Here is a 114278-nt window from a genome sequence, read left to right on the forward strand (position 1 = left end):
TCCCCCTTTTTTTGCATAAATAAAATGGAAGATGGTTTCCTGGCCAGCAGCCAACTTCATCAGCGGAGGCGTGGCGATAAAGGGTGCCTCGCCCTGGTCGTCGATATTGCTCACCCATGCCTGAACCAGATGATTAATTGAGGTGTTTTTACTTTGCACCGTCAGCTGAACTTCATCGCTATTCGATGGATAGACAATGCGCGTTGCGCCAATTTGCACGCCAGAAATAGCAGGGGCGCACACTAAAAGCGAGGTTAAGAAAAATGAACTACATATTAATTTTTTCATAATCCACAAATCACTAGTCAGGCAAGAAAAGGCATACGGTTAATATGCCTTTTTGCTGCTGGTATCATTAAGGGTAATAAACGGTATAGGTCGCATCGGCGGTAAAATCGCCGCCTTTAATATCCGCTGGCGCGGCCGTCGCGACAACCTTAGCCTTATAATTAAACGTTAGGTCTGTAGCTTCTGCGCCAGTTGTTTGCGCAAAAGCGGCATTTGGCGTGTTGTCAAAAACCACTTTTGAGCTGGCAGCACTGCCGGTACCGTACATGACAATACCAACACCCGTGGCATCTGAACCCGTCATGGCTTTCAACTGATCGCTGGTTGTAGCGGTAACGCCAGAAAATGTCAGGTTAATCGTGGTGTCTGCAGGACAGGTTGCGAGTTTAATCGAAACATCCTGAGTTTGCGGGTTTTCCGAACCGATATCGGCAAAGCTGTTCGCCCCCATAGGCGTAAAGGTCACATTTACCGTTTTTGCATCCGTTGCGACTTCGCAAGGAGGATTAATAATTTTGCCCTGAAAGTGTACTGTACCCTGATCGTCAGTTAACGCCGCATTCGCATTACCGACAACCAGAGACGTTAATACCATAGCTGGTATTAATATTAATTTCCTATTCATAAAAAACTCCATATGGTAAAAATTATGTAATAACTTCATTAGATGTATTGATTGGGCTAATAAAGAAAATACAAAAAAGTGTACAAAATTGCACTGGACCAATTAGACTGCTAAATAATTAATGCGTCAATATCTGTGTTTTTAAGTTTTGCTAAAAGACTCTTTTTAAGAATATGTAGGTAGGGTAACCGTGAATACGTTTACGAAAAGACGGCGCGTTAATGCATTGATTTTGTCTAAAATTATTGAAAAAGATGTCAGTGTCGTGAAGTTTTTCAATGCACTGTATGGATAAATTAGTTGGTAATATATAATAGAATTATTGTTCGCAATATTAATTTAGTTCTTTAATTAAATTAAAACTATATAAAAATATTATTGAATCCACCCATGCTTGCCGAAAAAATTGTTTTAGCCCTGTAAAAAAAGGGCCCTTTCGGACCCTGATAGTTCTCATGCCTGTCGCGGCGGTAAACAGACGCCGATTCCGCCGATCCCGCAGTAACCATACGGATTTTTATGAAGGTATTGTTGGTGCTCGTCTTCAGCGTAGTAAAACGGTTTGGCGCTGGCGATTTCAGTGGTGATCGGGCGCTCATCGCCTTGTTCCGCCATCGCTTTCTGGAAGCGCGCCAGGCTGGCCCGGGCGGCGCTGTCCTGCTCCGGCGTCAGCGGATAAATCGCCGAGCGGTACTGCGTTCCCATATCATTCCCTTGCCGCATGCCTTGAGCAGGATCGTGGTTTTCCCAGAATATCTGGAGCAGTTGCTCATAGCTAATGACATGCGGATCGTAGACCACACGCACCGCTTCGGTATGGCCTGTTTTACCGGTGCAGACTTCACGATAGGTTGGGTTAAGGGTATAGCCGCCAGAATAACCCGCCGCCGTACTGTATACCCCCGGTAAACGCCAGAACAGGCGCTCCACTCCCCAGAAACAGCCCATAGCAAAAATGGCGATTTCCATGCCATCCGGCACGTTGGTCATGGAGTGCTCGTTAACTGCATGCAACGCAGTGACCGGCATCGGCGTACTGCGTCCAGGCAGGGCCAAATCCGGGTCGATCAAGTGCTTTTTATCGAAAAAATTCATCGTAGCGTCTCCCTTAGGTGGGGAAAAAAGCAACAGCCTCGCTAAGGTTGTCACACGGCGTGTCTTTGCACACAATACAGTTGATAAATACGTCTAGATTTAAACATAAGAAATATTTGGGTAGTCGTCTCTTTTTCAATTCCCGATATGCGGGATTTTTCATCAAGCCGCGGAGCGGCACTACGTTTCCTTCCAGGGGTGGGAAAAAGGAAATTCAGGAGAAAACGTGCCACGATTCCGTCTCTGTTTCTGCGCCAGCTTACTGCTGGCCTCTGTCGCCGCCAGCGCGGCAAACGTGCGTTTGCAAGTAGAAGGCCTGTCAGGCGATCTTGAAAAAAACGTTCGCGCTCAACTATCTACCATACAAAGCGACGAAGTTACGCCTGACCGCCAGTTCCGCGCCCGCGTAGATGACGCCATACGAAATGGGCTTAAGGCGCTGGGGTATTACGAGCCGACAATCGATTTCGATTTACGTCCGCCGCCGCCCAAAGGACGCCAGGTTTTGATTGCCAACGTGTCCCCTGGCGTGCCGGTACGCATCGGTGGAACCGATGTTATTTTACGCGGCGGGGCGCGCACCGACCGGGACTATCTCGACCTGCTGAATACCCGACCGGCGATCGGAACGGTGCTCGATCACGGTGATTACGACAATTTTAAGAAAAGTCTCACTCGCGTTTCGCTGCGCAAAGGCTATTTCGACAGCGAGTTTACTAAGAGTCAGTTAGGGGTTTCGCTGGAACGTCATCAGGCGTTCTGGAACATCGACTATAACAGCGGCGAACGCTATCGTTTCGGGCCGGTGACTTTCGAAGGGTCGCAAATCCGCGAAGAGTATTTACAGAGCCTGGTGCCGTTCGAACAGGGCGATTATTACCAGTCCAAAGACCTGGCAGAACTGAACCGCCGGCTTTCCGCCACCGGTTGGTTTAACTCGGTGGTGGTGGCCCCGGAATTTGATAAGGCCCGGCAGACTAAAGTGCTGCCGCTGCATGGCGTACTCTCGCCGCGCATTCAGAACCGGATAGAAACCGGGGTCGGGTATTCCACCGACGTGGGGCCGCGCGTTAAAGCCACCTGGCACAAACCCTGGATTAACTCTTACGGCCACAGCTTCACCACCAGCACCAGCATCTCTGCGCCGGAGCAGCAGCTCGACTTCAGCTATAAAGTGCCGCTACTAAAAAACCCCATCGAACAATATTACCTGGTGCAGGGCGGCTTTAAGCGCACCGACTTAAACGATACCGAAGCCGACTCCACAACGCTTGCGGTGTCGCGCTACTGGGATCTGTCGAGCGGCTGGCAGCGCGCCATCAACCTGCGCTGGAGTCTCGACCACTTTACCCAGGCGGATGTCACCAATACCACCATGCTGCTCTATCCGGGCGTGATGATTAGCCGCACCCGCTCGCGCGGCGGTTTAATGCCGACCTGGGGCGATTCCCAGCGCTATTCGGTGGATTACTCCAATACCGCCTGGGGTTCGGACGTCGATTTCGTGGTGTTACAGGCGCAAAACGTCTGGATCCGCACCCTGTACGATCGCCACCGTTTTGTGGCGCGCGGCAATCTGGGCTGGATTGAAACCGGCGACTTCGACAAAGTCCCGCCGGACCTGCGTTTCTTCGCGGGCGGCGACCGCAGTATTCGCGGCTACAAATACAAATCTATTTCGCCGGAGAACGACGACGGCAAACTCACCGGCGCCTCCAAACTGGCTACCGGCTCGCTGGAATATCAGTACAACGTCACCGGCAAATGGTGGGGCGCGATGTTTGTGGATTCCGGCGAGGCGGTGAATGATATCCGCCGCAGCGATTTCAAAACCGGCGCGGGCGTCGGGGTGCGCTGGCAGTCGCCCGTTGGCCCGGTCAAGCTCGATTTTGCCGTGCCGATTGGCGATAAAGAAGAACACGGCTTGCAGTTCTACATCGGTTTGGGGCCTGAATTATGAGTTTATGGAAGAAGATCACCCTGGCCGTGGTGCTGTTTCTGGTGGTGCTGGTTGGGATTATCGGGTTTTTAGTCGGGACGACCACCGGCCTGCATATGGTGTTTAAAGCGGCTGACCGCTGGGTGCCAGGGCTGGAGATCGGCAGCGTGACCGGCGGCTGGCGCGATCTGTCGATCAAAAATCTGCGTTACGAGCAGCCGGGCGTTAACGTCCTGGCGGGCGAAGTCCATCTCGCGCTGAAGCTGGGTTGCCTGCGCGACAGCAGCCTGTGCGTTAACGCTCTGGCGTTGCGCGATATCAACGTGGTGATTGATACTGAGAAAATGCCCCCGGCGGCTCAGGTTGAAGAGGAAGACAGCGGCCCGCTCGACCTCTCGACGCCATACCCCATTACGCTCAGCAGCGTCACGCTGAATAACGTTAACGTGCGTATCGATGACACCACGGTATCGGTAATGGATTTCGCGTCCGGCCTTAACTGGCAGGAACGCAACCTGACACTGACGCCAACTACCTTACAGGGGCTGCTCATCGCCCTGCCGAAAGTCGCGGAAGTTGCCCAGGAAGAGGTGGTTGAACCGAAGATTGAAAATCCGCAACCGGATGAGCTGCCGCTGGGTGAGACGCTCAAACAGCTGTTCTCGAAGCCGGTGCTGCCAGAGATGACCGACGTCCATCTGCCGTTAAACCTGACCATTCAATCGTTTCGCGGCGAGCAACTGCGTTTAACGGGCGATACCGACGTTACCATTAACTCAATGCTGCTTAAAGTCAGCAGCGTGGACGGGCTTGCCACTCTCGATGCGCTGGATATTGATTCCACCCAGGGCACGGTTAACGCCACCGGACGCGCCGAGCTGCGCAACAACTGGCCGGTGGATATCACCCTCAACAGCACCCTGAACGTCGATCCGATTAAAGGCGAAAAGGTCAAAATCAAAGTGGGCGGGGCGTTGCGCGAACAGCTGGAATTCGGCGTTAACCTATCCGGCCCGGTAGATCTGGTGCTGCGCGGGCAGACTAAGCTGGCGGAAGCGGGCCTGCCGTTGAATCTGGATATCACCAGTGAGCAGCTTTACTGGCCGTTTACCGGAGAAAAGCAGTATCAGGCGGACGATCTCAGGCTCAAGCTGACCGGGAAAATGACCGACTACACCCTGAGCTTCCGCACGGCGGTGAAGGGCGCGGAAATCCCGCCCGCCACGATTACCCTGGACGCCAAAGGCAACGAGCAGAATATCAACCTGGATAAGCTGAAAGTGGCGGCGCTGGAAGGCACCACTGAACTGAAGGCGCTGCTCGACTGGCAACAGGCTATCAGCTGGCGCGGCGAGTTAACGCTCAACAACATCAACACCGCCAAAACCTGGCCGGACTGGCCGGCGAAGCTGGATGGCTTAGTGAAACTGCGCGGCAGCCTGTACGGCGGCAGTTGGCAGGTGAACGTGCCGGAACTCAGGCTGGCGGGCAACGTCAAACAGAACGCCGTGAAAGTGGAAGGGCAGCTCCAGGGCAACAGCTATATGCAGTGGGTGATCCCCGGGCTGCACGTGGCGCTGGGACGCAATACCGCCGACATTAAAGGCGAGCTGGGCGTGAAGGAGCTGGAGCTGGACGCCAGTATCGACGCGCCAAATCTGGATAACGCCCTGCCGGGTTTAGGCGGTACGGCTAAAGGACTGGTGAAGATCCGCGGGACGGTGGAAGCGCCGCAGGTGCTGGCGGACATTACCGCCCGCAATCTGCGCTGGCAGGAACTGTCGATTGCCCAGGTACGCGTCGACGGCGACATCAAATCCACCGATCAGATTGGCGGCACTCTGGACGTGCGCGTAGAGCGTATTGCCCAGCCGGGGCTGAATATCGCGCTGGCGACCATCAACGCCAAAGGCAGCGAAAAGGAGCATCAGCTGGCGCTGCGGGTGCAGGGCGATCCGGTTTCCGGGCAGCTTAATCTGAAGGGGAGCTTCGACCGCGCGGAACAGCGCTGGCGCGGCACGCTGGAAAATACCCGTTTCGAAACGCCGGTCGGCCCGTGGTCACAAACCCGCGCGATTGCGCTGGATTACCACGGCCAGGAGCAAAAAATCAATATCGGCCCGCATTGCTGGACCAACCCCAATGCGCAGCTTTGCCTGCCGCAGGCGGTAGATGCGGGTGCGGCAGGCCATGCCGTGGTGGAGCTTAACCGCTTCGATCTGGCGATGGTGAAACCGTACCTGCCGCCGGAAACCCGGGCGAGCGGCGTGTTCACCGGCAAAGCCGATGTCACGTGGGACACCACCAAAGAAGGGCTGCCGCAGGGCAGCGTGACGCTGGATGGCCGTGGCGTACGGGTGACGCAAATCGTTAACGGCAACGCGCTGCCGGTGGCCTTTGATACCCTGAGCCTGAACGCCGCGCTGCGCAACAATCAGGCGGAGCTGGGCTGGCTGCTGCGGCTGGCGGGCAACGGGCAGTTCGACGGCAACGTGCAGATTGCCGATCCGCAAAACCGCCGCAACCTGTCCGGCAACGTCAATATCCGCAACTTCTCGCTGGCGATGGTCAATGCCATTTTCTCGCGTGGCGAAAAAGCGGCGGGGTTGTTAAACGCCAACTTACGGCTGGGTGGCAACGCGGCGCAGCCGCAGCTGTTTGGTCAGATGCAGTTGACCGGCGTGGATATCGACGGCAACTTTATGCCGTTTGATATGCAGCCAAGCCAGCTCTCTATGGCCTTCAACGGTATGAGTTCCACGCTGCAAGGCGTGGTGAATACCCGACGTGGGCAGATCAACCTGAACGGCGACGCCGACTGGAGCCAGATTGACAACTGGCGCGCGCGGGTGGCGGCGAAGGGCGATAAAGTCCGTATCAGCGTGCCGCCGATGGTGCGGCTGGATGTGTCGCCGGACGTAGTGCTGGAAGCGACGCCGAGCCTGATCACTCTGGATGGCCGGGTTGACGTGCCCTGGGCGCGCATCGTGGTGCATGAGCTGCCGGAAAGCGCGGTGGACGTTTCCAGCGATGAAGTGATGCTGGACGCGCAACTGAAGCCGGAAAGCGCGCCGACGGCGGCGATCCCCATCAACAGTAATCTGACGGTTCATGTCGGTAATAACGTGCGGATGGACGCTTTCGGCTTACGGGCGCGTCTGACCGGCGATCTAAAAGTGGCGCAGGATAAACAGGGGCTGGGCTTAAACGGCCAGGTCAATATTCCGGAAGGGCGTTTCCGCGCTTACGGGCAGGATCTGATCGTGCGTAAAGGCGAACTTTTGTTCTCCGGTCCGCCGGATCAGCCGTTATTAAACATAGAAGCAATCCGAAATCCTGAGGCCACGGAAAACGATGTGACCGCTGGGGTGAGGGTCACCGGTACCCCGGACGAACCGAAAGTAGAGGTATTCTCAGACCCGGCAATGTCGCAACAGGAGGCGCTTTCCTATCTGTTGCGCGGCCAGGGGCTTGAGAGCGGACAGAGCGATAGCGAAGCAATGACCTCAATGCTGGTTGGTCTGGGGGTTGCACAAAGTGGTCAGGTTGTGGGTAAAATCGGCGAGACGTTTGGCGTCAGTAATTTGGCGCTGGATACCCAGGGAGTTGGCGACTCCTCGCAAGTAGTGGTCAGCGGCTATGTACTGCCGGGTCTGCAGGTGAAATATGGCGTAGGTATTTTTGATTCTCTGGCGACGCTTACGCTGCGTTATCGCCTGATGCCTAAGCTATATCTGGAAGCGGTGTCTGGCGTAGATCAGGCACTCGATTTGCTCTATCAGTTCGAGTTTTAGCAATGCGAATATTTGTCTACGGTAGTTTAAGACGCAAACAAGGCAACAGCCACTGGATGACCAACGCCCAGTGGCTGGGCGATCACACGGTAGAGAACTACCAGTTGTTCAGCATTGGTCACTATCCCGGCGCGGTGCCGGGCGAAGGGCAGGTGTTGGGTGAAGTGTATCGCATTGATGCCAGTACTCTTGCCGAGCTGGATGCCCTGCGCACGAAAGGGGGGGAATACCGGCGTCAGCTGATCCAGACGCCCTACGGCAGCGCCTGGATGTATGTTTACCAGCGGCCAGTAGAAGGCCTGACCCGCATAGAAAGCGGCAACTGGCTGGACAGAGAACAGTATTAAAAAAACAAAAACCGCTTCCTTCAGGAAGCGGTTTTTTTATGCACGCCGTAATAAAAGGCGTAAACAAAGAAAACTTATTTCTTCGCAGCGCGTTCGAAAGAGGCAACGATTTCCGCTTTAGCGGCTTCAGCGTTATCCCAGCCGTCCACTTTCACCCATTTGCCTTTCTCGAGATCTTTATAGTGCTCGAAGAAGTGGGCGATCTGCGCTTTCAGCAGTTCCGGCAGGTCGTTCACGTCTTTAATGTGATCGTACTCTTTGCTCAGTTTCGTGTGCGGAACCGCAACCAGCTTGGCGTCTTCGCCTGCTTCGTCAGTCATTTTCAGCACGCCAACCGGACGGCAGCGGATCACAGAACCCGGCTGCAGCGGGTACGGCGTCGGGACCAGCACGTCAACCGGGTCACCATCCAGAGACAGGGTGTGGTTAATGTAACCGTAGTTGCACGGGTAGAACATCGCGGTAGACATGAAACGGTCAACGAACAGCGCGCCGCTGTCTTTGTCGATTTCATATTTGATCGGGTCCGCATTAGCCGGGATTTCGATAACTACATAGATGTCTTCTGGCAGATCTTTACCAGCAGGCACGTTGAGTAAGCTCATGTCTGTTTCCTTTAACTGTATGGCAAACAATGCCGGGTATTATAGCCAAATGCGCCTGAAAGTCCTGGACTGTTTTCGTTGCCGTCTTCGAAAACCCGCGTCTTATGTCACCGAATTACGGCTGAATAATCCATAAACTCAGCCGCTTTCTGAATAAATTTTTGTAACCGTTTACAAAGTAAGATTTTTACCCGGTCAGAAGCAAAAAAATCTCACTAATCCGCGACCTGGCGCAGGGTCGAAAAGTCGCTACCCCGCTCACACTCTTGCGTTCTCACGCTAATAACCTTTATGTAACTTTTTTGAATTGTGATGTAACGCATTTTGTTACATCCCTTATTGTCTATAGTTTTCCCGCAGGTGGAGATTTAATCAACAATAACCCTACGAGGATTCACTTATGTGGAAGCGCTTACTTCTGGTCACAGCAGTTTCGGCAGCCATGTCGTCTATGGCAATGGCCGCCCCCTTAACCGTGGGTTTTTCTCAGGTAGGTTCTGAATCAGGCTGGCGCGCAGCGGAAACCAGCGTGGCGAAAAGCGAGGCTGAAAAACGCGGTGTTACGCTGAAGATCGCGGACGGCCAGCAGAAACAGGAAAACCAAATTAAAGCCGTCCGTTCATTTATCGCTCAGGGCGTTGATGCCATCTTTATCGCCCCGGTTGTGGCAACAGGTTGGGAGCCGGTGCTGAAAGAAGCCAAAGAGGCGGAAATCCCGGTGATCCTGCTGGACCGTAATATCGATGTAAAAGACAAATCGCTGTATATGACCACCGTCACTGCTGACAACGTGCTGGAAGGCCGTCTGATTGGCGACTGGCTGGTGAAAACCCTCGACGGTAAACCCTGTAATGTGGTTGAACTCCAGGGCACCGTGGGGGCGAGCGTAGCGATCGACCGTAAAAAAGGCTTTGCCGAAGCTATCGCTAAAGCGCCGAACGTGAAAATCATCCGTTCGCAATCCGGCGACTTTACCCGTAGTAAAGGGAAAGAAGTCATGGAGAGCTTTATCAAGGCTGAAAACAACGGCAAAAACATCTGCATGGTTTACGCCCATAACGACGACATGGCTATCGGCGCCATCCAGGCCATTAAAGAAGCAGGCCTGAAACCGGGCTCTGATATTCTGACCGGCTCCATCGACGGCGTTCCGGACATCTTTAAAGCGATGATCGACGGCGAAGCCAATGCCAGCGTTGAATTAACGCCGAACATGGCTGGCCCGGCATTCGATGCGCTGGAAAAATTCAAAAAAGACGGCACCCTGCCTGAGAAAACCACCATCACCAAATCTACGCTGTTCCTGCCGGATACCGCGAAAGAAGAGCTTGAGAAGAAAAAAGGCATGGGCTACTAAGCCAGCCACACACAAGGCTCTCCCCGGAGAGCCTTTTGCTCTACTGACACGCTTTTCGGAGTCCGGTGATGCAAACACAACAACATCAGGAAATCTTGCGCACCGAAGGGCTGAGTAAAGTCTTTCCGGGGGTAAAAGCGCTGGATCACGTCGATTTTAGCTTACGGCGTGGCGAAATTATGGCCTTGCTGGGGGAGAACGGCGCAGGCAAGTCCACATTGATTAAGGCCCTCACCGGCGTGTATCAGCCCGATGGCGGTACCGTGTGGTTAGAGGGCCAAACCATCCGCCCGAAAAATACCGCCCACGCCCAGCAGCTCGGCATCGGGACGGTGTACCAGGAAGTGAACCTGCTGCCGAATATGTCGGTAGCGGATAATCTGTTTATTGGCCGCGAACCGAAGCGCTTCGGTTTGCTGCGCCGCAAAGAGATGGAAAAGCGCGCCACGGCGCTGATGGGATCCTACGGCTTCAGCCTGGACGTGCGCGAGCCGCTCAACCGCTTCTCCGTCGCCATGCAGCAAATCGTGGCGATCTGCCGCGCCATCGATTTATCCGCCAAAGTGCTGATCCTCGATGAACCCACCGCCAGCCTGGATACCAAAGAAGTGGAGATGCTGTTTACCCTGATGCGCCAGCTGCGCGATCAGGGCGTCAGCCTGATCTTCGTTACCCATTTTCTGGACCAGGTGTATGAAGTGACCGACCGCATTACCGTGCTGCGCAACGGCAAGTTTATCGGCACCCGCGACACCAAAGATCTCCCGCAGATCGAACTGGTGAAGATGATGCTGGGCCGCGAGCTGGATCAGAACGCGCTGCAACGCGCCGGGCGCACATTGTTGAGTGAAAAACCGGTGGCGGCATTTAAAGACTACGGCAAAAAAGGCGTGATTGCGCCGTTCTCGCTGGAGGTTCGCCCCGGTGAAATTGTCGGCCTGGCGGGGCTGTTAGGCTCCGGGCGCACCGAAACCGCTGAAGTGATCTTTGGTATCAAGCCCGCTGACAGCGGCAACGCGCTAATCAAAGGCAAACCGCAGGCGCTGCGTTCGCCACACCAGGCCTCTTGCCTGGGGATTGGCTTTTGCCCGGAAGATCGCAAAACCGACGGAATTATTGCCGCCGCCTCGGTGCGCGAAAACATCATTCTGGCGCTCCAGGCCCAGCGCGGCTGGCTGCGACCGATCCCCCGGCGCGAGCAAAACGATATTGCCGAGCGCTTTATTCGCCAACTGGGCATCCGCACGCCGAGCGCCGAGCAGCCGGTGGAATTTTTGTCCGGCGGCAATCAGCAAAAAGTGCTGTTGTCGCGCTGGCTGCTGACGCGTCCGCAGTTCCTGATCCTCGATGAACCCACGCGCGGTATCGACGTCGGCGCGCATGCCGAAATTATCCGTTTGATCGAAACGCTGTGCGCCGACGGGCTGGCGCTGCTGGTTATCTCGTCGGAACTGGAAGAGCTGGTGGGGTATGCCGACCGGGTGATCATCATGCGCGACCGGGAACAGGTGGCGGAAATCCCGCTTGAAGAGCTGTCCGTCAGCGCAATTATGAATGCCATCGCGGCATAAGGAGGGCTCTTGATGACTCGTTCAGTGCCGGACGTGGGCGCGCCAAAGCGCCGTTTCCGCTGGCCGCAGGGAATGCCGCAACTGATAGCGTTGCTGCTGGTATTGCTGGTCGACAGTATGGTGGCAAACCATTTCTTCCAGATTGTGGTCCAGGATGGGCGCCTGTTCGGCAGCCCGATTGACATCTTAAACCGTGCCGCGCCCGTCGCGCTGCTGGCCATTGGCATGACGCTGGTGATCGCCACTGGGGGGATCGACCTGTCGGTTGGCGCCATCATGGCGATTGCCGGAGCGACAGCGGCGTCATTAACCGTTGCGGGTCATAGCCTGCCGGTGGTGCTGCTGGGCGCGCTTGGCGTTGGGGTGCTGGCCGGATTGTGGAACGGCATCCTGGTCGCAGTGCTAAAAATCCAGCCGTTTGTCGCGACGCTGATCCTGATGGTGGCCGGGCGCGGCGTAGCGCAGCTGATCACCTCCGGGCAAATCGTCACGTTCAACTCGCCCGCGCTCTCTTTCCTGGGCAGCGGCTCGCTGTTGTTTTTCCCTACGCCGGTGATTATCGCGTTGGTAACGCTGATCGTGTTCTGGTTGTTCACCCGCAAAACCGCCCTCGGCATGTTTATCGAAGCGGTGGGGATCAACATTCGCGCGGCGAAAAACGCCGGGGTGAATACCCGCCTGATGGTGATGCTGACATACGTGCTCAGCGGCCTGTGCGCCGCCATCGCCGGGATTATCGTCACCGCGGATATTCGCGGGGCGGACGCCAACAACGCCGGTCTCTGGCTGGAGCTGGACGCCATCCTCGCGGTGGTGATCGGCGGCGGTTCGCTGATGGGCGGGCGCTTTAATATTGCCCTCTCGGTGGTGGGCGCGTTGATTATCCAGGGGATGAACACCGGTATTTTGCTGTCCGGTTTCCCGCCAGAGCTGAACCAGGTGGTGAAAGCGGTGGTGGTGCTATGCGTGCTGATTGTTCAGTCACCGCGCTTTATTAGTCTGTTACGTCGGAGACGCCGCGATGATTAAACGTAACTTACCGCTGATGATTACCCTGGCGGTGTTTGTGCTGGGTTACCTCTACTGCCTGACGCAGTTCCCCGGTTTCGCCTCCACGCGGGTGATTTGCAACATCCTGACTGATAACGCCTTCCTGGGGATTATCGCCGTCGGGATGACCTTTGTGATCCTCTCCGGCGGCATTGACCTGTCGGTCGGCTCGGTGATTGCCTTTACCGGCGTGTTCCTGGCGAAAGCCATCGGCTACTGGGGCATATCGCCGCTGCTGGCGTTCCCGCTGGTACTGGCGATGGGCTGCGCCTTCGGCGCGTTTATGGGGTTGCTGATCGACGCGCTGAAAATCCCGGCGTTTATCATCACCCTCGCCGGGATGTTCTTCCTGCGTGGCGTCAGCTATCTGGTGTCCGAAGAGTCGATTCCGATTAACCACCCGATTTACGACACGCTCTCCAGCCTCGCCTGGAAAATCCCCGGCGGCGGACGCTTAAGCGCCATGGGGCTATTGATGCTTGGCGTGGTGGTGATTGGCATTTTCCTCGCGCACCGCACCCGCTTCGGCAACCAGGTTTATGCCATTGGCGGCAACGCCACCTCTGCGAACCTGATGGGGATTTCTACCCGCAGCACCACTATCCGGATTTACATGCTCTCCACCGGGCTGGCAACCCTCGCGGGCATTGTCTTTTCTGTCTATACCCAGGCGGGCTATGCGCTGGCGGGGGTAGGGGTAGAACTGGACGCTATCGCCTCGGTGGTGATCGGCGGCACGCTGCTTTCCGGCGGCGTCGGTACGGTGCTGGGTACGCTGTTTGGCGTGGCGATCCAGGGGCTAATCCAGACCTATATCAATTTTGACGGTACGCTGAGCTCCTGGTGGACCAAAATCGCCATCGGCATTTTGCTGTTTATCTTTATCGCCCTGCAACGCGGCCTGACCGTGCTGTGGGAAAGCCGCCAGAATGCCGCTGTTACCCGCGTTAACCCGTCGATAGCAAAGCAGTAACATATTGAAAGTATTGGTGCCTGATTAAACTTTTTCCGGTTAATGCCGATAACTCTCTACTGGCTTCACGTGGAGTTATCGGCAACCACCGGGAAATGACTATGTTGAAAAACCTCTCTATTCGCATGGGCCTGCTGGCCATTCTGGCAGTCATGACGCTGCTGCTATTACTGGTCAGTGGGATCGGTATTTATGCGTTAACCCAAAGCTCTGCCTCCCTGCAACGCATTAACCATCTCCAGGGCGAGCAGATCATGCGCCTCAACGATGGCTACACTCAGATCCTGCGGGCGCGTAATGAATCCGGCCAGGCGGTGCGCCTGATGGAAGTCGGCCTGTTGCAGGACGCAGAAAAGTCGGTCAGCCGAATCGAAAATGAACTCAGCCAGGGGCGTAAGACGCTAAAAACCCTGCTTGAAAGCAACGTCAACGACGACCAGGGTCAGCAGTTGCTGGGGCAACTGGCGCGCAGCTTCGACGATTTTAACGTCAACGGCATCACGCCGATGCTGGCCTCGCTGAAAAACCAGAGCCCGGACGACTATTATGCCCTGATGGAAAATGGCCTGATCCCGCTGTCCCAGAAATTTGATAACGACATGCGCACCTTCCTTGCCTGGAGTGAAAACCGGGGCAAAGAGGAGGTGGCCGGCGTGTTGCAACATAAACAAACCGTGCTGGGGCTGATGGTAATGGCGGCGCTGATCGCTGCGGGTCTGATTGTCGCCGTCTGGTTCGGTTTGCGTCATCTGCTGCTCAGCCCGCTCAACCGCGCCATCGTGCAAGTGGAAAGGGTGGCGGCGGGCGATCTGACCCACAATGTCACCCCTGGCGCGAACAACGAGCTGGGCCGCCTGGCAAACGCCATCGACGCGATGCGTCAGTCGCTGGTGGTCTCCGTCAGCAAAGTCCGCGACGCCAGCGCGCAAATCGATACCGGCAGCCGCGAACTCACCGCCGGGAATATCGATTTATCCCGCCGTACCGAGTCTACCGCCACCTCGCTGGAGCAAACCGCCGCCAGCATGGAGCAGATCACCGCCACCGTGAAGCAGAACGCCGAAAACGCCGAGCAGGCGCATCGACTGACGCAAAACGTATCGGAAACCGCCGATCGCGGCAGCGAAATGGTGTGCTACGTGATTGAAAAAATGCGCGATATTTCCGGCAGCGCCAACCGCATCGCCGATATCCTGAGCGTGATTGACGGTATTGCCTTCCAGACCAATATTCTGGCGCTGAATGCGGCAGTGGAAGCTGCCCGTGCCGGCGAGCAGGGGCGCGGATTCGCGGTAGTGGCTGGCGAAGTGCGTACCCTGGCGAGCCGCAGTGCCGATGCCGCTAAAGAGATCCGCACGCTGATTGCCGATTCGCAAACGCACGTGGGCGAGGGTAGCGATCTGGCGATGCAGGCCGGAGAAACCATGGATGAGATCGCCAGCGAAGTGATGCGCATGACCAAACTGATGCGCGAAATCGCCAGCGCCTCCCATGAGCAGAGCCGGGGCATTGAGCAGGTAAATATTGCCGTCAGTCAGATGGACGAAGCGGCACAGCAAAACGCCGCGCTGGTGGAGCAGTCATCTGCCGCCACCCATTCGCTTGAGGCGCAGTCGCAGTTACTGGTGGAAACTATGGCGGGCTTTAAGGTACAGATGCAGGCATAAAAACGCTTTGGTAAATTAATAAATAACGCCAGTGATTGACTGGCGTTTTTTTACGGTATTAACGGTGTAGCGAATAATTATTTGCTTAATAACGATGTCTCAATGTGGACATGCTTATTCATGTCATTTTGTTTGCTTAAATCAATATACTTGCAAAAGTACAAATCATTTTTATATATTGATTTAAGGAATGAATCATGAATTTCGATATGGCATTATTTATGCCATTGCCCTGCGAGATTTTTCATACCAATCGACCATTTGATGACAGAAGTGCTGATGACATGCAGTATGGGGATTTGGATGACAACGATTTTATCAGAAAAGCCATAAATGATTTTTTCATTTATAAACAAAAAATCAAGTTTGATGTTTTTGTAGCCAGGGAGGTCAGAGATGCTATTTATAAAAGCTGGCTTCCAAAGTTCTATCGCTCTGAAGATAAATATAATGGCCCTGGAATAAGTGTACATGATATTTATGCGCAAGAAATCACCCTGGTCAGCCTGCAAAGATATGCGCTATCCTGGGAAGGATTATTATATTTCAAAGGCCAGGATCATTTTGGTTTAGATAAAACAGATGTTACCGATATATTTTATAAAAACTTCCGCTTTTTCAGGATATGGTTTTTTCTACAAAGACATAAGGACTATGCGTTCAAGCCTTTTTTTACCAATTTTAACGCTTATGTCAGAGTCAGTGGAGGTGTATAAAAATGAATATGTGTAAAAAAATTAAAATTGCATTTTTTATTGGCGTGCTGTTTTATCCAGTGGTGACATTTTTCTGGCAACTGCGCCCCGTTAAAATTATGGCCGTAAGTCGTTATCCTGAATATGAAGAGAGTTATTATAAAGATAGCAATGAAGGTTTTACGGAGCGCGATTCTTATCATATCGCGGTTGACCATCTTCCGCTGTCAGTCAAAGATAAGGTGAAGTGGTATATCGCTCATAAGACGGAGTTAAAAAAGCAGTATTTAATTCCCAGATCATCCTCTTATAGCATTACCGTTTGGGATATCGGCGATGGGTTCATTGACTTAAGCATTTCCGATGATGGTGATTTGATTTGCTTTCCTAAAATTGAAACTGCAGAAAAGTGTATAGAAAAGAATATACAGATGTCTGTTAGTTCAAATGAAGAAGGCGAAGAAATTTTTTCCTTTGCCGATGATAATGATTCATGGAAATTGAATGCTCAGGGTAATCTGACAGATGGAAAGATCACGTTTGGTTTATAAAAAAGCCGGGCATTCCTACCCGGCTTGATTTTTTTACGCGTCCGGGTATTCGCGAATAAAGCGCTCGACGTCATTCACCATGCTGTCGGTGCCGACAAAGAACGGACGACGCTGGTGCAGGCTCTCAGGGATGATATCCAGGATACGGGTTTTCCCGTCGCTCGCCTTTCCGCCCGCCTGTTCCGCCAGGAACGCCATCGGGTTGCATTCATACAGCAAACGCAGTTTCCCTTCCGGATGGCTGGCAGTGCTCGGGTACAGGTAAATCCCGCCTTTTAGCAGGTTGCGGTGGAAATCCGCTACCAGCGAACCGATATAGCGCGACGTATAAGGACGTTGGGTAGTGGCATCTTCTTCCTGGCAGAACTTGATGTATTTTTTCACGCCCTGGGGGAATTTGATGTAGTTGCCTTCGTTAATGGAGTAGGTGTTGCCTTTTTTCGGGAAGCGCATGCGCTCCTGGCTCAGGCAGAACACGCCCAGGGAAGGGTCGTAGGTAAACGCGTGGACGCCGCAACCGGTGGTGTAAACCAGCATGGTTGAGGAGCCGTAAACCACATAACCTGCAGCAACCTGTTTGCTGCCAGGCTGGAGAAAGTCTTCCTCAGTCACCGGCGTGCCGACCGGGGTCACGCGGCGGTAAATAGAGAAAATCGTTCCGACGGAGACATTTACGTCAATGTTGGAGGAGCCGTCCAGCGGATCCATCAACACCACATATTTCGCGTGTTCACAGCCTTCGAACACCACAATCTCATCTTCTTCTTCCGACGCGATCCCGGCGACGATGTCGCGGGCTTTCAGCGCAGCCTTCAGTTTTTCGTTCGCGAACAGGTCGAGTTTCTGCTGCACTTCGCCCTGTACGTTTTCAGCGCCGCTGGCACCTAAGATATCAACCAGTCCGGCTTTGTTGATATCGCGATGGATAATCTTGGCACCCAGCTTTATTGCCGACAGCAGCGCAGTCAGTTCGCCGGTAGCATGAGAAAACTCATGCTGCTTTTCGACAATAAATTCACCTAACGTTTTCATAACACTTTCCCTGCATCCTGGTTTGAGTAAAGCGATCGTTTAATCGTAACAAAGATATAAAGGTTAGCGCACAGGTGAATCGAGACAGCAAATAACAGAATCGCCTTAAATGCGTTTCTTCAGGCTCCCACATGCGGGTAGAATATGCGCCGGATGAAAAAAGGACAGTTACGTATGCGTATTCATATTCTGGGTGTGTGTGGCACCTTTATGGGCGGGCTGGCGATGCTGGCGCGGGCCCTGGGCCACGAGGTCACCGGCTCGGATGCAAATGTTTACCCGCCGATGAGTACCCTTCTTGAGAAGCAAGGTATTGATTTAATTCAGGGCTATGATGTTGAACAACTCGATCCGCGCCCGGACCTGGTGATCATCGGCAATGCCATGACGCGTGGCAACCCGTGCGTGGAAGCGGTGCTGGAGCAGAATATCCCTTTCATGTCTGGCCCGCAGTGGCTGCACGATTTCGTGCTGCGCGACCGCTGGGTGATCGCCATTGCGGGAACGCATGGCAAAACCACCACGGCAGGCATGGCGACCTGGATCCTGGAAGCCTGCGGCTATAAGCCAGGCTTTGTGATTGGCGGTGTGCCGGGCAATTTCGACGTTTCCGCACGGCTCGGCGAAAGCCCGTTCTTTGTGATTGAGGCGGATGAGTACGATTGCGCCTTCTTCGACAAGCGTTCCAAGTTTGTACACTACTGCCCGCGCACCCTGGTGTTGAACAATCTTGAATTTGACCATGCGGATATCTTTGACGATCTGCGGGCGATCCAGAAACAATTTCACCACCTGGTACGCATTGTGCCCGGGCAGGGCAAGATCATCTGGCCGGAAGGGGATGCCAATCTGAAGCAAACTCTGGCAATGGGTTGCTGGAGCGAGCAGGAGCTGGTGGGCGATCAGGGCCAGTGGCAGGCGAAAAAACTCAATGCCGACGCGTCCAACTGGGAAGTGCTGCTGGACGGTGAACGCGTGGCGGAAGTGAACTGGCAGCTGGTGGGCGAGCACAACATGAATAATGGGCTGATGGCGATTGCCGCCGCGCGCCATGTGGGCGTGACGCCCGCTGATGCCGCTCAGGCCCTCAACAGCTTCGTGAACGCCCGCCGCCGCCTGGAGCTGCGCGGCGAAGCCAACGGCGTGACGGTGTATGACGATTTCGCCCATCACCCGACGGCGATCCTGGCGACCCTCGCGGCGCTGCGCGGTAAAGTGGGCGGAACGGCGCGTATTCTCGCCGTGCTGGAGCCGCGTTCCAACACCATGAAGATGGGCCACTGTAAGGACGATCTCGCCCCCTCGCTGGGCCGCGCCGATGAAGTGTTCCTGTTCCAGCCGTCGCACATTCCGTGGCAGGTGTTTGAAGTGGCGGATGCCTGCATTCAACCCGCGCACTGGAGCGGCGATGTCGACACGCTGGTGGAGATGATCGTGAAAACCGCTCAGCCGGGTGACCATATACTGGTGATGAGCAACGGCGGTTTCGGTGGCATCCATCAGAAACTGCTGGATGCGCTGGAGAAGAAAGCGAAGCTGGCTGAGCAGGCGTAACGTCCAACGGCCAAACCGAAGCCATAAAAAAAGCCCGTCAGCGCTACACTGACGGGCTTTTTACTGGCCGGATTACACTTCCAGATAATTCATAATGCCGTCGGCGGCTTTACGCCCTTCGGCAATTGCCGTCACCACCAAATCAGAGCCGCGCACGATATCGCCGCCAGCAAAAATTTTCGGGTTGCTGGTCTGGAACGGGTTATCGCTGCGCTCCGGCGCGATGATGCGGCCCTGAGAGTCCAGCTCCACGCTGTGCTGCGCCAGCCATTCCATGCTGTGCGGACGGAAACCAAACGCCATTACCACCGCATCGGCAGGCAGAACGTGCTCGGAACCCGCGACGATCTCAGCGCGACGACGGCCGTTGGCGTCCGGCGCGCCCATCTCGGTGCGCACCATTTTCACGCCGGAGACTTTGCCGTTGGCGTTGATTTCCACGCCCAGCGGCTGCACGTTGAATTGGAACTCCACCCCTTCTTCACGGGCGTTTTTCACTTCACGGCGCGAGCCAGGCATGTTCTCTTCGTCACGACGGTAGGCGCAGGTTACGTGGGTCGCGCCCTGGCGCACGGAGGTACGCACGCAGTCCATCGCGGTATCGCCGCCGCCCAGCACCACCACGCGCTTGCCTTCCATGCTGATATACGGCGATGCCGCATCTTCGCCAAAGCCCATGGTATTGCGGGTGTTGGCGATCAGGAACGGCAGCGCGTCGAATACCCCCGGCGCATCTTCATTTTCAATACCGCCGCGCATCGACTGATAGGTGCCGACGCCCAGGAACACCGCATCGTACTCGGCAAGCAGCGCGTCCAGTTGCACATCGCGGCCCACTTCGGTGTTGAGCTGGAACTCAATACCCATGCCGGTGAAAATGTCGCGACGGCGGGTCATCACTTCTTTTTCCAGTTTGAACGCCGGGATACCAAAGGTCAGCAGACCGCCGATTTCCGGATGACGGTCATACACCACCGCTTTGACGCCGTTACGGGTCAGCACGTCGGCACAGGCGAGGCCCGCCGGACCTGCGCCGATAATCGCCACGCGCTTACCGGTTTGCTTCACGCCGGTCATATCCGGACGCCAGCCCATTTCAAACGCTTTATCGTTGATATAGCGCTCGATGTTGCCGATGGTGACCGCGCCGAATTCGTCGTTCAGGGTACAGGAGCCTTCACACAGGCGATCCTGCGGGCATACGCGGCCGCAGACTTCCGGCAGGGTGTTGGTCTGATGCGACAGTTCCGCCGCTTCGAAAATACGACCTTCGTTGGCCAGCTTCAGCCAGTTCGGAATGTAGTTATGAACCGGGCATTTCCACTCGCAGTACGGGTTGCCGCAGGAAAGGCAGCGGTCCGCCTGGGCTTTGGCCTGGCTTTCTGAAAATGGCTCGTAGATCTCAACAAACTCAATTTTACGGATTTTGAGTGGTTTCTTCGGCGGATCAACGCGCTGTAAGTCGATAAATTGATATACGTTTTGGCTCATCATGACCTCTTAAATCCGGCCAGCGAAACGGGGTTCGCCAGCCGAGATTTTTACTGCGCCTGCACCCGCAATTCAGCGGCGCTGCGACTACGGTGACCCAACAATGCTTTGACATCACTGGACTTCGGTTTAACCAGCGCGAATTTCGCCGAGAACGCGGGCCAGTTAGCCAGGATCTCTTCGCCGCGCTGGGAGCCGGTCAACTGCACGTGCTCCGTGATCAGACCGCGTAAGTGCTCTTCATGGATAGCAAGCTCATCCACGTTCAGCACTTCCACCAGTTCCGGGTTCACGCGCTTACGGAATTCACCGTCTTCATCCAGCACGTAGGCGAAACCGCCGGTCATGCCCGCGCCGAAGTTAACGCCGGTTTTACCCAGGATACAGACGATACCGCCGGTCATGTATTCACAACCGTTATCGCCGATGCCTTCCACGACCGTGATAGCCCCGGAGTTACGCACCCCGAAACGCTCGCCCGCGCGGCCCGCCGCATACAGACGACCGCCGGTCGCGCCGTACAGGCAGGTGTTGCCGATGATGCTGGCTTCGTGGCTGCGGAACGCGGAGCCCACCGGCGGACGAATCGCCAGTAAACCGCCCGCCATGCCTTTGCCTACGTAGTCGTTGGCGTCGCCGGTCAGGTACAGTTCCATGCCGCCCGCGTTCCAGACGCCGAAGCTCTGGCCCGCGGTGCCGTTAAAGTGCGCCTTGATCGGGTCGGAAGCCAGGCCCTGGTCGCCGTGCGTCTGGGCGATATAACCCGACAGCAGCGCGCCCACGGAACGGTCGGTGTTGCGAATATCAAACCAGAAAGTCTTGCTCTGTTTCTGATCAACGTACTCTTTCGCCTGGTTCAGCAACTGCGCGTTCAGCACGCCGTTATCGAACGGCGGGTTGGTTTCGGTACAGTACAGCGCTTTGCCCGGGTGCGGCTCGGCGGTCGCCAGCAGGCGGGACAGATCCAGCTTCTGCTGCTTCGCCGTGTAACCGTCCAGCTCTTTCAGCAGGTCGGTGCGGCCAATCAGGTCCACCAGGCGCTTCACGCCCAGCTGCGCCATCAGCTCGCGGGTTTCACGGGCGATAAATTCAAAGTAGTTGGTCACTTTGAACGGCAGGCCGTGATAGTGGTTCTTACGCAGTTTGTCATCCTGAGTCGCCACGCCGGTCGCGCAGTTGTTCAGGTGGCAAATACGCAGGTATTTACAGCCCAGCGCCACCATCGGGCCGGTGCCGAAGCCGAAGCTTTCCGCGCCCAGAATCGCCGCTTTGATGATGTCGAGGCCGGTTTTCAGGCCGCCATCCACCTGGAGACGGATTTTATGACGCAGGCCGTTCGCCACCAGCGCCTGCTGGGTTTCCACCAGGCCAAGCTCCCACGGACATCCCGCATATTTCACGGAGGAGAGCGGGCTTGCGCCGGTGCCGCCGTCGTAACCGGCGATGGTGATCAGGTCGGCATAAGCTTTCGCTACGCCAGTGGCGATGGTGCCCACGCCGGGTTCGGAAACCAGCTTCACGGAGATCAGCGCTTTCGGGTTGACCTGCTTGAGGTCGAAAATCAACTGCGCCAAATCTTCAATCGAGTAGATATCGTGATGCGGCGGCGGGGAAATCAGCGTTACGCCCGGCACCGAATAACGCAGTTTGGCGATGTATGGAGTGACTTTATCGCCCGGCAGCTGGCCGCCTTCGCCCGGCTTCGCGCCCTGCGCCACTTTAATCTGGATCACGTCGGCGTTGACCAGGTAGGACGGGGTTACGCCAAAGCGGCCCGAGGCAACCTGTTTGATGCGCGACACTTTATTGGTGCCGTAGCGCGCCGGATCTTCACCGCCTTCGCCAGAGTTGGAGTTGCCGCCGATGCTGTTCATGGCTTCCGCCAGCGCTTCGTGGGCTTCCGGGCTCAGCGCGCCGATAGACATCGCCGCGGTATCGAAGCGTTTAAACAGCTCGGTCGCCGGTTCAACATCGTTGATGCTGACCGCATCGCCCTGCGGGTTAAGCGCCAGCAAATCGCGCAGGGTAGCCGCCGGACGTTCGTTAACCAGCCTGGCGTATTCCTGATAATCGCTGTACTCCCCGCTCTGCACCGCCTGTTGCAGGGTGCGCACCACGTCCGGGTTGTAGGCGTGGTATTCGCCGCCGTGTACGTATTTGAGCAGCCCGCCCTGTTCCAGCGGTTTGCGGGCCAGCCAGCTGCGCTTCGACAGATTCAGCAAATCCTGTTGGAAGTCGGCAAAACCGGCACCGCCGATACGGCTGACCACGCCCTGGAAGCACAGGCTGGAGACCTCGTCATGCAGGCCCACGGCTTCAAACAGCTTCGAGCAGCGGTAAGACGCGATAGTCGAGATGCCCATTTTGGACATGATCTTGTACAGGCCTTTGTTGATGCCGTTGCGGTAGTTCTGCATCACTGTGCGGTAGTTTTTCTCAATGGCGTGGGTATCCACCAGTTTCGCCAGTGATTCATAGGCCAGATACGGGTAAATCGCGGTTGCGCCAAAGCCGAGCAGTACGGCGAAGTGGTGCGGATCGCGGGCGCTGGCAGTTTCAACAATGATGTTGGCGTCGCAGCGCAGGCTCTTATCCACCAGGCGAGTCTGGATCGCGCCCACCGCCATCGGTGCCGGAACCGGCAAACGGTTTTTGGCGATGTTGCGGTCAGACAGCACCAACAACACCGTACCGTTGCGCACCATCTGTTCGGCTTTATCGCACAGCGCTTTCACCGTCTCTTCCAGCGAGGTTTCAGTGACGTCAAAGGTGATGTCCAGCACATCAGCGCGATAGTGCTCTTCGGTCATGGTGGTGAGCTGATTGAAATCAGACCACAGCAGGATCGGCGACTTAAAGCTTAAACGGTGCGCCTGGCCTTCGGCCTCGCAGAACACGTTCATCTCGCGGCCAATGCTGGTCGCCAGCGACATCACGTGCGCTTCACGCAGCGGATCGATTGGCGGGTTGGTCACCTGCGCGAACTGCTGGCGGAAGTAATCATAAATAATGCGCGGCTGGCTGGAGAGCACGGCGAACGGGGTATCGTCACCCATTGAACCGACCGCTTCCTGGCCGTTTTCGCCCAGCACGCGGATCACCGAGTCCAGCTCTTCGAAGCTGTAGTTAAACTGCTTCTGATAGCTGGTAAGGGTATCGTCGTCCATCTCGCGCTGGCCGACCTGAGCGTCAGGCAGATCTTCGAACGGCACCAGGCGACGCACGTTTTTCTCCATCCACTCTTTATATGGATGGCGGATTTTCAGATCGTGGTCGGTTTCCGCCGAGTGCAAAATGCGCCCAATACGGGTGTCGATCACCATCAGCTCGCCCGGCCCGACGCGGCCCTTTTCCACCACTTCATCAGGCTGGTAATCCCAGATGCCCACTTCAGAGGCGCAGGTGATCAGCTTGTCTTTGGTGATGACGTAGCGCGCCGGACGCAGGCCGTTACGGTCCAGGTTACAGGCGGCGAAGCGACCATCGGACATGACGATGCCCGCCGGGCCGTCCCACGGCTCCATGTGCATGGAGTTAAAGTCGAAGAACGCGCGCAGATCCGGGTCCATGTTCGGGTTGTTCTGCCAGGCTGGCGGCACCAGCAGGCGCATGGCGCGCACGATGTCCATCCCGCCTGCCAGCAGCAGTTCGAGCATGTTGTCCATCGAGCTGGAATCGGAGCCGGTTTCGTTAACGAACGGCGCGGCGTCGTGCAGATCCGGGATCAATGGGGTCTGGAATTTATAGGTACGGGCGCGCGCCCACTGGCGGTTGCCGGTAATGGTGTTGATTTCGCCGTTGTGCGCCAGGTAGCGGAACGGCTGGGCCAGCGGCCAGCGCGGCACGGTGTTGGTGGAGAAACGCTGATGGAACAGGCAGATGGCCGATTCCAGACGCAGGTCCGCCAGGTCCAGGTAAAAACGCGGCAGATCCGCCGGCATACACAGACCTTTATAGATGTTGACCAGGTTCGACAGGCTACAGACATAGAAGTCTTTGTCTTGCTGATTGCGTTTTTCGATACGGCGGCGGGCGATAAACAGACGGCGCTCCATATCACGCGGACGCCAGCCCGCAGGGGCGTTAACAAAAATTTGCTCAATTCGCGGCAGGGAGGAGAGGGCGATTTCACCGAGTACCCCGTCGTTGGTCGGCACGTCGCGCCAGCCCACGATCGACAGGGTTTCACGTTGCAACTCTTCTTCAACGATGCGACGGCTCTGCGCCGCCAGCTCCGGATCCTGATTTAAAAACAGCATCCCGACGGCATAGTTTTTCGCTAAGCGCCAGCCGCGCTCTTCCGCCACCAGGCGAAAGAAACGGTCAGGTTTTTGTAACAGCAGGCCGCATCCGTCGCCGGTTTTCCCGTCTGCGAGGATCGCGCCACGGTGCTGCATGCGGGCCAGTGCGTGAATAGCGGTACGCACCACCTTGTGGCTAGGTTCGCCTTCTATGTGGGCGATCAGGCCGAAACCACAGTTATCCTTCTCAAGGGATTTATCGTACAACATATCAGTGAACCTCCCCAGGCTCTGCGGACTCGCTCCGACACCGATTGCGCGCGGACACAGCAAGAGCAGGCGACGGGGTTTGGCGTATCTACGCGCACCTCGCATTCGCCCTCTCAATATCCTTTTCGCATCGGTACACAAGTGTTGAGGACTTGCTTCAGAGGGAATCTCAATTACTGCATAAATATGATGAGCAGAGTGCTCATCCAGAAAGCTTCCAGCGGATTTCCAAGTTATCGGGATTTGCGACACAGGTCAAATGGCTTTCTTATTTATTCAAATTTGTGCTAACGAGGTATTAACCTAATGAATTTAAAGAGTATTTATGGGTTTTTTGTTTGCCGGGCGTGGTCTGAACAGCGCCAGCAAGTGTGATCTGTCTCACTGTCAAAAAGCCGCGAAAACTATATACCGCGCTGTTGTTAAATAAATTGGCAGATAATTGTGCTGAATATGGCTCTGGAGCCGCATAATGTCTCTGTTTTCGCGGCTATGTCATATTCTTTAAATAATGGGGGAGTTTATAAGTAAAAGTCATTGCTTCAGGAGTGACTGAAATTTCGGTAATTGTGAGTGATTATTCAAATGATAAAGGCAAGGGCAGGCGCTTGATCCACATCATCGCCGTAAAGAGGTAAAAATGGCAGTCTGAGGCCCTTTTTCAGGCCGGCCCTCCAGATTATGCAGTTACAAAAATTAGTCAATATGTTTGGTGGCGATCTTTCGCGTCGTTACGGACAAAAAGTTCACAAGCTCACGTTGCATGGCGGCTTTAGCTGCCCCAACCGCGATGGCACCTTAGGGCGCGGCGGCTGTACCTTCTGCAATGTAGCCTCTTTTGCTGATGAAGCGCAGCAGCACCGCAGTATTGCCGAACAGCTCGCCGACCAGGCGCGGCTGGTGGATCGCGCCCGCCGTTATCTGGCCTATTTTCAGGCCTACACCAGCACCTTTGCCGAAGTACAACTGCTGCGCAGTATGTATCAGCAGGCGATTGAACAGGCCAACGTGGTGGGGCTTTGCGTGGGAACGCGTCCGGACTGTGTGCCGGATAGCGTGCTGGATCTGCTGTGCAGCTATCGGGAGCAAGGCTATGAAGTGTGGCTGGAGCTGGGTCTGCAAACCGCCAACGATAAAACTCTGCACCGTATTAACCGCGGCCATGATTTCGCCTGCTATCAAAAAACGACCCGTCTTGCCCGCCAGCGCGGCCTGAAAGTCTGTACGCATCTGATTGTCGGTTTGCCCGGCGAAGGCCATCAGGATGCGCTTAACACTCTGGAGAGCGTGGTCGATACCGGCACGGACGGCATCAAGCTGCATCCGCTGCACATCGTTACCGGCAGCATTATGGCCAAAGCCTGGGCGGCGAGGCGGCTTAGCGCCATCGAACTGGAGGATTACACTGCTATTGCAGGCGAAATGATCCGCCACACTCCGCCGGAGATTATCTATCATCGTATTTCCGCCAGCGCGCGGCGGCCTACGCTGCTGGCTCCGCTGTGGTGCGAGAACCGCTGGACCGGGATGGTGGAAATTGACCGCTACCTGAGCCGCGAAGGCGTTCAGGGCTCGGCTTTAGGGAGGCCCTGGCAGGTCAATCCTCCCGCTATCGCTATTTAACGCCGCGTTCAAACGGCGATAAATAGACTCTACCGCGCACTTTTTTTCACAACCTTCAGCGTAACGGCCGGAATTGAGTATTATTGAGCGGTACGCAGCAAAGGAACATCCTATGAAGCAAATCCGTTTATTGGCACAGTATTACGTCGACCTGTTGGTCAAACTTGGGCTGGTTCGTTTTTCGCTATTGCTGGCCCTGGTGCTGGTGATACTGGCGATGGTTGTGCAAATGGCGGTGACCATGGTGCTGCATGGTCGGGTCGAAAGTATCGATGTGATCCGCTCTATCTTCTTCGGATTGTTGATTACCCCCTGGGCGGTCTATTTCCTGTCGGTGGTGGTTGAGCAACTGGAAGAGTCGCGTCAGCGCCTGTCAAAGCTGGTGGATAAGCTGGAAGAGATGCGCGAGCGCGACCTGAAGCTCAATATTCAGCTAAAAGACAACATCACCCAGCTTAACCAGCAGAACGCCGAGCGTGAGAAGGCGGAGGCCGAGCGCCAGAAGGTGCTGGAGCAGCTCACCGTCGAGATGAAAGAGCGCGAAGTCACGCAAATCCAGCTCGAGCAGCAATCGTCATTTTTACGCTCTTTTCTGGATGCCTCCCCGGACCTGGTGTTCTATCGCAACGAAGATAAAGCGTTTTCCGGCTGCAACCGCGCGATGGAGCTGCTGACCGGCAAAAGCGAGAAGCAGCTTATCGGCTTGCAGCCACACGATGTTTATGCGCCGGAAGCGGCGGAAAAGGTCATTGAAACCGATGAGAAGGTGTTCCGTCACAACGTCTCACTTACCTATGAACAGTGGCTTGATTACCCCGATGGCCGCAAAGCCTGTTTTGAAATTCGCAAAGTGCCGTACTACGACCGCGTGGGCAAACGCCACGGGCTGATGGGCTTTGGCCGCGATATCACTGAGCGTAAGCGCTATCAGGATGCGCTGGAGCGCGCGAGCCGCGATAAGACGACCTTTATCTCTACCATCAGCCACGAGCTGCGCACGCCGCTGAACGGCATCGTCGGCCTGAGCCGTATTCTGCTGGATACCGACCTGACGGCGGAACAGCAAAAATACCTGAAAACAATCCACGTCTCCGCCGTCACCCTCGGGAATATCTTTAACGATATTATCGACATGGATAAGATCGAGCGCCGCAAAGTGCAGCTGGATAACCAGCCGGTCGACTTCACCGGCTTCCTGGCGGACCTCGAAAACCTTTCCGGCCTACAGGCGCAGCAAAAAGGGCTGCGCTTCGTGCTGGAGCCTGCTCTGCCGTTGCCGCATAAGGTCATTACCGACGGGACGCGCCTGCGTCAGATTATCTGGAACCTGATCAGCAACGCGGTGAAGTTCACCCAAAAAGGTCAAGTGACGGTGCGGGTCAGCTACGAAAACAGCATGCTGCGCTTCGAAGTGGAGGATTCCGGTATCGGCATCCCGCAGAACGAACAGGATAAAATCTTCGCCATGTACTATCAGGTGAAAGACAGCCACGGCGGCAAGCCGGCTACCGGCACCGGTATCGGTCTGGCGGTATCGCGCCGGCTGGCGAAAAACATGGGCGGCGATATCACCGTGAGCAGCCATCCGGGCAAAGGCTCGGTATTTACCCTGACGGTTCAGGCGCCGCGCGTAGCGGAAGAGATCGACAGCACCTCTGACGATGACGATATGCCGCTGCCGGCGCTGCATGTGCTGCTGGTGGAAGACATTGAGCTGAACGTGATTGTCGCCCGTTCGGTACTGGAAAAAATGGGCAACAGCGTCGATGTTGCGATGACTGGCCAGGAAGCCCTGGATATGTTCAAACTGGGCGAATACGACCTGGTGCTGCTGGACATCCAACTCCCGGACATGACCGGGCTGGATATCTCCCGCAAACTCACCAGCCAGTTCGACGCCAGTGAGCTGCCGCCGCTGGTGGCGTTGACCGCCAACGTGCTGAAAGACAAAGCAGAGTACCTGGCGGCAGGCATGGATGACGTGCTCAGCAAACCGCTGTCTGTCCCGGCGCTCACTGCGATGATCAAGAAATTCTGGGATTCCCGTTCAAACCATGAGGAGAGGATCGTGTCACTCGAACAACACAGCAAACAGAACGCATTGTTGGATGTCGCCATGCTGGAGCAATACATGGAACTGGTTGGGCCGAAACTGATTACCGACGGTCTTGCCGTGTTTGAGAAAATGATGCCTGGCTACCTGAGCGTGCTGGACTCTAACCTCACCGCCCGGGATCAAAAGGGGATCGTTGAGGAAGGGCATAAGATCAAGGGCGCGGCGGGATCGATCGGTTTACGGCATCTCCAGCAGGTCGCCCAACAGATCCAGTCTCCGGATCTTCCGGCATGGTGGGATAACGTTGGCGAATGGATCGAGGAGTTGAAGCAGGAGTGGCAAAACGACGTGGCGGTGTTGAAAGCGTGGGTAGCGAATGCGCCAAAAAAATGACCCCGGCTATACCGGGGTGCGCGAATACTGCGCCAACACCAGGGAAATCGAGGCCATGTTAATGGTGTTGTGTTAGTCGGGTAACATGGCCGGGTAGATGAAACTGCACGAGCATTAAGATAGCAAAACTTAAATTTATTGTTACGTGAATCAGTTAAATGTGTGAAGCATAGCGTTTTATAAGCGTAATTAATCTGCTTCGGGATGTCGGAAGAAAGGAAAATCGCGATGAAAAAAATAGGCGTGGTGCTGGCGGGATGTGGCGTTTATGACGGCGCAGAGATCCATGAAGCGGTGATCACCTTACTGGCGCTGGCGCGGCAGGGCGCGCAAGCCTGCTGCTTCGCGCCGGATAAACCTCAGGCCGATGTGATCAATCATCTGACCGGGGATCCCATGGCGGAAAGCCGCAATGTGCTGATCGAAGCGGCGCGTATTGCCCGGGGCGCCATCACCCCCCTCAGCGCGGCCAATGCTGGCGAGCTGGACGCGCTGATCGTGCCGGGCGGCTTTGGTGCGGCGAAAAACCTCAGCAACTTCGCCAGTCAGGGCAGCGAATGCAGCGTCGATCCTGAGCTCAAGCGGCTGGTACAGGCGATGCATGCGGCGGGCAAACCGCTGGGGTTCCTGTGCATCGCTCCCGCCATGCTGCCGAAGCTGATCCCCGCGCCGCTGCGCCTGACTATCGGCACCGACATCGACACCGCCGAAGTCATCGAAGAGATGGGCGGCGAACACGTGCCCTGCCCGGTGGAAGACATTGTGGTGGATGAAGAGAACAAAGTGGTGACGACCCCGGCGTATATGCTGGCTAAACGCATCGATGAAGCGGCGGACGGGATTGAGAAACTGGTGGCCAGGGTGTTGGATCTGTGCGAATGACGCGGGGCCGCTTGCCGATCGTCCGCACACTGAAACGCGGGATTATCCGGTTACTGTTAGGGATCGCCAGTTTGTGGATCGCCGGGATCCTGCTGTTCAGCATGCTGCCGGTGCCGTTTTCCGCAGTGATGATTGAGCGGCAGCTTTCCGCCTGGCTGCACGGTGATTTTGGCTATGTGGCGCACTCTGACTGGGTCGGCATGGATGAGATCTCGCCGTGGATGGGGCTGGCGGTGATTGCCGCCGAGGATCAAAAATTCCCGGAGCACTGGGGATTCGATATGGCGGCGATCCAGAAAGCTGTCGCCCATAACGAACGCAATGAAAACCGTATTCGCGGCGCGTCAACACTGTCTCAGCAAACGGCGAAGAATATGTTTCTGTGGGATGGCAGGAGCTGGCTGCGCAAGGGGCTGGAAGCAGGGTTAACGGTGGGGATCGAGACGGTATGGAGCAAGCGGCGGATCCTGACGGTGTACCTCAACGTTGCTGAATTCGGTAACGGCATCTTTGGCGTGGAAGCCGCCGCGCAGCACTATTTTAATAAGCCGGCCAGCCAGCTTAGCGCCTCCCAGGCTGCGTTGCTGGCTGCCGTGCTGCCCAACCCGCTGCGTTTTAAGGCCGATGCGCCGTCAGGCTACGTGCGCTCGCGGCAGGCGTGGATCCTGCGTCAAATGCGCCAGCTTGGCGGAGAGTCGTTTATGGCGCAGCACAAGCTTCATTAAGCGTTAGTCTTCGTCAAAACCGGCGTTGAATAACGCGATGACCGCCGCCAACGCTTCCACTTCCTGTGGGCCGTTGGCTTCGATTTCAATATGGCCGCCCTGTGCGGAATCCAGCATCAACAGGCCGATAACGCTGCTGGCTTCCGCTTCGGTGCCTGCCTCGTTGCGTAATAACACTTCTGCATCAAAACTCTGGACGAGCTCAAACAGCTTCATCGCCGGGCGCGCGTGCATGCCCAGCTTATTGGTGATTTCAACGGTTTGTTTGACGGTCATGTTTTACGTTTTTCCAGCGTGCGATGGCGGGACTGGACGTTTTTACCGCGCGAGCGGAAGTAATCAGCCAGCTGTTCGGCGATGTACACGGAGCGGTGTTTACCGCCGGTACAGCCGATGGCCACCGTTAAGTAGCTACGGTTATTGGTTTCCAGCATCGGCAGCCACAGCTCAAGATAGCTGCGCGTCTGGTAGATAAAGTTATGCACTTCGGTATGACGGTCTAAAAACGCCGCAACGGGCTTATCCAGGCCGGTCATCGGACGGAGTTTCGGGTCCCAGTGCGGGTTGGGTAAAAAGCGCACGTCAAACACGTAGTCCGCATCGATAGGTATGCCGTGTTTAAAACCGAAAGATTCAAAAACCATGGTCAGTTCACGTTCGCGTTTGCCCAGCAGACGGGTGCGCAACATTTCCGCCAGTTCGTGGACCGACATTTCAGAGGTATCGACGATCAAATCCGCGCGGGAACGCAGCGGCTCCAGCAGATCGCTCTCCTGATCGATGGCGCTTTCCAGCGAGAGATTTTTGCTGGAAAGAGGGTGCAGGCGACGAGTATCGCTGTAACGGCGGATCAGCGTGTTGCGATCGGCATCGAGAAACAGCAACTGCGGCGAGAATGTGTCCGGTAGGTTATTCATCGCCTGTTCGAAAATTTCCGGCGATTCCGGCATGTTGCGAACGTCAATGCTGACAGCAGCGGACATATGATTATCCGAAAGCGTCCGGGCAAGATCGGGCAGCAGCACAACCGGCAGGTTGTCTACACAATAAAAACCCATATCTTCCAGCGCGCGTAACGCCACGGACTTTCCTGAGCCTGAGCGTCCGCTGACAATCATCAATACCATCTCGATTTCTCCCAAACGGCGGGCTGCATCGGTACAGCCAGGGTGATTTCCTCCACCCGATTATTCACTTTGGTTTTCATGGCTGCCTTCAGTGATGATCTGATACAGCTCTTCATCGCTTTGTGCCGCGCGCAGGCGGCGGCAAATGGTTTTGTCCGCCAGACGCTTCGCCACTAATGACAGGGTATGCAAATGTGTTTTGGTTTGGTCAGCCGGGACCAGTAAGGCAAACAGAAGATCGACAGGTTGGTTATCAATGGCATCGAAGGCGATAGGCGTTTCAAGCTGCACAAACACACCCACGGCGCGCAACGTATCTTCTTCCAGTTTGCCGTGAGGAATGGCAATGCCGTTGCCAATACCGGTACTGCCCATACGTTCGCGGGTCAGGATCGCTTCAAATACTACCTGAGGCGGCAGGCTTAACTGTTTAGCGGCCAGTTCACTGACAATTTCCAGCGCGCGTTTTTTGCTCTGGCAATGAACGCCGCTGCGGGTACATTCCTGGTTAAGGACACTGCTTAAATCATAAGTCATCATATTTTCACCTAAGCATTCTCAATGCCAACGGCTCGTCGTCAGTGACCACGAGCCGTTGAAACACCAGGTAAACGCCCGGACTCTTAATGTTGTTTTAGTTTATCTTTATGTTTAGTCAATTGACGCGCCAGTTTATCAATAAGCCCGTCGATGGCTGCATACATGTCTTGCCCTTCCGCACTGGCATGGATCTCCCCACCGTTCACATGGAGAGTCGCATCTGAAATATGCGTGACCTTCTCCACTTTCAGCACAATATAGACCTGGTTTATCCTTTCAAAATACTGCTCCAGTTTGGCGAACTTCGTGTTCAAAAACTCGCGCAAAGATTCAGTGATTTCGACGTTATGTCCTGTGATGTTGAGCTGCATAGTGTCTTCCTTATCGGTTATGTCAGACCAGTTGTTTACGCTGGTTAGACGGCGGAATGGACAGAGACTCTCGATATTTGGCGACGGTCCGACGAGCCACCATGATGCCCTGTTCAGACAACATAGAAGTCAGTTTACTGTCGCTCAGGGGTTTTGCCGGATTCTCTCCGGCAATCAATTTCTTAACCAGCGCCCGAATGGCAGTCGAGGAGGCTTCGCCGCCGCCTTCGGTATTAACATGGCTGGAGAAGAAATATTTCAGTTCAAATATGCCGCGCGGGCTATGCAAATATTTCTGGGTCGTGACGCGTGAAATTGTCGATTCGTGCATCTCGACGGCCTGGGCGATATCCGCCAGCACCATCGGCTTCATATGTTCTTCGCCGTGTTCAAAAAACGCCTGTTGTTGCTCGACAATGCAACGGCTGACGCGTAACAGCGTATCGTTACGGCTTTCCAGGCTTTTTATCAGCCAGCGCGCTTCCTGCAGATTGCTGCGGATAAACTGGCCGTCGGCTTCGTTACGCGCGCTGCTTCCCATTGAGGCGTACTGCTGATTGATTTTTAATCGTGGAATGCTGTCGGCGTTCAGTTCTACGGTCCAGACGCCGTTGTGCTTACGGACCAGTACGTCAGGAATGACATATTCCGGCTCGCTGGTTTGGATGGACTGGCCTGGCCGGGGATCGAGGGACTGGATAAAGTTGACCGCTTCTTTCAACACGTCTTCTTTCAATCGCGTGACACGCATCAGCGTGCGAAAATCATGATTGGCCAACAGATCGAGATGGTCGCTGACGATGAGCCGCGACTCTTCCAGCCAGGGGGTATCTTTGGCATATTGCGAAAGCTGGATTAACAGGCAGTCGCGCAAATCGCGGGCAGCGACGCCGACAGGATCAAAACGCTGGATGCGTTTAAGTACCGCTTCGACTTCTTCAATATCGGTTTCGTCATCGCCAATGCTTTCCAGAATATCTTCCAGCGACACGGTGAGATAACCCGTGTCGTCTACGGCATCAACGATAGAGGTGGCAATGGCGCGATCGGTATCGGAAAACGGCGTCAGCTCAACCTGCCACATCAGGTAATCCTGCAGCGACTGGGTGGTTTCGCCCTGATAGACGGGTAGTTCATCATCCTGATAATCCACTCCGTTCCCTGAAGGGGTGCCGGCAGTGTAGATTTCATCCCAGCTGGCGTCTAATGGCAGCTCATCCGGCATCTCTTTCTGTTCGAGTGCGTCAGCGGTATCCAGCGTTTCAGTATCACGGGATTCCTGGGTGTCTATTTCATCATGAAAGTCGGTTTGCTCGAGCAACGGGTTGCTGTCCAGCGCCTGTTGCAGCTCCTGCTGGAGTTCTAACGTAGACAGCTGCAGCAAGCGAATCGCCTGTTGCAGTTGCGGCGTCATGGCAAGCTGTTGGCTCAGCCTCAGTTGCAAACCTTGCTTCATATTCAGAGCAACATTCCTCAGGTTTATACCCTCGCTGTCTTAACCACGCCTGCATCAAAGGCCGACGCAGTGAAGCGGCAAGGGGTACATACGTCAATTATACCTGCACAGGCAGATTCTGAAGCTTCGTCAGGGAGCTTCAACCCTCTGTGATTTGCTCTACCGTATCAGAGTCTGAACTCTTCCCCAAGATACACACGTTTAACCTGTTCGTCTTGCAGGATTTGGTCAGGTGTACCGTGCGCGATCAGGTTGCCCTGGCTCACAATGTAAGCGCGTTCGCACACGGCCAGCGTTTCGCGGACGTTATGGTCAGTAATCAGCACCCCCAGACCACTGTCGCGCAGATGCTCGATAATACGTTTAATATCAATCACTGAGATGGGATCTACCCCAGCAAATGGCTCATCAAGCAGAATAAATTTTGGGTTTGCCGCAAGCGCACGGGCGATTTCGACACGGCGACGTTCACCACCGGACAGCGACTGACCGAGGCTGTTTCGCAGATGGTCGATGTGAAACTCTTCCATCAGTTCGACGGCGCGATCCTGACGCTGCTCGCTGGTGAGATCGTCACGGATTTGCAGTACCGCCATCAGGTTGTCATAGACGCTTAAACGACGGAAAATCGACGCTTCCTGGGGGAGGTAACCGATGCCGCGACGGGCGCGGGCATGCAGAGGCAGCAGGCTGATATCTTCGTCATCAATGATGATATTCCCGGCATCGCGCGGGACAATGCCTACTACCATATAAAACGTGGTGGTCTTGCCCGCACCGTTTGGTCCAAGCAGACCAACAATTTCGCCTGAATTCACCGTCAGGCTGACATCCTCGACGACGCGGCGGCCTTTATAGGCTTTCGCGAGGTTTTTCGCTGTTAATGTTGCCATAAAAAATTAGTTACTCTTATTGGGCGCAGGCGCATTGGCGGGTTTGTTCTTATCCTGCAGTTGCGATGGCACCAGCACGGTGGTCACGCGTCTGCCTTTGTCGCTGAACGCCTGCATCTTCTGCTCTTTGACCAGATAGGTGATCTTGTCACCCTTGATGTTGCTGTCCAGTTGCTCAAGGAAGGCGTTGCCCGTCAGGACGACAAAGTCATTCTGCAGCTCGTAGTGCATGGTATCAGCATGACCTTTTACCGGCTTGCCGTTGTCCTGCATTTGAAAGAACGTGGCGGGTTTGCCGTAGCCGTCGATCACCTCTTTGCCGCTCTCGCCACCCGGACGGGTCACGACCACTTTATCGGCATTGATTTTGATCGTGCCCTGAGTCACGACAACATTCCCCGTAAAGGTCACCACATTGCCCTGCATATCCAGCGACTGTTGATCGGACTCGATATGAATCGGCTGATCGGTGTCACCGGTCAAGGCCAGCGCAGGAAAAGTCGCCGCCAGCAACGCACCGGATAAGGCAATTTTAAGGCTGAGTTTGTTTATTTGGAATTTCATAGGACGTTCTAACCTTTTCAATCAGCTCGGCAGTTTTGCTGCGTAAATTTCCGCGCATTTTCAGGCCGCTGGAGTTAAAGCTGGTGCCGTATAACGTCACCAGATCGTCTGACGCAACATCCTGCGTCAGTAGATTAATCTGCGCGTTATCGGTAGTAATTTTGCGTAATTGCGCTTCAGGCGTGAGCGCGTCTACAACCACATTGCCATACAGATAAAGCATCCGGTCATTAGTCAGTTTGGCTTTATCTGACTTGATTGACCAGGTCGGAATTTTATTGGCATCCAGCATGATCATGACGGGTTTTGTAAACCATGACACGCCACTATCAGAAAAGTATTCAACGTGTTGCGCTTCCAGCTGGTAATTCAGCGCCCCTTCAGGACTATACACCAGCGTGTTGGAGTGCTCACTTTGATAAGTCGGTTCGTTGTCATTATTAACGACCTGCGTCGCGTCATCCTGGTTTGTCAGATTTATGCCGATCAAAACCAATGCGACCAGCGCGAGCAGAATAATAACCCAACGTCTGGTTTTACTCATATCGATTGCCCTTTGGCGTCTTCCAGTTTGCCCTGCGCCAGCAGTAACAGATCGCACACTTCACGTACCGCGCCCCGGCCGCCAGCAATGTGGGTAACATAATCCGCGCGCGGCGTCAGTAAGGGGTGTGCATCGGAAACCGCCACGCTGAGCCCCACTTCCGCCATCACCGGCCAGTCAATCAAATCATCGCCGACATAAGCGACCTGCTGTGCCGTTAACGAGAGATTTTCCAGCAGCTCGCGATACGCGACCAGTTTATCCGACTGGCCCTGATACAAGTGTTTGATCTTCAATGTAGCGCAACGGTCTTCCAGCAGTTTCGCTTTACGACCGGTAATAATGGCGACTTCAATACCCGAGGTCAGCGCGCAGCGTATGCCATAGCCATCGCGCACATTGAACGCTTTGAGCTCTTCGCCATTATTGCCCATATAAATCAGGCCATCAGACATGACGCCGTCGACGTCCAGAATCAACAGGCGAATCTTCTGCGCCTTGTGAATGACTTTTGCGCTCACCGGCCCGTAGCAGGTGGTGATAGCAGCATCATGATTACTCATTAACGACTTATCCTTCATTACACTACGCCAGCGCGTAGCAGATCGTGCATATGTACCACACCCATTAACAGGTCGCCATCCGCCACCAGAACGGAGGTAATATGCCGTGATTGCATCAGGTTCAACGCATCCACCGCCAGGGTGCCGGGACGAACGCGTACACCGCCGGGCGTCATCACTTCGGCAATACTCAGGGCGCGCACATCGGCATCCATATCCAGTACGCGACGTAAATCACCATCGGTAAAGATGCCTTCGATTTGCATCAGGTCATCACAAATCACCACCATGCCCAGCCCTTTACGGGTAATAACCAACAGTGCATCGCGCAAAGACGCGGCTTTGCTGACATGCGGGATTTCGTCGCCGCTGTGCATAATATCGTTAACGCGCAGCAAGAGCTTACGCCCCAGAGCCCCGCCGGGGTGGGAGAGCGCAAAATCTTCCGCCGTAAAACCGCGTGCTTTTAATAGCGCGACAGCCAGCGCATCGCCCATCACTAAGGTAGCGGTCGTGCTGGTGGTGGGTGCCAGTCCTAACGGGCAGGCCTCCTGCGGTACGTGGATGCACAGATGAATATCCGCCGCTTTTGCCATGGTGCTTTCCGGGCGGCTGGTCATACAGATTAACGGCACCCGCAGGCGCTTCAGCACCGGGATCAGGGCGAGTATTTCATTGGATTCGCCAGAGTTAGAAATAGCGATGACCACGTCCTGGGCGGTGACCATGCCGAGATCGCCATGGCTGGCTTCGCCAGGATGAACGAAGAAAGCAGGCGTACCGGTGCTGGCAAACGTCGCCGCCATTTTTTTACCGATATGGCCGGATTTGCCCATCCCCATTACGATCACTTTGCCTGCGCAGTAAAACATCAGTTCGCAGGCTTTCACAAAATCGTCATTGATGTACTGATCAAGCTGTGCCAGACCTTCACGTTCAATATCCAGGACGTCTTTCCCGGCCCGTTGAAAGTCAAAACCCGGCTGCAAATCTATGTGCGACATATGCGTTTCCGATTCATCCAATGAGATAAGATGAGCCCCAAAAAAGCAGCGCCATCCATAATACAAAACCGATTAACAATCCTGCGCCGGTGCGTTTGCCGATATGGCGAGCGCGCCGCCAGCAAAGCAGGGCAAAAAGGGCGCTGACCCCCAGCATTACCCCATAATCACGGCTAAAGGCGAGGGTGTTGATAGCGCCTGGCGCCAGCAGCGCCGGTAAACCCAACACGATGGCAATATTATAAATGCTGGAGCCGATGATGTTACCGATAGCGATATCATCTTCCCCTTTACGCACACCTGCAATTGCCGTGGCCAGCTCTGGCAAACTGGTGCCGATGGCGATCACCGTCAGGCCAATTGTTAATTCATCAACGGCAAAGTAATGCGCCACCACCGTCGCGTTGTCGATCACCATGCGCGTAGCCATGGGCATAATAATCAATGCCACGGCGAGCCACAGAAACGCGACTGACACGTTGCCGCCACGAGGCAATTCAGCCAACTGTTCGCGCGTCAGGCTATCATTGCCCTGTTGTTGCGCCAGCTTTGCGATTTTAACGATAAACCACAGGTAACACACGGCAATCAGTAATAAAACTATGCCATCGGTACGCGAAAGGGCGCCGTCATAAAGAAACAAGCCTGCCAGCGCGCTCATCAGCAACATTAGCGGCAATTCATGGCGAAGAATATCGGAATGCACGGTAAATGGATGCAGTAATGCCGCCAGACCAACGATGAGCAGAATATTGGTGATATTAGAGCCCAGTGCCGTTCCCACAGCTAAATCCAGTTGACCATGAAGCGCCGCCGCCACCGATACCATAATTTCTGGTAGCGATGTCCCGACGCTCACGACCGTCATGCCGACAATTAATGGGGGAATATTAATGGCGCGACACAGCAACGAAGCCGCGAAAACCAGTCTATCGGCGCTATAAACCACCAGAAATAAACCAATTATTAACAGCATCGTTGCTAACAGCATGCAAAGTCCTTTCTTCAGGTATAATCGCCGGCCCACTTTACCTGATGTACTGGCCGCTCAGAGGGAAAGACTCAGGATGGTTGTGAATTCTTAATTCTGACTTTTAGTGTCCGAAAAGTAAAACAAATGCCAGCTTTGGCTAACTCTGGTGGGTAATATTCTGTAAAAATATTGGGTTTATGGTGAAGTTACGCGCCATGCTTAACCTGAAATCACTTAAAGGATAAGTCGATGAGCCAGGCTGACTCAAATCTGGTTGAGATCCAGGGGATGCGTTTTACCCGCGGGAACCGTTGTATCTTTGATGATATTTCGCTAACCGTACCCCGTGGAAAAATTACGGCTATCATGGGGCCGTCTGGTATTGGTAAAACCACACTTCTGCGTCTGATTGGCGGCCAGATTCAACCCGATTGCGGCGAAATTTTATTTGATGGCGAGAATATTCCCGCCATGACGCGCTCACGCCTGTACACGGTACGTAAGCGTATGAGCATGCTTTTTCAGTCCGGCGCGCTGTTTACTGATATGAACGTCTACGAAAACGTGGCTTACCCGCTGCGGGAGCATACGCATCTGCCTGCGCCGCTGCTGAAAAGCACCGTAATGATGAAACTCGAAGCCGTCGGGCTGCGCGGCGCCGCGAAGCTTATGCCGTCGGAGCTCTCAGGCGGAATGGCGCGACGTGCGGCGCTGGCGCGGGCCATTGCCCTTGAGCCGGATCTGATTATGTTTGATGAGCCGTTTGTTGGACAGGATCCCATCACGATGGGGGTGCTGGTCAAACTGATTTCCGAGCTGAACAGCTCGCTGGGCGTCACCTGCATTGTGGTGTCGCACGATGTGCCTGAAGTGCTAAGTATCGCGGATTACGCTTATATTGTTGCTGATAAACGTATCGTCGCTCACGGGCAGGCCCAGGCGCTGCAAACGAATACTGACCCGCGCGTCAGGCAGTTCCTGGATGGCAACGCCGACGGGCCGGTCCCCTTCCGCTATCCTGCTGGCGATTACCAGCACGATCTTTTACCTGGTACAGGGAGTTAAGCCGCTCATGCTGTTAAATGCACTGGCATCGTTAGGCCATCGCACGCTGAAAAGCTGCGCGTCCTTTGGTCGTGCCGGTTTAATGCTATTCAATGCGCTGATTGGGAAACCGGAGTTCCGTAAGCATACCCCGCTCTTGCTGCGCCAGCTGTATAACGTCGGCGTGCTGTCGATGGTTATCATTTTGGTTTCCGGCGTTTTTATCGGCATGGTGTTGGGGTTGCAGGGCTATCTGGTGTTAACCACCTATAGCGCAGAAACCAGTCTCGGCATGCTGGTGGCGCTGTCATTATTACGTGAACTGGGGCCGGTGGTGGCCGCGCTATTGTTCGCCGGGCGAGCCGGTTCGGCGCTGACGGCGGAAATTGGCCTGATGCGCGCCACCGAACAGCTTTCCAGTATGGAAATGATGGCGGTCGACCCGTTACGCCGGGTTATTTCACCGCGCTTTTGGGCGGGGGTGATTTCATTGCCGCTGTTGACCATCATTTTCGTCGCCGTGGGGATTTGGGGCGGCGCGCTGGTAGGCGTCAGCTGGAAAGGTATTGATGCCGGCTTCTACTGGTCGGCGATGCAAAGCGCCATCGACTGGCGCATGGATCTGGTCAACTGCCTGATTAAAAGTGTCGTTTTCGCCATTACGGTAACGTGGATCGCGTTATTCAATGGTTATGATGCTATCCCGACTTCAGCAGGGATTAGCCGGGCAACTACACGTACTGTTGTGCACGCATCGCTGGCCGTTCTTGGCCTGGATTTTGTGCTTACTGCACTGATGTTTGGGAATTAAGTCATGCAAACGAAGAAAACTGAAATCTGGGTCGGCGTTTTTATGCTGGTGGCACTGCTGGCGGCGCTGTTTATTTGCCTGAAAGTGGCGAACGTCACGTCAATGCGCACGGAGCCGACGTACCGCATCTATGCCACTTTCGATAATATCGGCGGCCTGAAAGCCCGTTCGCCGGTGCGTGTTGGCGGGGTGGTGATTGGCCGGGTAGCGGATATCGAACTCGACCCGAAAACCTATTTACCGCGTGTCGCCATGGACATTGAAGATCGCTATAACCAGATCCCGGACACCAGTTCCCTTTCAATCCGCACTTCCGGTCTGTTAGGCGAGCAGTATCTGGCATTGAATATCGGTTTTGACGATCCTGAGCTAGGATCTTCAATTCTGAAAGATGGCGGCACCATTCAGGACACCAAATCCGCCATCGTACTCGAAGACCTGATTGGTCAGTTCTTGTACAAAAACAACAGTGGCGAGAATCAGAATCCAGGCGATGCGCCAGCGCCTGGCGCCGAACATACTGAATCAATGCCTCAAAACGGCACGACGAACTAACTGGAGAATCACACTATGTTTAAACGTCTGTTAATGGTTGCCATGCTGGTGATTGCCCCGTTGGCGCACGCGGCCGATCAGTCAAATCCCTACAAGCTGATGACGGAAGCGGCCCAGAAAACCTTTGATCGTCTTAAAAACGAGCAACCGCAAATTCGGAAAAACCCGGACTACCTGCGCCAGGTGGTGGATCAGGAGCTGCTGCCTTATGTTCAGGTGAAATACGCCGGAGCACTGGTGTTGGGCCGCTATTATAAAGAGGCCACGCCTGCACAGCGTGACGCCTATTTCGCCGCGTTCCGCGAATATCTGAAACAGGCGTATGGCCAGGCGTTGGCGATGTATCACGGCCAAACCTACCAGATCGCTCCTGAACAGCCGCTGGGCGATGCGACGATCGTGCCGATTCGCGTCACCATCGTCGATCCTAACGGTCGTCCGCCAGTACGTCTGGATTTCCAGTGGCGTAAAAACAGCCAAACTGGCAACTGGCAGGCGTATGACATGATTGCCGAAGGCGTCAGTATGATCACCACCAAGCAAAACGAATGGAGTGACCTGCTGCGTACCAAAGGCATTGATGGTTTGACCGCGCAGTTGCAGTCTATTTCTCGTCAACCGATCACGCTGGACGATAAGAAATAATGGCAGACACGCTGGAGTGGCAACGTGAAGGAGAACGGTTGATTCTGCGTGGCGAACTCGATCAGGAGACCGTGGTCGCGCTGTGGGAACAGCGCGAAGCGGCGATGGCAGGCATTGATGTCATCGATCTTAACGCGCTGCAACGTGTTGATACGTCCGGCCTGGCGCTGTTACTGCACCTGGTTGATACTGGACGGCAGGGGGGGAGAGCCGTGAGCCTGGCCGGGATAAGCGATAACCTGGCCACCCTTGCAAAGCTTTATAACCTGCCTGACAGGCTTTTACCTGCTACGGTATCCTAATCTTTTCAGTACATTACTCCGAAAGCCTCGCAAACAATGATTGCGAGGCTTTTTGTTTGTTTAAGCGCGCCTCACTTTCCTCTAAAATGTTTGGCCTGTTTTCACTTAACGACCAATAGAGATCCCCATGGAAAATCATGAAATCCAGACAGTGCTGATGAACGCACTGCCCCTTCAGGAAGTTCACGTCACCGGCGACGGCAGCCACTTCCAGGTTATTGCAGTGGGTGACCTGTTTGCAGAAATGAGCCGGGTGAAAAAACAGCAGACGGTTTACGGACCGCTGATGGGCCTGATCGCCGAAAACCGCATTCATGCGGTGTCTATCAAAACGTACACGCCGCAAGAGTGGGCGCGCGATCGTAAATTAAGTGGTTTCTAAGCTGTGGGCCTGGTGCCGGCAGCCTGTGTGATTATTAAGAGATAAATTTCCATGGATAAATTTCGTGTACAAGGTCCGTGCCGGCTTCAGGGCGAGGTGACGATTTCCGGCGCTAAAAACGCGGCGCTGCCGATCCTGTTCGCCGCGCTGCTGGCTGAGGAGCCGGTTGAAATCCAGAACGTACCGCAGCTGAAAGACATTGATACCACCATGAAACTGCTGAGCCAACTGGGTACTAAAGTTGAGCGCAACGGTTCCGTGTGGATTGATGCCAGCAGCGTCAATATTTTCTGTGCGCCCTACGAGCTGGTGAAAACTATGCGCGCCTCTATCTGGGCGTTAGGGCCGCTGGTCGCGCGTTTTGGCCAGGGCCAGGTTTCTCTGCCGGGCGGCTGCGCGATCGGCGCGCGTCCGGTGGATCTGCATATTGTCGGCCTTGAGCAACTGGGCGCTGAGATCAAACTGGAAGAGGGCTATGTGAAAGCCTCTGTTCAGGGCCGTCTGAAAGGCGCGCATATCGTTATGGATAAAGTTAGCGTTGGCGCAACGGTGACCATTATGTCCGCAGCGACGCTGGCTGAAGGCACCACGATTATTGAAAACGCCGCGCGCGAGCCTGAAATCGTCGATACCGCCAACTTCCTGAATACCCTGGGTGCGAAAATCACCGGAATGGGAACGGACCGCATTGTTATTGAAGGCGTCGAACGCCTGGGCGGCGGGGTTTACCGTGTTCTACCGGACCGTATTGAAACCGGCACCTTCCTGGTGGCTGCTGCAATTTCCGGTGGTAAAGTGGTGTGCCGCAATACCCGCCCGGATACCCTGGACGCCGTGCTGTCGAAGCTGCGTGAAGCGGGTGCCGATATCGAAGTGGGCGAAGACTGGATTAGCCTGGATATGCACGGCAAGCGTCCAAAAGCGGTCAACGTGCGCACCGCGCCGCATCCGGCATTCCCAACCGATATGCAGGCGCAGTTCACCCTGTTGAACCTGGTAGCGGAAGGTACCGGTGTGATCACCGAAACCATTTTCGAAAACCGCTTTATGCACGTGCCTGAACTGATCCGTATGGGCGCGCATGCTGAAATCGAGAGCAATACCGTGATCTGCCACGGTGTGGAAAAACTGTCCGGGGCACAGGTAATGGCGACGGATTTACGCGCTTCGGCGAGCCTGGTGCTGGCAGGGTGTATTGCTCAGGGCTCGACCTATGTCGATCGCATTTACCATATCGACCGTGGATATGAGCGCATTGAGGAAAAATTACGCGGCTTGGGTGCCAGTATCGAGCGTGTAAAATCCAGTTGATTCTGATAATGGCGCATTAATTGCGCCATTAACCAGCCTGTAAGCCGGGGATTATCCCGGCTTTTTTTATCGCGATCGAATCAGTTGCGAGCGATCGATAAACTCGTGGGTGTTAGGGTCATAATAACGGGATGGCCAGATCAGCCAGGGCTCTACTCCCAGTGCATCGGCAATGATACGTTCCCCTTTGGGCCATGGGCGTGTTAGCGCGTTAGCCAGTGTGGAAGAACTCAACCCTGCTTTACGTGACTCAGCCGCTAAAGAGGTCCCCCTTTTGCGTAACCCGGCAATAATGTCGGCCGGATGCCAGTCTGTAACTTTCTTTTGCATGTTTTCCCTCTATACAAAATGATGCGATCTTTCGCCTGCTGTTTTCTCCTGTCACAGATATAACATGAAAAGTTCCTAATGGTTCTTGTTAGTTTTGGATATAACCAGAAGTGTGCACAGATACGCACTATTTGATGCAAGCGATGTGAGTTTCAGAAGAAAATTTCTGCGCCGGACGGCGCAGAAATGAGAGAAGCAAGTAGATTAATGGTCGCGCTGAACAGACATATGTGCCAGGGCGATTAATGCCTCGCGGTATGGCGTATCTGGCAGTACATCCAGAGCCGCGATGGCTTTATCCGCCTCTTCTTCAGCACGCTGACGGGTCCACTCCAGCGAGCCGCATTCCGCCATGGTGTGAAGCACCGGATCGAGAAGGTGACGGCCACTGCCCTGTTGAATCGCATCGCGAATCATCTTTGCCTGATCCTCGGTACCATTCCACATGGCGTGCAACAGCGGCAGCGTGGGCTTCCCTTCATTGAGATCGTCGCCGACGTTTTTACCCAACCGCTCGCCGTCCGCGCTGTAATCCAGCAAGTCGTCGATGAGCTGGAACGCAGTGCCCAGATAGCGCCCATAATCCTGTAGCGCTTTCTCCTGAACGTCGCTGGCGCCTGCCAGGATGCCGGAGCACTGAGATGCCGCTTCGAACAAACGCGCGGTTTTACTGTAGATAACGCGCATGTAGCTTTCTTCAGTGATATCCGGATCGTTGACGTTCATTAGCTGAAGCACTTCACCTTCGGCAATGACGTTGACGGCCTCTGACATGACGCCCAGCACTTTTAGCGAACCGAGCTGAGTCATCATTTGAAACGCGCGCGTGTAAATAAAATCGCCCACCAGTACGCTGGCGGCGTTGCCAAAAGCTGCGTTTGCCGTCGCTTTACCTCGACGCATATCGGATTCATCCACCACATCATCGTGCAGCAGCGTGGCGGTATGAATGAACTCGATCAGCGCCGCAATGGTCACGTGCGCGTTGCCCTGGTAATTGAGCGCGCGCGCGGAAAGCACGGCAATCATCGGGCGGATGCGCTTACCGCCGCCGCTCACGATGTAATAGCCTAACTGGTTGATAAGCTGAACATCCGAGTTGAGTTGCTCCAGGATGGTCGCATTCACGCCCGCCATATCTTGCGCGGTTAACTCATTAATTTTTTCTAAATTCATCGCAAAAGTCTGGCTATCGTCCTGTTTACCACAAGTAACAATGGAAGAACGTATGATAGTAGGGTTGAAGTTGTAGGTTGATTGTACCGTAAAAACGTAGCAGATAAACGTCACCATCAATGTTGTGTTTTTTTTCTGCGCTGTTTCACGACAGGACTTGTCAAAGGCTCACGATTTGCGTAATATTCGCGCCCTATTGTGAATATTTGTAGCGCACTCTGAATCCTATAGAAGGCGTGCGCGGAAGCGGAGTTTTATATGTACGCGGTTTTCCAAAGTGGTGGTAAACAACACCGAGTAAGCGAAGGTCAGACCGTTCGCCTGGAAAAGCTGGACATCGCAACTGGCGAAGCTGTTGAGTTCGCTGAAGTTCTGATGATCGCAAACGGTGAAGATGTCAAAATCGGCGTTCCTTTCGTTGATGGCGGCGTAATCAAAGCTGAAGTTGTTGCTCACGGTCGTGGCGAGAAAGTTAAAATCGTTAAGTTTCGTCGTCGTAAACACTACCGTAAGCAGCAAGGCCATCGTCAGTGGTTCACTGATGTGAAAATCACTGGCATCAGCGCTTAATACAGGGGAGCAGATTAAATGGCACACAAAAAGGCTGGCGGCTCAACTCGTAACGGTCGCGATTCCGAAGCTAAACGTCTGGGCGTGAAACGCTTTGGCGGTGAAGCAGTTCTGGCAGGCAGCATCATCGTTCGTCAACGTGGCACCAAGTTCCACGCTGGCTCGAACGTAGGTTGCGGCCGTGACCACACTCTGTTCGCTTTGACTGACGGTAAAGTTAAGTTCGAAGTTAAAGGTCCGAAAAACCGTAAATTCATCAGCATCGTTGCTGAATAAGTTTTTCGTGTCCCGGTAACGGATTGAGCCCCGCACTTGTTGCGGGGCTTTTTACATTCCGTATCTGGAAAATTCTCCAGGGATTTTCATGAAACAGCAGGCTGGCATCGGTATTCTTCTGGCGCTTACTACGGCGGTTTGTTGGGGCGCGCTTCCCATTGCGATGAAACAGGTCCTGACGGTAATGGAACCGCCTACGGTGGTGTTTTACCGCTTTCTGATGGCATCGATTGGGTTAGGCGCAATCCTGGCCGTAAAGGGCAGGTTGCCGCCGCTTAAAATGTTTCGTAAACCGCGTTGGCTGATTTTATTAGCTATCGCGACCGGAGGACTGTTCGGTAACTTTATCCTGTTCAGTTCTTCGCTGCAGTATTTAAGCCCGACGGCATCGCAGGTGATTGGTCAACTATCGCCCGTGGGAATGATGGTGGCTAGCGTCTTTATCCTCAAAGAGAAGATGCGGGGAACCCAGGTAGTAGGGGCCATTATGCTGCTGTCTGGTCTGGTGATGTTTTTCAACACCAGCCTGATAGAAATCTTCACACGTTTAACGGATTACACGTGGGGCGTTATTTTCGGCGTGGGTGCCGCAACGGTTTGGGTGAGTTACGGCGTGGCGCAGAAAGTTTTGCTGCGACGGCTGGCCTCGCAACAGATCCTCTTTTTGCTGTACACTTTATGTACTATTGCGATGTTCCCGCTGGCCGATCCTGAAGTCATCGGGCAATTAAGCACCTGGCAACTGGCATGCCTGGTTTTTTGCGGTTTGAACACGCTGGTAGGTTATGGCGCGCTCGCTGAGGCGATGGCGCGCTGGCAAGCGGCACAGGTCAGCGCGTTGATTACGCTGACCCCGTTATTTACCCTGCTGTTTTCGGACTTGTTATCCATTGCCTGGCCCGATTTCTTCGCCAGGCCGATGCTCAACGTGTTGGGTTATGTCGGTGCGTTTGTCGTGGTTGCGGGCGCGATGTATTCCGCCATTGGTCATCGTCTCTGGGGACGCTGGCGTAAAAGCGAAGCGGTAGTCACGCTACCCCGCTCGGGCGAATGATTTACGGAGAAGTAAAATGAAGTTTGTTGATGAAGCAACGATTCTGGTCGTCGCGGGTGATGGCGGCAACGGTTGCGTTAGCTTCCGTCGTGAAAAGTATATCCCGAAAGGCGGCCCTGACGGCGGTGACGGCGGTGACGGCGGTGACGTCTGGCTGGAAGCCGACGAGAACCTGAACACCCTGATCGACTACCGTTTCGAGAAGTCATTCCGCGCCGAACGCGGTCAGAACGGCCAGAGCCGCGACTGCACCGGTAAACGCGGTAAAGACGTCTCCATCAAAGTGCCAGTCGGCACACGTGTTATCGACCAGGGCACCGGCGAGACCATGGGCGATATGACCAAACACGGTCAGCGTCTGATGGTGGCGAAGGGCGGCTGGCACGGTCTGGGCAATACCCGTTTCAAATCGTCGGTCAACCGTACCCCGCGTCAGAAAACCATGGGTACGCCGGGCGAAAAACGCGATCTGCAACTGGAACTGATGCTGCTGGCTGACGTAGGCATGCTTGGCCTGCCAAACGCCGGTAAATCGACTTTTATCCGCGCGGTTTCCGCCGCTAAACCGAAAGTGGCGGATTATCCGTTTACCACCCTGGTGCCAAGCCTGGGCGTGGTGCGTATGGATAACGAGAAGAGCTTCGTGGTTGCGGATATTCCCGGCCTGATCGAAGGCGCAGCGGAAGGGGCGGGTCTGGGGATTCGCTTCCTGAAGCACCTCGAACGTTGCCGCGTTTTGCTGCATCTGATTGATATCGATCCGATCGACGGTTCCGATCCGGTAGAAAACGCCCGCGTGATCGTTGGCGAGCTGGAAAAATACAGCGAGAAACTGGCGGCTAAACCGCGCTGGTTAGTGTTCAATAAAATCGACCTGATCGATCGCGAAGATGCGGAGCAGCGCGCCAAAGCTATTGCCGAAGCACTGGGCTGGGAAGGGGAGTATTACCTGATTTCCGCCGCCACGCAGCAGGGCGTAAACCCGCTGTGCTGGGATGTAATGAACTTCATCATCGAAAATCCGATCGCGCAGGAAAATGCCGAGAACGGCCCGGAAAAAGTCGAATTCATGTGGGATGACTATCACCGTCAGCAGCTCGAAGAAATGGAAGCTGAAGCCGATGATGACTGGGACGACGACTGGGATGAGGATGACGACGAAGGCGTCGAAATCATCTACGAACGTTAATAAAAAAGGCCGGGAATTCCCGGCCTTTTCCATTTAGTTGTTCTGGTAAATGTCTTTGTACAGACGGCTTTCAAAACGCACCAGCGGAATACGGCGATTGCGCTGATTGGCTGGTTCAACTGCGTAACCCGACAAATACTGAATAAACGCCATCTTCTGACCGCTGGCGGTGGTGATAAACCCGGCCAGGTTATAGACGCCCTGCAGCGAACCGGTTTTCGCCGATACTTTCCCGTTTACTCCCGCCTCATGAAGCCCGGCGCGATACTGCAACGAGCCGTCATAGCCGGCGAGAGGCAGCATCGAAATATAATTCAGTTGGGCATCGTTCTGGGCGATGTACTGCAGCACCTGCATCATGGTGGCCGGAGAGATCAGGTTATGGCGTGACAGGCCGGAGCCATCCACCACAATACTGTTGCCCAAATCGACGCCCGCTTTCTGGCGCAGGATTTGCCGTACCGCATCTGCGCCAGCGCGCCAGGTTCCCGGTACGCCGAAGTACTCACGGCCAATAGTGCGAAATACAGTATCGGCAATCATGTTGTCGGATTTTTTCAGCATGATTTTTAGCAGATCGTGGAGCGGCGGCGACTGCTTGCTGGCGATAACGGTCGCCTGCGGGTTGGGCTGCGTCTGGCGCAAAAGCGTCCCGCTGTAGCTGATGCCCGCCGTTTTTAGCTCCGACTTCAATATCGCCCCGGCATACCCTGCGCCGTCCTGAATAGCGAACGCCAGCGGCAGCGGATCGGCGCGCTGCGTCAGGCAGCCGGTCAGGGTAAAACGGTTTAAATCACCGGGCACGACATCCAGTTCGCAGTACTGCGCTTCCGGGGATCCCTTCGGCAGCGTTTTTACCTGGCTGAACATAGTAACCGGGTAGTAAGAGGCGATACGAATAAACGCCATATCGCCGGGTTTCGGCGCACTGTACAGCGAGATGGAAAAACAGTTGCGGTCAACAATGGCAGCAGACGGCGGGGCGCTAAAGCACTGCGTCATATCGTTCCACGGCCAACCCGGCGCTTTATCGTGACTGGCGAAAACCGAGGTATCAATCAGCACGTTTCCCTTAATTTCCTGGATACCGGTTTTTTTCAGCGCCGCGACAAAATTGCGGATATCCTGACGTTTAAACGTGGGATCGCCGCCAAAGCGCAGGATCACATCGCCGTTAAGCACGCCGTTCTCCTGGCTACCCCGGCTTTCCAGCGAGGTAGTAAAGCGATAGTCAGGGCCAAGCTGCAGCAGTGCCGCCAGCGCCGTTATCACCTTCTGGGTGCTGGCGGGGAGGGCCATTTGCTGGCTGTGATAATCAATTGCCGGGGTTTGGCTGCCGACTTTCTGCACCATCAGCGCAAGGTTTGTGCCGGCGGGGAGTTGATTAATGTATTCTTCGACGTTTGCTGCGTTCGCAGTCAACGCCATACTTGTGGCCAATCCAATGACAAATCTGGTAAATCGCATAATCTCGCGGTAACAGCCTGGAAACGTGCCGTCATACTACGGTGCATCGTACGGTAAAGTAAACGATGACCCTCAGGGAACTTCAGGTTAAAATGCCTATCAAAATGCAAAATCGTTCCTGACCTGGTGCCATGCTCCGGGTCGGTTTTTTTTTGTTTGTTACCCGGCGCCTGCGGGTTTTGGCCGGGCCGACATACTGGCCGTAGCGGGGTTTCCGCTGCGAAAAGGACTGTTTAAGAGGTATAAAAATGCAAGCGATTCCGATGACCTTACGTGGTGCCGATAAATTGCGCGAAGAACTGGAGTTTCTGAAATCCGTTCGTCGTCCGGAGATCATTGCCGCGATTGCCGAAGCGCGTGAACATGGAGACCTGAAAGAAAACGCTGAATATCACGCCGCGCGTGAGCAGCAGGGTTTTTGTGAAGGGCGCATCAAAGATATTGAAGCCAAGCTCTCTAATGCCCAGGTGATTGATATCACTAAAATACCGAACAATGGGCGTGTGATTTTTGGTTCAACCGTAACCGTGTTGAATCTGGATTCTGATGAAGAGCAAACCTACCGCATCGTGGGCGATGACGAGGCGGATTTTAAGCAAAACCTGATCTCGGTGAACTCGCCAATTGCGCGTGGACTGGTAGGGAAAGAAGTCGATGACGTGGTCGTTATCAACACCCCGGGCGGACAAGTTGAATTCGAAATCGTGAAAGTCGAATATCTTTAATATTGGCGCTTATGAGCGCACATTTTCGGCATAATCCGAATGGTTAAAGAATATACGTCTGCGTTGAAAGTTTGGCGGCGGGCGTCAGAAAAAAACCGTGGGGATTGCACAACGAAAATCTGCGGCTATTGTAAAGCCAGGTAAAAGGCCGCAATGCGGCCTTTTAACATCACACAGAGCATGGCATTTTGCTCAGCGCTGCCACATTATTGTTACAATTATGTGGATTCATCCGATGATGATTAACGCGGCAGCGAAATTTTACGCTCTTGTGAAGGACGGTACAGAACGAGCGTTTTACCGATAACCTGGACATTACAGGCGCCGGTTTCCCGCACGATGGCCTCTACGACCAGGGTTTTCGTTTCGCGGTCTTCCGTAGCGATTTTCACCTTGATCAGCTCATGATGCGTAAGCGCTTGTTCAATCTCGGCCAGTACCCCTTCGGTCAAACCATTATTGCCAAGCATAACAACGGGCTTGAGCGGATGTGCCAGACCTTTCAGGTGCTGTTTTTGTTTAGTACTCAGATTCATCGGTTTTTTTACTTACGTTGGGATTGAAAACGGTTCATTCTACCGCCATCTCCCATTAATACCCAACAGATTTCAAATTGTACTGCGATGCGAAAGCGCTGGGTATTCAGCCTGACGGCACGTGGGTATCACGATGAACCCGGATGGAAATTGAAATGACAGGTAAAAAGCGTTCTGCCAGCTCGAGCCGCTGGCTCCAGGAACACTTTAGCGATAAATATGTTCAACAGGCTCAGAAAAAAGGGTTACGTTCCCGAGCCTGGTTTAAACTTGATGAAATACAGCAAAGTGACAAACTTTTTAAGCCGGGAATGACGGTTGTCGATCTTGGCGCTGCACCCGGCGGTTGGTCCCAGTATGTGGTTACGCAGATTGGCGGCCAGGGTCGCATTATCGCATGCGATCTTTTACCTATGGATCCTATTGTCGGTGTGGACTTTATTCAGGGCGATTTTCGTGATGAATTAGTCGTGAAAGCGCTGCTGGAGCGTGTAGGTGAGAGTAAAGTACAGGTTGTCATGTCGGATATGGCGCCAAATATGAGCGGGACACCTGCTGTTGATATTCCTCGCTCCATGTATCTGGTCGAACTGGCTCTGGATATGTGTCGCGATGTGTTGGCGCCGGGTGGTAGTTTTGTAGTGAAGGTGTTCCAGGGCGAAGGTTTCGATGAGTATCTAAGAGAGATTCGCTCCCTGTTTACGAAGGTGAAAGTTCGTAAGCCGGATTCTTCCCGTGCCCGTTCACGTGAAGTTTACATTGTAGCGACCGGGCGCAAACTATAGTACCCTGACGCTGTTTGTTAACACAGTTGTAATATGAGGTTAATCCCTTGAGTGACATGGCGAAAAACCTAATACTCTGGCTGGTCATTGCCGTTGTGCTGATGTCAGTATTCCAGAGCTTTGGGCCCAGCGAGTCAAATGGCCGTAGGGTGGATTACTCTACCTTCTTGCAGGAAGTTAACCAGGATCAGGTTCGCGAAGCGCGTATCAACGGACGTGAAATCAACGTTACCAAGAAAGACAGTAACAAATACACGACTTATATCCCCGTTAACGATCCGAAGCTGCTTGATAACCTGATTACCAAAAACGTAAAAGTGGTTGGCGAGCCGCCTGAAGAGCCGAGCCTGCTGGCTTCCATCTTTATTTCCTGGTTCCCAATGCTGTTGCTGATTGGCGTCTGGATCTTCTTTATGCGCCAGATGCAGGGCGGCGGCGGTAAAGGCGCCATGTCGTTCGGTAAGAGCAAGGCGCGCATGCTGACCGAAGATCAGATTAAGACCACCTTCGCTGACGTCGCCGGTTGCGACGAAGCGAAAGAAGAAGTGGGCGAACTGGTTGAATATCTACGTGAACCGAGCCGCTTCCAGAAGCTGGGCGGTAAGATCCCGAAAGGCGTCCTGATGGTCGGCCCTCCGGGGACCGGTAAAACCCTGCTGGCGAAAGCTATCGCGGGCGAAGCGAAAGTACCGTTCTTCACCATTTCAGGTTCCGACTTCGTAGAAATGTTCGTGGGTGTGGGTGCATCCCGCGTTCGTGACATGTTCGAACAGGCCAAGAAAGCCGCGCCGTGCATCATCTTTATCGATGAAATCGACGCCGTAGGCCGTCAGCGTGGCGCGGGTCTGGGCGGTGGTCATGACGAACGTGAACAAACCCTGAACCAGATGCTGGTTGAGATGGACGGCTTCGAAGGTAACGAAGGCATTATCGTTATCGCGGCGACTAACCGTCCTGACGTACTTGACCCTGCGCTGCTGCGTCCAGGCCGTTTTGACCGTCAGGTTGTGGTTGGCCTGCCGGACGTGCGTGGCCGTGAGCAGATCCTGAAAGTGCATATGCGTCGCGTTCCGCTGTCTCCAGACATTGATGCGGCCATCATCGCGCGCGGTACGCCGGGCTTCTCCGGTGCGGATCTCGCCAACCTGGTAAACGAAGCCGCGCTGTTTGCCGCTCGCGGTAACAAACGCGTCGTTTCAATGGTTGAGTTCGAAAAAGCGAAAGACAAAATCATGATGGGTGCGGAACGCCGCTCCATGGTGATGACCGAAGCGCAGAAAGAATCGACTGCCTATCACGAAGCAGGCCACGCCATTATTGGCCGCCTGGTGCCGGAACACGATCCGGTACATAAAGTGACGATTATTCCCCGCGGTCGCGCGCTGGGTGTGACGTTCTTCCTGCCGGAAGGTGATGCAATCAGCGCCAGCCGCCAGAAGCTGGAAAGCCAGATCTCCACGCTTTACGGTGGTCGTCTTGCTGAAGAGATCATCTACGGTGCCGAGCATGTTTCTACCGGTGCGTCCAACGACATCAAAGTGGCGACGAACCTGGCGCGTAACATGGTGACCCAGTGGGGCTTCTCCGACAAACTTGGTCCGCTGCTGTATGCGGAAGAAGAGGGCGAAGTATTCCTGGGCCGCAGCGTAGCGAAAGCCAAACATATGTCCGATGAAACCGCGCGTATCATCGACCAGGAAGTGAAAGCGTTGATTGAGCGTAACTACAATCGCGCCCGCACCATCCTGAATGACAACATGGATATTCTCCACGCCATGAAAGACGCATTGATGAAGTATGAAACCATTGATGCGCCGCAGATTGACGACCTGATGGCTCGCCGCCACGTGCGTCCGCCAGCAGGCTGGGAAGATCCCGGTACGAACAACTCTGATAACAATGGTACTCCGCAAGCGCCGCGTCCGATTGATGAACCGCGTACGCCGAATCCGGGCAATACCATGTCAGAACAGTTGGGCGACAAGTAAGTTTTAATGAAGCGGTAATGAGAAAACCCTGGGCATGCCCGGGGTTTTTTTTGGTATGTGAACTGGTCTCAAGGATTAATGATGAAACTCTATGCCCAGGGATCCACGCTGGATCTTACGCACCCCCACGTGATGGGAATTCTCAACGTCACGCCGGATTCTTTTTCTGACGGCGGCAAGCACAACCAACTGGTTGACGCAGTGAAGCATGCCAACGCCATGATTAATGCCGGGGCGACCATCATCGACGTAGGCGGCGAATCTACGCGGCCGGGTGCCGATGAAGTCAGCGTGGATGAGGAGTTGGCGCGCGTGATCCCGGTCGTTGAAGCCATCGCCCAACGTTTCGAAGTCTGGGTTTCTGTCGATACCTCGAAGCCGGAAGTGATCCTTGAGTCCGCCAGAGCGGGCGCGCATATCATTAACGACATTCGTTCGTTGCAGGAACCCGGCGCGCTGACCGCCGCAGCGCAAACGGGGCTGCCGGTGTGCCTGATGCATATGCAGGGTGAACCGCGCACCATGCAGAACGCGCCGCATTATGACGATGTTTTTGAGACGGTGAATCGCTACTTTGTTGAACAAATAGCGCGTTGCGAAGCGGCGGGAATCGCAAAAGAGAAATTGTTGCTCGACCCCGGTTTCGGTTTCGGTAAGAATCTCCATCATAATTATCAACTTCTCGCCAGGCTTGCAGAATTTCATCATTTCGAACTACCGCTATTAGTGGGAATGTCGCGTAAATCTATGGTCGGTCAGTTACTGAATGTCGGGCCGACGGAGCGATTAAGCGGCAGCCTGGCCTGTGCTGTGATTGCGGCGATGCAGGGGGCGCAGATTATTCGCGTCCATGACGTTAAAGAGACGGTAGAAGCAATGAGAGTTGTCGAAGCTACACTTTCAGCGAAGGATAAAAAACGCTATGAGTAACCGTAAATATTTTGGCACCGATGGCATCCGTGGGCGCGTAGGGGATGCACCAATTACGCCTGACTTTGTGCTGAAGCTGGGCTGGGCCGCCGGGAAGGTGCTGGCGCGTCATGGCTCCCGCAAAATTATTATTGGTAAAGATACCCGCATTTCCGGCTATATGCTGGAGTCGGCGCTGGAAGCTGGGCTGGCCGCCGCAGGCTTGTCCGCCTCTTTCACGGGCCCCATGCCGACACCGGCCATTGCCTACATGACCCGGACTTTCCGTGCGGAAGCCGGGATCGTGATCTCGGCATCGCATAACCCGTTTTACGATAACGGCATCAAATTTTTCTCCATTGACGGCACCAAGTTACCGGACGAAGTCGAAGAAGCGATAGAAGCCGAAATGGAAAAAGAGATCACCTGCGTTGATTCCGCGCAGCTCGGTAAAGCCAGCCGTATCGTGGATGCTGCCGGACGCTATATCGAATTCTGTAAGGCCACCTTTCCGAACGAACTCAATCTTAACAGTCTGAAGATTGTGGTGGACTGCGCCAATGGTGCGACCTACCACATTGCGCCAAACGTGCTGCGCGAGCTGGGTGCCCAGGTCATTGCCGTAGGTTGCGAGCCGGATGGCGTGAACATCAACGAAAAATGCGGCGCGACGGATGTGCGGATGCTGCAGGCGCGCGTGGTGGCAGAAAAAGCCGATCTGGGCATTGCGTTTGACGGCGACGGCGACCGCGTCATTATGGTTGACCATGAAGGCAATAAAGTTGATGGCGACCAGATCCTTTATATCATCGCCCGCGAGGGCCTGCGCCAGGGCAAACTGCGCGGCGGTGCAGTCGGCACGCTGATGAGCAATATGGGCCTGGAAGTGGCGTTGAAGCAGCTCGGCATTCCGTTTGCCCGCGCCAAAGTTGGCGACCGCTACGTGCTGGAAAAAATGCAGGAGAAAGGCTGGCGCATTGGAGCGGAAAACTCAGGCCACGTGATTCTGCTTGACCAGACCACCACCGGCGACGGTATTGTCGCGGCGTTGCAGGTCTTAACCGCCATGGTCAGGAACCATATGAGCCTGCACGACTTGTGCAGCGGCATGAAACTGTTCCCGCAGGTGCTGGTCAACGTGCGTTTTACTGCTGGCAGCGGCGACCCGCTGGAAAGCGATCAGGTGAAAGCGGTCACCGCCGAAGTTGAGCAGGCGCTGGGCAACCGCGGGCGCGTGCTGTTACGTAAATCCGGCACCGAGCCGTTGATCCGCGTGATGGTAGAAGGCGAAGACGAAGAGCAGGTCACTGCGTTTGCCAACCGAATTGCCGACGCAGTTAAAGCGGCGTAAAAAACGAAGCGCCGGAATTCCGGCGCTTTTCTTATCAGACAATGTCAGGATTTGCCTGACGTTTTCGTAACGCCAGCGCACCAGTCAGCATCAGCACGACCATTCCCGCCAGCCACGGCAGAATATTCACCAGATGTCCCGCACGCATAAACGTCATTACCAGCATCAGTAGCCATCCGCCCAGCATCGGCAGCGCGGTGCGCTTCACGATTTCTACCGGCGAAACGCCGGCAATCCCCGCGATAGCAATAATGACGCCGGCAATCGGCGAGAGGGTGCGGCCAATCCCGGCAGAAAGTTGAATCGGCAGCATCATCACCGCCACATCGCTGCCGATATGCTTACTGATTTCCGGCACCATCGGTGCGAAGGAGAAAAACGCCGCATTGCCCGAGCCCATTAACGCAGAAATTGAGAAAGTGATTAACGTCATCAGCAGAATGATTGACGCTGCGCTGAGTCCAAACTCGCTGGACATGTTCAGCAGCGCATCCACCGCACCAGTGGCTTTCAACCCGGCGGAGAACACTTCACCGGCGATAATCAGCGTGACCACAGTGGCGAACACGCCGCCCATGCTGTCGAATACCCGCTGTAAACCGGCCATCACGTCGCGCGCATTACGATGACGTAAGTACTCACAAACCATACTAATAAAGACGCTGATCAGGACCGCCGTATCCAGCGTAATGCGCAGGTGGCTAAACGCCAGACTACTGCATAGCAGCATCAGCACCAGCGGCAGCATCGGCAGGAACATATAAAAAATCGGCGCTTGTGGGCCTTCGTTTTCTTTCAGCGTCACGTCCGACTGTGGCGCGGTTGCTTCCCGCTGGCGCTTATCAAAAAAGCGCTGCACCACAATGTGTAACACGGCGATAAACAGCACAACCGGGACGACTACCGGCAGTTGGTCACGCACAAAATACTCCACCACTTCTACGCCTGCGGTTTTAGCGGCCAGCACTGAGTTACCGGAGCCGGGGCCAAATTCCACGGCGCAGGTGCTGGCTATCACCGCTGCAACGGCGGCTCGGCTACAGCCCAGACGCGTCAATAATGGGTAAAGCGTCGCCATAAGCAACAGGCCCAGCCCGGTCGCACTGCTGATAAATAGCGATAAAAACTGACCCAGGATCAAGGCCAGCCCCAGCAGCAGATAGGGCGAGTTGAGTTTTTGGAGCGGGCGAGAGGTAAGACGCACCAGTACCTGGCTGGCACCGATGGCAGACATATACACCGCGAACCCGCCAATCAGCATGATTTGCAGCCCCAGCCCGCCAAGCCGTACGCTCAGGGTATCGCGAATAAACTCAAACGCATCGAAGGCGCTGACGCCAGTGGTTTTTTTCACCAGCCCGCTGATATCCGACATGTTGAAAATCTGGGCGATAAACAGCAGCGCCAGGCCGGTTAACAGCAATACCGCCTGAGGATTATATTTTTTAAGAATCAGCCGACCGGCAAAGATCACGGCAATAAGTGCAATCAGTAATGACATCGCCTGGCCCTCATTCAAAATTGCCGCGTACCAGACACTCGCCAGACGCGAACATGAGCTGTCCGGCGGCGTAAGTCTGATAAAGCGTCAGGTCGTCGTTTAGCACGCAGAGATCGGCGCGCTCGCTTACGACGATACGTCCGCCGCTAATGCCCAAAGAGTCGGCAACGTTCGAGGTCAGCATCGCCAGCGCCTGCTCAACCGGAATACCGGCATCTACAAGCCGCGGCAGCAGTTGAATATTGCCGTCGACCGGTGCAGCGGAAAGGCCTTCCACCACGCCGCTGGCGTTGAAGCGCGGCACGCTGCCGTTGCCATCGGAACTGATGGTGATGCAGTTCGGCGCGACGCCGGATTCCAGCGCATGAACAATCGCCTCTTCCTGTGGGGCATAGCGGCTGCCGCCTGAGGTGATGTCGATCGTGCCGCCGCGCCGGGCGAAAGCGATCGCCTGTTCAAATAGCGGCGCGGTGCGGGCCACGTGAGTCGGTGAAAGATGGTGAAGGGGTAATCCGGCATCGCATAGCGCATTCAGCGCGTCAAAACCTTCGGGTAATCCGCCGAGATGAATATGCAACAGGCCTTTTTTCCCTGCCAGCAACGCCGCGACGCGAATATCACTCACCAGCCGCAACAGTTCCTGTACCGTTGGGAAGGAGCCGCGATGGTCGGCAAGGGCGATTTTGACGCCCAAAATGGCAGGAATAAATGCAATATCGTCCCGCACACTGCCGGTAATCGTGCGGGTAGGCAGCTCATAAGAGCCGGTATGCATAAATGCGCGGATCCCTTCCAGATTAAGCGCCTGCATTTTGGCATACAGATCTTTGGGCGAACGCGAAATGCCATCGGTGCCCAGCACGCCTACCACAGTAGTGATGCCTGCGGAAATCAGGCGAGTGAGGCTGCACGCTGGCGTTCTGCTGGCAAACCCTGCCTCGCCTCCACCACCCGTCAAATGGACGTGCTGATCGATAAAGCCGGGTACCAGCCATTTTCCTTTACAGTCGTGCGTGGTCACAGGGAAAGGAAGCGTGGGGGAGGTATCGCTAATACTGACAATTTTATCGCCGTACAGTAAGACGGACTGTCTACCCAAATCCTTTGGTGCAAAAACCCTGGCATTGGTCAGTAACGTAAACATATCAAGCCTGCTATGTGTGTAAGTAAGAGGAGGTAAAGCGTGGCGGCTTATAAAGGGGTAAATGAAGTCGGTGCCGCTGCACTAAAAGGTAAAGTTTTACTTTTTGTGTGGCTATTGCGGATTTAGTATCGGGTGATACCGAAACGGCATAGCAGGGCGAAACAGATGGACAGTAAATGGCTGGAGGATTTCTTAAGCCTGAGTCGGCACGGCAACTTTTCACTTGCCGCCCGTGAGCGGTGCGTTACCCAACCGGCATTCAGCCGTCGGGTTAAAGCGTTGGAAGCGTCTCTGGGGGCGCCGCTGTTTGACAGAAACACCACGCCCGTGACGCTTACGCGGTATGGCGAGCGCTTTGAGCCTTATGCCAGGCAGGTAGTTTCTACGCTGAAGGAAGCGCAGCACGAGTTATCCTGCATGTTGCCGCAGACCGATAACACTATCATGATGGTGAGCCTGCACACTCTGTCGATCAATGTCCTGCCGGATATGATTAATTACCTGCACCGTACCTATCCTGAGGCCCGCTTTACGGTGAATGCCTGTATGCAGGGTATCGATAATCACTTTAACGCCTTGCTGAATCGCCAGATCGATTTGCTGATCACTTACGATTTGCTGCAAGCCCAGCCCTCGCTGGAAACGGCAGAACAGCTGAAGCGCACGGTATGGCGCTACGAGCGTTTTATTCCGGTGATGGCCGCGCATTTGATGCCGCTGGTTGACGATGAGCACAACCCTATTCCCTGGCTGCGCTACAGTGATTACACATTTGTACAGCAAATTATCGCGCCCGCTGAAAAGCAGGTCGCCGCCCGGCTTAAGCCGGTATTTGAAAGCGGATTGAGCGAAAGCATTCGCGAAATGGTGCTGCGTGGGATGGGGCTGGCGTGGCTGCCGGAATCCACCGTCGCGGAACAGCTTGCCAGCGGCGAACTGGTGCAACTCTGGACGGACAATGCCTCCCGGCAGCGTGAAATCGCGATTGTGATTTGGTGCCAGCGCCAGGAGAATCGCCCAATTCTTAGCCTGTGCTGGGAGAAATTGTCCCGAAAGTCACATGGTTGATGTTTTTTTCTGCAAACGCACCAGCCTGGTGAAAATGGTCTTGCGCGCCACCCTGGCTTTGGTTAGTATTCACACCCGCTTCAGTGGGGAATGACAAACGCCTCCCACTTTACTTGGTGAAGCAATTGGTATGCGGTTAACCCGCAAGGAACAGGTTGATTATGTACGAAGCTCTTTTGGTAGTTTTCCTTATTGTAGCCATTGGCCTGGTAGGTCTGATCATGCTGCAACAAGGTAAAGGCGCTGATATGGGAGCCTCCTTTGGAGCAGGCGCTTCCGCCACGCTGTTTGGTTCAAGTGGTTCTGGTAACTTCATGACCCGCATGACGGCTATTCTGGCGACGCTGTTCTTCATCATCAGCCTGGCTCTGGGTAATATCAATAGCAACAAAACCAATAAAGGAAGCGAGTGGGATAACCTGAACGCACCAGCTCAGACTGAGAAAGTTCAGGACGCAGCGCCAGCTAAACCGACCAGCGATATCCCGCAGTAAGTTGTCAGCTTCAGTACGGTTATCGACGAAGCCGTACACAAAGTGCCGAGGTGGTGGAATTGGTAGACACGCTACCTTGAGGTGGTAGTGCCCGATTGGGCTTACGGGTTCAAGTCCCGTCCTCGGTACCAAATCTAAGCAAAATTTGCTTTTTAGACGTTTTAGGCGTAGTATTTGCCACGTTTTCGGACGCGGGGTGGAGCAGCCTGGTAGCTCGTCGGGCTCATAACCCGAAGGTCGTCGGTTCAAATCCGGCCCCCGCAACCACTTTCCCTGAAAGTTTTTTTTCAAATAGACTGTGAACAGCGGTTGACGCTTTACACTATGAAATTTGAAAGAAAATTCTCTCGGAAGTGTCCGGGTCGCGCTAGCGGCTTACAGGGTTCAGTTATTAAAAGCCCCGATTTATCGGGGTTTTTTGTTATCTGAGTTAATAATAACTGGGCTTTATGCCCTTTTTTTATGTCTTGGGGGTGGGCTTGTCCACATTAGAGCAAAAATTAACAGAGATGATTACAGCGCCGGTTGAAGCACTGGGCTATGAACTTGTCGGCATCGAGTTTCTTCGTGGTCGCACATCGACGCTGCGCATCTATATTGATAGTGAAGATGGCATCAATGTTGACGATTGTGCTGATGTTAGCCACCAGGTGAGTGCTGTACTCGACGTCGAAGATCCGATCACTGTGGCATATAACCTGGAAGTGTCCTCGCCAGGTCTCGACCGTCCGCTGTTCTCCGCTGAGCATTACACGCGTTTTCTCGGTGAAGAAGTCACGGTAGTGCTGCGTATGGCGGTGCAGAACCGCCGTAAATGGCAGGGTGTCATCAAAGCCGTTGAAGGCGAAATGATCACCGTAACGGTTGAGGGCAAAGACGAAGTGTTCGCGCTGAGCAACATTCAGAAAGCGAATCTGGTTCCCCATTTTTAACAGTCTGGATTGAGGCGAAGCCCAGGATGAACAAAGAAATTTTGGCTGTTGTTGAAGCTGTTTCTAACGAAAAAGCGGTTCCGCGCGAGAAGATTTTCGAAGCGCTGGAAAGTGCCCTGGCCACGGCAACCAAGAAAAAATATGAACAAGAGATCGACGTGCGTGTCAGCATCGATCGTAAAAGCGGTGATTTCGATACCTTCCGTCGCTGGATGGTTGTTGAAGAAGTCACTCAGCCGACTCGTGAAATCACATTAGAAGCGGCGCAGTACGAAGATCCGAACTTCACCGTCGGCGATTATGTAGAAGATCAGATTGAATCGGTTACTTTTGACCGAATCACCACCCAGACCGCGAAGCAGGTTATCGTACAAAAAGTGCGTGAAGCCGAGCGTGCGATGGTGGTCGATCAGTTCCGCGAGCACGAAGGCGATATCATTACCGGCGTGGTGAAGAAAGTGAACCGCGACAACATTAGCCTCGATCTGGGAAGCAACGCTGAAGCCGTTATTCTTCGTGAGGATATGCTGCCGCGTGAAAACTTCCGTCCAGGCGACCGTATTCGCGGCGTGCTGTACTCTGTACGCCCGGAAGCGCGTGGCGCGCAGCTGTTCGTGACCCGTTCCAAGCCAGAGATGCTGATCGAACTGTTCCGCATCGAAGTGCCGGAAATCGGCGAAGAAGTGATTGAAATTAAAGCCGCCGCCCGCGACCCGGGTTCCCGTGCCAAAATCGCAGTGAAAACAAACGATAAGCGTATCGACCCGGTTGGCGCCTGTGTTGGTATGCGTGGCGCGCGCGTTCAGGCGGTGTCTACCGAACTGGGCGGTGAGCGTATCGACATCGTTCTGTGGGACGACAACCCGGCGCAGTTCGTGATCAACGCGATGGCTCCGGCGGATGTGGCGTCTATCGTGGTGGATGAAGATAAACACACCATGGATATCGCCGTTGAGGCTGGCAACCTGGCGCAGGCGATTGGTCGTAACGGCCAGAACGTGCGTCTTGCTTCGCAGTTAAGCGGTTGGGAACTCAACGTAATGACCGTGGAAGATCTGCAGGCGAAGCACCAGGCCGAAGCGCATGCTGCGATCGATACCTTCACTAAACATCTCGACATTGATGAAGATTTCGCCACGGTTCTGGTTGAAGAAGGTTTCTCGACTCTCGAGGAACTGGCTTACGTGCCAATGAAAGAGCTGCTTGAAATTGACGGGCTGGATGAAGCGACCGTTGAAGCATTGCGCGAACGTGCCAAAAACGCACTCACGACGCTGGCGTTGGCTCAGGAAGAAAGCCTCGGCGACAAGAAGCCGAGCGAAGATCTGTTAGGCCTTGAAGGTATGGATCGCACTCTTGCCTGGAAGCTGGCTGCTCGTGGGGTTTGTACGCTGGAAGACCTCGCCGAACAAGGCGTTGATGACCTTTCAGATATTGAAGAGTTGACGGATGAGAAAGCCGGTGAGCTGATCATGGCCGCGCGTAATATCTGTTGGTTTGGTGATGAAGCGTAATAAACTGTAGCAGGAAGGAACAGCATGACTGATGTAACCGTAAAAGCGCTGGCCGCAGAGATTCAGACCTCGGTGGACCGCCTGGTACAGCAATTCGCTGATGCAGGGATCCCCAAGTCCGCTGAAGACTCTGTGACGGCGCAAGAGAAACAAACTTTACTGGCTCACCTGAACCGTGAACATGGTTCGGCGCCGGATAAGTTGACATTGCAGCGCAAAACGCGCAGTACTTTAAGCATTCAAGGTACCGGTGGTAAGAGCAAATCGGTACAGATCGAAGTCCGCAAGAAACGCACCTTTGTAAAACGTGATCCGGCTGAGGCAGAACGCCTCGCCGCGGAAGAGCAAGCGCAGCGTGAAGCGGAAGAGCAGGCCCAACGTGAAGCAGAGGAAGCTGCAAAGCGCGAGGCTCAGGAAAAAGCGAAGCGTGAAGCGCAAGAGAAAGCGAAACGCGACGCAGACGAAAAGGCTAAACGTGAGCTTGCAGACCAGGCTAAACGCGAAGCTGCGGAAAATAGTAAAGTGAGCAATCAACAAACTGACGAAGCAACCAAAGCCGCTCAGGCTGAAAAAGCCCGCCGCGAAGCTGAAGCGAATGAACTGAAGCGTAAGGCTGAAGAAGAAGCGCGTCGTAAACTCGAAGAAAACGCTCGCCGTGTCGCTGAAGAAGCACGCCGTATGGCTGAAGAAAACGCTGCGGGTTGGACCAGCACTGAAACTGTTGAAGAAGACAAGAGTGATTACCACGTCACCACGTCTCAACACGCTCGTCAGGCTGAAGATGACAGCGACCGCGAAGTAGAAGGCGGCCGTGGCCGTGGGCGCAACACGCCTAAAGTTGCCCGCCAGAAAAAAGGCAACAAACACGCCGAATCTAAAGCCGATCGCGAAGAAGCTCGCGCCGCCGTTCGGGGCGGAAAAGGCGGAAGACAGCGTAAAGGCAGCGCACTGCAGCAGGGCTTCAACAAGCCGGCTCAGGCCGTTAACCGTGACGTTGTGATCGGTGAAACCATCACCGTTGGCGATCTGGCTAACAAGATGGCGGTGAAAGGCTCTCAGGTTATCAAAGCGATGATGAAACTGGGCGCAATGGCCACTATCAACCAGGTCATTGACCAGGAAACCGCACAGCTGGTTGCCGAAGAAATGGGCCACAAAGTTATCCTGCGTCGTGAAAACGAGCTGGAAGAAGCGGTCATGAGCGACCGTGATACGGGTGCCGCAGCAGAAGCGCGCGCGCCGGTTGTGACTATCATGGGTCACGTTGACCACGGTAAAACCTCGCTGCTCGACTATATTCGCTCAACCAAAGTTGCCTCTGGCGAAGCGGGGGGTATTACCCAGCACATCGGTGCTTACCATGTGGAAACCGACAACGGCATGATCACCTTCCTGGATACCCCGGGCCACGCCGCGTTTACCGCGATGCGTGCACGTGGTGCTCAGGCAACGGATATCGTGGTTCTGGTCGTTGCGGCGGATGACGGCGTGATGCCGCAGACCATCGAAGCTATCCAGCACGCGAAAGCGGCGCAGGTACCGGTGGTTGTTGCTGTGAACAAAATTGATAAACCCGAAGCCGATCCGGATCGCGTGAAGAACGAATTGTCTCAGTACGGCATCCTGCCGGAAGAGTGGGGCGGTGAAAGCCAGTTTGTTCACGTTTCCGCGAAAGCCGGTACCGGCATTGACGATCTGCTGGACGCTATCCTGCTGCAGGCTGAAGTTCTCGAACTCAAGGCCGTTCGCAAAGGCATGGCTAGCGGCGTAGTGATCGAATCCTTCCTGGATAAAGGCCGTGGCCCGGTTGCCACCGTTCTGGTTCGTGAAGGTACGCTGAATAAAGGCGATATCGTATTGTGCGGCTTCGAATATGGCCGTGTGCGTGCAATGCGTGACGAACTGGGCCGCGAAGTGACCGAAGCGGGTCCGTCCATCCCGGTTGAGATCCTCGGCCTGTCCGGCGTTCCGGCTGCGGGTGATGAAGTGACCGTGGTACGTGACGAGAAGAAAGCGCGTGAAGTGGCACTGTATCGTCAGGGTAAATTCCGCGAAGTCAAACTGGCGCGCCAGCAGAAATCTAAACTGGAAAACATGTTCGCCAACATGACCGAAGGCGAAGTGTCCGAAGTGAACATCGTGCTGAAAGCCGACGTTCAGGGTTCTGTGGAAGCGATTTCCGACTCGCTGCTGAAGCTCTCTACCGACGAAGTGAAGGTGAAGATTGTTGGCTCCGGCGTAGGGGGTATCACCGAAACCGACGCAACGCTCGCGGCTGCGTCTAACGCGATTCTGGTTGGCTTCAACGTGCGTGCCGATGCGTCTGCCCGTCGCGTCATCGAAGCGGAAAGCCTGGATCTGCGTTACTACTCCGTCATCTACCATCTGATTGATGAAGTGAAAGCGGCGATGAGCGGTATGTTGTCTCCGGAACTGAAACAGCAGATCATCGGTCTGGCTGAAGTGCGTGATGTGTTCAAATCACCGAAATTCGGTGCGATCGCGGGCTGTATGGTTACCGAAGGCACGATTAAACGTCATAACCCAATCCGCGTACTGCGCGACAACGTGGTTATCTATGAAGGCGAACTGGAATCCCTGCGCCGCTTCAAAGATGACGTTAACGAAGTCCGTAACGGCATGGAATGTGGTATCGGCGTGAAGAACTACAACGACGTTCGCGTTGGCGATATGATCGAAGTGTTCGAAGTCATTGAGATTAAACGTACCATCGCTTAATCGGGCTGATGTGACTGCTTAATTTAGGGGGGCCGAGTGCCCCCCGATTTGTCTGGAGATTTTACTATGGCGAAAGAATTTGGTCGCCCGCAGCGGGTGGCTCAGGAAATGCAAAAAGAAATTGCCATTATCCTGCAGCGCGAAATCAAAGATCCGCGGTTAGGTCTGATGACCACCGTATCCGGCGTGGAAATGTCCCGCGATCTGGCCTATGCGAAAGTGTTCGTCACGTTTTTGAACGATAAAGACGAAGATGCCATTAAAGCCGGCATTAAAGCCCTTCAGGAAGCGTCCGGTTTTATCCGTTCGCTGCTGGGTAAAGCAATGCGTCTGCGTATCGTGCCGGAATTAACCTTCTTCTATGACAATTCACTGGTAGAAGGGATGCGCATGTCGAATCTGGTGAGTAATGTCATCAAGGACGACGAGGCGCGCCGCGTCAACCCGGACGACAGCAAGGAGGACTGATGAGTCGTCCTCGTCGTCGCGGTCGCGATGTGCATGGCGTATTGTTGCTGGATAAGCCCGGCGGGCTATCGTCCAACGACGCGCTGCAAAAAGTCAAACGCCTCTACAATGCCAACCGGGCAGGACATACCGGCGCGCTGGATCCGCTGGCGACCGGTATGTTGCCGATTTGCCTTGGCGAGGCGACAAAGTTTTCCCAGTATCTGCTTGATTCCGATAAGCGTTATCGCGTAATTGCGCGCCTCGGGCAGCGCACCGATACCTCGGACGCCGACGGCAACATCGTTGAGGAAAGGCCGGTGACTTTTACCGCGCAGGCGCTGGAAAATGCGCTGGAGAGTTTCCGTGGTGAGATCCAACAGGTCCCGACCATGTTCTCAGCGCTGAAGTATCAGGGCAAACCGCTGTACGAATATGCGCGTCAGGGGATTGTGGTGCCGCGGGAAGCGCGTCCGATCACCGTCTATGAGCTACTGTTTATTCGTCATGAAGGGCTGGAGCTGGAGCTGGAAGTTCATTGTTCTAAAGGCACTTACATCCGCACCATCATTGATGACCTGGGCGAAAAGCTCGGCTGCGGCGCGCACGTTAGCTATCTGCGCCGGCTTGCGGTGAGCAAATACCCTGTCGAACGCATGGTGACGCTGGAACAGCTGACTACGCTGCGTGCACGGGCAGATGATGAAGGCATTGATTTGGCTACGGTTCTTGACCCGCTGTTAATGCCGATGGACAGTCCGGCTTCGGATTTCCCGATGGTGAATATTCCACCTGTAATTGCTGGTTATTTTAAAAATGGCCAGCCGGTACGTGTTGCTGACGTGCCGCTGCACGGCCTGGTGCGCGTGACCGAAGGCGACGAACAGAAGTTTATCGGCATGGGTGAAATCGATGATGAGGGACGCGTCGCGCCCCGTCGTCTGGTGGTGGAATACCACGACTAACGTTTGCGATAAGCTGCTGTGACAGGTAGAATATTGCGGCTAAATACGCTGCCAGTCGTTACTGTAACGCTGGCAGGTATCTCGGGTGGCTGAATTAGAGATCGGCACCCTCTTTTTTATCTATAATTTGGAGTTGAAAATGTCTCTAAGCGTTGAAGCTAAAGCTAAAATCGTTTCTGAGTTCGGTCGTGGTACTAACGACAGCGGTTCTACCGAAGTACAGGTTGCTCTGCTGACTGCTCAGATTAACCACCTGCAAGGTCACTTTGCAGAGCACAAAAAAGATCACCACAGCCGTCGTGGTCTGCTGCGCATGGTTTCTCAGCGTCGTAAACTGCTCGACTACCTGAAACGTAAAGATGTAGCACGTTACACCAGCCTGATCGAACGTCTGGGCCTGCGTCGCTAATTCTTGCGAGTTTCAGAAAAGGGGGCCTTTACGGCCCCTTTTTTCAACCAGATGGCAGAATTCAATAGTAAACTACTGTATTGTTGCCTGAAGGGATCTTCTTGTGCAGAGGTTCGCGCGGCTAATGAGAGGCTTGACTCCACGAAGGGGTTAGGATTGTCATTAGTCGCGAGGATGCAAAGAAGGTCGATACTCAACAGCACGCCGCACCGGTGTGCTGTCATTCATTAAGAAAGGGTATTATTTTGCTTAATCCGATCGTTCGTAAATTTCAATATGGTCAACATACCGTCACGTTAGAGACCGGTATGATGGCGCGCCAGGCTACCGCCGCAGTGATGGTAAGCATGGACGACACCGCAGTATTCGTGACCGTTGTGGGTCAGAAAAAAGCTAAACCGGGACAGGATTTCTTCCCGCTTACCGTTAACTATCAGGAGCGTACCTACGCTGCTGGCCGTATCCCAGGTAGCTTCTTCCGTCGTGAAGGCCGTCCGAGCGAAGGCGAAACCCTGATCGCGCGCCTGATTGACCGTCCGGTTCGTCCGCTGTTCCCGGAAGGCTTCGTTAACGAAGTTCAGGTTATCGCGACCGTGGTTTCTGTGAACCCGCAGGTTCACCCGGACATCGTGGCGATGATCGGCGCATCCGCAGCGTTGAGCCTGTCTGGTATTCCGTTCAACGGCCCAATCGGCGCTGCGCGCGTTGGCTACATCAACGATCAGTACGTGCTGAACCCGACGGCTGACGAACTGAAAAACAGCAAGCTGGACCTGGTGGTTGCCGGTACCGAAGGCGCTGTATTGATGGTTGAATCCGAAGCTGAACTGCTGAGCGAAGACCAGATGCTGGGCGCAGTCGTGTTTGGCCACGATCAACAGCAGGTAGTCATTGAAAACATCAACGCTCTGGTTGCCGAAGCGGGCAAACCGCGTTGGGACTGGCAGCCGGAAGCTGCTAACGACGCGCTGAACAGCCGCGTTGCCGCGCTGGCTGAAACGCGTCTGAGCGACGCTTACCGCATCACTGACAAACAAGAACGTTATTCCCAGATTGATGCGATTAAATCCGACGTTATCGCAGCGCTGCAGGCTGAACAGGCTGAAGGCGACGCGCTGGACGAAAACGAGCTGAACGACATTCTGCACGCTATCGAGAAAAACGTAGTGCGTAGCCGCGTCCTGCGTGGCGAACCGCGTATCGATGGTCGTGAAAAAGACATGATCCGTGGTCTGGACGTTCGTACCGGCGTACTGCCGCGTACTCACGGTTCGGCACTGTTCACCCGTGGCGAAACGCAGGCGCTGGTTACCGCAACGCTGGGGACCGCACGCGATGCGCAGAACCTTGACGAGCTGATGGGCGAACGTACTGACAACTTCCTGTTCCACTATAACTTCCCTCCGTACTCCGTAGGTGAAACCGGGATGGTGGGATCGCCGAAGCGTCGTGAAATCGGTCACGGTCGTCTGGCGAAACGCGGCGTAATGGCAGTCATGCCGGATGCAGAGCGCTTCCCGTACACCGTTCGCGTGGTGTCTGAAATCACCGAATCCAACGGTTCTTCTTCTATGGCTTCCGTGTGCGGTGCCTCTCTGGCGCTGATGGACGCGGGTGTGCCCATTAAAGCCGCTGTTGCGGGTATCGCGATGGGTCTGGTGAAAGAAGGTGACAACTTCGTGGTGCTGTCCGACATTCTGGGTGATGAAGATCACCTGGGCGACATGGACTTTAAAGTCGCCGGTAGCCGTGAAGGTATCTCCGCGCTGCAGATGGATATCAAAATCGAAGGCATCACTCGCGAAATCATGCAGGTGGCGCTGAACCAGGCTAAGGGCGCGCGTCTGCATATCCTGAGCGTGATGGAACAGGCTATCAACGCACCGCGTGGCGATATCTCTGAATTCGCTCCGCGTATCCACACTATCAAGATCAACCCGGACAAGATCAAAGACGTGATCGGTAAGGGCGGTTCTGTGATCCGTGCGCTGACCGAAGAAACCGGCACCACCATTGAAATCGAAGATGACGGCACCGTGAAAATCGCGGCTACCGACGGCGAAAAAGCGAAACACGCTATCCGCCGTATCGAAGAGATCACCGCTGAAATCGAAGTGGGTCGCGTTTATAACGGTAAAGTCACCCGTATCGTTGACTTCGGTGCGTTTGTTGCCATTGGCGGCGGCAAAGAAGGCCTGGTACACATTTCCCAAATCGCTGACAAGCGCGTTGAGAAAGTGACTGATTATCTGCAGATGAATCAGGAAGTGCCGGTTAAAGTTCTGGAGGTGGATCGCCAGGGCCGTATCCGTTTAAGCATTAAAGAAGCAGCCGAGCCGTCTCAGCCGGCGGCCGCACCGGAAGCTCCGGCAGCACCGCACGCTGAATAAGGGTTGCCATTAGGCTCTCCATGTTCGCATGGAGAGCTCTTTGATACCGGGCTGGAAGCCGGGTTTGCAACCGGGGAACAGGACGTTCATCCAATTGTTGTCTTCGGGAGTGGGAAATGAAGCCTTTTTTGCGCTGGTGTTTCGTTGCGACAGCTCTCACGCTGGCAGGATGCAGCAACTCTGCCTGGCGTAAGAGCGAAGTCCTCGCGGTACCATTGCAACCGACTTTACAGCAAGAAGTCATTCTGGCTCGCATGGAACAAATTCTTGCCAGTCGGGCTTTAACCGATGATGAACGCGCTCAGCTTTTATATGAGCGCGGAGTGTTGTATGATAGTCTTGGTCTGCGGGCACTGGCGCGAAATGATTTTTCACAAGCGCTGGCTATCCGCCCCGATATGCCTGAGGTATTCAATTACTTAGGCATTTATTTAACGCAGGCAGGCAATTTTGATGCTGCCTATGAAGCGTTTGATTCTGTACTTGAGCTTGAACCAACTTACAACTACGCGCATTTAAACCGCGGTATCGCCCTCTATTACGGCGGACGTTACCAGTTAGCGCAAGATGATCTGCTGGCGTTTTATCAAGACGATCCCAATGATCCTTTCCGTAGTCTGTGGCTCTATATTGCTGAACGCAAACTGGATGAGAAACAGGCCAAAGCGTCGTTACAACAACGCTTAGATAAATCGGATAAAGAACAATGGGGATGGAACATTGTCGAGTTCTACCTGGGCAACATTAACGAAGCAACGTTAATGGATCGCCTCAAGGCGGACGCAACGGATAACACCTCGCTCGCTGAGCATCTCAGTGAAACCAACTTCTATTTAGGTAAGTACTACCTAAGTCTGGGGGATACGGACAGCGCTACGGCTCTGTTCAAGTTAGCGGTAGCTAACAACGTACATAACTACGTTGAACACCGTTACGCATTGTTGGAACTAGCACTCTTGGGCCAGGAGCAAGAAGACCTGGCAGAATCGGACCAGCAATAGCTGACGGACATCTATCAGCCCAAAAACTTTTTTAAAGTCATCACCTTAGCGGGTGAGGGCGTTTTTGTTCGTCAATCAATCAAATTTGAGCCGGTTCACACTTTTCAATGAAAATTGCAGATCTTTTTCATGATGAGTTATGTAGACTGGCCGCCATTTATCTTGAGGCACACGTACTACATGACTGAATTCGAAACCACTTTTTCTGATCTGGGGCTGAAGACTCCTATCCTTGAAGCCCTTAACGATCTGGGTTACGAAAAGCCATCTCCGATCCAGGCCGAGTGTATTCCGCACCTGCTTGGTGGCCGCGATGTTCTGGGTATGGCCCAGACAGGCAGCGGCAAAACCGCAGCGTTCTCATTACCGCTGCTGAACAACCTTGATCCTGAATTGAAAGCGCCGCAAATCCTGGTGCTGGCCCCGACCCGCGAACTGGCGGTTCAGGTTGCTGAAGCAATGACGGACTTCTCTAAACACATGCATGGCGTAAACGTGGTTGCCCTTTACGGCGGCCAGCGTTATGACGTGCAGCTGCGCGCCCTGCGTCAGGGCCCACAGATTGTTGTGGGTACTCCAGGCCGCCTGCTTGACCATTTAAAACGCGGTACGCTGAACCTGTCCAACCTGAGCGGTATGGTACTGGACGAAGCGGATGAAATGCTGCGCATGGGCTTCATCGAAGACGTTGAAACCATCATGGCGCAGATCCCGGAAGGTCATCAGACCGCCCTGTTCTCCGCCACCATGCCGGAAGCGATTCGCCGTATTACCCGCCGCTTTATGAAAGAGCCGCAGGAAGTGCGCATTCAGTCCAGCGTGACCACTCGTCCGGACATCAGCCAGAGCTACTGGACTGTATACGGCATGCGTAAAAATGAAGCGCTGGTGCGTTTCCTGGAAGCGGAAGATTTTGACGCGGCGATTATTTTCGTGCGCACCAAAAACGCGACCCTCGAAGTGGCCGAAGCGCTGGAGCGCAGCGGTTACAACAGTGCCGCGCTGAACGGCGACATGAACCAGGCGCTGCGTGAGCAGACCCTGGAGCGCCTGAAGGATGGTCGTCTGGATATCCTGATCGCCACCGACGTTGCGGCCCGTGGCCTGGACGTTGAGCGTATCAGCCTGGTCGTTAACTACGATATCCCGATGGATTCAGAATCTTACGTGCACCGTATTGGCCGTACCGGTCGTGCGGGACGTGCGGGTCGCGCGCTGCTGTTCGTTGAGAACCGCGAGCGTCGTCTGCTGCGCAATATCGAACGCACCATGAAGCTGACCATTCCGGAAGTAGAACTGCCGAACGCAGAACTGCTGGGCAAACGCCGCCTGGAGAAATTCGCCGCCAAAGTACAGCAACAGCTGGAAAGCAGCGATCTGGATCAGTACCGCGCTCTGCTGGCGAAAATCCAGCCGACTGCAGAAGACGAAGAGCTGGACATCGAAACCCTGGCTGCCGCGCTGCTGAAAATGGCGCAGGGCGAACGTCCGCTGATCCTGCCGCCGGATGCGCCGATGCGTCCGCGTCGTGAGTTCCGTGAGCGTGACGATCGTTTCGAACGTCGCGGCGATCGTAACGATCGTGGTCCGCGTGGCGACCGTCCTCAGCGCGAGGGTGAAGATCGTCCGCGCCGTGAGCGTCGTGACGTTGGCGACATGGAACTGTATCGCATTGAAGTGGGTCGTGATGATGGCGTTGAAGTCCGTCATATCGTTGGCGCGATTGCTAACGAAGGCGACATCAGCAGCCGTTACATCGGTAACATTAAACTGTTTGCGTCCCACTCCACCATCGAGCTGCCGAAAGGTATGCCGGGCGAAGTTCTGCAACACTTCACCCGCACGCGTATTCTCAACAAACCGATGAATATGCAACTGCTGGGCGACGCGCAACCGCGTCCGGATCGCGGCGGTGAACGTCGTGGCGGCGGCGCTGGCCGTGGCGGTTTCGGTGGCGAGCGTCGTGAAGGCGGTCGTAGTGAAGGCCGTCGTTTCAGCGGTGAACGCCATGAAGGCGGCGCAGGCCGTAGCTTCAGCGGCGAGCGTCGTGAAGGCGGCCGTGGCCCGCGTCGTGAAGATGGCGCTGCACCGTCCCGTCGTCGTTTCGGTGACGCATAAGGTTTAAACGCCTTACGCTTTACACGCTGTAAAGTTTAATAAACAGTCCCGATCAAATGATTGGGACTTTTTTTATCTGGTTTGTACTCATGTACTGGTACAATGACGCGCCCGCTTTCGGGATCCGCTCGTTAATACAGGACATAACATGGCAACCCTTTCCACCACCAGCGTATCGCCCTCCATTCTGGGCGGCATTGTTATTATTGCCGGCACCATCATCGGCGCAGGGATGTTTTCTCTGCCAGTCGTGATGTCAGGCGCGTGGTTTTTTTGGTCGCTGGCGGCGTTAGGGGTGACCTGGTTCTGTATGCTGCATTCCGGCTTAATGATCCTCGAAGCAAACCTCAACTACGCACCCGGTGCCAGCTTCGATACCATGACCAGAGATCTGCTCGGCAAAAACTGGACGTGGATCAACGGCCTCTCCATCGCCTTTGTGCTGTATATCCTGACCTACGCCTATATCTCGGCGAGCGGTTCGATACTGCATCACACGCTGTCAGAAATGTCGCTGTCATTTTCTCCCCGGCTGGCGGGGCTGATCTTTGCCTTGATCGTGGCGTTTGTGGTCTGGCTCAGTACCCGTGCGGTGAGCAGGATGACGGCGATTGTGCTGGGCGCGAAGGTGATCACCTTCTTCCTGACGTTCGGCAGCCTGTTGGGCCACGTTGAGCCCGCCACGCTGTTTAACGTCGCGGAACCACAGCCATCCTACCTGCCGTATTTGCTGATGACGCTGCCGTTCTGCCTGGCATCCTTTGGCTATCATGGTAACGTGCCGAGCCTGATGAAGTATTACGGCAAAGATCCGCGCACGATTGTGCGATGCATTGTGTGGGGAACGCTGATTGCGCTGGCGCTGTATACCATCTGGCTGCTGGCGACCATGGGGAACATCCCGCGTCCGGCATTTATTGAGATTGCCCAAAAGGGCGGCAATATAGATGTACTGGTTCAGGCGCTGGCGGGCGTGCTCAACAGTAAGACGCTCGACCTGCTGTTAATCATCTTCTCTAACTTTGCGGTCGCCAGCTCGTTCCTCGGCGTCACTCTGGGCCTGTTTGATTACCTGGCGGATTTATTCGGCTTCGATGATTCCGCGCTGGGGCGTTTCAAAACCGTGCTGTTGACCTTCGCGCCGCCGATTGCGGGCGGCATGCTGTGGCCGAACGGATTTTTGTACGCCATCGGCTATGCCGGGTTGGCTGCGACTATCTGGGCCGCAATTGTACCTGCGCTGCTGGCCAGAGCGTCGCGCAAGCGCTTCGGCAGCCCGCTGTTTCGCGTCTGGGGTGGGACGCCGATGATCGTGTTGATCCTGATCTTCGGTATCGGCAATGCGCTGGTGCATCTGTTATCGACGGCGAACCTGCTGCCGGTTTATCAATAAAAAAACGCCCTCCCTGTGGAGGGCGCTCTGTTACAGCGATTCGCGAACCTGCATCGCTAAATCGAAGGAGTGGAGACGGGCCTGATGATCGAAAATCTGCCCGTTAACCATGATTTCATCGGCCTCGGTTTCCCGAAGAATCGACAGCAAGCCGTGACGCACTTTAGCCTTATCGCCCACCAGCGACATGCCCAGCGCCTGCTGGACGCCGTACTGCTCCGCCGGGCTCCAGATCTTCTCCATGCTTTCTACCGGCGGCGGCAGCTGTCCGGCCTCGCCGCGGCGCAGCTTCACAAATGCCTGCTGCATTGAGGTAAACAAAAACTCCGCGTCGCGATTGCTGTCGGCAGCCACGATATTGATGCACACCAGCGCGTAAGGTTTATCCAGCCGTTCGGACGGTTTGAACTGAGTACGATACAGATGCAGCGCCTGGAACAGCATGTCCGGCGCAAAGTGCGAAGCAAACGCGAAAGGCAGCCCCATCTGAGCCGCCAGCTGCGCGCTGTACAAGCTGGAGCCTAACAGCCACAGCGGGATTTTCGCGCCGTAGCCCGGCACCGGCCGCACGGCAGGATGCGGATCGCGCGCATCAAACCATTCCACCAGTTCGTTCACGTCACGCGGGAAGTTATCAATATCGCCACTCATATGACGACGCAGCGCCATCATGGTGCGCTGATCGCTGCCCGGCGCGCGGCCCAGCCCCAGCTCAATACGGCCAGGATACAGCGCATCCAGAGTACCGAACTGTTCGGCAATCACCAGCGGAGAGTGGTTGGGCAGCATCACGCCGCCGGAGCCCAGGCGCAATGTGGTGGTGTTCGCAGCAAGATAGCCGATCAGCACCGACGTCGCCGCGCTGGCGATGCCGGTCATATTGTGGTGTTCAGCCAGCCAGTAGCGGTGATAGCCGCGCGCTTCGGCAAGTTTGGCTAAATCCAGAGAATGATGAAAAGCGTCCCGGGCGCTGAGCCCTTGCGGGATCGGGGCCAGGTCAAGCAAAGAGAAAGGTACAGTTGATTGCGTGGTCATAGCAGCTCACTTTGTCACAGCACTGTTTCAGATTAAAGGTCTGCCTCCGGCGCGTATGCGCCAGAAAGCTGTACCTTTTAATACTGCATTAAAATCCGCTGATTGCTGTTAACAAAGTGAGCTTTTTTCAGGCCTGTAGCTCAAGGCCGGCCAGACGACGCCAGTAACCGTTACAGTCGCTGTTGGCTTCCAGCGCCAGCGGCGCAGCGCCCGCCTCATTGGCGCGAAAGGCGTTTAGCATGTCGATCGTGTCTGTGCCCATCGGCGAAAGCCGCACCACATCCACCAGACCCTGCATAGAGGTTAACTCATTGCCAAGGTTGTAGACGTAGCCGCTCATGGTTTGAATGCCGTTCAGCACAAACACCTGCTGGCCTTCCTGGGAATGGACCAGCCGCCCATGGGGATACTTGATACAGCAGGTTTCGCATTCATCTTTAGGCCGATCTTCTGACCGCGCGGTAAAGCAGCGGGCGGAGTAGGCCAGCGGCAGATGGCCGTAGCTCAGCACTTCCACCTCGAACTGCCGGCGAATACCCAACTCTTCGCACTGGGTCAGTAAATTCGCCAGCCAGTCGCGGGAGAGCTCCACGGGCATACACCAGCGCATCATGCCCTGTTTCGCCAGGCGACGCAGCGTGACGGCGTTATAGCAGTTGAGCGCATAGCTGGCGACAAACGGCAGCCCGCGTTCCCAGGCCATATTCACGGTGCCGAAGTCGCTGGCCTCAATCAAAAACTCGCCGTTTTCGACATAGCGCTTCAGTTCGTTAAGCTCCGAGGGCGCCTGGACCAGCGCTAAGGTGGAGATGACGACCTGTTTGCCGCTGGCTGCCACGGTTTTCGCTATCTCCAGCCAGTCGCCAACTTTGGTGTCTCGGCGCTTGCTGCACACCGACTCGCCAAGATAGACGATATCGGCGTGGCTGTTGGCCGCAGCCTGGTAAAACTGTTCCAGCGTCGCTTTCGGCCAGTACCAGAGCACTGGCCCTAATGAATATTTCATTGCGGTTCCTTTACTGCCATTTGCGGTGATACGCGCCGAGCGTGGTCTGCGTGCCTTCGGACATCGCGCCGAGGGTATCCATCCAGGCTTGCTGCGGCTGGAACTGTTGCGGATTCGCCATACAGCGGTCGATGGCCTGACGCCACACTTTCGCAACCTGGCTGACGTAGGCCGGGCTACGCTGGCGGCCTTCGATTTTCACCGAGGCGATATTGGCAGCCAGCAGTTCCGGTAGCAGCGCCAGCGTATTGAGGCTGGTGGGTTCTTCAAGGGCGTGGTAGCGCTGTTCGTCAACCAGATAGCGCCCTTTACACAGTGTGGGATAGCCCGCGTTTTCTCCTTCCTGATAGCGGTCGATTAGCACGTCATTGAGGCGAGATTCCAGCCCCTGGGGCGTCTGCTGCCAGCGCACAAAACGCGCCGGTGAGCAGGCGCCGACGGTGTTGGGCGATTCGCCGGTCAGGTAAGAAGAGAGATAGCAGCGGCCTTCCGCCATAATGCACAGGCTTCCAAAGGCAAACACTTCCAGCGGCACCGGCGTCACGCGCGCCAACTGCTTAACCTGATGGATAGACAGCACGCGCGGCAGCACGACCCGCGCCACATCAAAGTTACGCTGATAAAAACGGATCGCCTCTTCATTGGTGGCGGATGCCTGTACCGAGACGTGGCGCTCCACGTGCGGATAGCGCTCGGCGGCGTACTCGAGCATCGCGATATCCGCCAGAATCAGGGCGTCGGCTCCGGATTGCGCCGCCATATCCACCGCGCGCTCCCAACGCTGATAGCCATCAGGATGGGCAAAGGTGTTAATCGCAATATGCAGCTTGCGGCGGTGTTGATGGACCACATTCACCGCTTCCTGAAGTTTCTTATCAGTAAAGTTGAGGCCTGCAAAATGGCGGGCGTTGGTATCGTCTTTCAGGCCGATATAAACCGCATCAGCCCCGTTTTCGATAGCCGCTTTCAGTGCCGGCAAGTTTCCGGCAGGACACAGCAACTCCATAGAATTTCCTGAAGGTGAGGGGGCGGACATAAAAGTCGCCATATTGTTAATGAACGGCGATTTTAGTTAACCTGGCCGGGACAAGATTTGATTTGAGGCAGTTAAAGGCGTATTGGTGAAAGCAATAAAGGGGTAATCAAAACGTTTAAAATCTTGATTTATGCCGCTATGTGCCAGGAACGATGTGGCACAATAATGGGTCGATATTTATCAAGGAGTAGAGCTCGTGTTAGATCAACTGCGTTCGCGCCTGGTTCGTCTTGGCCCCTCACTGATGAGGACGCCCGTTAAGCTGGCGCCCTTTGCTCTGAAACGACAGGTTCTTGAGCAGGTGCTGGCGTGGCAGTTCCGTCAGGCGCTTGAAGAAGGGGAACTTGAGTTCCTTGACGGGCGCTGGTTATGCATTGAAGTACGGGATATCGGCCTGCGATGGTTTACTTCGGTGGAAAACGACCGGCTGGTGGTGAAAGAAGATGCCCCGGCTGACGTCAGCTTCAGCGCCGATGCCAGCGATCTTTTAATGATTGCCGCACGCAAACAGGACCCGGATACGCTATTCTTCCAGCGCCGGTTAATTATTGAAGGCGATACCGAACTTGGTTTGTATGTTAAAAACCTGATGGACGCCATTGAACTGGAGTCGATGCCGAAACCGCTGCGCATCATGCTTCTGCAACTGGCTGACTTCGTCGAAGCGGGTCTGAAAGACCAGCCGTCGACAAAAGCAACCTCAGTAGGTGAACCATGCTAATTCGTGTAGAAATACCCATAGATGCCCCCGGTATTGACGCGCTGCTGCGCCGGACGTTTAAAGACGGCGGCGAGGCGGATCTGATTCACGATCTGCGTGAAGACGGCATGCTGACGTTAGGTTTGGTGGCTACCGATGATGAAGGACAGGTGGTTGGCTATGTCGCGTTCAGCCCGGTGAGCGTGCAGGGTGAAGATCTCCAGTGGGTGGGCCTTGCGCCGCTGGCGGTAGAAGAATCGCTGCGTGGTCAGGGTCTGGCGCGCCAGCTGGTTTACGAAGGGCTCGATTCCCTGAATGAATTTGGCTACGCCGCCGTGGTAACGTTGGGCGATCCGGCGCTGTATGGCCGTTTCGGTTTTGAACTGGCCGCGCATTACGATTTACACTGCCGCTGGCCGGGGACGGAAGCGGCATTCCAGATCCATCCGCTGGCCCCCGATGCGCTGAAAGGGGTAAGCGGTCTGGTGGAATATCACGAGCACTTCAATCGTTTCTAATCGCAGGCGCTGGTAAATCTGGAAACAGATCCGCCAGCGCGATTTCTCCCGCCACCAGCCGCTCTTTTTCCCGCTTCGGCAACTGCTTAATACGATACTCAATGCGCAGGGCTTGTGAGCGCTCACCAACTTGTTGAGCGAACACCATGGTTAACGCGCCTTTGCCCCGCAGCGATCGCGCGCCTTTACCGGTCTGATGCTGAAGCAGACGGCGTGTGGTATCGGTCGTGATACCGGTATACAGTCGATTGTCGGCGGTACGAATCAAATAGAGAAACCAGCAGTTCATAAAGCGTATCTGGACGGGAATTTTGCCGCACCTTATCACGCTTTTCCGGCACCGACACTGTGGTAATGTGTGGGCAAACCATTTTCGGAGGCGTTATGGAAGCACTGGAAGCCATCAGCCGCTGGCTCGCTAAACAGCATGTGGTGAGCTACTGCGTGGCGAACGATCAGGATATGTGGTGCGCGAACGCGTTTTACCTGTATTGCCCGCAGGCAGTGGCGTTTTATCTGCTGAGCGATCCGCAAACGCGTCACGGGCAAATCAGCGGCGGCAAAGCGAGAGTGGCGGGCACTGTAAGCGGGCAGACAAAAAACGTGGCGTTAATACGCGGCGTGCAGTTTAAAGGCGAAATTACGCGGCTGGAGGGTGATGCGTCAGCACAGTTTCGCGAGCGCTATAACCGACGCTTCCCAATAGCCAGAGCGATGTCAGCGCCGGTCTGGTCAATCCGGCTGGATGAACTGAAATTCACCGACAACACCCTGGGCTTTGGCAAAAAACATATCTGGCAGCGTTAACCGTTAGCTGCCCAGCAGGCGTAGCGCCTCGCGGTTAAACGCCGGTAAATCATCCGGAGTACGGCTGGTGACCAGTTGGTCTTTATCGACCACCACTTCCTGGTCGAAAAACTCTGCGCCCGCGTTTTTCACGTCTATCACGATGGGCGTTACCGCCGTCAGCTTACGGCCACGGATCACGTCGGCGCTGATCAGCAGCTGTGGACCGTGACAAATCGCGAATACCGGTTTGCCGCTCTCAACAAATTCACGGGTAAAATCGACAAAACGGCTGTCACCGCGCAGATAATCTGGCGAATGGCCGCCCGGCAGTAATAGCGCATCGAATTCAGCAGGTTTTACGTCATCAATGCCTTTATCGATAGTCACCTGAGCTTCGCCTTTTTTGCCTTTTACGGTATTCCCGGCTTGCTTCTCGATGGTGATCACTTCATGGCCCGCTTTTTTGAATTCTTCCGCCGGGGAAGTGAACTCGGAATCTTCGAACTCGTCGGTAATCAGGACTGCAATCTTCTTGCTCATGTTTACTCCTCAGTTCGTTTTAGACACACCTAATCACTGAAAATAGTGAATACTGACTATTAAGCCTGGTTGAAGGGCATGGCTTTGCAACACGGATTAATCTGCAAGGGGGAAATAATGAGCCGGGTATTGATTACGGGGGCCAGCGGTTTAGTTGGCGGACATTTACTCAGGCTACTGAACGATGAGCCGCGAATTGAGACTATCGTTGCGCCCAGCCGCAGGCCGCTTGCGCCGATGAAAAAGATGTTTAACCCCCACGATCCGCAGCTTACGGATGCGTTAGCCCAGGCCACCGAGCCGGTGGATATCGTATTCTGCTGTCTTGGCACCACCCGGCGCGAGGCGGGCAGCAAAGAGGCATTTGTCCATGCCGATTTTACCCTGGTGGTTGATACTGGCCTGACGGGGCTACGCCTTGGCGCAACGCATATGCTGGTGGTCAGCGCGATGGGCGCGAATGCCCATTCGCCGTTTTTTTACAATCGGGTCAAAGGCGAGATGGAAGAGACGCTGCGCGCGCAGGGCTGGCCGCGTTTGACCATCGCCCGGCCATCGATGCTGCTGGGGAATCGCAATAAAAAACGCTTTAACGAATCGCTGTTTGCGCCACTGTTCGGCCTGCTGCCAGGGAAATGGAAGTCGATTCATGCCCGGGACGTCGCGCTGGCGATGTTTCAGGATGCGATGACGGGAGGGAAACCTGGCGTGACGATTCTGGACTCTGCTGAACTGCGGGAAAAAGCGCAACTGGCGGCGCGGTAGATGAGGCGCCCGCCAGGAGTAGCGGGCGCAAATCGTTATTTAATATAGGTAAACGCAGTGGTGACGTGCTTCACGCCGCTCACATGGCTGGCGATATCGGCAGCCGCTTTGCCTTCGCGGTCCGTTACCAGGCCCAGCAGGAATACTTCGCTGTTCTCGGTGGTGACTTTCACGTTAGAGGATTTCACCAGATCGCTTGCCAGCAACTGGGAGCGTACTTTGGTAGTGATCCAGGTATCGGTGGAGGCGGTTCCCAGGCCAATCGGCTGGCCCTGGCGCACTTCGTTATACACCTCAGTGGTGCCTTCCACGCCCATGGCGATCTGTTTGGCACGCGACGCCAGCTCGGTATTCGGTGCCTGACCGGTTAACAGAACCTTGCCCTGATAAGCGGTCACGTTGATGCGTGCCTCTTTCTTGATCTGCTCATCTTTGGATAACGCGCTATTGACCCGTAGCTCCAGCGTTCCGTCGTCGACCTGAGTGCCGACCGAGCGCGGATCGGTGGCGGCTTTAGTACCTACCGCCGCAGTTCCGACAACCGCAGCAGCAACGCAACCTTGTAATAGCAACGCGGCAATAAGGACGGCGAGGGGCGAAAATGCCTTCATGTGTACTCCTTAATCATCCTGGTGAGGAAAAAGCGTGTTATCTATCAAATCGCACAGACAGTTCACCGTCAGCATATGCATCTCCTGAATACGCGCGCTGCGGTGAGAGGGGATACGAATCTCCACATCCTGCGGTCCCAGCAAACCCGCCAGTTCGCCGCCGTCGTAACCGGTAAGGGCGACGATGGTCATATCGCGGGTGACGGCGGCTTCTACCGCCTTGACGATATCCCGGCTGTTGCCGCGGGTGGAGATTGCCAGTAATACATCGCCCGCATGGCCTAATGCGCGAACCTGTTTGGCATAAATCTCTTCATGCAAACGGTCGTTGGCGATGGCTGTTAAGACCACATTATCGGTATTTAGTGCAATCGCGGGTAAACTGGGGCGCTCGGTTTCAAACCGGTTGATCATACTGGCGGCAAAGTGTTGGGCGTTCGCAGCGGAGGTGCCGTTGCCGCAGCACAGGATTTTGTTGCCATTGAGTAAGGACTGAACCAGCGTCATTGCCGCACGAGAAATGGCATCCGGAAGGGCTTCAGCAGCAGCAATTTGAGTTTGAATGCTTTCCGTAAAGCAGACTTTGATTCGTTCTAACACAGTGATCCTTTAAAAATACGTCAATTGATTAATGGGCGGAAAACGCGTTCTCAATCCACTCGACTTCATCGCCGGTGAAGGCTAACACATCGAACCGGCAATCCACAGTATCAAAACTCTCAGACTGACGGGCGAGCCAGCCGCGCGCGGTTTGTAATAATTTATGTTGCTTGGCCTGGGTCACGCTGGCGGCCGCCCCGCCAAAATAGCCGGAGCGGCGATAACGCACCTCGACAAACACGATGACGTGGCGGTGTTGCATGATCAAATCAATCTCACCCCAGCGCTCGCGCACGTTTGCCGCGACAAAACGCAATCCCTTGCGTTCCAGCCACAGGCGCGCCCGGTGCTCCCAGGCTGCGCCCTGCTGTAAATTTAATTTGCCCGCACCACTTGTCCCTGCTGGTATTTGAGCCATGTTAACTTCCTGTTGATCACGCAATCGCCATCGGCGGTCAGCGTGCCGGTATTGCCGTTGAGCTGGAAGCCCTGCACCTGCCGCATTTGCGAGAAGTGGTTCGCCAGCGACCAGGCGTCGACGCCCATGGCGTACAGCCGCGCCAGCGAATAGTCGTTATTCACTGCGGCCAACGCCTGCTGCTGTAAGCCCGGGTTATCCCCGGCCAGCATCGGGATTTCGCTAAACTGTAGCCCTTCCATTTCCAGACGGAAGTCCGGCCCGGTATTGCCCTGCGCGCTGCGTGAAGAGGCATACAGCGTCGCGCCGTTATGGCTGCCGGTGCGCATTGCGATCATCGGTTTGATTAAGGCGATTTCATCCTGGCTTGCCACAATGTAAACCGCATCCACATTGCCGCTGCTGCCGGCAGTGATTTGCGCATCCGTCGGCGGAGCAGGGATGGTCAGCCCGCCGATGGTGGTCGCCTGCTGAGACGGCAGGCTGGACGCGACCGGCGAGCCGGTTAAGGCAATCCCGGAACCACTGTTGATGCCCATCTTCAGTTCCGATACAGAGCCGAATTTTTGCTGTAACACCGTACCGCCGCCCAGATGCTGCCACTGTTCGGCAAACGCGCGCGTCACGCGGTCGCCCAGCGCGCTGCGCGGCACCAGCAGCAGCGGATTACGTTGGCCCTGCTGCCAGATATGGTCTGCGGCGTCACGCGCTTCGTCTTCCGGTGAGAGGGCGAAATAGCAGATGTTGGCGCGATTTTGCACGTTCTCTGGTTCATTCATCGCCAGCACGTTTAATGGCGTGTTGCTGCGCACCAGTTCGTCAACGTTAGGCTTCAATAACGGCCCAACGACAATACTTGCGCCGTCCTGCTGCACCTGGTTGAGCACCTGATTAAGCGGCTGGCTGCTGGTATCGTAGACTTTAATCTCCGCGCCCGGATTGGCCGGGGCGTTGGTGGCGGTTTGCGTCTCTGAAGTTTGTGGCGCAACTGCCGGCACGGCGGCATCCTGGGTTAAATCGTTAACGCTGGCGGCGGCCGGGCTTGCCACGCCGTCCGCGTTGGCCGGTTGTTCCGCAGTCTCAGCGGCAGGTTGCTCCGCCATCGGCGTTTGCGGGGCGTTGACCGGGCTCACGCCGCTATTTTTCGCCGCTTCAAAGCCCTGCTGAATGGCGCGGCCAAAGACGGCGGCCTGGCCATTCAACGGCAGCAGCAGAGCGATTCGCTCCGCCGAGGCGGGTTTGAAATTCTGGATGTTGACCAGTTGAGTCGGCAGTAACTTCGCGCCCGGGTTCTGCGGATAACGGGTCTGCCAGTCCTGAATACCCGCCTTCAGCATGGCGGGGTCGCTGCGGTTATCGAACCACATGCGTTGTAGATCGAGCCAGCCGCGCAATACGTTCTCATCCGCGTTAATCACCAGCGCGTTAGCGTGATCGGGCGTCATGGCAGAGAGCGTTTGCCAGGTGGCATCAATGTTTTTTTGCTTATCGGCAGGTTTCAGCAGCGGCTCCTGAGCGATGAGCGCGCGCAGCAGTTCCAGCGAAGGACGGCCCTGGCTGGCGTCAATCTGCGCCTGGTAATAACGCGCTTTTTGCGCGTCGCTAAAATCCGATGTATCCAGAGAGGCCAGTTGAGCGGCGGCGCCCTGGTAGTTTTTGTTCGCGAGGATCAGCTCGACATCAAGCAGGCTACGCTCACGGCGCTGTGCATCATTAAGATTTTCAGGGAGCTGTTGGTATAGCTCGGTGGCCTGCTGGCGCTTACCTTCCTGAATCAGGGCACGTATCGCGAGTAATTGCCAGTTGGTCTTGGTATCATCCGAGCTCTGCTGCATTTGCTGTAAGTAGTAAGCAGAATTCGCCTGCGCTTCACCTTGCATATGCGCGGTGCTTTGATCCGGCGCCTGGGTGCCGCAGCCGGCAAAAAGCAGCGCGGCGAGCACAACAGGCAGGCAGCGCGCGGCTTTAGAACGTATTAAGGTTGACGGTACCATACTGTATCCAGTGAGATTTTTTTTAATCAATATTCAATATTAAATCGGCAATACGGACTAAACAATGAAACAACACGATTCCACCGAGAATTCTCAAGGCCAGCTCTATATTGTCCCCACGCCAATCGGCAATCTTGGGGACATCACCCAGCGTGCGCTCTCGGTGTTGCAGTCGGTTGACCTGATTGCTGCTGAGGATACGCGCCATACTGGCTTATTGCTGCAACACTTTGCCATTTCCGCGCGGTTGTTCGCATTACACGACCATAATGAGCAACAAAAAGCGCAAACGCTGCTGGCAAAATTGCAGGAAGGGCAAAGTATTGCGCTGGTTTCCGATGCGGGCACGCCGCTGATAAACGATCCGGGCTATCACCTGGTTCGCACCTGTCGCGAAGCGGGGATCCGTGTGGTGCCGCTGCCAGGGCCGTGCGCCGCCATTGCCGCGTTAAGCGCAGCGGGGCTGCCGTCTGACCGCTTCTGCTACGAAGGCTTTCTGCCTGCGAAATCCAAAGCGCGCCGCGATGCGCTCAAAGCCATTGAGCAGGAGCCGCGCACCCTGATTTTTTACGAATCCACTCACCGTTTACTGGAGAGTCTGGAAGACATTTGTACCGTACTGGGTGAATCGCGTTATGTGGTGTTGGCCCGGGAGATCACCAAAACCTGGGAGTCGATTCACGGCGCGCCCATCGGCGAGCTGCTGGCGTGGGTGAGGGAAGATGAAAACCGCCGTAAAGGTGAAATGGTGCTTATTGTCGAAGGCTTCGACGTGCAGGAAGAAGCGTTGCCCGCCGATGCGCTGCGTACCCTGGCGCTGCTGCAGGCTGAGCTGCCGTTAAAGAAAGCGGCGGCGCTGGCGGCAGAAATCCACGGCGTGAAGAAAAACGCGCTGTATAAATATGCGCTGGAGCAGCAGACGCAAGCGTGATCTTGCGCTGCTGCACGAAGGAAACCGGGCTTGAATCCCGGTTTCTCACACTACCATCATCTTTGCGCCGCTGTTATTCAGCAGCATCTTATCTTCTTCGCTAATCCCGTCATCCGTAATGATGACGTCAATTTTGTCCATCGGAATGACCTGGTTAAAGCCGCGTCGATTGAATTTTGAAGCATCAAGCACGGCAATCACGCGGTGCGCGGTTGCCGCCATCACTGCGCTGATGGAATAGCCTTCGTTAAACGTAGTGATGCCATTCGTGGTATCAAAGCCGTCGGCCCCGACAAACATTAAATCGGCGCTGATCCCCTGCAATGAGCGCTCGGCAATCGTGCCGTGCATCGAATGGGTTTTATGGCGTACCGTGCCGCCGCACACCACCAGGGTGATGTCTTTATTGTCGGAAAGGAGATAGGCGGCAGGCAGGTTATTGGTGATCACCGTAATATTGGCGCGTTTCACCAGCGCTTCGGCGATCAGTAACGTAGTGCTGCCGCTGTCGAGGATCACGGTCATGCCTTCTTCGATCATTGCCGCTGCGGTTTGCGCGATGCGTTTCTTCGGATCTTTCGCCAGCTGATAGCGCGCTTCGAGCAGCACTTCATGGTTATCGCTTTCGGCAGCATTATTGCCCGGCTTCGCCGCGCCGCCGTGAAAACGCGTCACCAGACCTTTTTCTTCCAGCAGGCGCAGATCGGCGCGGATCGTGACTTCCGAAATGCCAAAGGTATTCGACAGGTCGAGCACCAGAACGCTGCCGTGGGCGTTGACCATTTCGACTATTTTGTTGCGTCGTTCAAAGGAGTTCATCTTTTCAATCCTTAAAAATAATTCCCCTTAGTGTAATCGAAAGCGTTTTGAAAGGTTAGCGTTGCATTTCGAAAGGCAGTGAGAGCCAGCGTCAACGTTGGCTCGGGTTTACCTTCTGTGGTCACAACAGATGGCTGTGCACAGAGCTGATTTTCAACGCTGGCACAGCCTGGAGGGATCCCGTCTGCCTTTCCCACGGGCAATGCGTGGATAAAGTCTGATTCTTATTCCGTCAGAAGCTGAACAGCGCGTCACTACTTTCTCTGCCCCTGCGCCTGAGAGCAATCGCCGCAGAACTTACTCTGATTGCCTGAATCAGGGGGGCGATGCCCCCGCTGTTTAAATGGACGATTGTGAAGCCGTCAGCGCCGCTTCCTTTTCTGCAGCGATAAAGGCCCTGGCTCTACGCCAGGTTAAAAATACGCCAGCCGCGTAAACCACGGCGATAACGCAAAATCCAACAATATTTTGCCAGGTAAAAAGCTGGATCAGCAGCCAGGTAATCGGCGAACCGCCCTGATCCATCGACGCGACCATACCGCCTGCTTTAAGCGCGCCCGCATTGGCGGCAAGCTGGGTATGTAACCCAATGGTTTGCGTGGCGATCCACAGGGTGATGCACATAATAATGATGCCGGAAATCAGGGTACGGAACAGATTTCCCTGATGTACCGCCACTGCCATTGCCACAAAGAAGCCGATGGTTGCGAGGTCGCCAAATGGCAGCACCTGGTTACCGGGAACCGCAATGGCAATCAAAATGGTCAACGGAATAAATATCAGGCTGGCGGATACCACTGAGGTCTGGCCGAGCAGCAGTGCCGGGTCGAGGCCAATCAAAAACTCCTGACCGCCAAATTTAGCCTGCAGGCGTTTGCGCGCGTGTTTCGCGATGGGGGTTAAGCCATCCATAATTGGTTTAATCACGCGGGGCATTAGCAGCATGACGGCGGCGGTTTTCACCGCCAGTTGGAGCACGCCTTTGGCGTCATAACCGGCCAGCAGTCCAATCAGAATACCCATCACAAAGCCTACGGTAACCGGTTCGCCAAAGGGACCAAACCGTTTCTGGACATCATCAGCGCTAAAGTGGATCCGATTCAGGCCCGGCACTTTTTCAATCAGCGTATCGACCAGCACGGCGATTGGCCCCAGATAAGCGGATGTACCGTGCGGGATCGCCATACCTTCCAGGCCGAAGTAGTCGCGCACGTCTTTAGCAAACCAGTCTCCGAGCTTGTAAATAAAGGCGGCATGGACCACAACGCCGAGAATGCCAATCCAGTATGAGCCGGTCGCCAGATGCAACAGCGCACCGGTAAAGGTCATATGCCAGATATTCCAGATATCGACGTTAACCACGCGGGTCATACCCGTCACTAGCATGATGATATTAACCGCAATGGCGATCGGAATAGCGACCAGCGCGATTTGCGAAGCCCAGGTCATTGGCGATGAGCCGGGCCAGCCGACATCCACCACGCTCAGGTTAATGTCGAAGTTCTCCGCCATCGCTTTCGCGGCGGGCCCGATAGAGTCAAGCATTAAGCCGATAACCAGCCCGATCCCAACAAACCCAATGCCGATATGCAGACCCGATTTAAAACTGTCACCGAGCTTCATGCCCAGCAGCAGGGAAAAGATAATGATCACCACCGGCAGCATTACCGTCGGGCCGAGATCGAGGATATAACGCATGATGTCGTTAAACATGATTTCTACTCCTCCAGAATAGCCAGAATTTTTTGTTGTAATGCTTCGATACCCACGCCGGAGACAAACGGCATGCCGTGCACCACAGGTATATCGCCAAAGGTCCGATCGACTCGCGCAGTAGTACAAATCAGATCGGCCCCTTCCATGTAAGTCTCGATCTCGGTTACACGACACTGCACCAGATCGAGTTCAATACCCTGTGCCGCGCACAACTCTTTAATTTCTTCGGCTGCAAGCGTTGATGTCGCCACTGCGCCGCCACAGGCGACAATCACTTTTCGTTTCATAACATTTTCCTTTTTTAGAATGACGAAGCCGCGTTGGGCTGCGGTTCGACCAGCGTTTCCCAAAATGCTTTACCGAGCTCTGTTTGTGGGGTATTCAGCAGTGCCTCTACGCGCTGCGGGTTTTGCAGACCGCTAAATAGCTGGCGCAGCAGCCTGAGTTGGGCATCCGGATTTTCAACGACCAGCGCAATGATCAGCGGCACGGCAATGTCACCGTCATCATCTGCGCGCTGAAAACTGACGGGCTTATCCGGGCGGATCAAGTAAATAGCGGGCGAGATAGCGTGGATGGCTTCGCAGTGCGGAATGGCGACCGCATGCTGCTCCAGAGCAATGCCTGTCGGGAACAAGGCTTCCCGTTGTTTTAGCGCCTGCGGATAGCTTGTTTTCACTACACCTTTTGCCAGCATTTCCGCACCAATGTGCTCAAGCGCCTCATTGCTGCTGGCAAAGTGGATACCGGTACGAACGAACAGTTGGGTCATGGCTTTCTCCTCTGGCGGTGCCAGTTCGCGGTTGTCTTTGGTTTATTCAGGGCAAAGAAAGCCCACCAGCAATACGATAAAATTGCTGTTATTCAGTCGATTAACGTTATTTACGGATCGCGGTTCTGGATATTTGCTGGTCAGTATTAAACCGCGGTCGAGTGCAAGAAATAGCGCGCAACGTTTTCTTCGCGACAGACCGCAAAATGATTTTTCAATGTGGAAGCAAACGCGCGTTTTGGCACCCAACTGCCTGGAAACGCCAACCGCATTTTGTCAGTGCATCTGTTTTGCGAAATGAATGACATATCCTTTCCTTTGTCTTTCGATATATTTCTTTTGAAAGGAATTTAATCATTTTCGTTTTTAGTAATTGTGATCTGCGTTCACAAAGGAAAGTTATCGAACACATTCGGAATATGTACCAGGAATGAACAGGAAAATGCTGAAAAATCGATAGGCAGGGGGCGGCAGTAAAAAAAAATGCCAGCACGGTGGCTGGCATAATGGCAAAGGAAAGAGAAAAGGTTTATCAGGTTACAGGGGCCGGATTGAACACCGCCAGCTGGTTATGTAAACCCCACTGATCGGAGAAGGTTTTCTTGCGCCCGCTCGCGACATCCAGAATGAAGTGGAACAGTTTCCAACCCACCTGCTCAATGGTCTCTTCACCGGTGGCGATAGTGCCTGCATTGATGTCCATTAAGTCGTACCAGCGATTCGCCAGCTCGGTACGGGTTGCCATTTTAATCACGGGCACGGCCATCAGGCCATACGGCGTACCGCGACCGGTGGTGAACACCTGCACGGTGATGCCGGAGGCCACCTGCTGGGTGCCGCACACAAAGTCGCTGGCCGGGGTGGCGGCATAAATCAGGCCGCGTTTGGTCGGGCGTTGGCCCGGCGACAGCACTTCCACGATCGCGCTTTGGCCGGATTTCGCGATAGACCCCAGCGCTTTTTCCACCACGTTCGCCAGGCCGCCTTTTTTGTTGCCCGGGGATGGGTTGGCGCTGCGATCGGTTTTGCCCATGTCGAGATAATCATCGTACCAGGCCATTTCTTCCAGCAGGCGCTTACCGACCTGCTCGTCCACGGTGCGCGGCGTTAACAGATGGATAGCGTCGCGGACTTCAGTGACTTCCGAGAACATTACCGTGCCGCCGCAGCGTACCAGCAGGTCGGAAGCGTAGCCTACCGCCGGGTTGGCGGTCACGCCGGAGAACGCGTCGCTGCCGCCGCACTGCATCCCGACAACCAGTTCAGAAGCCGGACAGGTTTCGCGTTTGCGCTGGTTGAGTTTTTCCAGATGGCGCTCGGCGACGCGCAGAATATCGTCCACCATGGAGCGGAAGCCTACGTGCTGCTCATCCTGCAAACGCACAATACTGGCGTCATCGACCGCGATGGCCTGCACGTCTTCGGTACCCTGCAACAGGCGTTCCGGCTGCAGTTTTTCGCACCCCAGGCCAATCACCATCACTTCGCCGCCAAAGTTGGGATTCAGCGCGATATTGTGAATGGTTCGAATGGGGATCACCGCCGCCGGGGCGTTAATCGCCACGCCGCAACCGTAGAGATGGTTCAGGCCGACCACGCCGTCTACGTTCGGGTAACGCGGCAGCAAATCGCGCTCGATGATTTTAATCACGTAATCCACCACGCCCGCCACGCAATGCACGCTGGTGGTGATGCCGAGCAGATTTTTAGTCCCTACGCTGCCGTCCGCGTTGCGGTAGCCTTCAAAGGTATAGCCTTCCAGCGGCGGTAGCGGCTCCGGTACTTTGGTCGCCAGCGGCAGGGTATTCAATGGCGGCGCCTTCGGCAGTTCCACCAGGGATTCTTCAATCCAGCTGCCGCGCGGAATATCTTTTACGGCATAGCCAATCACTTCGCCGTAACGGATGATTTCGCCATGCGCGGGAATATCGCGTAGCGCGACTTTATGGCCCTGAGGAATATGTTCAATCAACTCAAGACCATCCGGGAAACGGGTGCCCGCTTTTAAGCCGTAATCATTCACAATGATGGCGACGTTATCAGTGTCGTGCACTTTAATATAAAAAGCGCCGGGCGGTTGTTGTTTAATTTCAATATTAGCCATTGTCCAGTATTCTCCGCGTGCTCAAGGCATGGTTAATAAATTAAGGAATATTATTTTTATCGGTATAAAGCCGTAATGATGACAAGAATGTCAGGTGTTCAAAAATAAAAATGTAACGCAGATCACCAGACGCCGCGAAGCCAGCGCTGACAAGGGCGGCAATGATTAAATCTGTGGATTAGCGCCCATGAAGTTGGGCTTAGGCAAAACAAAAATGATATTTAGCAATGTTTTGTTGTGCAAATGCATGATGCGAGGTTGGAGGGTGCTGTTTATACTGACCCATAACGTAATGGTGTGAAATTAATATCCCTTAATAACATTAAAAATATAAATACCACTTCCGCACCGATTGAATTTAATTCCGAATAGAGTGCCTGAGCCAGAGGTAAATAATATGATGCTTGATACCGCCAGTGAAACAAAAAAGGGTATGCATACCCGATATTATATATTGCTGATTATTTTTATTGTTACTGCAATTAACTACGCCGACCGCGCTACCCTGTCAATCGCCGGGACCGAAGTGGCGAAAGAGCTTCAGCTCAGCGCGATTTCCATGGGTTACATCTTCTCCGCGTTCGGATGGGCCTACCTGCTGATGCAAATTCCGGGCGGTTGGCTGCTTGATCGCTACGGTTCGAAGAAAGTGTATACCTACAGCCTGTTCTTCTGGTCGCTGTTTACCTTCCTGCAGGGGTTTGTGGATATGGTGCCGCTGGCGTGGGCGGGCGTATCGATGTTCCTGATGCGCTTTATGCTCGGCTTCTCTGAAGCGCCCTCATTCCCGGCCAACGCCCGGATCGTGGCGGCCTGGTTCCCGACCAAAGAGCGCGGCACGGCTTCGGCGATTTTTAACTCGGCGCAATACTTCTCGCTGGCGATCTTCTCGCCGCTGCTGGGTTGGCTGACTTTCGCATGGGGCTGGGAGCACGTCTTCACCGTGATGGGCGCGATTGGCTTTGTGCTGACGTTTATGTGGGTCAAATTTATCCATAACCCGACCGACCACCCGAACATGTCTGCGGCTGAGCTGGAGTTCATCAAGAAAGGCGGCGCCGTGGTCGATATGGACCACAAAAAAACCAGCACGGATAGCGGCCCTAAACTGCATTACATCAAGCAGATGCTGACCAACCGCATGATGCTGGGCGTATTTTTCGGCCAATACTTTATCAACACCATCACCTGGTTCTTCCTCACCTGGTTTCCAATTTACCTGGTACAGGAAAAGGGCATGTCGATTCTGAAAGTGGGGATGGTGGCGTCTATCCCGGCGCTGTGCGGATTTGCCGGCGGCGTGCTGGGCGGCGTGTTCTCGGATTCGCTGATTAAACGCGGCCATTCGCTGACGCTGGCCCGTAAGCTGCCGATTGTGCTGGGCATGCTGCTGGCATCGACCATCATTCTGTGTAACTACACCGACAACACCGTGCTGGTGATTGCCCTGATGGCGCTGGCGTTTTTCGGTAAAGGTTTTGGCGCGCTGGGTTGGCCGGTGATCTCCGATACCGCGCCGAAAGAAATTGTCGGCCTGTGCGGCGGGGTATTCAATGTGTTTGGTAACGTTGCCTCTATCGTCACCCCGCTGGTGATTGGCTATCTGGTGAGTGAGTTGCACTCCTTTAACGCTGCGCTGCTGTTCGTGGGCTGTTCCGCCCTGATGGCGATGGTTTGCTACCTGTTCGTGGTCGGCGACATCAAGCGTATGGAACTGCAGAAATAAGCATCGATGACATTAAGGTAAAGAGAATGAGCGCTATTTTCCCTAACAAATTCAAGGCCGCGCTGGCGGCTAAACAGACCCAAATCGGCTGCTGGTCCGCCCTGGCGAATCCGATCAGCGCCGAGGTGCTGGGTCTGGCAGGTTTTGACTGGATCGTGCTGGACGGCGAACACGCGCCGAACGATGTCACCACCTTTATCCCGCAGCTGATGGCGTTAAAAGGCAGCCACAGTGCGCCGGTGGTTCGCGCGCCGACCAACGAGCCGATCATCATCAAGCGTCTGTTGGATATTGGTTTCTACAACTTCCTGATCCCGTTTGTGGAAACGGCGGAGGAAGCGGCGCAGGCGGTGGCGTCCACCCGCTATCCGCCGGAAGGCATTCGCGGTGTATCGGTTTCTCATCGTGCCAACATGTTTGGCACCGTGCCGGATTATCTGACCGAATCGAACAAGAACATCACCATCCTGGTGCAAATCGAAAGCCAGCAGGGCGTGGATAACGTTGACGCGATTGCCGCGACCCACGGCGTGGACGGCATCTTCGTCGGCCCGAGCGATTTGGCCGCCGCGCTGGGCCATCTGGGTAACGCCAACCACCCGGACGTGCAGCGCGCCATTCAGTACATTTTCGAACGCGCCAAAGCGCACGGCAAACCGGCAGGCATCCTGGCGCCGGTTGAAGCCGACGCCCGTCGCTATCTGGAATGGGGCGCGACCTTTGTTGCCGTGGGCAGCGATTTAGGCGTGTTTCGCTCCGCCACCCAAAAACTGTGTGACGCTTTTAAAAAATAACCACCCCCGTAATTAACGAGAGAGATTAACGCTATGACACTGAAAGTTGGTTTTATTGGCCTGGGCATCATGGGTAAACCAATGAGTAAAAACCTCATTAAAGCCGGTTATTCCCTGGTGGTTGCTGACCGCAATGCCGAGGTGATTGCTGAAGTCGTTGAGGCTGGCGCCAGCACCGCGACCACCCCGAAAGAGATCGCCCAGCAGTGTGACGTCATCATCACCATGTTGCCGAACTCCCCGCACGTCAAAGAAGTGGCGCTGGGCGAAAACGGCATCATCGAAGGCGCGAAGCCGGGCACCTTGGTCATCGACATGAGCTCCATCGCGCCGCTGGCGAGCCGTGAAATCAGCGATGCGCTGAAAGCTAAAGGCATCGACATGCTGGACGCGCCGGTGAGCGGCGGCGAACCGAAAGCCATCGACGGTACTCTGTCGGTGATGGTTGGCGGCGATAAAGCGATTTTCGACAAGTATTACGATCTGCTGAAAGCCATGGCGGGTTCCGTGGTTCACACCGGTGACATCGGCGCGGGCAACGTCACCAAACTGGCGAATCAGGTGATTGTGGCGCTGAACATCGCGGCGATGTCTGAAGCGCTGACGCTGGCGACCAAAGCGGGTGTAAACCCGGATCTGGTTTACCAGGCTATCCGCGGCGGCCTGGCAGGCAGTACCGTACTGGACGCGAAAGCGCCGATGGTGATGGATCGCAATTTCAAACCGGGCTTCCGTATCGATCTGCACATTAAAGATCTGGCGAACGCGCTGGATACCTCTCACGGCGTGGGCGCACAGCTGCCGCTGACCGCGGCGGTGATGGAGATGATGCAGGCGCTGCGTGCCGATGGTCATGGCAACGACGACCACAGCGCGCTGGCGTGCTACTACGAGAAACTGGCGAAGATCGAGATCACCCGGTAATAAAACAGGGCGCGGGGACGCGCCCTTGGTTTCACGCCCCGCACGGCAAGAAGGGCTTAATAATGATGAAAATTGTAATAGCACCAGACTCTTATAAAGAAAGCCTTCCTGCTGCTGAGGTAGCCCAGGCCATCGAAAAAGGATTTCGGGAAATTTTCCCTGACGCTCAGTATGTTCGCGTACCGGTTGCCGATGGCGGCGAAGGTACTGTGGACGCCATGATTTCGGCGACTGACGGCAGCAAAATTACCACCCAGGTGACCGGCCCCATGGGTGAGCGCGTGAATGCCAGCTGGGGTATTTCGGGCGATAAAAAGACTGCTTTTATCGAAATGGCGGAAGCCAGCGGGCTGTCGCTGGTTCCACTGAACTTACGCAACCCGTTGATTACTACCTCGCGCGGCACCGGGGAGTTGATCCTCCACGCGCTGGATAACGGGGCGCGCAATATTATTATCGGCATTGGCGGCAGCGCCACCAATGACGGCGGCGCAGGCATGGTGCAAGCGCTGGGCGCAAAGCTGACGGATGCGGCCGGTAAAGAGATCGGCCACGGCGGCGGCAGTTTAATCGCGCTGAACAACATTGATATTTCCGGTCTCGATCCGCGCCTCGCCGAATGTTCGATTCGCGTTGCCTGTGATGTCACGAATCCGCTGGTGGGCGATACCGGCGCATCACGGATTTTTGGCCCGCAAAAGGGCGCGACGGAAGCCATGATCGTTGAGCTCGATCGTAATCTCGGCCATTTTGCCGATGTGATCAAAAAATCGCTTCGCGTGGACGTGAAAGAGGTACCGGGCGCAGGTGCGGCGGGCGGTATGGGGGCTGCGCTGATGGCGTTCCTGAACGCTGAGTTGCGCAGCGGGATTGAGATCGTCACCGAGGCGCTCAACCTGGAAGAACATATTCACGATTGCACGCTGGTGGTGACGGGCGAAGGGCGTATCGACAGCCAGAGCATTCACGGCAAAGTGCCGGTAGGCGTGGCGAATGTGGCGATGAAGTACCACAAGCCAGTGATCGGCATCGCAGGCAGCCTGACGCCGGACGTTGGTGTGGTGCATCAGTACGGCATCGACGCGGTATTCAGCGTGCTGACCAGCATCGGTTCGCTGGAAGAGGCGTTAAAGAACGCGTTTGAAAATATCTATCGCGCCTCGCGCAACATCGCCGCGACGTTGAACGTGGGGATGCATACCGCGCCTTAAGGCGTGACAGAGAGGCGCAAACCCTCTATACTCCGCGCCGAAGCTGACCAGACAGTCGCCGCTTCGTCGTCGTCCTCTTTCGGGGGGAGACGGGCGGAGGGGAGGAAAGTCCGGGCTCCATAGGGCAGGGTGCCAGGTAACGCCTGGGGGGGAAACCCACGACCAGTGCAACAGAGAGCAAACCGCCGATGGCCCGCGCAAGCGGGATCAGGTAAGGGTGAAAGGGTGCGGTAAGAGCGCACCGCGCGACTGGTAACAGTTCGCGGCACGGTAAACTCCACCCGGAGCAAGGCCAAATAGGGGTTCACAAGGTACGGCCCGTACTGAACCCGGGTAGGCTGCTTGAGCCAGTGAGCGATTGCTGGCCTAGATGAATGACTGTCCACGACAGAACCCGGCTTATCGGTCAGCTTCACACATAAAGAAACCCCGCTTCGGCGGGGTTTTGCTTTGTCTGAAGCAGGGAAAGATGAATGACTGTCCACGACACTCTCTATGAAAAGAACGCGGCTTATCGGTCAGCTTCACACCTTAGAAACCCCGCTTCGGCGGGGTTTTGCTTTTTCAGCATCTCGCTACACTGTCCATTTTTACAGGACGGCGCATCCGACCTTGACCAATGACAAAGCGGCTAAGATCTTCGCCTCTTTATAATCAGGCCCGTTTGTCTTCACAATGGTCACCATCATGGCTTATCAACTGAATCTTAACTGGCCCGAGTTTTTAGAAAAATACTGGCAAAAACAACCTGTAGTGTTGAAAAATGCCTTCCCCAATTTTGTCGATCCGATTACACCGGACGAACTGGCAGGGCTGGCGATGGAACCCGAAGTGGATAGCCGCCTGGTCAGCCATAAAAATGGCCAATGGCAAGCCGCCAACGGGCCATTCGAGGATTTCGATAACTTAGGCGAGACCGGCTGGTCGCTGCTGGCCCAGGCGGTGAACCACTGGCATATGCCTTCCGCAGAGCTGGTAAAGCCGTTCCGCGTATTGCCTGACTGGCGGCTGGACGATTTGATGATCTCGTTTTCCGTGCCGGGCGGCGGTGTGGGCCCGCATATCGATCAGTATGATGTGTTTATCATTCAGGGCATGGGCAGCCGCCGCTGGCGCGTGGGCGATAAACTGCCGATGCGCCAGTTCTGCCCGCATCCGGCGCTGCTGCATGTCGATCCTTTCCCGCCGATCATCGATGAAGATCTTGAGCCGGGCGATATTCTGTACATCCCACCGGGATTCCCGCACGACGGTTTTACCCATCAAACCGCGCTTAACTACTCCGTTGGTTTTCGTGGGCCAAATGGCCGCGATCTGATCAGCAGCTTCGCGGACTATGCGCTGGAAAACGATCTCGGCGGCGAGCATTACAGCGATCCGGACTTAACCTGCCGGGAACATCCGGGCCGCGTTGAGGAATACGAACTGGATCGCCTGCGCGACATGATGATCGCCATGATCAACCAGCCGGAAGATTTCAAACAGTGGTTTGGCCGCTTCGCGACAACGCCGCGCCACGAACTGGATATCGCCCCGGCAGAACCGCCGTATGAGGTGGACGAAGTGGTGGGCGCTCTGATGGATGGCGAAACGCTGACGCGCCTTAGCGGGCTGCGGGTACTGCATATTGGTGACAATTTCTTCATTAACAGCGAGAAGCTGGAAACGGTCGATCCGCAGGCTGCGGATGCGCTGTGCCGTTACACCCTGCTCGGTAAAGAACAGTTAGGTGCGGCGCTGGCGAATCCGGCGTTTGCGGCCGAGCTAACCGGGTTGATTAATCAGGGCTACTGGTATTTCGACGAATAACCCTGCGCGCTCGGGGAGGGAAACAGGCCGTAGCACCTCGTGCTGCGGCTTTTTTTCTATTTATCCGCCACTAACCGGTTGAGTCGATACCGCCGTCAGCGACAACCCCGCGTGGTGTGATTAACCCCACGCGGGTTAGTGAGTATTACTGCTCTTCTTGCTCAAGCCGCTGTTCGGCGCCGCTGACAATGGCTTCAAGCTCGGTGAGCATCTCTTCATAGCCCCATTCCTGGCGTTTTGGCGATTCTTGCTCTTTTGACGCAGCGGTTTGCTGCGCGTTTCCTTTGTGTTTTTTCATATCATCCTTCCCGGACAGTTTTTACACCGGCAAATCTATCAGCAATGCCCGCAGCGGTGAATCTGCGACCAGCGTTACGTTAGTTTCGTCACGAATAAACGCGCCATCGCCGCAGGTTAAAATCTGTTTCTCATCGCGATGAGATAGCGCATTAACGGTGCCGTGAATCGATTGCAGATAGGCGCGCGGCCCGTGAAGCTGGAACGACAGGCGCTCGCCCGCACAGAGATCGATATGGTGCAGCCAGACCTGCTGGCGCAGCTGCAAACTGTTATTGCTGCCGTCCGGCGTCGCCAGCAGCTGGGTTGCCTGGGGCAGAATGTCAATTTTTTGAATCAGCGGGTTCTCCCGTTCCGGGCAGGCGTCCAGCCACAGCTGCATGCGCGTCAGCGGCTGATCTTTGCTGAGGTTGTGCTCGCTATAACTTACGCCCGGCTGGGTGGCCAGCAGCAGCGCTTCTCCGGTGGAGGCGCGAACGTGGTTACCCTCGCTGTCGCGATATTCCGCTTCGCCTTCCAGAATGATATTCAGGATATCCACCTTCGGGAACGTGCGCGGCTGGAAGGACGCGCCTGGCGCCAGTACTTCCTGGTTAAGCACTCGCAGTGAGGCATAACCCAGTAATGTTGGATCGAAGTAGTGCCCAAAGGAGAAGGTGTAGCGAGCTTGCAGCCAACCATAGTCAGCTTGCCCGCACTGTTTGGCTGTTCTCGTCGTAATCATAATTCTTGACCTCTCTTTACCAGCTTTTATGTTAAGGCTCTGGACGCTGCATTGTTAGCCAGTTAATCTGCTGGGTATGTTCAAATTTCCTGAATGAGCACCCGATGGCTAAAGAAAGAGCATTGACGCTGGAAGCGTTACGCGTCATGGACGCAATCGACCGGCGCGGCAGTTTCGCTGCCGCAGCGGATGAACTGGGGCGTGTTCCGTCCGCGCTCAGCTACACCATGCAGAAGCTGGAAGAAGAGCTGGACGTGGTGCTTTTTGACCGCTCCGGGCACCGCACCAAATTCACTAACGTCGGGCGCATGCTGCTGGAGCGTGGGCGCGTGCTGCTGGAAGCCGCCGATAAGCTCACCACCGACGCCGAAGCGCTGGCGCGCGGTTGGGAAACCCATCTCACTCTCGTCACTGAGGCGCTGGTGCCTACCTCCGCGCTGTTTCCGCTGGTGGATAAGCTGGCGGATAAAGCCAATACCCAGCTTTCCATTATTACCGAAGTACTGGCAGGTGCCTGGGAGCGGCTGGAACAGGGACGCGCCGATATCGTTATCGCGCCGGATATGCACTTCCGATCGTCGTCTGAAATCAACTCTCGCAAGCTCTACAGCCTGATGAATGTTTACGTCGCCGCGCCGGATCACCCAATCCATCAGGAGCCGGAGCCGCTGTCTGAAGTCACGCGCGTGAAATACCGCGGCGTGGCGGTCGCGGATACCGCCCGCGAGCGCCCGGTATTAACGGTGCAGTTGCTGGATAAGCAGCCGCGTTTGACGGTCAGTTCTATCGAAGATAAAAGAAACGCGCTGCTGGCGGGCATGGGCGTGGCGACCATGCCCTATCCGCTGGTTGAAAAAGATATCGCGGAAGGGCGGCTGCGCGTGGTGAGCCCGGAATCGACCCATGAGATCGATATCATCATGGCCTGGCGTCGCGACAGCATGGGTGAGGCGAAAGCCTGGTGCCTGCGTGAGATCCCTAAACTTTTCGCCCACATGCGCAGTTGATTAATAATGATGGCCGCACGGCGGCCATTAGATTTCGCGAATCGGGTCGGGGCCGAAACGGTTTTCACCCGGCGTGCCGCGCTGGCAGTTGAAGATGAAAATAACAATCCAGCCGATAACCGGGATCAACAGCAGCAGTAACCACCAGGCGGAGCGATCGGTATCATGCAAACGGCGGAACTGCACTGCCCACCAGGGCAGGAACACCAGTATGCCGTAAATACCCGCCAGGTATCCCTGACCATTCTCCGTTTGCCAACCGAGAATACTGTCCACGATGCTTAACACGATGGTTAAAATCACGTTAACCAGCACGAACATCCAGTATTCCTTACGACGCGCCCGGCCACCAATTCCAATATAGTTACGAATGACTTTAAAATACCAATCCATCTGTTCCTGGCCTCTTCAGCAATAATCACTTGTTTTGTAAGCGATCACTTCAAGAATAGACGTGAATGAATAAGCGGTAAATATTCTTTGTCTGAATAAAAAAGGCATCCCGAAGGATGCCTGATGCATTAGCGGAAGCGCTCATCGCGCCCGTGAGGTTCGCTCAAGTCCTGTTCCGGCCCAATGGAAATAATCCCGGTAGGGTTAATTGTTTTGTGGCTGCGGTAATAATGGTTGCGGATATGGGCCAGATTCACCGTCTCGGCAATGCCCGGCATCTGGTAAATATCGCGCAGGAAACCGTACAGGTTCAGATAATCGCTGATGCGATATTTATCGCATTTAAAGTGGGTGACATACACCGGATCGAATCGTACCAGCGTAGTCCACAGACGAATATCGGCTTCGGTAAGTTGGTCGCCGGTCAGATAACGGTGGCGGCCAAGAATCTGTTCCAGCCGTTCCAGGTGGCTAAACACATTCTCCACCGCCTCATCGTAGGCTTGCTGGCTGGTGGCAAATCCGGCTTTATAAACGCCGTTATTCACATTGTCATAAATCCAGCCGTTCAGCTCATCGATTTTCTCACGCAGCGCTGGCGGATAGTAATCGCCAGCCCGCGCGCCGTGAGCGTCAAAGGCGCTGTTGAGCATACGGATAATTTCCGCCGACTCGTTGCTGACGATGGTTTCATTCTTCTTATCCCACAGCACCGGCACCGTCACGCGGCCCGAGTAGTGCGGATCGGCATGGAGATAAAGTTGATATAAGAACTGATGATCGTAGAGGGTATCACCCGTCGCGTCCGGGAAATCATTGCCAAAGGTCCAGCCGTTTTCCAGCATCAGCGGATGCACCACGGAAACCGAAATAAAGGATTCCAGCCCCTTTAAGCTGCGCATAATCAGCGTGCGGTGCGCCCAGGGGCAGGCGAGGGAAACATAGAGATGGTAGCGATCTTTCTCTGCGGCGAAACCGCCTTTGCCGTTCGGGCCGGGCGCGCCATCGGCGGTCAGCCAGTTGCGAAACGCCGCTTCCGAACGCTTAAAACGTCCGCCCGTTGAGGCTGTGTCATACCAGATATCGTGCCAGACGCCGTCAACCAGTTGTCCCATTGTGTTCCTCCCCGGAATGGAAAAAGCGAGGAACAACCCTCGCTTTTTTTAATTCATTATAGATGACTTACCACTTTTTATTCAGCACGCGGTCGATGCTGATAGCGCCAGGACCGGTGATAGTCAACAGCAGGAAGCCGCCGGCAATGGTCAGGTTTTTCATAAACATCAGCGAGTTCACGCCTTCGGCAAAGTTGCTGTGGAACAGGAAAGCCGTCAGCAGCGTAAACACGGCGGTAATAATTGCGGTAGTGCGGGTCAGGAAACCAAACAGGATTGCCAGACCGCCGCCAAACTCAAGCAGGATCACCAGCGGCAGCATAAAGCCCGGCACACCCATCGCTTCCATATACTGCTGAGTGCCCGCATATCCGGAGATTTTGCCCCAGCCAGCGCTGATAAACAGGATTGGCATCAGAATACGCGCAACCAGGATACCTACATCTTCAAATTTTTTCATTTTTCTCTCCGGGGGATCTGTCTTTTTGCTGTGTGTGTCAGCGTTAATTTATTCAGTTAATTCGGCCATGTCGGTCGTTGAAATGGATAATAGACAGATGGGAGATTGATTGTAAGCAAGGAAAACTGTCAAAGTTATTCAAATATATTGAGGAAGGGTGTTTCCCTCTTATTGGCTAAGAGGGAAGAGGGGAAATTAGCGTGACTGATCTTTAACGGTGTTTTTAAGCAGCTTCCATGCGCTCCATGCCGCAAACCCGCGTTTCCCCCAGCGCAGCAAGAAATTAGGGTTTTTGATGGTCCAGATTGCGCCAATACTGCTGCCGACCAGCAACCACGAGCGCAGGCCCAATAGGGTATGCCAGCCGCGATCGTAAGAACCGGTCGCCTCAAGCCAGTCGCGTCGGCTCGACGCAAGGTCGAGCCGCTGCTGGTGGACCTGGGTTATCAACATGGCTTTGCGCAATTCGCGTTCAGCCTTGTTCATGACTTATCCTCCTCCAGTAGATCACGATCGTTAGCCAGTTCTTTACGGGTATGGCGCAGCAGAGTGGATTTACGCGCTTTTCGCAACGTCACCAATCCGCCGATAAGCGCCAGCACCAGTAACACGGCAGTTGTCGCGATCATGGCGTTCAGACGGTATTGCGGATCGATAGCCCAGATAATCAGTACCATCAGGCTCATCAACCCAAATGCCGCGAACAGCATGGTCATGCCCAGCATCAGAAGAATTTGAACGAGATTCGCTTTTTCTTCTTCCAGCTCGACGACCGCGAGGCGCACGCGCGTTTCCACCATCTCAACGATAATGGTGATAATGCGCTGTCCGATGCCGAGAACGCCTTTACCCGGCCCTTGAGGTTGACGATACTCTGCCATATCAACGACGCGACAGCAGTACGCCCAGTACGACACCGACTGCCGCACCAATACCTACGCCAGTCCATGGATTTTCACGAACGTAATCGTCGGCACGCGCCGCCGCTACGCGGGTCTGTTCTGCAATGGCGTCGCCGGTTTCACCCAGACGATAACGGCTCTCTTTCAGCGCGCGTTCGGCTTTGCCACGGAGTTTACTCAACTCTTCTTTCGATTTGTCGCTGGATGAGCTCAATACTTCTTCAAGCGTATCAGCCAGGGATTTTAACTCTGCGCGCAAATGCTCGGAATTATCTTTTGACATAGTTCTCTCCAGTGATTGAGGTTAACGCTCAGTAATCGCGAGCTTTCAAAGCTTTTAAATCCTCTTCAGCTTCTTTCAACTTACGCTCGCGTTTAGAAATCTTTTCTCGATCGCCGCTTTGCTGCGCTTCGTGTAACTCGGCGCGGCGTTCAGAAACCTCAGCTTGTTGTTCGGAAATTTTCTGCTGATGCTTAGCGCGTAAATCGCTGTCGGAACAGTTAGCGCGGACTTCGCTTAACGCTTTGTTCAGACCGTTGATGCGATTTTGGTTGTTATGCTTTTCGGCATAGCTAATTTCTCGAAGGATTTCCTGTTCCTTCTCCTGGCATAACGAGGCGGCTTGCGCAGCAACAGTCGTTGAGAAAAGGATACATGCCAGGATAGTGCGGTATTTCATTGATAAACCTTCCATTGTGTTGCAGCGAAACGCTGCATGTTCCAGATTATTAACGGCGCGGGTGGCGTGGATTGCGCTTACTAAGCATAGTAAGTAATGGCGCAAACCCCAAAGAAACTGAAAAGATTCAGAATCCTGGAAGTCTTAACCTAAGTGGCGGGATTCGCTACGAATACGGGATAACCAGCTGGAGGCCAGGTTATCGTCTTCCTGTTGCGCGATGGTAAAGCCGTGCGGCAGAGAACGGTAAAGCACCTCTTTGGCGGCTTCGCTCTGTGCGCTGGAATCGAATTTAATCAACAGGATATCGTCCTGCGGCGTAATGCTCTTAAAGCGGATGCCGTTGGCATCAAGATGGTGCCAGACGGAGAAACCGTCCGGAATAGCCGCGCCCTGCGCCGTGGCGCGTATTTCCAGCGTCGACTCGGTATTGCGCAGCGCCGAAAGCGCCACGCAGAGTGAGATCAGCACCAGCGCTCCTCCTGTTACCAGCGTGAGCCTGGCCCACCGTTTTTGTCGCATCCTTTTAACCTCGATTTCCGTATTTCTTCTTCCATAACACCACTAACGAACCCACCAGGCCAAACACCAGCAGCACCACCGGCAGCAGCATCAGACAGCTCATCAGCGCGTCTTCATACTTTAAAAATACCGGTGTTTTACCCAGCAGGTAACCCAACGAGGTGAGGATCAAGACCCACAGCAGCCCGCTCATCCAGTTAAAGAACTGGAAGCGCGCGTTGTTTAGCCCTGACAGACCGGCAATGGTGGGCAGCAGCGTGCGCACAAACGCAATAAAACGACCAATCAGCAACGCAGATAAACCGTGCTTATGGAACAGGTGATGGGCGCGTTGATGATAGTGCGCGGGCAAATGGGAGAGCCAGTTTTGCACAATCCGCGTATTGCCAAGCCATCGTCCCTGGATATAGCTGAGCCAGCATCCGAGGCTGGCCGCCGCGGTAAGCAATAAAATCGTCTGCGGAAAGCCCATGGTCCCTTTGGCAATCAGCACGCCCACCAGCACTAATAAACTGTCTCCCGGTAAAAAAGCGGCAGGTAACAGGCCATTTTCCAGAAACAGAATCATAAACAACACAAAGTACAGCATACCCACTATGGAGGGGTTGGACAGCGTCTCGAAGTCCTGGCTCCACAGCGCGTTTAACAGTTGGGTAAACAGTTCCATTCAATTTTCCTGGCACATCGGTTAAAGCCAAAGGTTTTAAAAAGGAAACAGCATCGTGGACATTGTGATTATTAATGGGGTGACCACTTCAAGCTATGCATTACATCGCACCTGCACTATTCCTTGTCAGGTTGGCAAAGTGAGTGGGTACTTACACTGTAGCCAAGAATTGCGTCTAATTGTAACAAAGCGCGGCGCAATACGTCATAAAATTTGCGCGTTGTTGACGATTGATTTTGCTTACCGGGGGAGGCGCTGGCGAGGGTATTTACAAACGCTGACACAATACATGGTTTGCTTACCCTCGCAGGAAGAATAGAGATTATTTTACGCTATTGGCGGCAGTATCCAGATGAACCACGGGATTTTCAGCGAATAAATAGCGATCGGCATTAAATTCAAAGTCATCGCTGGTTTCGTTAAACAACATTTGTTTGGTGTTTTCGAGGTGCTGCCACATGGCCAGTTTCGCCGCATGGGAGTCCTTACGAATCAGCGCTTTTAGGATTTTGTCATGATCGTCGCACCAGTTATCCACGGTGCGGGAATCGATGTGTTCGTGGAGTTTTTTCCAGTACGGGTTATACACGCGCTGGGTCCACATTTTTTCGACAATCGCCGCCAGCGCGCTGTTCTGGGTCGCCAGCGCGACCTGAACGTGAAACTGCAAATCCCACTCAGAATCGCGGAAGCATTTCTCGTTGCGCGCTTTATCCTGGATTTCCATCAGCTTCATGATGTCCTGCTTGGTCACCTGCGTGGCGGCGAATTCAGCGATATTGCTTTCAATCAGCTGGCGCGCCTGCAATAACTCAAAAGGACCATAGCTGGCGAACTCAAACTGCTGTTCATCCGGCATTGAATGGTATTTCGCCTGATTAGAAATCACGTGAATGCCCGACCCTTTACGGACCTCAACGTAACCTTCCACTTCAAGCATGATGATGGCTTCACGAACCACAGTGCGGCTCACGTTTTTTTCATCAGCAATAAAGCGCTCGGCAGGGAGTTTATCACCCACCAGATAAACGCCTTGCTCGATACGGCTTTTCAGCTCAGCCGCGAGCTGCTGATAAAGTCGGCGAGATTCTGTGATTTCCATATGCAACTCCGGAATGAACTGCGGGACAACATTGATTTGTTATACCACTTTTACGAGAAACGCTCCACTTGCGGGATCAAAAAAGCCGCCCCTGAGGGCGGCTGTGAGATGATTTAGTGACGCATGTTAATGTTGGGTGGCAGGTTTGGGGTCGGGAACCTGCTTCTGCAATTCCGCCATCGGTTTGTTTTGCAGCAGCGTCCAGATAGCCACCGCACCTAACAGATCGAATACCGCCAGCACGGCGAACAGCGGGCTGAAGCCGATGGTGTCAGCCAGTGCGCCCACAACCAGAGCAAACATTGTGCTCGCGGTCCAGGCGGCCATACCGGTCAGGCCGTTTGCGGTTGCCACTTCGTTACGACCAAATACGTCGGAAGAGAGGGTAATCAGCGCGCCAGACAGTGACTGGTGAGCGAAACCACCGATACACAGCAGAGCGATGGCGACATACGGGCTGGTGAACAGGCCGATCATGCCAGGGCCAATCATCAGCACGGCGCCCATGGTCACCACCATTTTACGGGAGACGATCAGGTTAACGCCAAACCAGCGCTGGAACAGCGGCGGCAGGTAGCCACCCACGATGCAACCGAGGTCAGCGAACAGCATCGGCATCCAGGCAAACATAGCAATTTCTTTCAGGTTAAAGCCGTAGACTTTAAACATGAACAACGGGATCCAGGCGTTAAACGTACCCCAGGCAGGCTCCGCCAGGAAACGCGGGAGGGCGATACCCCAGAACTGACGGTTACGAATGATCTGCCACGGAGACATTTTTTTGCCATTGTCTTTCTGGTGCTGAGCTTCCTGGCCGCCAATGATGTAGTCGCGTTCTTCTTCGGTTAATTTTTTCTGATCGCGAGGGTGTTTATAGAAAATCAGCCAGGCCATCGCCCAGGCGAAGCTCAGAACGCCGGAGATAATGAATGCCATCTGCCAGCTGTGCATCACGATTGCCCAGACCACCAGCGGCGGCGCAATCATCGCACCAATCGACGAGCCTACGTTAAAGTAACCAACCGCGATGGAACGCTCTTTAGCCGGGAACCACTCTGAAGCGGCTTTCAGACCTGCCGGGATCATTGCGGCTTCCGCTGCGCCCACTGCGCCACGGGCCAGCGCCAGGCCGCCCCAGCTGCCTGCCAGCGCGGTTGCGCCACAGAAAACAGCCCACAGAACGGCGAACATCGCGTAGCCAATTTTGGTGCCCAGTACGTCAAGGACGTAGCCGGCAACTGGCTGCATGATGGTGTAAGCCGCAGAGTACGCAGCGATAATATAAGAGTACTGCTGGGTAGATATGTGTAACTCTTCCATCAGCGTCGGCGCAGCCGCCGCCACGGTGTTACGAGTCAGGTAACCCAGTATGGTGCCTAAGGTGACCAGGGCGATCATGTACCAACGCAGCCCTTTGATTTTACGCATGTGAAAACCTCATTGTTTTGAAATCCACCGTAGTAACACGGTCACCTGCCAGACCAATTATGGCAGGTGTCGAAAACTGAAACGGCACCATTCTCAGGTTGTAGCTGAAACGTTCCGTTCCTTGCCATAGAAAGTGTTTGTGGGGCAATTCGGTATCCATACCGGTAAAGTCGCTTTTCACCTTGAGGCTGTTTTTGCGACGGCTGCAAAGATAACTTGTCATACAGCTTTAAAAGTTGAGAGCCATCACAAAAGTGTTTTTCTTAATAAGGTTATTAACAATTGCCTTTCAGGCCAGTGCTGGCGCGGCCTGGCTTAGGTTTTACTCCTAAAGAGGGACAGAATTTGTTAGCGTTTATTGATCTTGCTCACTAAATAATTCTCTGTGACTGGAAATTGGTGTGATAACTTTGTCAGCATAGTTGGACGCATCTGGTTCACTCGCTCAGAGGAAGCTCACAATGACCCCGTTCATGACCGAAGATTTCTTGTTAGATACTGAATTCGCCCGCCGTCTGTACCATGATTACGCCAAAGACGAGCCGATTTTCGACTATCACTGCCACCTCCCGCCGCAGCAAATCGCCGAGAACTACCGCTTTAAAAACCTGTATGACATCTGGTTGAAAGGCGACCACTACAAATGGCGCGCAATGCGCACCAACGGCGTGGCTGAACGCCTGTGTACCGGCGATGCCAGCGATCGCGAGAAATTCGACGCCTGGGCGGCCACGGTGCCGCACACCATTGGTAACCCGCTGTACCACTGGACCCATCTGGAGCTGCGTCGCCCGTTTGGTGTGACAGGCAAGTTGCTGTCCCCGAAAACCGCCGATGAGATCTGGAACCAGTGCAACGAGCTGCTGGCGCAGGATCAATTCTCCGCGCGCGGCATCATGCAGCAGATGAACGTGAAAATGGTTGGCACCACTGACGATCCGGTGGATTCACTGGAACACCACGCCACCGTGGCGAAAGACAGCAGCTTCAGCGTTAAAGTGCTGCCGAGCTGGCGCCCGGATAAAGCCTTCAACATCGAACTGGCGACCTTTAACGACTACATGGCGAAACTGGCCGAGGTGTCCGACACCGATATCCGCCGCTTTGCCGATCTGCAAACCGCGCTGGCTAAACGTCTGGACCACTTCGCCGCACACGGCTGTAAAGTCTCCGACCACGCGCTGGACGTCGTGCTGTTCGCGGAATCTAACGAAAGCGAACTCGACAGCATCCTGGCACGTCGCCTGGCGGGTGAAAGCCTGTCTGAGCATGAAGTGGCACAGTTCAAAACCGCGGTACTGGTCTGGCTGGGCGCGGAATATGCCCGTCGCGGCTGGGTACAGCAGTACCACATCGGCGCGCTGCGCAACAACAACCTGCGTCAGTTCAAGCTGTTAGGGCCGGACGTGGGTTTTGACTCCATCAACGATCGTCCGATGGCGGAAGAGCTGTCCAAACTGCTCAGCAAACAGAACGAAGAAAACCTGCTGCCGAAAACCATCCTGTACTGCCTGAACCCGCGCGATAACGAAGTGCTGGGCACCATGATCGGTAACTTCCAGGGCGAAGGGATGCCGGGCAAGATGCAGTTCGGTTCCGGCTGGTGGTTTAACGACCAGAAAGACGGTATGGAACGCCAGATGACCCAACTGGCGCAGCTCGGCCTGCTGAGCCGCTTTGTGGGCATGCTGACCGACAGCCGCAGCTTCCTGTCCTACACCCGCCACGAGTATTTCCGCCGCATTCTGTGCCAGATGATTGGCCGCTGGGTGCAGGCTGGCGAAGCGCCGGCGGATATCGAGCTGCTGGGCGAGATGGTGAAAAACATCTGCTTTAACAATGCGCGTGATTACTTCGCCATCGAACTGAACTAATTAAGGCCGTTTGAGGTTGATATGCAATACATCAGGATCCATTCGCAGGATAACGTCGCGGTTGCGCTGACCGATCTGGCAGAAGGCAGCGTCGTCACCATTGACGGTATTACCCTGACGCTTGTGCAGGCGGTGGCGCGCGGGCATAAGTTCGCCATCAGCCCGATTGCGAAAGGTGAGAACGTTATTAAATATGGATTGCCGATTGGCCATGCTCTGAGCGATGTTGCGCCAGGCGAGCATATCCATTCGCATAACGCGCGCACCAATCTGAGCGATCTGGATACCTATCGCTATCAACCGGATCTGCAAACGCTGGAGCAACAGGCCGCGGATCGCGACGTCAATATCTACCGTCGCGCCAACGGCGACGTCGGGGTTCGCAACGAGTTGTGGATCCTGCCGACCGTGGGTTGCGTCAACGGCATTGCCCGTCAGATCCAGAGCCGTTTCCTGAAAGAAACCAACGATGCCGAAGGCACCGACGGCGTATTTCTGTTCAGCCATACCTACGGCTGCTCGCAGCTGGGCGACGATCACGTGAACACCCGCACCATGTTGCAAAACATGGTGCGTCACCCCAACGCGGGCGCGGTGCTGGTGATTGGTCTGGGCTGCGAAAACAACCAGGTTGATGCGTTCCGCGAAACCCTGGGCGACTTCGATCCTGAGCGGGTGCATTTCATGATTTGCCAGCATCAGGATGACGAAGTGGAGGCCGGTCTGGAGCATCTGCATGCGCTGTATGAGGTGATGCGTCACGACCAGCGCCAGCCGGGCAAACTGAGCGAGCTGAAGTTTGGGCTGGAGTGCGGCGGCTCTGACGGCCTGTCCGGCATTACCGCTAACCCGATGCTGGGCCGCTTCTCTGATTATCTGATCGCCAACGGCGGCACCACGGTGCTGACGGAAGTGCCGGAAATGTTCGGCGCTGAACAACTGCTGATGAGCCACTGCCGCGATGAAGCGACGTTTGAAAAAACCGTCACCATGGTGAACGACTTCAAACAGTATTTTATCGCCCACAATCAGCCGATTTATGAAAACCCGTCGCCGGGCAACAAAGCGGGCGGGATCACCACCCTGGAAGAGAAATCCCTCGGCTGTACTCAAAAAGCGGGCGAAAGCCAGGTGGTGGATGTGCTGCGCTACGGCGAACGCCTGACCCGGCATGGCCTGAACCTGCTGAGCGCGCCGGGCAACGACGCCGTTGCCACCAGCGCGCTGGCCGGCGCCGGTTGCCATATGGTGCTGTTCAGCACCGGGCGCGGTACGCCATACGGCGGTTTTGTGCCGACGGTGAAAATCGCCACCAACAGCGAACTGGCGAAGAAAAAGCCGCACTGGATCGATTTCGACGCCGGGCAGCTCCTGCATGGCCAGACGATGCCGCAACTGTTAAACCAATTTATCGACACCATTGTGGCGTTCGCTAACGGCAAGCAGACCTGCAATGAACGCAATGATTTCAGAGAACTGGCAATCTTTAAGAGTGGCGTGACATTATAATCTGTGGACTCCTGAGTTCATTTTCCCCCGGCGCTCCGTTAACGAGCGCCGTTTTTTTTATGATCTTTAAGGACAGAGAATGACCGCGTATTGGCTTGCCCAGGGCGTTGGCGTCCTGGCGTTTGTAATTGGTATCACGACGTTTATCAACCGCGACGAAAAGCGCTTTAAACTGCAACTCTCGCTGTACAGCTTTATTATCGGCTGTCATTTCTTTTTGATGGGCGCGGCACCTGCCGGGATGAGCGCGGTGTTAAACGCTTTTCGCACCGTGATTTCTCTGCGCACCCGCAGCCTGTGGGTGATGTCGGTATTCATCGTCCTGACGCTCTTCCTCGGGCTTGCCAGACTCCATCACCCGATGGAACTGCTGCCGATTGTCGGCACCGTCGCCAGCACCTGGGCGCTGTTTCGCTGCAAAGGGTTAACCGTGCGCTGCGTGATGTGGTGCTCCACGGCCTGCTGGGTGAGCCACAATATCTGGCTGGGCTCGATTGGCGGTTCGTTGATTGAGGGGAGTTTTCTGGTGATGAACGGCCTGAATATCATTCGCTTCTGGCGGATGCAAAAGCGCGGTATCGATCCGTTTAAAATCGAAAAAGAGAGTATGCAGAAGGAAGAAGCGGCGGGCGCAAGGCCCGCCTGTAAAGATTAATTGCGCAGCGCGTTGGCCGCTAAACGCTGGTCTTCCGCCTGGCAAACTGCGGCGGTGAAGATCACGTCGGTAGAGGAGTTCAGCGCGGTTTCGCAGGAATCCTGCAGTACGCCGATGATAAAGCCGACCGCCACCACCTGCATGGCGATTTCGTTCGGGATACCAAACATATTACAGGCCAGCGGGATCAGCAGCAGCGAACCGCCCGCCACGCCGGATGCGCCGCAGGCGCACAGAGAAGCGACCACGCTCAGCAACAGTGCGGTCGGGATGTCCATGGCAATCCCCAGCGTATTCACCGCCGCCAGGGTCAGCACGGTAATGGTGATAGCCGCGCCTGCCATGTTGATGGTGGCACCCAGCGGGATCGACACCGAATAGGTATCGCGGTCCAGGTTCATCTTCTCGCACATCGCCATATTCACCGGGATATTGGCAGCGGAGCTGCGGGTGAAGAAAGCGGTCACGCCGCTTTCACGCAGGCAAGCCAGCACCAGCGGATACGGGTTCCGACGAATTTTGTACCAGACGATCAGCGGGTTGATGACAAACGCCACCAGGAACATACAGCCAATCAGCACCACCAGCAGTTGTGCATAGCCCCACAGCGTCGCGAAGCCGGTTTCCGCCAGGGTGGACGCCACCAGGCCAAAGATACCGATCGGCGCGAAGCGAATCACCAGCGTTACCATAAAGGTCACCGCGTCGGACACGTCGTTGAGCAGGTTTTTGGTGGTATCGTTGCCGTGACGCAGCGCGAAGCCAAGACCCACAGCCCATACCAGGATACCGATGTAATTACCTTTCAGCAGCGCGTCAATCGGATTGGAAACCATGCTCATCAGCAGGCCGCGCATTACTTCCACAATGCCGGAAGGCGGAGTGATTTCCGTTGCGCCGGTGGTGAGATGCAGCGTAGACGGGAACGCGAAGCTGAACAGCACCGCCGTCAGCGCCGCGGCGAAAGTCCCGATCAGATAGAGAAACAGGATAGGACGAATATTGGTTTTCTGGCCCTGGCGGTGATTGGCGATTGACGCCATCACCAGTACCAGTACCAACACCGGCGCAACGGCTTTCAGTGCGCCGACGAAGAGTGTTCCCAGCAGGCCCGCCGCTATCGCCGCGTCTTTGGACACTAACGCCAGCAGAATGCCGAGAACTAAACCGACAAGAATTTGTTTAACCAGACTGCCGCCCGCAAGGCGGCGCAACAACCCTGGTGTAGATTGCGTGCTCATAAATATTCCTTCAGATGTGATGTGGTTCCATCCCGCGTCAATATTATTAAAAGCTTTGTGACCGGATGTAACAGATGTTTGCATGGATGAGTATAGGGATTTGCCGTCCGGGGGGAAGGGGATAGTGCTGTTTTTTCCGAATCGCTCCAGCTTTCCAACTTAAAATTAACATTCTTGTGACATTAATAGCACTTCTGATTCAGGTGATATTGCAAAGCAAAAATGGCTGGCTATAGCGTGACGTTCTGGCATTTGGCCGCGTCGCGTTACAGGTGACGTGCCTGCGGCGCAGGAAGCGGAATTTTTGTGAAGGGTAATGGCGTAAACACGGGCGTTTTCGGCGGTACGTGGCGGCGGACAATATCCACTAACCCTTTAAGATCGAGGTCGGGAATGATCCGCACGTCATCAGGCTTATTGCCGAAGAAGTTCTCCCAGTGGCCAATCAGCACCCTACGCGGCTGGGTAAAATCCAACAGCGCTGCGGGATAGCGGTAAACCTGATGCCATGAACCGGCACACAGTATCTCCACATCGATACGCTTGCCGTCCGGCTCCCGGGGCGGGAATCCCCACGGCGGCGTGGCGGCGGAGTCCTGGTAGTGAATGCGATAGACCGGGTTTTTCTGCTCATCCAGCAAATCCACCAGCCAGGCCACCGGCGTGCCAGGCCGCCAGTCCCAAACGGTATCCAGCGGTTCGTCAGGCGGCGATGTATAAATGCCGGGCAGCAAATCCACGCCGAAAATATGTCCGGCATGCATGCTGCGGATCGGTTTGACCCGAATAAAGCCTGTGTTGGAGTAAATCCATTTACCGCTGTCGCCAGGGCGTGAAATATCAGGCGCTGAGGCAATCTGCGGCAGGATATTATGCAAGCGCCGCAGTTGTTGCGGATCGTCACGGAATTGGTATTGCAGGATATTGACCACCGTTTCCGATCCATAAACCTGGGCGTTGGACGCCTGCGTCTTCATGACGTCAGCAACGTCCAGCAGGTGATCGTAATGGGCGTGGCCCACCAGCAGCATCGAGACAAAACGGGCATCCGGCATCATCTGCTGAATTTTCACCGGATCGTTTTTCACCTTAACCGGCGGAATACCGGTTATTCCCGCCAGTGCCGGATTGGTGAATGACGGCGCGAAAAGCACGCCCTCATCACGCCAGGGGAGCAGCCAGCCGCCAACGCCGAGATAATGCAGCGCCGGGCCGGAGGCCTCTTTACCTGCCCATAACTGGTGCGCGCCCACCTGCGGTTTGGATAAGCACCCGCACAGGGTCAACGCCATAATCAGCCCCAGGTTGCGCATAAAAGCCGCTCACGACCATGACGTTAAGGGAATAATTTCAGGGTGACTATTTTTATCGCCATCCCGTTTTGCGACGGGGATTGGGTTTCCATCCGTGTCAAAAAACTGCACTTTTAGATGCTGTTTATCCGCATCAATATCGATCCGGGCAAAATTATTATTCTGGGTATAGCCCCAGGATTGATAATTCATGGTGCCCAATGCGGTTCCCGGCTGAGGATTACTTAACAGCGTCTCATAAATATCGAAACTGTCGTTTTCCTCCGCCGAATCGCGTATGTATTTTGCCGTTTCGCCGTTAATAAAAGTATAAGGCCAGTAAAACGGCGAAGACGTTACCGACCAGGCATGAATTTTTTCGCCAGCGATACCGTTAATTTCAATTTCGCAGATGTTGGTGCAATGAATATCGCCTGACAGGAAAATAACATTTTCAATTTTATGCTTAAGCAGGGTCTTTAATACCTGATTGCGCGTTTGCGGAAAAGCAGTCCAGGTATCGCTGTTATCCTTATTCCTGCGTGACCAGAAACCGTCCCCGGCGGTATCGATTTCGTTGGGAACAAAGACGCCGGAGGAGACAATAAATTTGGGGCGATTGCCGTAGTCCTCTTGCATATGAATTAGCCATGCGCATAGCCTGTCCAGCTGGCTGGGTTCCGTTGGGTGTTTTGAAGGTAACCCCAACAAATGGTTATTATTGATATTGCTGTCGTCGCTTTGACTGGCGTCGTTTTTGTAGCGCGTGGTGCGCGTATCCAGCACAAAGAAAGGATAACCGCCGCAGTTGAAATCGTAGAACAAACGGGGAACATCCATTTCCGCCAGGTATTTTTCACTGCCGATAAGCTTATCTTTGCGTTGATGAATGTAGCTGTCGGGAAAGCGCGGGCCGTGGATCCACTGGTAACTCATATAGGCGCTGATAGCGCAGTTGAACAGATCACAGTTATTGCTGAACAAGCCGGGTAAATAATTGGTTTTGTTAACCCTGTCCTGAGTCCAGTTATCTTCAATTTCATGATCGTCAAGGATCATATAAGTGGGAATATGCGAAGTCAGCCGACGGAAATTGAGGCTTTTATAGTTTTCGTGATAAGCCTCCTCAAACTCTTTATAGGTATCCGCTTTAAACGCCGGCATATAAACCGATGCCGAGTCGGCGTAAATCTGGTCGCCAACCATTAATAC

At 54.8% G+C, this 114278-nt stretch carries 112 protein-coding genes, 2 tRNA genes and 1 other RNA gene (2 of these 115 cut by a window edge); 61 read left to right on the forward strand and 54 right to left on the reverse strand.

All coding sequences use genetic code 11. From position 1 onward, the window contains the following. The 3 genes from GV764_RS13840 to msrA all read right to left on the reverse strand — a co-directional run. Nucleotides 1–288, reverse strand: partial view of a fimbrial biogenesis chaperone gene (locus GV764_RS13840; protein WP_161660662.1) — the 5' portion only. 429 nt of this gene lie to the left of the window's left edge; 288 of the gene's 717 nt are visible here — the first part of the coding sequence; its start codon is at nt 286–288; the stop codon falls past the left edge of the window. Between the two features lie 67 nt (nt 289–355). Then, nucleotides 356–913: a fimbrial protein gene (locus GV764_RS13845; protein WP_161660663.1), complete on the reverse strand. Its 558-nt coding sequence runs from the start codon at nt 911–913 to the stop codon at nt 356–358. 453 nt (nt 914–1366) lie between these two features. After that, nucleotides 1367–2008: a peptide-methionine (S)-S-oxide reductase MsrA gene (msrA, locus tag GV764_RS13850; protein WP_161660664.1), complete on the reverse strand. Its 642-nt coding sequence runs from the start codon at nt 2006–2008 to the stop codon at nt 1367–1369. Between the two features lie 226 nt (nt 2009–2234). On the opposite strand from msrA, the gene tamA reads away from it, so the two are divergent. Genes tamA through GV764_RS13865 form a run of 3 tightly spaced genes read left to right on the forward strand, consistent with a single transcriptional unit; the run spans nt 2235 to nt 8088 of the window. Further along, nucleotides 2235–3968, forward strand: a complete 1734-nt coding sequence (gene tamA / locus GV764_RS13855) for an autotransporter assembly complex protein TamA (protein WP_161660665.1) — start codon at nt 2235–2237, stop codon at nt 3966–3968. After that, the gene (gene tamB / locus GV764_RS13860) at nt 3965–7741 is read left to right on the forward strand and encodes an autotransporter assembly complex protein TamB (RefSeq protein ID WP_161660666.1); all 3777 of its coding nucleotides are present in this window, start codon (nt 3965–3967) and stop codon (nt 7739–7741) included. Before tamA ends, tamB begins: the two co-directional genes overlap by 4 nt. Nucleotides 7742–7743: 2 nt before the next feature. Beyond that, the gene (locus GV764_RS13865; RefSeq protein WP_161660667.1) at nt 7744–8088 is read left to right on the forward strand and encodes a gamma-glutamylcyclotransferase family protein; all 345 of its coding nucleotides are present in this window, start codon (nt 7744–7746) and stop codon (nt 8086–8088) included. Nucleotides 8089–8162: 74 nt separating this feature from the next. Here GV764_RS13865 and ppa read toward each other — a convergent pair whose 3' ends face one another. After that, on the reverse strand, nt 8163–8693 hold the full coding sequence (ppa, locus tag GV764_RS13870; RefSeq protein WP_125294207.1) for an inorganic diphosphatase: 531 nt from the start codon (nt 8691–8693) through the stop codon (nt 8163–8165). Between the two features lie 400 nt (nt 8694–9093). Between ppa and ytfQ the strand changes: the two genes are divergently transcribed. The 7 genes from ytfQ (at nt 9094) to GV764_RS13905 (ending at nt 16557) form a co-directional block, all read left to right on the forward strand. After that, complete coding sequence (ytfQ, locus tag GV764_RS13875; RefSeq protein WP_161660668.1) at nt 9094–10050, forward strand: galactofuranose ABC transporter, galactofuranose-binding protein YtfQ; 957 nt, start codon at nt 9094–9096, stop codon at nt 10048–10050. Between the two features lie 68 nt (nt 10051–10118). After that, nucleotides 10119–11621 (forward strand): galactofuranose ABC transporter, ATP-binding protein YtfR, encoded by a 1503-nt coding sequence (ytfR, locus tag GV764_RS13880; protein ID WP_161660669.1) that lies wholly within the window; start codon nt 10119–10121, stop codon nt 11619–11621. A 9-nt stretch (nt 11622–11630) separates the two neighbouring features. Next, entirely contained in the window at nt 11631–12650 is a 1020-nt protein-coding gene (ytfT, locus tag GV764_RS13885; RefSeq protein WP_125294210.1) for a galactofuranose ABC transporter, ATP-binding protein YtfT, read from the forward strand. After that, complete coding sequence (gene yjfF / locus GV764_RS13890; protein ID WP_161660670.1) at nt 12643–13644, forward strand: galactofuranose ABC transporter, permease protein YjfF; 1002 nt, start codon at nt 12643–12645, stop codon at nt 13642–13644. Before ytfT ends, yjfF begins: the two co-directional genes overlap by 8 nt. Nucleotides 13645–13745: 101 nt before the next feature. After that, nucleotides 13746–15311, forward strand: coding sequence for a methyl-accepting chemotaxis protein (locus GV764_RS13895; RefSeq protein WP_161660671.1), 1566 nt, complete (start codon nt 13746–13748; stop codon nt 15309–15311). A gap of 197 nt (nt 15312–15508) precedes the next feature. After that, nucleotides 15509–16027 (forward strand): DUF3289 family protein, encoded by a 519-nt coding sequence (locus GV764_RS13900; protein ID WP_161660672.1) that lies wholly within the window; start codon nt 15509–15511, stop codon nt 16025–16027. A gap of 2 nt (nt 16028–16029) precedes the next feature. Further along, nucleotides 16030–16557 carry a DUF943 family protein gene (locus GV764_RS13905; RefSeq protein WP_161660673.1) on the forward strand — a complete coding sequence of 176 codons (528 nt, stop codon included), beginning with the start codon at nt 16030–16032 and terminating at the stop codon, nt 16555–16557. Nucleotides 16558–16590: 33 nt separating this feature from the next. On the opposite strand, the gene fbp is transcribed toward GV764_RS13905, so the two are convergent. Then, nucleotides 16591–17589 (reverse strand): class 1 fructose-bisphosphatase, encoded by a 999-nt coding sequence (gene fbp, locus GV764_RS13910; protein ID WP_161660674.1) that lies wholly within the window; start codon nt 17587–17589, stop codon nt 16591–16593. A gap of 174 nt (nt 17590–17763) precedes the next feature. Between fbp and mpl the strand changes: the two genes are divergently transcribed. After that, nucleotides 17764–19143, forward strand: coding sequence for a UDP-N-acetylmuramate:L-alanyl-gamma-D-glutamyl-meso-diaminopimelate ligase (gene mpl / locus GV764_RS13915; RefSeq protein WP_161660675.1), 1380 nt, complete (start codon nt 17764–17766; stop codon nt 19141–19143). Nucleotides 19144–19215: 72 nt separating this feature from the next. Here the strand turns inward: mpl and GV764_RS13920 are convergent, their stop codons facing one another. Both GV764_RS13920 and gltB read right to left on the reverse strand, forming a co-directional pair. After that, nucleotides 19216–20634, reverse strand: a complete 1419-nt coding sequence (locus tag GV764_RS13920; protein ID WP_161660676.1) for a glutamate synthase small subunit — start codon at nt 20632–20634, stop codon at nt 19216–19218. 50 nt (nt 20635–20684) lie between these two features. Further along, complete coding sequence (gene gltB / locus GV764_RS13925) at nt 20685–25145, reverse strand: glutamate synthase large subunit (protein ID WP_161660677.1); 4461 nt, start codon at nt 25143–25145, stop codon at nt 20685–20687. A gap of 681 nt (nt 25146–25826) precedes the next feature. Between gltB and mnmL the strand changes: the two genes are divergently transcribed. The 4 genes from mnmL (at nt 25827) to mtgA (ending at nt 30824) form a co-directional block, all read left to right on the forward strand. After that, complete coding sequence (gene mnmL, locus GV764_RS13930) at nt 25827–26768, forward strand: tRNA modification radical SAM protein MnmL/YtqA (RefSeq protein WP_161660678.1); 942 nt, start codon at nt 25827–25829, stop codon at nt 26766–26768. Nucleotides 26769–26880: 112 nt separating this feature from the next. Beyond that, on the forward strand, nt 26881–29217 hold the full coding sequence (gene arcB, locus GV764_RS13935; RefSeq protein ID WP_161660679.1) for an aerobic respiration two-component sensor histidine kinase ArcB: 2337 nt from the start codon (nt 26881–26883) through the stop codon (nt 29215–29217). A 228-nt stretch (nt 29218–29445) separates the two neighbouring features. Next, nucleotides 29446–30099 carry an isoprenoid biosynthesis glyoxalase ElbB gene (gene elbB, locus GV764_RS13940; protein ID WP_161660680.1) on the forward strand — a complete coding sequence of 218 codons (654 nt, stop codon included), beginning with the start codon at nt 29446–29448 and terminating at the stop codon, nt 30097–30099. Then, on the forward strand, nt 30096–30824 hold the full coding sequence (gene mtgA / locus GV764_RS13945) for a monofunctional biosynthetic peptidoglycan transglycosylase (protein WP_161660756.1): 729 nt from the start codon (nt 30096–30098) through the stop codon (nt 30822–30824). The genes elbB and mtgA overlap by 4 nt, the downstream gene beginning before the upstream one ends. 3 nt (nt 30825–30827) lie before the next feature. Here the strand turns inward: mtgA and npr are convergent, their stop codons facing one another. From npr to GV764_RS14000, 11 genes are all read right to left on the reverse strand, one after another. Next, nucleotides 30828–31100, reverse strand: coding sequence for a PTS phosphocarrier protein NPr (gene npr, locus GV764_RS13950; protein WP_125294223.1), 273 nt, complete (start codon nt 31098–31100; stop codon nt 30828–30830). Then, complete coding sequence (gene rapZ / locus GV764_RS13955) at nt 31097–31951, reverse strand: RNase adapter RapZ (protein WP_161660681.1); 855 nt, start codon at nt 31949–31951, stop codon at nt 31097–31099. The genes npr and rapZ overlap by 4 nt, the downstream gene beginning before the upstream one ends. Nucleotides 31952–32011: 60 nt before the next feature. Continuing rightward, nucleotides 32012–32491 (reverse strand): PTS IIA-like nitrogen regulatory protein PtsN, encoded by a 480-nt coding sequence (gene ptsN / locus GV764_RS13960; RefSeq protein ID WP_125294225.1) that lies wholly within the window; start codon nt 32489–32491, stop codon nt 32012–32014. An 83-nt stretch (nt 32492–32574) separates the two neighbouring features. Beyond that, the gene (gene hpf / locus GV764_RS13965; RefSeq protein WP_125294226.1) at nt 32575–32862 is read right to left on the reverse strand and encodes a ribosome hibernation promoting factor; all 288 of its coding nucleotides are present in this window, start codon (nt 32860–32862) and stop codon (nt 32575–32577) included. Between the two features lie 22 nt (nt 32863–32884). After that, on the reverse strand, nt 32885–34318 hold the full coding sequence (rpoN, locus tag GV764_RS13970) for an RNA polymerase factor sigma-54 (RefSeq protein ID WP_161660682.1): 1434 nt from the start codon (nt 34316–34318) through the stop codon (nt 32885–32887). A 167-nt stretch (nt 34319–34485) separates the two neighbouring features. Beyond that, on the reverse strand, nt 34486–35211 hold the full coding sequence (gene lptB / locus GV764_RS13975; protein ID WP_161660683.1) for an LPS export ABC transporter ATP-binding protein: 726 nt from the start codon (nt 35209–35211) through the stop codon (nt 34486–34488). 6 nt (nt 35212–35217) lie between these two features. Next, nucleotides 35218–35775 carry a lipopolysaccharide ABC transporter substrate-binding protein LptA gene (lptA, locus tag GV764_RS13980; RefSeq protein WP_161660684.1) on the reverse strand — a complete coding sequence of 186 codons (558 nt, stop codon included), beginning with the start codon at nt 35773–35775 and terminating at the stop codon, nt 35218–35220. Beyond that, nucleotides 35744–36319: an LPS export ABC transporter periplasmic protein LptC gene (gene lptC, locus GV764_RS13985; RefSeq protein WP_161660757.1), complete on the reverse strand. Its 576-nt coding sequence runs from the start codon at nt 36317–36319 to the stop codon at nt 35744–35746. Before lptC ends, lptA begins: the two co-directional genes overlap by 32 nt. After that, entirely contained in the window at nt 36316–36882 is a 567-nt protein-coding gene (gene kdsC / locus GV764_RS13990) for a 3-deoxy-manno-octulosonate-8-phosphatase KdsC (protein WP_161660685.1), read from the reverse strand. The genes lptC and kdsC overlap by 4 nt, the downstream gene beginning before the upstream one ends. A 17-nt stretch (nt 36883–36899) precedes the next feature. Beyond that, complete coding sequence (kdsD, locus tag GV764_RS13995; RefSeq protein WP_161660686.1) at nt 36900–37886, reverse strand: arabinose-5-phosphate isomerase KdsD; 987 nt, start codon at nt 37884–37886, stop codon at nt 36900–36902. A 13-nt stretch (nt 37887–37899) separates the two neighbouring features. Then, nucleotides 37900–38877, reverse strand: coding sequence for a calcium/sodium antiporter (locus GV764_RS14000; RefSeq protein WP_161660687.1), 978 nt, complete (start codon nt 38875–38877; stop codon nt 37900–37902). Nucleotides 38878–39108: 231 nt separating this feature from the next. On the opposite strand from GV764_RS14000, the gene mlaF reads away from it, so the two are divergent. The 7 genes from mlaF (at nt 39109) to murA (ending at nt 43909) form a co-directional block, all read left to right on the forward strand. Further along, nucleotides 39109–39924 carry a phospholipid ABC transporter ATP-binding protein MlaF gene (mlaF, locus tag GV764_RS14005; protein WP_125294234.1) on the forward strand — a complete coding sequence of 272 codons (816 nt, stop codon included), beginning with the start codon at nt 39109–39111 and terminating at the stop codon, nt 39922–39924. Nucleotides 39925–39931: 7 nt separating this feature from the next. Next, nucleotides 39932–40714 carry a lipid asymmetry maintenance ABC transporter permease subunit MlaE gene (gene mlaE / locus GV764_RS14010; RefSeq protein ID WP_125294324.1) on the forward strand — a complete coding sequence of 261 codons (783 nt, stop codon included), beginning with the start codon at nt 39932–39934 and terminating at the stop codon, nt 40712–40714. A 3-nt stretch (nt 40715–40717) separates the two neighbouring features. After that, nucleotides 40718–41269 carry an outer membrane lipid asymmetry maintenance protein MlaD gene (gene mlaD, locus GV764_RS14015; protein WP_161660688.1) on the forward strand — a complete coding sequence of 184 codons (552 nt, stop codon included), beginning with the start codon at nt 40718–40720 and terminating at the stop codon, nt 41267–41269. Between the two features lie 15 nt (nt 41270–41284). Then, on the forward strand, nt 41285–41914 hold the full coding sequence (mlaC, locus tag GV764_RS14020) for a phospholipid-binding protein MlaC (RefSeq protein WP_161660689.1): 630 nt from the start codon (nt 41285–41287) through the stop codon (nt 41912–41914). Further along, complete coding sequence (gene mlaB, locus GV764_RS14025) at nt 41914–42216, forward strand: lipid asymmetry maintenance protein MlaB (protein ID WP_161660690.1); 303 nt, start codon at nt 41914–41916, stop codon at nt 42214–42216. The genes mlaC and mlaB overlap by 1 nt, the downstream gene beginning before the upstream one ends. A gap of 127 nt (nt 42217–42343) precedes the next feature. Beyond that, nucleotides 42344–42598 carry a BolA family iron metabolism protein IbaG gene (gene ibaG, locus GV764_RS14030; protein WP_002434217.1) on the forward strand — a complete coding sequence of 85 codons (255 nt, stop codon included), beginning with the start codon at nt 42344–42346 and terminating at the stop codon, nt 42596–42598. Nucleotides 42599–42649: 51 nt separating this feature from the next. Continuing rightward, on the forward strand, nt 42650–43909 hold the full coding sequence (gene murA, locus GV764_RS14035) for a UDP-N-acetylglucosamine 1-carboxyvinyltransferase (protein ID WP_161660691.1): 1260 nt from the start codon (nt 42650–42652) through the stop codon (nt 43907–43909). 66 nt (nt 43910–43975) lie between these two features. On the opposite strand, the gene sfsB is transcribed toward murA, so the two are convergent. Beyond that, complete coding sequence (gene sfsB / locus GV764_RS14040) at nt 43976–44239, reverse strand: DNA-binding transcriptional regulator SfsB (RefSeq protein ID WP_125294239.1); 264 nt, start codon at nt 44237–44239, stop codon at nt 43976–43978. 204 nt (nt 44240–44443) lie between these two features. After that, nucleotides 44444–45415, reverse strand: coding sequence for an octaprenyl diphosphate synthase (gene ispB / locus GV764_RS14045; protein ID WP_161660692.1), 972 nt, complete (start codon nt 45413–45415; stop codon nt 44444–44446). A gap of 258 nt (nt 45416–45673) precedes the next feature. Here ispB and rplU point away from each other — a divergent pair, with 258 nt between their 5' ends. The 4 genes from rplU (at nt 45674) to cgtA (ending at nt 48504) form a co-directional block, all read left to right on the forward strand. Beyond that, nucleotides 45674–45985 (forward strand): 50S ribosomal protein L21, encoded by a 312-nt coding sequence (gene rplU, locus GV764_RS14050; RefSeq protein WP_002434221.1) that lies wholly within the window; start codon nt 45674–45676, stop codon nt 45983–45985. Nucleotides 45986–46003: 18 nt separating this feature from the next. After that, nucleotides 46004–46261, forward strand: coding sequence for a 50S ribosomal protein L27 (rpmA, locus tag GV764_RS14055; protein ID WP_017457338.1), 258 nt, complete (start codon nt 46004–46006; stop codon nt 46259–46261). An 88-nt stretch (nt 46262–46349) separates the two neighbouring features. Next, the gene (locus tag GV764_RS14060; RefSeq protein WP_161660693.1) at nt 46350–47315 is read left to right on the forward strand and encodes a DMT family transporter; all 966 of its coding nucleotides are present in this window, start codon (nt 46350–46352) and stop codon (nt 47313–47315) included. A 16-nt stretch (nt 47316–47331) separates the two neighbouring features. After that, the gene (gene cgtA / locus GV764_RS14065; protein ID WP_125294242.1) at nt 47332–48504 is read left to right on the forward strand and encodes an Obg family GTPase CgtA; all 1173 of its coding nucleotides are present in this window, start codon (nt 47332–47334) and stop codon (nt 48502–48504) included. Between the two features lie 33 nt (nt 48505–48537). Here cgtA and dacB read toward each other — a convergent pair whose 3' ends face one another. Continuing rightward, a complete protein-coding gene (gene dacB / locus GV764_RS14070) occupies nt 48538–49971 on the reverse strand; it encodes a serine-type D-Ala-D-Ala carboxypeptidase (protein WP_161660694.1) in 1434 nt (477 codons plus the stop codon). A gap of 248 nt (nt 49972–50219) precedes the next feature. Here dacB and greA point away from each other — a divergent pair, with 248 nt between their 5' ends. Then, nucleotides 50220–50696, forward strand: coding sequence for a transcription elongation factor GreA (gene greA / locus GV764_RS14075; RefSeq protein WP_161660695.1), 477 nt, complete (start codon nt 50220–50222; stop codon nt 50694–50696). A 242-nt stretch (nt 50697–50938) separates the two neighbouring features. Here the strand turns inward: greA and yhbY are convergent, their stop codons facing one another. Continuing rightward, a complete protein-coding gene (gene yhbY, locus GV764_RS14080; protein WP_125294245.1) occupies nt 50939–51232 on the reverse strand; it encodes a ribosome assembly RNA-binding protein YhbY in 294 nt (97 codons plus the stop codon). Nucleotides 51233–51387: 155 nt separating this feature from the next. Here yhbY and rlmE point away from each other — a divergent pair, with 155 nt between their 5' ends. The 4 genes from rlmE (at nt 51388) to glmM (ending at nt 56265) form a co-directional block, all read left to right on the forward strand. Further along, nucleotides 51388–52017 (forward strand): 23S rRNA (uridine(2552)-2'-O)-methyltransferase RlmE, encoded by a 630-nt coding sequence (gene rlmE, locus GV764_RS14085; protein WP_161660758.1) that lies wholly within the window; start codon nt 51388–51390, stop codon nt 52015–52017. Between the two features lie 56 nt (nt 52018–52073). After that, nucleotides 52074–54005, forward strand: coding sequence for an ATP-dependent zinc metalloprotease FtsH (ftsH, locus tag GV764_RS14090; RefSeq protein ID WP_040459606.1), 1932 nt, complete (start codon nt 52074–52076; stop codon nt 54003–54005). An 81-nt stretch (nt 54006–54086) separates the two neighbouring features. Then, nucleotides 54087–54935: a dihydropteroate synthase gene (gene folP, locus GV764_RS14095; RefSeq protein WP_161660696.1), complete on the forward strand. Its 849-nt coding sequence runs from the start codon at nt 54087–54089 to the stop codon at nt 54933–54935. After that, complete coding sequence (gene glmM / locus GV764_RS14100) at nt 54928–56265, forward strand: phosphoglucosamine mutase (protein ID WP_161660697.1); 1338 nt, start codon at nt 54928–54930, stop codon at nt 56263–56265. Before folP ends, glmM begins: the two co-directional genes overlap by 8 nt. A 34-nt stretch (nt 56266–56299) precedes the next feature. On the opposite strand, the gene dcuC is transcribed toward glmM, so the two are convergent. Together dcuC and iadA are read right to left on the reverse strand one after the other, a co-directional pair. Further along, entirely contained in the window at nt 56300–57766 is a 1467-nt protein-coding gene (gene dcuC / locus GV764_RS14105) for a C4-dicarboxylate transporter DcuC (RefSeq protein WP_161660698.1), read from the reverse strand. A gap of 10 nt (nt 57767–57776) precedes the next feature. Beyond that, nucleotides 57777–58910, reverse strand: a complete 1134-nt coding sequence (gene iadA / locus GV764_RS14110; protein ID WP_161660699.1) for a beta-aspartyl-peptidase — start codon at nt 58908–58910, stop codon at nt 57777–57779. 165 nt (nt 58911–59075) lie between these two features. On the opposite strand from iadA, the gene GV764_RS14115 reads away from it, so the two are divergent. The 15 genes from GV764_RS14115 (at nt 59076) to mtr (ending at nt 74380) form a co-directional block, all read left to right on the forward strand. Next, nucleotides 59076–59978, forward strand: coding sequence for a LysR family transcriptional regulator (locus GV764_RS14115; protein WP_161660700.1), 903 nt, complete (start codon nt 59076–59078; stop codon nt 59976–59978). A 161-nt stretch (nt 59979–60139) separates the two neighbouring features. After that, nucleotides 60140–60472, forward strand: coding sequence for a preprotein translocase subunit SecG (gene secG, locus GV764_RS14120; RefSeq protein WP_125294252.1), 333 nt, complete (start codon nt 60140–60142; stop codon nt 60470–60472). Nucleotides 60473–60516: 44 nt separating this feature from the next. Further along, nucleotides 60517–60603 (forward strand) — tRNA-Leu (locus GV764_RS14125). 59 nt (nt 60604–60662) lie between these two features. Beyond that, nucleotides 60663–60739, forward strand: a tRNA-Met gene (locus GV764_RS14130). A 212-nt stretch (nt 60740–60951) separates the two neighbouring features. Further along, nucleotides 60952–61404, forward strand: coding sequence for a ribosome maturation factor RimP (gene rimP, locus GV764_RS14135; protein ID WP_144131306.1), 453 nt, complete (start codon nt 60952–60954; stop codon nt 61402–61404). A gap of 26 nt (nt 61405–61430) precedes the next feature. Then, on the forward strand, nt 61431–62918 hold the full coding sequence (gene nusA / locus GV764_RS14140; protein WP_161660701.1) for a transcription termination factor NusA: 1488 nt from the start codon (nt 61431–61433) through the stop codon (nt 62916–62918). 24 nt (nt 62919–62942) lie between these two features. Then, entirely contained in the window at nt 62943–65657 is a 2715-nt protein-coding gene (gene infB, locus GV764_RS14145; RefSeq protein ID WP_161660702.1) for a translation initiation factor IF-2, read from the forward strand. Between the two features lie 66 nt (nt 65658–65723). Next, nucleotides 65724–66125 carry a 30S ribosome-binding factor RbfA gene (gene rbfA, locus GV764_RS14150; RefSeq protein ID WP_125294256.1) on the forward strand — a complete coding sequence of 134 codons (402 nt, stop codon included), beginning with the start codon at nt 65724–65726 and terminating at the stop codon, nt 66123–66125. Next, on the forward strand, nt 66125–67069 hold the full coding sequence (gene truB / locus GV764_RS14155; RefSeq protein WP_161660703.1) for a tRNA pseudouridine(55) synthase TruB: 945 nt from the start codon (nt 66125–66127) through the stop codon (nt 67067–67069). The genes rbfA and truB overlap by 1 nt, the downstream gene beginning before the upstream one ends. A 139-nt stretch (nt 67070–67208) precedes the next feature. After that, entirely contained in the window at nt 67209–67478 is a 270-nt protein-coding gene (gene rpsO / locus GV764_RS14160) for a 30S ribosomal protein S15 (protein WP_002434239.1), read from the forward strand. A gap of 245 nt (nt 67479–67723) precedes the next feature. Then, on the forward strand, nt 67724–69868 hold the full coding sequence (gene pnp, locus GV764_RS14165; RefSeq protein WP_161660704.1) for a polyribonucleotide nucleotidyltransferase: 2145 nt from the start codon (nt 67724–67726) through the stop codon (nt 69866–69868). Between the two features lie 116 nt (nt 69869–69984). Next, on the forward strand, nt 69985–70869 hold the full coding sequence (gene nlpI / locus GV764_RS14170; protein WP_144131310.1) for a lipoprotein NlpI: 885 nt from the start codon (nt 69985–69987) through the stop codon (nt 70867–70869). A gap of 107 nt (nt 70870–70976) precedes the next feature. Further along, nucleotides 70977–71057, forward strand: coding sequence for a protein YrbN (yrbN, locus tag GV764_RS14175; RefSeq protein ID WP_121497548.1), 81 nt, complete (start codon nt 70977–70979; stop codon nt 71055–71057). Beyond that, entirely contained in the window at nt 71050–72987 is a 1938-nt protein-coding gene (locus tag GV764_RS14180) for a DEAD/DEAH family ATP-dependent RNA helicase (protein WP_161660705.1), read from the forward strand. Before yrbN ends, GV764_RS14180 begins: the two co-directional genes overlap by 8 nt. 148 nt (nt 72988–73135) lie before the next feature. Then, on the forward strand, nt 73136–74380 hold the full coding sequence (gene mtr / locus GV764_RS14185; protein ID WP_161660706.1) for a tryptophan permease: 1245 nt from the start codon (nt 73136–73138) through the stop codon (nt 74378–74380). 30 nt (nt 74381–74410) lie between these two features. Here the strand turns inward: mtr and GV764_RS14190 are convergent, their stop codons facing one another. The 3 genes from GV764_RS14190 to ubiU form a co-directional block, all read right to left on the reverse strand. Further along, entirely contained in the window at nt 74411–75415 is a 1005-nt protein-coding gene (locus tag GV764_RS14190; RefSeq protein ID WP_161660707.1) for a luciferase-like monooxygenase, read from the reverse strand. Between the two features lie 127 nt (nt 75416–75542). After that, nucleotides 75543–76421, reverse strand: coding sequence for a U32 family peptidase (locus tag GV764_RS14195; RefSeq protein WP_161660708.1), 879 nt, complete (start codon nt 76419–76421; stop codon nt 75543–75545). A 10-nt stretch (nt 76422–76431) separates the two neighbouring features. Next, nucleotides 76432–77427 (reverse strand): ubiquinone anaerobic biosynthesis protein UbiU, encoded by a 996-nt coding sequence (ubiU, locus tag GV764_RS14200; RefSeq protein ID WP_161660709.1) that lies wholly within the window; start codon nt 77425–77427, stop codon nt 76432–76434. Between the two features lie 226 nt (nt 77428–77653). On the opposite strand from ubiU, the gene ubiT reads away from it, so the two are divergent. Beyond that, a complete protein-coding gene (ubiT, locus tag GV764_RS14205; RefSeq protein WP_161660710.1) occupies nt 77654–78178 on the forward strand; it encodes a ubiquinone anaerobic biosynthesis accessory factor UbiT in 525 nt (174 codons plus the stop codon). Then, nucleotides 78172–78675: a GNAT family N-acetyltransferase gene (locus GV764_RS14210; RefSeq protein WP_151603340.1), complete on the forward strand. Its 504-nt coding sequence runs from the start codon at nt 78172–78174 to the stop codon at nt 78673–78675. The genes ubiT and GV764_RS14210 overlap by 7 nt, the downstream gene beginning before the upstream one ends. Here GV764_RS14210 and GV764_RS14215 read toward each other — a convergent pair. Next, entirely contained in the window at nt 78662–78964 is a 303-nt protein-coding gene (locus tag GV764_RS14215) for a GIY-YIG nuclease family protein (RefSeq protein ID WP_161660711.1), read from the reverse strand. The genes GV764_RS14210 and GV764_RS14215 overlap by 14 nt on opposite strands. Before the next feature lie 95 nt (nt 78965–79059). Here GV764_RS14215 and GV764_RS14220 point away from each other — a divergent pair, with 95 nt between their 5' ends. After that, entirely contained in the window at nt 79060–79482 is a 423-nt protein-coding gene (locus tag GV764_RS14220; RefSeq protein WP_161660712.1) for a YhbP family protein, read from the forward strand. A 3-nt stretch (nt 79483–79485) separates the two neighbouring features. Here GV764_RS14220 and GV764_RS14225 read toward each other — a convergent pair whose 3' ends face one another. Continuing rightward, entirely contained in the window at nt 79486–80004 is a 519-nt protein-coding gene (locus GV764_RS14225; protein ID WP_161660713.1) for a type 1 glutamine amidotransferase domain-containing protein, read from the reverse strand. Nucleotides 80005–80121: 117 nt separating this feature from the next. Between GV764_RS14225 and GV764_RS14230 the strand changes: the two genes are divergently transcribed. After that, nucleotides 80122–80769 carry an NAD-dependent epimerase/dehydratase family protein gene (locus GV764_RS14230; protein ID WP_161660714.1) on the forward strand — a complete coding sequence of 216 codons (648 nt, stop codon included), beginning with the start codon at nt 80122–80124 and terminating at the stop codon, nt 80767–80769. 35 nt (nt 80770–80804) lie between these two features. On the opposite strand, the gene dolP is transcribed toward GV764_RS14230, so the two are convergent. The 4 genes from dolP to GV764_RS14250 are packed head-to-tail and all read right to left on the reverse strand — an operon-like array spanning nt 80805 to nt 84392. Beyond that, entirely contained in the window at nt 80805–81380 is a 576-nt protein-coding gene (gene dolP, locus GV764_RS14235; RefSeq protein ID WP_125294271.1) for a division/outer membrane stress-associated lipid-binding lipoprotein, read from the reverse strand. Nucleotides 81381–81389: 9 nt separating this feature from the next. Further along, on the reverse strand, nt 81390–81980 hold the full coding sequence (diaA, locus tag GV764_RS14240) for a DnaA initiator-associating protein DiaA (protein ID WP_125294272.1): 591 nt from the start codon (nt 81978–81980) through the stop codon (nt 81390–81392). A gap of 28 nt (nt 81981–82008) precedes the next feature. Beyond that, a complete protein-coding gene (locus GV764_RS14245; protein WP_161660715.1) occupies nt 82009–82398 on the reverse strand; it encodes a YraN family protein in 390 nt (129 codons plus the stop codon). Beyond that, nucleotides 82356–84392: a penicillin-binding protein activator gene (locus tag GV764_RS14250; protein WP_161660716.1), complete on the reverse strand. Its 2037-nt coding sequence runs from the start codon at nt 84390–84392 to the stop codon at nt 82356–82358. The genes GV764_RS14245 and GV764_RS14250 overlap by 43 nt, the downstream gene beginning before the upstream one ends. 64 nt (nt 84393–84456) lie before the next feature. Here GV764_RS14250 and rsmI point away from each other — a divergent pair, with 64 nt between their 5' ends. After that, nucleotides 84457–85323 carry a 16S rRNA (cytidine(1402)-2'-O)-methyltransferase gene (gene rsmI / locus GV764_RS14255; protein ID WP_161660717.1) on the forward strand — a complete coding sequence of 289 codons (867 nt, stop codon included), beginning with the start codon at nt 84457–84459 and terminating at the stop codon, nt 85321–85323. Between the two features lie 45 nt (nt 85324–85368). Here the strand turns inward: rsmI and GV764_RS14260 are convergent, their stop codons facing one another. The 5 genes from GV764_RS14260 to garD all read right to left on the reverse strand — a co-directional run bounded on the left by GV764_RS14260 (nt 85369) and on the right by garD (nt 90734). Beyond that, entirely contained in the window at nt 85369–86142 is a 774-nt protein-coding gene (locus tag GV764_RS14260) for a DeoR/GlpR family DNA-binding transcription regulator (RefSeq protein WP_161660718.1), read from the reverse strand. Between the two features lie 339 nt (nt 86143–86481). After that, nucleotides 86482–87855, reverse strand: a complete 1374-nt coding sequence (locus tag GV764_RS14265) for a galactitol-specific PTS transporter subunit IIC (RefSeq protein ID WP_161660719.1) — start codon at nt 87853–87855, stop codon at nt 86482–86484. 5 nt (nt 87856–87860) lie between these two features. After that, nucleotides 87861–88145, reverse strand: coding sequence for a PTS galactitol transporter subunit IIB (gatB, locus tag GV764_RS14270; protein ID WP_125294279.1), 285 nt, complete (start codon nt 88143–88145; stop codon nt 87861–87863). A gap of 14 nt (nt 88146–88159) precedes the next feature. Beyond that, nucleotides 88160–88630 (reverse strand): PTS galactitol transporter subunit IIA, encoded by a 471-nt coding sequence (gatA, locus tag GV764_RS14275; RefSeq protein ID WP_161660720.1) that lies wholly within the window; start codon nt 88628–88630, stop codon nt 88160–88162. 532 nt (nt 88631–89162) lie between these two features. Continuing rightward, complete coding sequence (garD, locus tag GV764_RS14280; RefSeq protein WP_161660721.1) at nt 89163–90734, reverse strand: galactarate dehydratase; 1572 nt, start codon at nt 90732–90734, stop codon at nt 89163–89165. 397 nt (nt 90735–91131) lie between these two features. Here garD and GV764_RS14285 point away from each other — a divergent pair, with 397 nt between their 5' ends. From GV764_RS14285 to GV764_RS14310, 6 genes are all read left to right on the forward strand, one after another. After that, on the forward strand, nt 91132–92460 hold the full coding sequence (locus GV764_RS14285; RefSeq protein WP_161660722.1) for an MFS transporter: 1329 nt from the start codon (nt 91132–91134) through the stop codon (nt 92458–92460). A gap of 26 nt (nt 92461–92486) precedes the next feature. Beyond that, complete coding sequence (garL, locus tag GV764_RS14290; protein WP_161660723.1) at nt 92487–93254, forward strand: 2-dehydro-3-deoxyglucarate aldolase; 768 nt, start codon at nt 92487–92489, stop codon at nt 93252–93254. Nucleotides 93255–93287: 33 nt separating this feature from the next. Continuing rightward, the gene (gene garR, locus GV764_RS14295) at nt 93288–94178 is read left to right on the forward strand and encodes a 2-hydroxy-3-oxopropionate reductase (protein ID WP_161660724.1); all 891 of its coding nucleotides are present in this window, start codon (nt 93288–93290) and stop codon (nt 94176–94178) included. A 65-nt stretch (nt 94179–94243) separates the two neighbouring features. Beyond that, on the forward strand, nt 94244–95389 hold the full coding sequence (garK, locus tag GV764_RS14300; RefSeq protein ID WP_161660759.1) for a glycerate 2-kinase: 1146 nt from the start codon (nt 94244–94246) through the stop codon (nt 95387–95389). Nucleotides 95390–95428: 39 nt separating this feature from the next. After that, nucleotides 95429–95807, forward strand: an RNA gene (rnpB, locus tag GV764_RS14305) — RNase P RNA component class A. A 269-nt stretch (nt 95808–96076) separates the two neighbouring features. Then, nucleotides 96077–97198, forward strand: coding sequence for a JmjC domain-containing protein (locus GV764_RS14310; RefSeq protein ID WP_161660725.1), 1122 nt, complete (start codon nt 96077–96079; stop codon nt 97196–97198). A gap of 145 nt (nt 97199–97343) precedes the next feature. Here the strand turns inward: GV764_RS14310 and GV764_RS21990 are convergent, their stop codons facing one another. Together GV764_RS21990 and GV764_RS14315 are read right to left on the reverse strand one after the other, a co-directional pair. After that, entirely contained in the window at nt 97344–97496 is a 153-nt protein-coding gene (locus GV764_RS21990) for a hypothetical protein (protein WP_201743194.1), read from the reverse strand. A gap of 21 nt (nt 97497–97517) precedes the next feature. Continuing rightward, nucleotides 97518–98219 carry a pirin family protein gene (locus GV764_RS14315; protein WP_161660726.1) on the reverse strand — a complete coding sequence of 234 codons (702 nt, stop codon included), beginning with the start codon at nt 98217–98219 and terminating at the stop codon, nt 97518–97520. Between the two features lie 104 nt (nt 98220–98323). Between GV764_RS14315 and yhaJ the strand changes: the two genes are divergently transcribed. Continuing rightward, nucleotides 98324–99226, forward strand: a complete 903-nt coding sequence (gene yhaJ / locus GV764_RS14320; protein WP_125294287.1) for a DNA-binding transcriptional regulator YhaJ — start codon at nt 98324–98326, stop codon at nt 99224–99226. Between the two features lie 27 nt (nt 99227–99253). Here the strand turns inward: yhaJ and GV764_RS14325 are convergent, their stop codons facing one another. From GV764_RS14325 to GV764_RS14375, 11 genes are all read right to left on the reverse strand, one after another. Continuing rightward, complete coding sequence (locus GV764_RS14325) at nt 99254–99619, reverse strand: DUF805 domain-containing protein (RefSeq protein WP_161660727.1); 366 nt, start codon at nt 99617–99619, stop codon at nt 99254–99256. 128 nt (nt 99620–99747) lie between these two features. Next, nucleotides 99748–100734, reverse strand: coding sequence for a glutathione S-transferase family protein (locus tag GV764_RS14330; protein ID WP_161660728.1), 987 nt, complete (start codon nt 100732–100734; stop codon nt 99748–99750). A gap of 67 nt (nt 100735–100801) precedes the next feature. Beyond that, nucleotides 100802–101194 (reverse strand): DoxX family protein, encoded by a 393-nt coding sequence (locus GV764_RS14335; RefSeq protein WP_125294290.1) that lies wholly within the window; start codon nt 101192–101194, stop codon nt 100802–100804. 195 nt (nt 101195–101389) lie between these two features. Next, the gene (locus tag GV764_RS14340) at nt 101390–101680 is read right to left on the reverse strand and encodes a YqjK-like family protein (protein WP_161660729.1); all 291 of its coding nucleotides are present in this window, start codon (nt 101678–101680) and stop codon (nt 101390–101392) included. Further along, nucleotides 101677–102075, reverse strand: coding sequence for a phage holin family protein (locus tag GV764_RS14345; protein ID WP_161660730.1), 399 nt, complete (start codon nt 102073–102075; stop codon nt 101677–101679). Before GV764_RS14345 ends, GV764_RS14340 begins: the two co-directional genes overlap by 4 nt. A 1-nt stretch (nt 102076) precedes the next feature. Further along, nucleotides 102077–102379, reverse strand: a complete 303-nt coding sequence (locus GV764_RS14350) for an ElaB/YgaM/YqjD family protein (protein ID WP_161660731.1) — start codon at nt 102377–102379, stop codon at nt 102077–102079. A gap of 28 nt (nt 102380–102407) precedes the next feature. Next, nucleotides 102408–102776: a DUF1090 domain-containing protein gene (locus GV764_RS14355; RefSeq protein ID WP_161660732.1), complete on the reverse strand. Its 369-nt coding sequence runs from the start codon at nt 102774–102776 to the stop codon at nt 102408–102410. A 144-nt stretch (nt 102777–102920) separates the two neighbouring features. Further along, nucleotides 102921–103298 carry an EnvZ/OmpR regulon moderator MzrA gene (gene mzrA / locus GV764_RS14360; protein WP_161660733.1) on the reverse strand — a complete coding sequence of 126 codons (378 nt, stop codon included), beginning with the start codon at nt 103296–103298 and terminating at the stop codon, nt 102921–102923. 4 nt (nt 103299–103302) lie between these two features. Continuing rightward, nucleotides 103303–103965 (reverse strand): DedA family general envelope maintenance protein YqjA, encoded by a 663-nt coding sequence (gene yqjA / locus GV764_RS14365; protein ID WP_161660734.1) that lies wholly within the window; start codon nt 103963–103965, stop codon nt 103303–103305. Nucleotides 103966–104287: 322 nt separating this feature from the next. Beyond that, nucleotides 104288–105067: a transcriptional regulator ExuR gene (gene exuR, locus GV764_RS14370; RefSeq protein WP_125294297.1), complete on the reverse strand. Its 780-nt coding sequence runs from the start codon at nt 105065–105067 to the stop codon at nt 104288–104290. 126 nt (nt 105068–105193) lie between these two features. After that, a complete protein-coding gene (locus GV764_RS14375) occupies nt 105194–106495 on the reverse strand; it encodes an MFS transporter (protein ID WP_161660735.1) in 1302 nt (433 codons plus the stop codon). Nucleotides 106496–106956: 461 nt separating this feature from the next. Here GV764_RS14375 and uxaC point away from each other — a divergent pair, with 461 nt between their 5' ends. The 3 genes from uxaC to GV764_RS14390 all read left to right on the forward strand — a co-directional run bounded on the left by uxaC (nt 106957) and on the right by GV764_RS14390 (nt 110533). Further along, nucleotides 106957–108369 (forward strand): glucuronate isomerase, encoded by a 1413-nt coding sequence (gene uxaC / locus GV764_RS14380; protein WP_161660736.1) that lies wholly within the window; start codon nt 106957–106959, stop codon nt 108367–108369. A gap of 21 nt (nt 108370–108390) precedes the next feature. Continuing rightward, complete coding sequence (locus GV764_RS14385; protein WP_161660737.1) at nt 108391–109878, forward strand: UxaA family hydrolase; 1488 nt, start codon at nt 108391–108393, stop codon at nt 109876–109878. A gap of 79 nt (nt 109879–109957) precedes the next feature. Then, a complete protein-coding gene (locus GV764_RS14390) occupies nt 109958–110533 on the forward strand; it encodes a YgjV family protein (protein WP_161660738.1) in 576 nt (191 codons plus the stop codon). Here the strand turns inward: GV764_RS14390 and sstT are convergent. From sstT to GV764_RS14405, 3 genes are all read right to left on the reverse strand, one after another. After that, complete coding sequence (gene sstT / locus GV764_RS14395) at nt 110530–111774, reverse strand: serine/threonine transporter SstT (RefSeq protein ID WP_161660739.1); 1245 nt, start codon at nt 111772–111774, stop codon at nt 110530–110532. The two genes, GV764_RS14390 and sstT, sit on opposite strands and share 4 nt — an antisense overlap. Nucleotides 111775–112040: 266 nt before the next feature. Continuing rightward, the gene (locus GV764_RS14400; RefSeq protein WP_161660740.1) at nt 112041–113087 is read right to left on the reverse strand and encodes an MBL fold metallo-hydrolase; all 1047 of its coding nucleotides are present in this window, start codon (nt 113085–113087) and stop codon (nt 112041–112043) included. Nucleotides 113088–113096: 9 nt separating this feature from the next. Continuing rightward, nucleotides 113097–114278 carry the 3' portion of an alkaline phosphatase D family protein gene (locus GV764_RS14405; protein WP_161660741.1) on the reverse strand. The gene runs 624 nt beyond the window's last position, so 1182 of the gene's 1806 nt are visible here — the last part of the coding sequence; its start codon lies off the right edge, out of view; the stop codon is at nt 113097–113099.

It is taken from the genome of Atlantibacter hermannii (genome assembly GCF_009907385.1).
In the GTDB taxonomy this organism is placed as follows: domain Bacteria; phylum Pseudomonadota; class Gammaproteobacteria; order Enterobacterales; family Enterobacteriaceae; genus Atlantibacter; species Atlantibacter hermannii_A.

Excerpts from the sequence above, each read along its gene's own strand:
- GV764_RS14260 (WP_161660718.1), bottom strand. The coding sequence starts at position 86,142 with ATGAACTCCTTTGAACGACGCAACAAAATAGTCGAAATGGTCAACGCC.
- ftsH (WP_040459606.1), top strand. The coding sequence starts at position 52,074 with ATGGCGAAAAACCTAATACTCTGGCTGGTCATTGCCGTTGTGCTGATG.
- GV764_RS14265 (WP_161660719.1), bottom strand. The coding sequence starts at position 87,855 with ATGTTTAACGACATCATGCGTTATATCCTCGATCTCGGCCCGACGGTA.
- garL (WP_161660723.1), top strand. The coding sequence starts at position 92,487 with ATGAGCGCTATTTTCCCTAACAAATTCAAGGCCGCGCTGGCGGCTAAA.
- sfsB (WP_125294239.1), bottom strand. The coding sequence starts at position 44,239 with ATGCAAAAGAAAGTTACAGACTGGCATCCGGCCGACATTATTGCCGGG.
- tamB (WP_161660666.1), top strand. The coding sequence starts at position 3,965 with ATGAGTTTATGGAAGAAGATCACCCTGGCCGTGGTGCTGTTTCTGGTG.
- GV764_RS14215 (WP_161660711.1), bottom strand. The coding sequence starts at position 78,964 with ATGAACTGCTGGTTTCTCTATTTGATTCGTACCGCCGACAATCGACTG.
- mlaB (WP_161660690.1), top strand. The coding sequence starts at position 41,914 with ATGGCAGACACGCTGGAGTGGCAACGTGAAGGAGAACGGTTGATTCTG.
- GV764_RS14115 (WP_161660700.1), top strand. The coding sequence starts at position 59,076 with ATGGACAGTAAATGGCTGGAGGATTTCTTAAGCCTGAGTCGGCACGGC.
- yqjA (WP_161660734.1), bottom strand. The coding sequence starts at position 103,965 with ATGGAACTGTTTACCCAACTGTTAAACGCGCTGTGGAGCCAGGACTTC.
- GV764_RS13905 (WP_161660673.1), top strand. The coding sequence starts at position 16,030 with ATGAATATGTGTAAAAAAATTAAAATTGCATTTTTTATTGGCGTGCTG.
- mpl (WP_161660675.1), top strand. The coding sequence starts at position 17,764 with ATGCGTATTCATATTCTGGGTGTGTGTGGCACCTTTATGGGCGGGCTG.
- GV764_RS14195 (WP_161660708.1), bottom strand. The coding sequence starts at position 76,421 with ATGAAATATTCATTAGGGCCAGTGCTCTGGTACTGGCCGAAAGCGACG.
- lptC (WP_161660757.1), bottom strand. The coding sequence starts at position 36,319 with ATGAGTAAAACCAGACGTTGGGTTATTATTCTGCTCGCGCTGGTCGCA.
- mlaD (WP_161660688.1), top strand. The coding sequence starts at position 40,718 with ATGCAAACGAAGAAAACTGAAATCTGGGTCGGCGTTTTTATGCTGGTG.
- rpoN (WP_161660682.1), bottom strand. The coding sequence starts at position 34,318 with ATGAAGCAAGGTTTGCAACTGAGGCTGAGCCAACAGCTTGCCATGACG.
- npr (WP_125294223.1), bottom strand. The coding sequence starts at position 31,100 with ATGACCGTCAAACAAACCGTTGAAATCACCAATAAGCTGGGCATGCAC.
- elbB (WP_161660680.1), top strand. The coding sequence starts at position 29,446 with ATGAAAAAAATAGGCGTGGTGCTGGCGGGATGTGGCGTTTATGACGGC.
- garR (WP_161660724.1), top strand. The coding sequence starts at position 93,288 with ATGACACTGAAAGTTGGTTTTATTGGCCTGGGCATCATGGGTAAACCA.
- mtgA (WP_161660756.1), top strand. The coding sequence starts at position 30,096 with ATGACGCGGGGCCGCTTGCCGATCGTCCGCACACTGAAACGCGGGATT.
- GV764_RS14225 (WP_161660713.1), bottom strand. The coding sequence starts at position 80,004 with ATGAGCAAGAAGATTGCAGTCCTGATTACCGACGAGTTCGAAGATTCC.
- ytfR (WP_161660669.1), top strand. The coding sequence starts at position 10,119 with ATGCAAACACAACAACATCAGGAAATCTTGCGCACCGAAGGGCTGAGT.
- greA (WP_161660695.1), top strand. The coding sequence starts at position 50,220 with ATGCAAGCGATTCCGATGACCTTACGTGGTGCCGATAAATTGCGCGAA.
- GV764_RS14330 (WP_161660728.1), bottom strand. The coding sequence starts at position 100,734 with ATGGGACAACTGGTTGACGGCGTCTGGCACGATATCTGGTATGACACA.
- ytfQ (WP_161660668.1), top strand. The coding sequence starts at position 9,094 with ATGTGGAAGCGCTTACTTCTGGTCACAGCAGTTTCGGCAGCCATGTCG.
- GV764_RS14245 (WP_161660715.1), bottom strand. The coding sequence starts at position 82,398 with ATGGCTCAAATACCAGCAGGGACAAGTGGTGCGGGCAAATTAAATTTA.
- lptA (WP_161660684.1), bottom strand. The coding sequence starts at position 35,775 with ATGAAATTCCAAATAAACAAACTCAGCCTTAAAATTGCCTTATCCGGT.
- gatA (WP_161660720.1), bottom strand. The coding sequence starts at position 88,630 with ATGACCCAACTGTTCGTTCGTACCGGTATCCACTTTGCCAGCAGCAAT.
- yhaJ (WP_125294287.1), top strand. The coding sequence starts at position 98,324 with ATGGCTAAAGAAAGAGCATTGACGCTGGAAGCGTTACGCGTCATGGAC.
- GV764_RS14385 (WP_161660737.1), top strand. The coding sequence starts at position 108,391 with ATGCAATACATCAGGATCCATTCGCAGGATAACGTCGCGGTTGCGCTG.
- garK (WP_161660759.1), top strand. The coding sequence starts at position 94,244 with ATGAAAATTGTAATAGCACCAGACTCTTATAAAGAAAGCCTTCCTGCT.
- mtr (WP_161660706.1), top strand. The coding sequence starts at position 73,136 with ATGGCAACCCTTTCCACCACCAGCGTATCGCCCTCCATTCTGGGCGGC.
- GV764_RS14400 (WP_161660740.1), bottom strand. The coding sequence starts at position 113,087 with ATGCGCAACCTGGGGCTGATTATGGCGTTGACCCTGTGCGGGTGCTTA.
- GV764_RS14390 (WP_161660738.1), top strand. The coding sequence starts at position 109,958 with ATGACCGCGTATTGGCTTGCCCAGGGCGTTGGCGTCCTGGCGTTTGTA.
- infB (WP_161660702.1), top strand. The coding sequence starts at position 62,943 with ATGACTGATGTAACCGTAAAAGCGCTGGCCGCAGAGATTCAGACCTCG.
- arcB (WP_161660679.1), top strand. The coding sequence starts at position 26,881 with ATGAAGCAAATCCGTTTATTGGCACAGTATTACGTCGACCTGTTGGTC.
- yhbY (WP_125294245.1), bottom strand. The coding sequence starts at position 51,232 with ATGAATCTGAGTACTAAACAAAAACAGCACCTGAAAGGTCTGGCACAT.
- GV764_RS14190 (WP_161660707.1), bottom strand. The coding sequence starts at position 75,415 with ATGACCACGCAATCAACTGTACCTTTCTCTTTGCTTGACCTGGCCCCG.
- GV764_RS14340 (WP_161660729.1), bottom strand. The coding sequence starts at position 101,680 with ATGAACAAGGCTGAACGCGAATTGCGCAAAGCCATGTTGATAACCCAG.
- exuR (WP_125294297.1), bottom strand. The coding sequence starts at position 105,067 with ATGGAAATCACAGAATCTCGCCGACTTTATCAGCAGCTCGCGGCTGAG.
- rpsO (WP_002434239.1), top strand. The coding sequence starts at position 67,209 with ATGTCTCTAAGCGTTGAAGCTAAAGCTAAAATCGTTTCTGAGTTCGGT.
- GV764_RS14250 (WP_161660716.1), bottom strand. The coding sequence starts at position 84,392 with ATGGTACCGTCAACCTTAATACGTTCTAAAGCCGCGCGCTGCCTGCCT.
- rpmA (WP_017457338.1), top strand. The coding sequence starts at position 46,004 with ATGGCACACAAAAAGGCTGGCGGCTCAACTCGTAACGGTCGCGATTCC.
- rsmI (WP_161660717.1), top strand. The coding sequence starts at position 84,457 with ATGAAACAACACGATTCCACCGAGAATTCTCAAGGCCAGCTCTATATT.
- mlaE (WP_125294324.1), top strand. The coding sequence starts at position 39,932 with ATGCTGTTAAATGCACTGGCATCGTTAGGCCATCGCACGCTGAAAAGC.
- glmM (WP_161660697.1), top strand. The coding sequence starts at position 54,928 with ATGAGTAACCGTAAATATTTTGGCACCGATGGCATCCGTGGGCGCGTA.
- rlmE (WP_161660758.1), top strand. The coding sequence starts at position 51,388 with ATGACAGGTAAAAAGCGTTCTGCCAGCTCGAGCCGCTGGCTCCAGGAA.
- truB (WP_161660703.1), top strand. The coding sequence starts at position 66,125 with ATGAGTCGTCCTCGTCGTCGCGGTCGCGATGTGCATGGCGTATTGTTG.
- yrbN (WP_121497548.1), top strand. The coding sequence starts at position 70,977 with ATGAAAATTGCAGATCTTTTTCATGATGAGTTATGTAGACTGGCCGCC.
- garD (WP_161660721.1), bottom strand. The coding sequence starts at position 90,734 with ATGGCTAATATTGAAATTAAACAACAACCGCCCGGCGCTTTTTATATT.
- mlaC (WP_161660689.1), top strand. The coding sequence starts at position 41,285 with ATGTTTAAACGTCTGTTAATGGTTGCCATGCTGGTGATTGCCCCGTTG.
- GV764_RS14000 (WP_161660687.1), bottom strand. The coding sequence starts at position 38,877 with ATGCTGTTAGCAACGATGCTGTTAATAATTGGTTTATTTCTGGTGGTT.
- mlaF (WP_125294234.1), top strand. The coding sequence starts at position 39,109 with ATGAGCCAGGCTGACTCAAATCTGGTTGAGATCCAGGGGATGCGTTTT.
- ptsN (WP_125294225.1), bottom strand. The coding sequence starts at position 32,491 with ATGATGACTTATGATTTAAGCAGTGTCCTTAACCAGGAATGTACCCGC.
- sstT (WP_161660739.1), bottom strand. The coding sequence starts at position 111,774 with ATGAGCACGCAATCTACACCAGGGTTGTTGCGCCGCCTTGCGGGCGGC.
- dcuC (WP_161660698.1), bottom strand. The coding sequence starts at position 57,766 with ATGTCATTACTGATTGCACTTATTGCCGTGATCTTTGCCGGTCGGCTG.
- ppa (WP_125294207.1), bottom strand. The coding sequence starts at position 8,693 with ATGAGCTTACTCAACGTGCCTGCTGGTAAAGATCTGCCAGAAGACATC.
- GV764_RS21990 (WP_201743194.1), bottom strand. The coding sequence starts at position 97,496 with ATGAAAAAACACAAAGGAAACGCGCAGCAAACCGCTGCGTCAAAAGAG.
- nlpI (WP_144131310.1), top strand. The coding sequence starts at position 69,985 with ATGAAGCCTTTTTTGCGCTGGTGTTTCGTTGCGACAGCTCTCACGCTG.
- GV764_RS14060 (WP_161660693.1), top strand. The coding sequence starts at position 46,350 with ATGAAACAGCAGGCTGGCATCGGTATTCTTCTGGCGCTTACTACGGCG.
- GV764_RS14325 (WP_161660727.1), bottom strand. The coding sequence starts at position 99,619 with ATGGATTGGTATTTTAAAGTCATTCGTAACTATATTGGAATTGGTGGC.
- GV764_RS14230 (WP_161660714.1), top strand. The coding sequence starts at position 80,122 with ATGAGCCGGGTATTGATTACGGGGGCCAGCGGTTTAGTTGGCGGACAT.
- lptB (WP_161660683.1), bottom strand. The coding sequence starts at position 35,211 with ATGGCAACATTAACAGCGAAAAACCTCGCGAAAGCCTATAAAGGCCGC.
- GV764_RS14210 (WP_151603340.1), top strand. The coding sequence starts at position 78,172 with ATGCTAATTCGTGTAGAAATACCCATAGATGCCCCCGGTATTGACGCG.
- dolP (WP_125294271.1), bottom strand. The coding sequence starts at position 81,380 with ATGAAGGCATTTTCGCCCCTCGCCGTCCTTATTGCCGCGTTGCTATTA.
- GV764_RS14350 (WP_161660731.1), bottom strand. The coding sequence starts at position 102,379 with ATGTCAAAAGATAATTCCGAGCATTTGCGCGCAGAGTTAAAATCCCTG.
- ubiU (WP_161660709.1), bottom strand. The coding sequence starts at position 77,427 with ATGGAGTTGCTGTGTCCTGCCGGAAACTTGCCGGCACTGAAAGCGGCT.
- GV764_RS14180 (WP_161660705.1), top strand. The coding sequence starts at position 71,050 with ATGACTGAATTCGAAACCACTTTTTCTGATCTGGGGCTGAAGACTCCT.
- mnmL (WP_161660678.1), top strand. The coding sequence starts at position 25,827 with ATGCAGTTACAAAAATTAGTCAATATGTTTGGTGGCGATCTTTCGCGT.
- kdsC (WP_161660685.1), bottom strand. The coding sequence starts at position 36,882 with ATGAGTAATCATGATGCTGCTATCACCACCTGCTACGGGCCGGTGAGC.
- GV764_RS13845 (WP_161660663.1), bottom strand. The coding sequence starts at position 913 with ATGAATAGGAAATTAATATTAATACCAGCTATGGTATTAACGTCTCTG.
- dacB (WP_161660694.1), bottom strand. The coding sequence starts at position 49,971 with ATGCGATTTACCAGATTTGTCATTGGATTGGCCACAAGTATGGCGTTG.
- GV764_RS14220 (WP_161660712.1), top strand. The coding sequence starts at position 79,060 with ATGGAAGCACTGGAAGCCATCAGCCGCTGGCTCGCTAAACAGCATGTG.
- GV764_RS13895 (WP_161660671.1), top strand. The coding sequence starts at position 13,746 with ATGTTGAAAAACCTCTCTATTCGCATGGGCCTGCTGGCCATTCTGGCA.
- GV764_RS13865 (WP_161660667.1), top strand. The coding sequence starts at position 7,744 with ATGCGAATATTTGTCTACGGTAGTTTAAGACGCAAACAAGGCAACAGC.
- secG (WP_125294252.1), top strand. The coding sequence starts at position 60,140 with ATGTACGAAGCTCTTTTGGTAGTTTTCCTTATTGTAGCCATTGGCCTG.
- msrA (WP_161660664.1), bottom strand. The coding sequence starts at position 2,008 with ATGAATTTTTTCGATAAAAAGCACTTGATCGACCCGGATTTGGCCCTG.
- murA (WP_161660691.1), top strand. The coding sequence starts at position 42,650 with ATGGATAAATTTCGTGTACAAGGTCCGTGCCGGCTTCAGGGCGAGGTG.
- ibaG (WP_002434217.1), top strand. The coding sequence starts at position 42,344 with ATGGAAAATCATGAAATCCAGACAGTGCTGATGAACGCACTGCCCCTT.
- hpf (WP_125294226.1), bottom strand. The coding sequence starts at position 32,862 with ATGCAGCTCAACATCACAGGACATAACGTCGAAATCACTGAATCTTTG.
- yjfF (WP_161660670.1), top strand. The coding sequence starts at position 12,643 with ATGATTAAACGTAACTTACCGCTGATGATTACCCTGGCGGTGTTTGTG.
- GV764_RS14285 (WP_161660722.1), top strand. The coding sequence starts at position 91,132 with ATGATGCTTGATACCGCCAGTGAAACAAAAAAGGGTATGCATACCCGA.
- GV764_RS13920 (WP_161660676.1), bottom strand. The coding sequence starts at position 20,634 with ATGAGCCAAAACGTATATCAATTTATCGACTTACAGCGCGTTGATCCG.
- uxaC (WP_161660736.1), top strand. The coding sequence starts at position 106,957 with ATGACCCCGTTCATGACCGAAGATTTCTTGTTAGATACTGAATTCGCC.
- GV764_RS14345 (WP_161660730.1), bottom strand. The coding sequence starts at position 102,075 with ATGGCAGAGTATCGTCAACCTCAAGGGCCGGGTAAAGGCGTTCTCGGC.
- ispB (WP_161660692.1), bottom strand. The coding sequence starts at position 45,415 with ATGAATTTAGAAAAAATTAATGAGTTAACCGCGCAAGATATGGCGGGC.
- gltB (WP_161660677.1), bottom strand. The coding sequence starts at position 25,145 with ATGTTGTACGATAAATCCCTTGAGAAGGATAACTGTGGTTTCGGCCTG.
- GV764_RS14335 (WP_125294290.1), bottom strand. The coding sequence starts at position 101,194 with ATGAAAAAATTTGAAGATGTAGGTATCCTGGTTGCGCGTATTCTGATG.
- GV764_RS14375 (WP_161660735.1), bottom strand. The coding sequence starts at position 106,495 with ATGCGTAAAATCAAAGGGCTGCGTTGGTACATGATCGCCCTGGTCACC.
- GV764_RS14315 (WP_161660726.1), bottom strand. The coding sequence starts at position 98,219 with ATGATTACGACGAGAACAGCCAAACAGTGCGGGCAAGCTGACTATGGT.
- rplU (WP_002434221.1), top strand. The coding sequence starts at position 45,674 with ATGTACGCGGTTTTCCAAAGTGGTGGTAAACAACACCGAGTAAGCGAA.
- gatB (WP_125294279.1), bottom strand. The coding sequence starts at position 88,145 with ATGAAACGAAAAGTGATTGTCGCCTGTGGCGGCGCAGTGGCGACATCA.
- rapZ (WP_161660681.1), bottom strand. The coding sequence starts at position 31,951 with ATGGTATTGATGATTGTCAGCGGACGCTCAGGCTCAGGAAAGTCCGTG.
- kdsD (WP_161660686.1), bottom strand. The coding sequence starts at position 37,886 with ATGTCGCACATAGATTTGCAGCCGGGTTTTGACTTTCAACGGGCCGGG.
- folP (WP_161660696.1), top strand. The coding sequence starts at position 54,087 with ATGAAACTCTATGCCCAGGGATCCACGCTGGATCTTACGCACCCCCAC.
- iadA (WP_161660699.1), bottom strand. The coding sequence starts at position 58,910 with ATGTTTACGTTACTGACCAATGCCAGGGTTTTTGCACCAAAGGATTTG.
- rbfA (WP_125294256.1), top strand. The coding sequence starts at position 65,724 with ATGGCGAAAGAATTTGGTCGCCCGCAGCGGGTGGCTCAGGAAATGCAA.
- nusA (WP_161660701.1), top strand. The coding sequence starts at position 61,431 with ATGAACAAAGAAATTTTGGCTGTTGTTGAAGCTGTTTCTAACGAAAAA.
- cgtA (WP_125294242.1), top strand. The coding sequence starts at position 47,332 with ATGAAGTTTGTTGATGAAGCAACGATTCTGGTCGTCGCGGGTGATGGC.
- GV764_RS13900 (WP_161660672.1), top strand. The coding sequence starts at position 15,509 with ATGAATTTCGATATGGCATTATTTATGCCATTGCCCTGCGAGATTTTT.
- mzrA (WP_161660733.1), bottom strand. The coding sequence starts at position 103,298 with ATGCGACAAAAACGGTGGGCCAGGCTCACGCTGGTAACAGGAGGAGCG.
- GV764_RS14310 (WP_161660725.1), top strand. The coding sequence starts at position 96,077 with ATGGCTTATCAACTGAATCTTAACTGGCCCGAGTTTTTAGAAAAATAC.
- GV764_RS14355 (WP_161660732.1), bottom strand. The coding sequence starts at position 102,776 with ATGAAATACCGCACTATCCTGGCATGTATCCTTTTCTCAACGACTGTT.
- fbp (WP_161660674.1), bottom strand. The coding sequence starts at position 17,589 with ATGAAAACGTTAGGTGAATTTATTGTCGAAAAGCAGCATGAGTTTTCT.